The 94,591-nt window shown below is 53.4% G+C and carries 76 protein-coding genes; 44 read left to right on the top strand and 32 right to left on the bottom strand.

Annotated features, from left to right (window positions below):
- Nucleotides 1-465 precede the first annotated feature (465 nt).
- Nucleotides 466-957, top strand: a complete 492-nt coding sequence (locus RID21_RS30545; RefSeq protein WP_350195616.1) for a hypothetical protein — start codon at nucleotides 466-468, stop codon at nucleotides 955-957.
- A 107-nt stretch (nucleotides 958-1,064) separates the two neighbouring features.
- Here RID21_RS30545 and RID21_RS30540 read toward each other — a convergent pair whose 3' ends face one another.
- From RID21_RS30540 to RID21_RS30525, 4 genes are all read right to left on the bottom strand, one after another.
- On the bottom strand, nucleotides 1,065-1,307 hold the full coding sequence (locus RID21_RS30540) for a hypothetical protein (protein WP_350195614.1): 243 nt from the start codon (nucleotides 1,305-1,307) through the stop codon (nucleotides 1,065-1,067).
- A 1,531-nt stretch (nucleotides 1,308-2,838) separates the two neighbouring features.
- Nucleotides 2,839-3,843, bottom strand: a complete 1,005-nt coding sequence (locus RID21_RS30535) for a D-2-hydroxyacid dehydrogenase (RefSeq protein WP_350195612.1) — start codon at nucleotides 3,841-3,843, stop codon at nucleotides 2,839-2,841.
- 15 nt (nucleotides 3,844-3,858) lie between these two features.
- The gene (locus tag RID21_RS30530; RefSeq protein WP_350195610.1) at nucleotides 3,859-4,659 is read right to left on the bottom strand and encodes a biotin--[acetyl-CoA-carboxylase] ligase; all 801 of its coding nucleotides are present in this window, start codon (nucleotides 4,657-4,659) and stop codon (nucleotides 3,859-3,861) included.
- Between the two features lie 33 nt (nucleotides 4,660-4,692).
- The gene (locus tag RID21_RS30525; protein WP_350195608.1) at nucleotides 4,693-5,064 is read right to left on the bottom strand and encodes an STAS domain-containing protein; all 372 of its coding nucleotides are present in this window, start codon (nucleotides 5,062-5,064) and stop codon (nucleotides 4,693-4,695) included.
- A gap of 530 nt (nucleotides 5,065-5,594) precedes the next feature.
- On the opposite strand from RID21_RS30525, the gene RID21_RS30520 reads away from it, so the two are divergent.
- On the top strand, nucleotides 5,595-6,185 hold the full coding sequence (locus tag RID21_RS30520; protein ID WP_350195606.1) for a DUF2062 domain-containing protein: 591 nt from the start codon (nucleotides 5,595-5,597) through the stop codon (nucleotides 6,183-6,185).
- Between the two features lie 84 nt (nucleotides 6,186-6,269).
- Nucleotides 6,270-7,232 (top strand): carbohydrate kinase family protein, encoded by a 963-nt coding sequence (locus RID21_RS30515; RefSeq protein ID WP_350195604.1) that lies wholly within the window; start codon nucleotides 6,270-6,272, stop codon nucleotides 7,230-7,232.
- A gap of 32 nt (nucleotides 7,233-7,264) precedes the next feature.
- On the opposite strand, the gene RID21_RS30510 is transcribed toward RID21_RS30515, so the two are convergent.
- From RID21_RS30510 to RID21_RS30490, 5 genes are all read right to left on the bottom strand, one after another.
- On the bottom strand, nucleotides 7,265-7,954 hold the full coding sequence (locus RID21_RS30510) for an SGNH/GDSL hydrolase family protein (RefSeq protein WP_350195602.1): 690 nt from the start codon (nucleotides 7,952-7,954) through the stop codon (nucleotides 7,265-7,267).
- A 78-nt stretch (nucleotides 7,955-8,032) separates the two neighbouring features.
- Complete coding sequence (gene folP, locus RID21_RS30505; RefSeq protein ID WP_350195600.1) at nucleotides 8,033-8,818, bottom strand: dihydropteroate synthase; 786 nt, start codon at nucleotides 8,816-8,818, stop codon at nucleotides 8,033-8,035.
- A 595-nt stretch (nucleotides 8,819-9,413) separates the two neighbouring features.
- A complete protein-coding gene (locus RID21_RS30500; protein WP_350195598.1) occupies nucleotides 9,414-9,761 on the bottom strand; it encodes a hypothetical protein in 348 nt (115 codons plus the stop codon).
- 267 nt (nucleotides 9,762-10,028) lie between these two features.
- The gene (locus RID21_RS30495; protein WP_149337412.1) at nucleotides 10,029-10,409 is read right to left on the bottom strand and encodes a hypothetical protein; all 381 of its coding nucleotides are present in this window, start codon (nucleotides 10,407-10,409) and stop codon (nucleotides 10,029-10,031) included.
- Nucleotides 10,410-10,609: 200 nt separating this feature from the next.
- Nucleotides 10,610-12,016: an HD domain-containing protein gene (locus RID21_RS30490; RefSeq protein ID WP_350195596.1), complete on the bottom strand. Its 1,407-nt coding sequence runs from the start codon at nucleotides 12,014-12,016 to the stop codon at nucleotides 10,610-10,612.
- An 87-nt stretch (nucleotides 12,017-12,103) separates the two neighbouring features.
- On the opposite strand from RID21_RS30490, the gene RID21_RS30485 reads away from it, so the two are divergent.
- Together RID21_RS30485 and RID21_RS30480 are read left to right on the top strand one after the other, a co-directional pair.
- Nucleotides 12,104-13,927: a TrkH family potassium uptake protein gene (locus tag RID21_RS30485; protein WP_350195594.1), complete on the top strand. Its 1,824-nt coding sequence runs from the start codon at nucleotides 12,104-12,106 to the stop codon at nucleotides 13,925-13,927.
- A gap of 59 nt (nucleotides 13,928-13,986) precedes the next feature.
- Nucleotides 13,987-14,676, top strand: a complete 690-nt coding sequence (locus tag RID21_RS30480) for a potassium channel family protein (RefSeq protein ID WP_155365634.1) — start codon at nucleotides 13,987-13,989, stop codon at nucleotides 14,674-14,676.
- Between the two features lie 33 nt (nucleotides 14,677-14,709).
- On the opposite strand, the gene glpK is transcribed toward RID21_RS30480, so the two are convergent.
- Together glpK and RID21_RS30470 are read right to left on the bottom strand one after the other, a co-directional pair.
- Nucleotides 14,710-16,197: a glycerol kinase GlpK gene (glpK, locus tag RID21_RS30475; RefSeq protein WP_350195592.1), complete on the bottom strand. Its 1,488-nt coding sequence runs from the start codon at nucleotides 16,195-16,197 to the stop codon at nucleotides 14,710-14,712.
- A gap of 244 nt (nucleotides 16,198-16,441) precedes the next feature.
- Nucleotides 16,442-17,821 (bottom strand): ammonium transporter, encoded by a 1,380-nt coding sequence (locus RID21_RS30470; protein WP_350195590.1) that lies wholly within the window; start codon nucleotides 17,819-17,821, stop codon nucleotides 16,442-16,444.
- Nucleotides 17,822-18,543: 722 nt separating this feature from the next.
- Here RID21_RS30470 and groL (RID21_RS30465) point away from each other — a divergent pair.
- The 12 genes from groL (RID21_RS30465) to RID21_RS30410 all read left to right on the top strand — a co-directional run bounded on the left by groL (RID21_RS30465) (nucleotide 18,544) and on the right by RID21_RS30410 (nucleotide 30,649).
- Nucleotides 18,544-20,250, top strand: a complete 1,707-nt coding sequence (groL, locus tag RID21_RS30465; protein ID WP_350195588.1) for a chaperonin GroEL — start codon at nucleotides 18,544-18,546, stop codon at nucleotides 20,248-20,250.
- Nucleotides 20,251-20,390: 140 nt separating this feature from the next.
- Nucleotides 20,391-20,681, top strand: coding sequence for a co-chaperone GroES (locus RID21_RS30460; RefSeq protein ID WP_145043434.1), 291 nt, complete (start codon nucleotides 20,391-20,393; stop codon nucleotides 20,679-20,681).
- Nucleotides 20,682-20,842: 161 nt separating this feature from the next.
- Complete coding sequence (gene groL, locus RID21_RS30455) at nucleotides 20,843-22,462, top strand: chaperonin GroEL (protein WP_350195586.1); 1,620 nt, start codon at nucleotides 20,843-20,845, stop codon at nucleotides 22,460-22,462.
- A 175-nt stretch (nucleotides 22,463-22,637) separates the two neighbouring features.
- Entirely contained in the window at nucleotides 22,638-23,774 is a 1,137-nt protein-coding gene (gene dnaJ / locus RID21_RS30450; RefSeq protein ID WP_350195584.1) for a molecular chaperone DnaJ, read from the top strand.
- An 86-nt stretch (nucleotides 23,775-23,860) separates the two neighbouring features.
- Entirely contained in the window at nucleotides 23,861-24,418 is a 558-nt protein-coding gene (gene grpE / locus RID21_RS30445) for a nucleotide exchange factor GrpE (RefSeq protein ID WP_350195582.1), read from the top strand.
- A 40-nt stretch (nucleotides 24,419-24,458) separates the two neighbouring features.
- Nucleotides 24,459-24,758, top strand: a complete 300-nt coding sequence (locus RID21_RS30440; protein WP_350195580.1) for an FmdB family zinc ribbon protein — start codon at nucleotides 24,459-24,461, stop codon at nucleotides 24,756-24,758.
- 79 nt (nucleotides 24,759-24,837) lie between these two features.
- On the top strand, nucleotides 24,838-25,047 hold the full coding sequence (locus tag RID21_RS30435) for a DNA gyrase inhibitor YacG (RefSeq protein ID WP_145043445.1): 210 nt from the start codon (nucleotides 24,838-24,840) through the stop codon (nucleotides 25,045-25,047).
- Nucleotides 25,031-26,131: a DMT family transporter gene (locus RID21_RS30430; protein ID WP_350195578.1), complete on the top strand. Its 1,101-nt coding sequence runs from the start codon at nucleotides 25,031-25,033 to the stop codon at nucleotides 26,129-26,131. The genes RID21_RS30435 and RID21_RS30430 overlap by 17 nt, the downstream gene beginning before the upstream one ends.
- Entirely contained in the window at nucleotides 26,118-26,744 is a 627-nt protein-coding gene (locus tag RID21_RS30425) for a gamma carbonic anhydrase family protein (protein ID WP_350195576.1), read from the top strand. Before RID21_RS30430 ends, RID21_RS30425 begins: the two co-directional genes overlap by 14 nt.
- Nucleotides 26,745-26,885: 141 nt before the next feature.
- Nucleotides 26,886-28,214, top strand: a complete 1,329-nt coding sequence (locus tag RID21_RS30420) for a Gfo/Idh/MocA family protein (protein ID WP_350195574.1) — start codon at nucleotides 26,886-26,888, stop codon at nucleotides 28,212-28,214.
- Nucleotides 28,215-28,534: 320 nt separating this feature from the next.
- Complete coding sequence (locus tag RID21_RS30415; protein ID WP_350195572.1) at nucleotides 28,535-29,242, top strand: EF-hand domain-containing protein; 708 nt, start codon at nucleotides 28,535-28,537, stop codon at nucleotides 29,240-29,242.
- Nucleotides 29,243-29,299: 57 nt separating this feature from the next.
- Nucleotides 29,300-30,649 carry an outer membrane protein assembly factor BamB family protein gene (locus RID21_RS30410; protein ID WP_350195570.1) on the top strand — a complete coding sequence of 450 codons (1,350 nt, stop codon included), beginning with the start codon at nucleotides 29,300-29,302 and terminating at the stop codon, nucleotides 30,647-30,649.
- A 30-nt stretch (nucleotides 30,650-30,679) separates the two neighbouring features.
- Here RID21_RS30410 and RID21_RS30405 read toward each other — a convergent pair whose 3' ends face one another.
- Both RID21_RS30405 and aroC read right to left on the bottom strand, forming a co-directional pair.
- On the bottom strand, nucleotides 30,680-31,099 hold the full coding sequence (locus tag RID21_RS30405; RefSeq protein WP_145043458.1) for a secondary thiamine-phosphate synthase enzyme YjbQ: 420 nt from the start codon (nucleotides 31,097-31,099) through the stop codon (nucleotides 30,680-30,682).
- 19 nt (nucleotides 31,100-31,118) lie between these two features.
- Nucleotides 31,119-32,261 (bottom strand): chorismate synthase, encoded by a 1,143-nt coding sequence (gene aroC, locus RID21_RS30400; RefSeq protein ID WP_350195568.1) that lies wholly within the window; start codon nucleotides 32,259-32,261, stop codon nucleotides 31,119-31,121.
- A gap of 226 nt (nucleotides 32,262-32,487) precedes the next feature.
- Here aroC and RID21_RS30395 point away from each other — a divergent pair, with 226 nt between their 5' ends.
- On the top strand, nucleotides 32,488-33,240 hold the full coding sequence (locus RID21_RS30395; protein WP_350195566.1) for a DUF1614 domain-containing protein: 753 nt from the start codon (nucleotides 32,488-32,490) through the stop codon (nucleotides 33,238-33,240).
- On the opposite strand, the gene RID21_RS30390 is transcribed toward RID21_RS30395, so the two are convergent.
- Nucleotides 33,233-33,877 carry a TlpA disulfide reductase family protein gene (locus RID21_RS30390; RefSeq protein ID WP_350195564.1) on the bottom strand — a complete coding sequence of 215 codons (645 nt, stop codon included), beginning with the start codon at nucleotides 33,875-33,877 and terminating at the stop codon, nucleotides 33,233-33,235. The genes RID21_RS30395 and RID21_RS30390 overlap by 8 nt on opposite strands.
- Before the next feature lie 164 nt (nucleotides 33,878-34,041).
- On the opposite strand from RID21_RS30390, the gene RID21_RS30385 reads away from it, so the two are divergent.
- The 5 genes from RID21_RS30385 (at nucleotide 34,042) to RID21_RS30365 (ending at nucleotide 39,063) form a co-directional block, all read left to right on the top strand.
- Complete coding sequence (locus tag RID21_RS30385) at nucleotides 34,042-34,809, top strand: sulfite exporter TauE/SafE family protein (RefSeq protein ID WP_502892637.1); 768 nt, start codon at nucleotides 34,042-34,044, stop codon at nucleotides 34,807-34,809.
- Nucleotides 34,810-34,867: 58 nt separating this feature from the next.
- Entirely contained in the window at nucleotides 34,868-35,827 is a 960-nt protein-coding gene (locus RID21_RS30380; RefSeq protein ID WP_350195560.1) for a M28 family peptidase, read from the top strand.
- Nucleotides 35,828-35,888: 61 nt separating this feature from the next.
- Nucleotides 35,889-37,247, top strand: coding sequence for a cytochrome ubiquinol oxidase subunit I (locus RID21_RS30375; RefSeq protein ID WP_350195558.1), 1,359 nt, complete (start codon nucleotides 35,889-35,891; stop codon nucleotides 37,245-37,247).
- A gap of 5 nt (nucleotides 37,248-37,252) precedes the next feature.
- Nucleotides 37,253-38,293 (top strand): cytochrome d ubiquinol oxidase subunit II, encoded by a 1,041-nt coding sequence (gene cydB / locus RID21_RS30370; RefSeq protein WP_350195556.1) that lies wholly within the window; start codon nucleotides 37,253-37,255, stop codon nucleotides 38,291-38,293.
- Between the two features lie 242 nt (nucleotides 38,294-38,535).
- Complete coding sequence (locus tag RID21_RS30365; protein WP_350195554.1) at nucleotides 38,536-39,063, top strand: hypothetical protein; 528 nt, start codon at nucleotides 38,536-38,538, stop codon at nucleotides 39,061-39,063.
- Here the strand turns inward: RID21_RS30365 and RID21_RS30360 are convergent, their stop codons facing one another.
- The 5 genes from RID21_RS30360 to RID21_RS30340 form a co-directional block, all read right to left on the bottom strand.
- Nucleotides 39,064-40,227: a sulfotransferase family protein gene (locus RID21_RS30360; protein ID WP_350195552.1), complete on the bottom strand. Its 1,164-nt coding sequence runs from the start codon at nucleotides 40,225-40,227 to the stop codon at nucleotides 39,064-39,066.
- A gap of 471 nt (nucleotides 40,228-40,698) precedes the next feature.
- Nucleotides 40,699-42,231 (bottom strand): xylulokinase, encoded by a 1,533-nt coding sequence (xylB, locus tag RID21_RS30355; RefSeq protein WP_350195550.1) that lies wholly within the window; start codon nucleotides 42,229-42,231, stop codon nucleotides 40,699-40,701.
- A gap of 77 nt (nucleotides 42,232-42,308) precedes the next feature.
- A complete protein-coding gene (locus RID21_RS30350) occupies nucleotides 42,309-43,073 on the bottom strand; it encodes a 3-keto-disaccharide hydrolase (RefSeq protein ID WP_350195548.1) in 765 nt (254 codons plus the stop codon).
- Nucleotides 43,074-43,171: 98 nt separating this feature from the next.
- Nucleotides 43,172-43,939: an SDR family oxidoreductase gene (locus RID21_RS30345; protein ID WP_350195546.1), complete on the bottom strand. Its 768-nt coding sequence runs from the start codon at nucleotides 43,937-43,939 to the stop codon at nucleotides 43,172-43,174.
- Between the two features lie 191 nt (nucleotides 43,940-44,130).
- Nucleotides 44,131-45,108 (bottom strand): threonine ammonia-lyase, encoded by a 978-nt coding sequence (locus tag RID21_RS30340; RefSeq protein ID WP_350195544.1) that lies wholly within the window; start codon nucleotides 45,106-45,108, stop codon nucleotides 44,131-44,133.
- 367 nt (nucleotides 45,109-45,475) lie between these two features.
- Here RID21_RS30340 and RID21_RS30335 point away from each other — a divergent pair, with 367 nt between their 5' ends.
- Both RID21_RS30335 and RID21_RS30330 read left to right on the top strand, forming a co-directional pair.
- Nucleotides 45,476-47,908 carry a PSD1 and planctomycete cytochrome C domain-containing protein gene (locus tag RID21_RS30335; RefSeq protein ID WP_350195542.1) on the top strand — a complete coding sequence of 811 codons (2,433 nt, stop codon included), beginning with the start codon at nucleotides 45,476-45,478 and terminating at the stop codon, nucleotides 47,906-47,908.
- A 4-nt stretch (nucleotides 47,909-47,912) separates the two neighbouring features.
- Nucleotides 47,913-49,361, top strand: a complete 1,449-nt coding sequence (locus RID21_RS30330; RefSeq protein ID WP_145442596.1) for a DUF1501 domain-containing protein — start codon at nucleotides 47,913-47,915, stop codon at nucleotides 49,359-49,361.
- A gap of 91 nt (nucleotides 49,362-49,452) precedes the next feature.
- Here RID21_RS30330 and purB read toward each other — a convergent pair whose 3' ends face one another.
- Both purB and RID21_RS30320 read right to left on the bottom strand, forming a co-directional pair.
- Nucleotides 49,453-50,883: an adenylosuccinate lyase gene (gene purB, locus RID21_RS30325; RefSeq protein ID WP_350195540.1), complete on the bottom strand. Its 1,431-nt coding sequence runs from the start codon at nucleotides 50,881-50,883 to the stop codon at nucleotides 49,453-49,455.
- Between the two features lie 92 nt (nucleotides 50,884-50,975).
- Complete coding sequence (locus tag RID21_RS30320; RefSeq protein WP_350195538.1) at nucleotides 50,976-51,656, bottom strand: metal-dependent transcriptional regulator; 681 nt, start codon at nucleotides 51,654-51,656, stop codon at nucleotides 50,976-50,978.
- A 395-nt stretch (nucleotides 51,657-52,051) separates the two neighbouring features.
- Here RID21_RS30320 and RID21_RS30315 point away from each other — a divergent pair, with 395 nt between their 5' ends.
- Nucleotides 52,052-53,884: a hypothetical protein gene (locus RID21_RS30315; protein WP_350195536.1), complete on the top strand. Its 1,833-nt coding sequence runs from the start codon at nucleotides 52,052-52,054 to the stop codon at nucleotides 53,882-53,884.
- Nucleotides 53,881-54,903: a disk-shape morphogenesis protein volactin gene (locus tag RID21_RS30310; protein ID WP_350195534.1), complete on the top strand. Its 1,023-nt coding sequence runs from the start codon at nucleotides 53,881-53,883 to the stop codon at nucleotides 54,901-54,903. The genes RID21_RS30315 and RID21_RS30310 overlap by 4 nt, the downstream gene beginning before the upstream one ends.
- 12 nt (nucleotides 54,904-54,915) lie before the next feature.
- Here the strand turns inward: RID21_RS30310 and RID21_RS30305 are convergent, their stop codons facing one another.
- Nucleotides 54,916-56,106: a DUF1570 domain-containing protein gene (locus tag RID21_RS30305; RefSeq protein ID WP_350195532.1), complete on the bottom strand. Its 1,191-nt coding sequence runs from the start codon at nucleotides 56,104-56,106 to the stop codon at nucleotides 54,916-54,918.
- Nucleotides 56,107-56,399: 293 nt separating this feature from the next.
- On the opposite strand from RID21_RS30305, the gene RID21_RS30300 reads away from it, so the two are divergent.
- Nucleotides 56,400-57,758: a hypothetical protein gene (locus tag RID21_RS30300; RefSeq protein WP_350195530.1), complete on the top strand. Its 1,359-nt coding sequence runs from the start codon at nucleotides 56,400-56,402 to the stop codon at nucleotides 57,756-57,758.
- 41 nt (nucleotides 57,759-57,799) lie between these two features.
- On the opposite strand, the gene RID21_RS30295 is transcribed toward RID21_RS30300, so the two are convergent.
- From RID21_RS30295 to RID21_RS30285, 3 genes are all read right to left on the bottom strand, one after another.
- Nucleotides 57,800-58,237: a SufE family protein gene (locus RID21_RS30295; protein ID WP_350195528.1), complete on the bottom strand. Its 438-nt coding sequence runs from the start codon at nucleotides 58,235-58,237 to the stop codon at nucleotides 57,800-57,802.
- 139 nt (nucleotides 58,238-58,376) lie between these two features.
- Nucleotides 58,377-59,459 carry an Mrp/NBP35 family ATP-binding protein gene (locus tag RID21_RS30290; RefSeq protein ID WP_350195526.1) on the bottom strand — a complete coding sequence of 361 codons (1,083 nt, stop codon included), beginning with the start codon at nucleotides 59,457-59,459 and terminating at the stop codon, nucleotides 58,377-58,379.
- Between the two features lie 110 nt (nucleotides 59,460-59,569).
- Nucleotides 59,570-59,983, bottom strand: coding sequence for a hypothetical protein (locus RID21_RS30285; RefSeq protein WP_350195524.1), 414 nt, complete (start codon nucleotides 59,981-59,983; stop codon nucleotides 59,570-59,572).
- Nucleotides 59,984-61,323: 1,340 nt separating this feature from the next.
- On the opposite strand from RID21_RS30285, the gene RID21_RS30280 reads away from it, so the two are divergent.
- Together RID21_RS30280 and RID21_RS30275 are read left to right on the top strand one after the other, a co-directional pair.
- Nucleotides 61,324-61,659, top strand: coding sequence for a hypothetical protein (locus tag RID21_RS30280; RefSeq protein WP_145190643.1), 336 nt, complete (start codon nucleotides 61,324-61,326; stop codon nucleotides 61,657-61,659).
- A 200-nt stretch (nucleotides 61,660-61,859) separates the two neighbouring features.
- Entirely contained in the window at nucleotides 61,860-62,180 is a 321-nt protein-coding gene (locus RID21_RS30275) for a DUF427 domain-containing protein (RefSeq protein ID WP_350195522.1), read from the top strand.
- Here RID21_RS30275 and RID21_RS30270 read toward each other — a convergent pair.
- Nucleotides 62,161-63,435: a YkgJ family cysteine cluster protein gene (locus RID21_RS30270; protein ID WP_350195520.1), complete on the bottom strand. Its 1,275-nt coding sequence runs from the start codon at nucleotides 63,433-63,435 to the stop codon at nucleotides 62,161-62,163. The two genes, RID21_RS30275 and RID21_RS30270, sit on opposite strands and share 20 nt — an antisense overlap.
- A 366-nt stretch (nucleotides 63,436-63,801) precedes the next feature.
- Here RID21_RS30270 and RID21_RS30265 point away from each other — a divergent pair, with 366 nt between their 5' ends.
- Both RID21_RS30265 and RID21_RS30260 read left to right on the top strand, forming a co-directional pair.
- The gene (locus tag RID21_RS30265) at nucleotides 63,802-65,238 is read left to right on the top strand and encodes a hypothetical protein (protein WP_350195518.1); all 1,437 of its coding nucleotides are present in this window, start codon (nucleotides 63,802-63,804) and stop codon (nucleotides 65,236-65,238) included.
- 318 nt (nucleotides 65,239-65,556) lie between these two features.
- Nucleotides 65,557-66,792, top strand: a complete 1,236-nt coding sequence (locus tag RID21_RS30260; RefSeq protein ID WP_350195516.1) for an aminotransferase class V-fold PLP-dependent enzyme — start codon at nucleotides 65,557-65,559, stop codon at nucleotides 66,790-66,792.
- Between the two features lie 89 nt (nucleotides 66,793-66,881).
- Here the strand turns inward: RID21_RS30260 and RID21_RS30255 are convergent, their stop codons facing one another.
- Nucleotides 66,882-67,079 carry a cold-shock protein gene (locus RID21_RS30255; protein ID WP_145043521.1) on the bottom strand — a complete coding sequence of 66 codons (198 nt, stop codon included), beginning with the start codon at nucleotides 67,077-67,079 and terminating at the stop codon, nucleotides 66,882-66,884.
- A gap of 334 nt (nucleotides 67,080-67,413) precedes the next feature.
- On the opposite strand from RID21_RS30255, the gene RID21_RS30250 reads away from it, so the two are divergent.
- From RID21_RS30250 to mntR, 3 genes are all read left to right on the top strand, one after another.
- Nucleotides 67,414-68,706, top strand: coding sequence for a hypothetical protein (locus RID21_RS30250; protein ID WP_350195514.1), 1,293 nt, complete (start codon nucleotides 67,414-67,416; stop codon nucleotides 68,704-68,706).
- Nucleotides 68,707-68,879: 173 nt separating this feature from the next.
- Complete coding sequence (locus RID21_RS30245; RefSeq protein ID WP_350195513.1) at nucleotides 68,880-69,995, top strand: alpha/beta hydrolase family protein; 1,116 nt, start codon at nucleotides 68,880-68,882, stop codon at nucleotides 69,993-69,995.
- A 175-nt stretch (nucleotides 69,996-70,170) separates the two neighbouring features.
- Entirely contained in the window at nucleotides 70,171-70,590 is a 420-nt protein-coding gene (gene mntR, locus RID21_RS30240) for a manganese-binding transcriptional regulator MntR (RefSeq protein WP_350195511.1), read from the top strand.
- Nucleotides 70,591-70,604: 14 nt separating this feature from the next.
- Here the strand turns inward: mntR and RID21_RS30235 are convergent, their stop codons facing one another.
- The gene (locus RID21_RS30235) at nucleotides 70,605-73,139 is read right to left on the bottom strand and encodes a zinc ribbon domain-containing protein (RefSeq protein ID WP_350195509.1); all 2,535 of its coding nucleotides are present in this window, start codon (nucleotides 73,137-73,139) and stop codon (nucleotides 70,605-70,607) included.
- 291 nt (nucleotides 73,140-73,430) lie between these two features.
- On the opposite strand from RID21_RS30235, the gene RID21_RS30230 reads away from it, so the two are divergent.
- From RID21_RS30230 to RID21_RS30220, 3 genes are all read left to right on the top strand, one after another.
- Nucleotides 73,431-74,906: a sulfatase gene (locus RID21_RS30230; protein WP_350195507.1), complete on the top strand. Its 1,476-nt coding sequence runs from the start codon at nucleotides 73,431-73,433 to the stop codon at nucleotides 74,904-74,906.
- Nucleotides 74,907-75,003: 97 nt separating this feature from the next.
- Nucleotides 75,004-75,960, top strand: a complete 957-nt coding sequence (locus tag RID21_RS30225; RefSeq protein ID WP_155365596.1) for an amidohydrolase family protein — start codon at nucleotides 75,004-75,006, stop codon at nucleotides 75,958-75,960.
- A 285-nt stretch (nucleotides 75,961-76,245) separates the two neighbouring features.
- The gene (locus RID21_RS30220) at nucleotides 76,246-77,655 is read left to right on the top strand and encodes a DUF1501 domain-containing protein (protein WP_350195505.1); all 1,410 of its coding nucleotides are present in this window, start codon (nucleotides 76,246-76,248) and stop codon (nucleotides 77,653-77,655) included.
- An 8-nt stretch (nucleotides 77,656-77,663) separates the two neighbouring features.
- Here RID21_RS30220 and RID21_RS30215 read toward each other — a convergent pair whose 3' ends face one another.
- The 3 genes from RID21_RS30215 to RID21_RS30205 all read right to left on the bottom strand — a co-directional run bounded on the left by RID21_RS30215 (nucleotide 77,664) and on the right by RID21_RS30205 (nucleotide 81,661).
- Nucleotides 77,664-79,097: a sulfatase gene (locus tag RID21_RS30215; RefSeq protein ID WP_350195503.1), complete on the bottom strand. Its 1,434-nt coding sequence runs from the start codon at nucleotides 79,095-79,097 to the stop codon at nucleotides 77,664-77,666.
- A gap of 29 nt (nucleotides 79,098-79,126) precedes the next feature.
- Complete coding sequence (locus RID21_RS30210) at nucleotides 79,127-80,323, bottom strand: hypothetical protein (RefSeq protein ID WP_350195501.1); 1,197 nt, start codon at nucleotides 80,321-80,323, stop codon at nucleotides 79,127-79,129.
- 180 nt (nucleotides 80,324-80,503) lie between these two features.
- Nucleotides 80,504-81,661 carry a hypothetical protein gene (locus RID21_RS30205; protein WP_350195499.1) on the bottom strand — a complete coding sequence of 386 codons (1,158 nt, stop codon included), beginning with the start codon at nucleotides 81,659-81,661 and terminating at the stop codon, nucleotides 80,504-80,506.
- A 357-nt stretch (nucleotides 81,662-82,018) separates the two neighbouring features.
- Here RID21_RS30205 and RID21_RS30200 point away from each other — a divergent pair, with 357 nt between their 5' ends.
- The 6 genes from RID21_RS30200 to RID21_RS30175 all read left to right on the top strand — a co-directional run bounded on the left by RID21_RS30200 (nucleotide 82,019) and on the right by RID21_RS30175 (nucleotide 93,251).
- Complete coding sequence (locus RID21_RS30200; protein WP_350195497.1) at nucleotides 82,019-84,790, top strand: PSD1 and planctomycete cytochrome C domain-containing protein; 2,772 nt, start codon at nucleotides 82,019-82,021, stop codon at nucleotides 84,788-84,790.
- Nucleotides 84,791-84,796: 6 nt separating this feature from the next.
- Complete coding sequence (locus RID21_RS30195) at nucleotides 84,797-86,272, top strand: DUF1501 domain-containing protein (protein ID WP_350195495.1); 1,476 nt, start codon at nucleotides 84,797-84,799, stop codon at nucleotides 86,270-86,272.
- Nucleotides 86,273-86,361: 89 nt separating this feature from the next.
- Nucleotides 86,362-87,171, top strand: coding sequence for a glycerophosphodiester phosphodiesterase (locus RID21_RS30190; RefSeq protein ID WP_350195493.1), 810 nt, complete (start codon nucleotides 86,362-86,364; stop codon nucleotides 87,169-87,171).
- A 143-nt stretch (nucleotides 87,172-87,314) separates the two neighbouring features.
- Nucleotides 87,315-87,671, top strand: coding sequence for a BlaI/MecI/CopY family transcriptional regulator (locus tag RID21_RS30185; RefSeq protein WP_350195491.1), 357 nt, complete (start codon nucleotides 87,315-87,317; stop codon nucleotides 87,669-87,671).
- 56 nt (nucleotides 87,672-87,727) lie between these two features.
- On the top strand, nucleotides 87,728-92,002 hold the full coding sequence (locus RID21_RS30180) for a M56 family metallopeptidase (protein ID WP_350195489.1): 4,275 nt from the start codon (nucleotides 87,728-87,730) through the stop codon (nucleotides 92,000-92,002).
- 151 nt (nucleotides 92,003-92,153) lie between these two features.
- Nucleotides 92,154-93,251 (top strand): alkene reductase, encoded by a 1,098-nt coding sequence (locus tag RID21_RS30175; RefSeq protein WP_350195487.1) that lies wholly within the window; start codon nucleotides 92,154-92,156, stop codon nucleotides 93,249-93,251.
- Nucleotides 93,252-93,272: 21 nt separating this feature from the next.
- On the opposite strand, the gene RID21_RS30170 is transcribed toward RID21_RS30175, so the two are convergent.
- Nucleotides 93,273-94,538, bottom strand: a complete 1,266-nt coding sequence (locus RID21_RS30170) for a sialidase family protein (protein ID WP_350195485.1) — start codon at nucleotides 94,536-94,538, stop codon at nucleotides 93,273-93,275.
- Between the last annotated feature and the right edge of the window lie 53 nt (nucleotides 94,539-94,591).

Below are 94,591 nucleotides of genomic sequence, written 5' to 3'. Positions count from 1 at the left end.
TGGACCTCCGCTTCCCGGAGTTTTGAAATGATCTGTTCGGATGAATGACGTTTGGTGGGCATGTTGCCTCCTCCTCAATTGGGCCAGAATCCTGATTAGTATATCAAGTTCTGGACGCGGTTAAGGGGGCCAGGTCAGCATACCCTCGGCCACAGTGGATACTTACATAGCTAACGCTGTCGACCTTATGATCACGTAGAAAACTATTAAATAAACGCTACCAAGCGCCTTGCCGCTCACGGTGGGTGAGTGTGATAGGGCATTGGATGAGCACACTTGGACAAGCCAACTGTGGCACCGGGCGTTGCCTGACGCTGACGTGATTCACCGTGCGAAAGCATGCAGCACTGACTGGCAGCGGGTACTGTTGTTTCGGAAAAGTGAGTGAGTACTTTATGGAACCTGTTAAAGCCATCTGGCACCGTTTCTGTTTTGTTTCATTAAAAGCCGAGGTTGTCGCTGTCCATGTTTGATCATGAAAATTTGTCAAAAGTATGCAACGAGGAGTTTGAATCCACAAAACACAAGTATGGATTTGAGTGTTTTTATGCTTGCGGTTCAGAATGCACCCCCAAGGCTTTTGCAAAAAACGATACCACTGGAATCTTATTTGAATATGAATTGAGAGAAAACTGTATCAGTGGATTCTTATACCGTCTTCCAGAAGGAGATTTTGAACCCACCAGAAAGGACGGAACCAGAATCAATTCGAATGAGTTCTATGACATTCTTGATTTATTGTCCTTAAGGAACCGTTCTGGAAGTGAGACCATTCACTCGCTGGGTTTCATAAAGGAATCATTAAACTCAACACTCAACTCGTTCCAAAATGTAATACAATCAAATGCTGAAGATATTTTACGTGGTGATTTTACCGTTTTTACAGAATTGAAAATAATCGTCAGCGAGCGAGCCCAAAAGCATGGGGTCATCTTCAACCCTGAAAACAGCTGCTGAAACCTTTTCTGCTCACTGGAGAAACTTTGTTTTTGCTACCACGAAAGACGCGAAAGGCACGAAAAATTCAGGTGGCTGAGTACTCATGGGAAATCACAGTACTCTTTTCAGTCACAGAGATCGATCAGTCTGGTGCCTGGTAATATTTCGGATTCCGGGTGGCCTGTGACGCGGGTGATGATGGTAAGCAGGGTGGACTGAACCTCGGACCGGGAGGGGAGTTCGGCGGGGGGCTGGGATTGCTGTGCAGTGAGTCTGGTCAGGATGTTGTTGACCAGGTTCTGGACGGTGACGGCGTCCTGTTGCACCAACGTTTCTTCTTCGATGCCGAAGTGGTCGGCGAGCTCCATATAGATTTCCACAAGATCAATGCCCATATCAACAGGTTAACTGTTTTCATCTGCGGGGTTCAATGGTGGTCTGGTAAAATGCCTGGGTTACGAATGGCGCGATTTGTTTTCGGGGCTATCTATTATTTGCGTTCGGAACTTGAACCATTGGAAATGGTAATGCCCGGTTGATCTTTGCCAGGCGGGCGGACACACAGGTACCGCCCCTACTAATTCTGGTTGGTTTTTTTCTTGAAATCGGACTGTTGCACTGTCGCTTTCCTGCTCGCTGCGCTCGGCCCGAATTTTATTCGGGCCTACCCTGGTGCTGTGAGTGGAATAGCGCTCGCTGCTGATTTTGGGATCTGCGTCTTCCTTTTTGCCGGCGGCCAGGTAGCGTTTCTTAATTCGGATGATTTATACCAAAGACGTTTCAACCGGGGCTAATGCCCTGCGGCTCATTTTCTTTTCTGCTGTTGAAGTCCTGAAAACAAAAGTAACAGCATACCCTCGGCCACGGAGGATACTTACATAGCTAACGCTGTCGACCTTATGATCACGTAGAAAACTATTTAATAAACGCTACCTGGCGCCTTGCCGCTCACGGTGGGTGAGTGTGATAGGGCATTGGACGAGCACAGTTGGACAAGCCAACTGTGGCACCCGGTGCTGTGATCTCCTGTTGCCTGCAGCAATCTCGGATTGTATCCGAGACCACCCGGCGCGTTGTTCATTAAACACTGCGCGCGATCATTGCTTTTCACTGGTGTTGGATCAGCACTGGTTTTATTTTCTCTGTCCTCGCTGGTGCCGATGCGTAGGATTTCTCTTTGTGCTATTTGCGGATCGCGTTGTCTGTGGCCGTGTCGCGTTTCTGAATTCGAACGATTCATACCTAAGACGTTTCAACCCGGGCTAATGCGCTGCGGCTCATTTTCTTTTCTGCTGTTGAAGTCCTGAAAACAAGAGTAACAGCATACCTTCGGCCACGGTGGATACTTACATAGCTGACGCTGTCGACCTCATGATCACGTAGAAAACTATTTAATAAACGCTACCGGGCGTCTTGCCGCTCAGGGGGGAATTGTTAATGGATGTCCATTGGAAGTTGTTTCGAGTGGAAGGTCGCCAGGCGGGCAGGCACACAGGCTCTGCCCCTACATCCGGTTTTGATCATGGGTCTGATTCTGTCGAAAGGCACCGGGAGGTCAAGACAGAATTTTGTCCCGATGTGGCCGGATTTTGTCCTGGTGTGACCTGGATTTTGTCCCTGTCTGACCGGAGTCTGTCCTGGTCTGCCCTGAACAAGATGGGGGGAACATTTCGCATGTGTTCTGATTGCTCTCGTGAAAATCTGGTGAAAAGCGGTGCGGATTCAGGTGTCTTTGCATCAGTGGTGTCTCGTGTTCCGGTGCACGCTGAGCTGCCTCGCGCGCGAGCCAGAAGAGAAGAGCATACGCTTCGGCAGACGTCGATCAAGGGCAGTTTCTTCAGCAGTCAGCAGGAGCACTGCCTGAAACCACAGGGTGGTTCGCTGTGCAGTCGAATTCATTCAGAACCAGAGCCGTTTGTTGGCCAGAGTGATGAAGGGCTGGCCGTTGATGAAACAGCGGATGTTCTCCAGCAGCGTTTCCAGGTGTCTTTCGGGGACGCGCGTCGAAGCGGCGGCGATGTGCGGTGTAATGATGACGTTCTCCATCTGCCAGAGGGGATGGTCTGCGGGCAGGGGTTCGACTTCGAAAACATCCAGACCGGCTCCAGCGATGTCGCCTTTCTGCAGTGCGATGGTCAGGTCCTGCAGATCGACGATCGCGCCGCGGCCGATGTTGATCAGGTATCCGGAGTTCTTCATCTGCTGGAACTGGGGCGTGCGGAACAGTTTTTCGGTCTGCGGTGTATGCGGCGCTGCGATGACGACGAAGTCGCTGATGGTGAGCAGATCTTTGAGCCGATCGAGGTCCCAGACTTCATCGACGGCGCCGGGAACTTCACGGATGAGGGGATCGACGGCGCAGACTCGCATGCCGAAGGCGGCTGCGCGGTGGCAGACTTCGGAACCGATCGAGCCGGCACCGACTACGCCCAGGGTGCAGTCCGAGAGGTGCATGTGGCTGCGGTCGACTTCGCTGACCTGCCCCGGTCCGGTGACGAAGTCGGGTTTTCCCGCAGTGCCGCCGATGGGTTGCCAGACCGAATGGGACTGTTGACGAATGTAGCGATGCAGGTTGCGGGCGAAGCAGAGCACGAAGCCGAGCACATGGTCGGCGATGACATCGTAGAACAGGCCGCGCATGTTTGTGAGCTGGCAGGGGTGGTCGGCCAGTTCGGGAAAAATGTAGTGTTCCAGGCTGGCAGTGGGGGACTGCACCCATTCCAGTTTTTCAGCCGCGGCCAGCAGTTCGGGAGTGATCTTGCCGAAGAAAGCGTGGGCATCTTTGATTTCGGTCAGCGCTTCATCCAGATTCTGCGCGTTGACGACTTCGAGTTCGTTCGAAATGCTCTCGAGGCGGGTGAGTCGTCTGGCGTCGATGGCGGGATAGATGAGAAGTTTTTTCATGGCGGAGGCGATTCTTTAAAAGTGTTCGATGGTGCCGCTGATAATGCGTTCGCGGCCGGTCTCGGTCTGCAGGATCAGGTAACCTTCGTCGTCGACTTCGAGGCAGGTGCCTTCCCGGATTTCGCGTCCGGTGTTAATGCGAATGTCTCGTCCGGTGAGCAGGCAGTATTGTCGCCAGGCGGGCATGAGTTCGCCGCGGTCACCCGCGACATCGTAGAGCCGGTTTTCGATGGCGTTGATGAGATCGATCAGCGTGGAGGCGAGTGGGAACTTCTGTCCGGTCGTTTCGTAGAGCGAGGTACCTCGCGACTGCAGTTCGGCTTCGGCGGAGAGGAACGAGTTATTGAGATTGACGCCCACGCCGATGACAATGCGGCCGGGTTGACTGGCAGTGGTTTCAACCAGAATGCCACAGATCTTTTTGCCTGCGAGGAAGATATCATTAGGCCACTTGAGTTGGAGCCGATGTGCGGGGGCCTGTTTCTCGAGTGTTTCACAAACGGCCAGGCCGGTTGCCAACGCAATCAGGGGCTGCTGCTGGAGCGGGATGCCGAGCTGGCTGGCATCGACGACAAGGGAGAATGTGAGTCCTCCTTCAGTGGACCACCAGGCATTGTTGCCTCGACCACGGCCGGCGGTTTGATTGCCGGTGAGGACGAGGGCGGGCAGGCTGGTATCGCGGGCGGCCGGGGAGGGTGTGCAGTGCGTGTTCAGGGCCCAGGAATTGGTGGAAGCGAGGCTCTCGAAATAATCGAGGTGTTCGATGAACGTTTCCGTTCGAACAGCTTTCAGATCCTCGGCAGTGAACGGCAGCATTCCCAACTCATTTCCAGACAAGAAATCGAACAATTACGCAGCGGGAGTGACAGCGGCGATCGCTTCGTCCCGGGTATCGAACAGCGGCCAGAGGCTGCCGATTTTGATGCACTTGAGAATATTCTGCATGTTCTCGCAGGCGTTACAGAAGACGGCCTGACCGCCGGTCTGCCGAGCCCGTTGCAGGAGGCGGATCAGCGAGCCGATGATAATCGAATCGAGATAGTCGACGCGGGAGAGGTCAATGATGACATTTTTGATCTCAGGGGCGTCAAAGAGCCTGAGTACCTTGTTGGCTTCGACCTGAACGTTGCTGTACTGGAACTGCAGGGTCGATCCGAGGGGAGTGACTACCAGATTAGGGCCTGCCTGTTCTACATCGAAGATTTCCAGATTTTCTACCATCAGCGGGTTTCCGTTGTGCACTGTATTCAGGAGATCCTGAAGGAGACAATATGAATCAGAAATGAAAATGATCAATAAAGAAAGCGCTTATCTCACTTTCATACCCATTTCCGGAGCGGAATTCAAATCTACACTGATTTTCATCTGTTGTGATGGGAGAGTTGTGTCGTAGTCAATGCTGATGATTGTTCACCTGAATTCCGATGCTGTGGCCCGGTCACGACTTAGGGACGATCTTCCGCCGGGGTGCGAATTGGGGCGTTAATTTGAGTTGCCTAATTTGAAAAACCTTAACTAAAATACATAAACGTTAACCCGAAAGGGTCGTTGTCCCACCCCCAGAAGTGAGAGAACTTACAAGCGTCTTGATTCGGATAGCCGAATCGAACGGTATGACCGGCCTAAGTTGAAGGTTTAATAAACCTGCGGAATTTTGCCAGAACTGTGCCGATATACTAATCCAAATGACTGTAAAAGTTCTCTGAACAAGTTTTTAGATCACGCGACCTCAAGCAGCCTGTTGAAATTCTATGTCATCTGCCAAACCAGCCTGGACCCTGAACCCGCGAGTGCTCTTGCGCTCGATTCTCATGCTGGATGACAGTGCCCACTCGATTGCCCTGGGAACCGCGATCGGGATGTTTATCGCGTTGACGCCGACGGTGGGCATTCAGATGTTGCTGGTGGTCTGTGTCGCATTTCTGACGCGTCCGCTGTTCCGGTTCAACCAGGTCGCGTCGCTGATTACCGTCTACATTTCGAATCCGTTGACCATCGTGCCAATCTACTGGTTTGATTATAAGGTGGGTACGTTGTTCGTAGGTGGTTCGTTGACGCAGAAGGACTTCGCCCGGATTCTGGAGTTCGAGGGATTCAGCGGCTGGTGGGAAACGGTGAAGCAGCTGCTGCTGGAAGTCGGGTCGCCGTTGATTATCGGCTCGCTGGTGGTCGGCACGTTCTTCGGCCTGATTACCTACCCCATCATGCTGCGACTGCTGAAACACCTGCGTCGTTCCAAATCGACCGACGGCCCGGAAGACGCGGCCGAACAGAGTGTGCGTCCCACCCAGCCGATCGACTCGGAACAGAGCATGAAATCTGTGCATCTGCATTCCAGTTAGGTGTTGATCTCCTGATCCCCTTCCGCATAATAAGCAACACATCCTGATTTCACAGATTTCGAAGCGCTTTAGAAGGACATCCTCATGTCGTCTCCCAGGTATGACTGTTTGTGTGCGGGGATCATCGTCGCAGACCATGTGTGCAAGGCCATCGACCATATGCCCCGTCCGGGCGAGCTGGTACTGACAGACGAAATGAGTCTGACGATTGGCGGCTGTGCATCGAACGTCGCCGCGGACCTGGCACGACTGGATCGCCGGGCTGCGATCGCCGGGATTGTGGGGCAGGACGTTTTCGGACAGTACGTGGAAGAGAGTCTGGCTGCTTCGGGCGTGCACTGCGAGTACATCATGAAGTCGGATACGCTACCGACCAGCGGTTCGTTCGTGATTAATGTGCAGGGTGAGGATCGCCGGTTTATTCATTCGGTTGCTGCGAATTCCCTGTTTACCGGTGAGACGGTCACGGAGGAGCAGATTCGCTCCTGTCGCATTCTGTACCTGGGAGGTTACTGTCTGTCGGAAGAGCTTTCGCCCGAGAATGTCGCCCGCATGTTCGAGGTGGCCCGCTCTGCAGGAGTAATTACAGTGCTGGATGTGGTGACGCCGAAGGCAGCGGATTACTGGTCGATGCTGAAGCCGGTTCTGCCTTTAAGCGATTATTTCCTGCCTAATAATGATGAGGGGGAACTGATCACAGGAGAGACAGACCCGCTGAAACAGGCCGAGGCGTTCCGGGAAGCGGGAGCGAATTCGGTGATCATCACCTGTGGCGGCCAGGGGAGCCTGCTGCTGGATGCCGAGCGTTCGCTGCGGTCAGAGATTTATCCGGTCGACCTGGTGGATGGGACGGGGAGCGGAGACGCGTTTGTCGCCGGTTTCATTCACGGGCTTCTGGAAGAGGCGAGCCCGGAGGACTGCCTGCGTTATGGATCGGCGCTGGGGCACAGCTGTGTGCGTGCCACCGGCGCGACCGCGGGCATCTTCACACGCAGCGAGCTGAACCAGTTCGTGTCGGCGCATGAACTGCGTGTGGAAACCCTGTAATCAATTCAACTTAGCAATGATCGGGAATGCGATCAGTTCTGGGGGAAATAGGGTTCGACCGCTTTCTTCCAGATGAGGTAGCCTGCGTGTTCCATGTGCAGGCCATCCTTTTTGAAGAGCTCGGGACGGGGTTTGCCGTCTTCGCCCAGCATCGGATCCCAGACATCGGCGAACGCCAGATAGTCGTGTTTTTCACACTGTTTTTTGATCAGCTTGTTGGCTTCCTGCATGGTGCCGGCCAGTTTCCAGCGACTGAGACTGGGTTTGACGGCGATGAAGACAATCCGGGTCTCGGGCAGGGCCTGATGGACGACGGAGACGAACTGTTTGAAGTCGCCGGCGACCTCTTTCGCGGTGCGACCGCGGGCGATGTCGTTATCACCGGCGTAGAGGAAGATGACTTTGGGCTTGTGTTTGAGAATGATCCGATCGGCGAAGTGGGTGGAGTCAACGATTTCAGATCCGCCGAAGCCTCGATTGATGACGGGAAGTTCAGGGAAGTACTTCTTCAGATCCCACATGCGGATGCTGGAAGAACCGACAAACAGGATACCGTCTTCCTGAATACCTTGTGCCTTATCCTGTTTTTCAAACTGGGCGATGGACTTTTCCCAGCGGTCGAAATTGTGAGCAGGCTGATCCGCAGCCCGGGCGACGGTGTAAAACGCCAGTATTGAGCAGAGGGAAAGAAGGAGTGTCCGGGTTCGAAGTTTGATGTTCATGCTGTGTATTTCCTTGAAGCAGGGCTGCCTGAGGAGCCGTATTAGTTAGTTAGAGAGTCGAGTATCAGTATCTTGTAATCAGGTGACGCGGCTGGTGACTGCTTTCCAGGCCGAGATTGCATCGCGGTTGGCTTCGACGTCGTGCAGGCGAATAATTTCGACAGCCTGACTGGCCAGGGCGATGGAGACGCCGACCGTTCCCGCCAGACGTTCTTCAACATCGCGGCCCAGCAGCTTCGACAGGAAGCGTTTGCGGGAATGACCGATGAGTATCGGATAACCCAGATCCTGGAAATCGCGGATGTGGGAGAGAATCTGCAGGTTGTGTTCGGCTGTTTTCCCGAATCCGATGCCCGGGTCGAGGACGATTCTGCCGGGTTCGATTCCCGCCGAGAGCAGTTCCTGCAATCGTTCCTGGAACCAGTTTTTCAGATCGACGATGACATTTTCATAGGTCGGGTTGTCCTGCATGGTCTGGGGTGTTCCCTGGATGTGCATGCAGATCACTCCCGCACTGGTTTCGGCAGCCAGGGGGATCATCTCCGGATCAAAGGTGAGACCGGAGATATCGTTGATGATCGCAGCGCCGGCTGCGAGCGACTGACGGGCGACTTCCGCTTTGGTGGTGTCGACGGAAATCGGGACGTCGGTCTCGTTCGCGAGCTGTTCAACGACAGGCACGACGCGGCGGAGTTCTTCGTCCAGGGGAACGTGTTCAGAACCGGGACGGGTCGATTCGCCACCAATGTCTAAAATATCCGCGCCTTGTTCAATGAGACGTAAGCCCTTCTTGACGGCTGCGTCCCGATCCGTAACCTCTCCTCCATCCGAAAAACTGTCGGGAGTGACATTAAGAATACCCATCAACAATGGCCGCTCAGCAAATGAAATAGTACGGGACCCACAGTACCACAGTCGTGGTTGATCTGATGGTGAGGCTGAAGATTCTGAGGCAGATGACGGCACTGAACAATCCGTGAATTTTGAAGAAGTTTATTTGAAGCAGCTCAGGGAGCCAGATCTGGTTTTACTTTGACTGCGAGAGGGTTGCAAGCAAATAAACTTAAAGAGTCAACGAGCGCAACAGAGCGAATTTTTTGCGCAGTCTTCCCAAATATCTACAGGAATTCAGGTGGTCTCCTTATTTTTGACCTAGGATTGAGTGAGAGCCGACAGGTCTGGTCGGATTTACCGTGTTCAAACACGTGAAAACCAGTTCTAAAACTGTTAAAATGCGATACTTGAGGGAATAAAGGATTTTTAGAGAAACTTTATTTTTCGTGTTCGCTTTACTTTGACATCGTAATTCGTTCTGGTATTGTAATCAACGTATTTGCCGTAACCGGCAAATCTTACCAAACCAGAAAAACAGACCTGTTTTCCCTAGGTGCGTAGACTTAGGGACATCGCTGGGGGATGAAGGTAGTGACTTATCTTCCGGCGAAGTGGAACCACTTTCTTAAGAATCTGAGGAGTACACCATGATTCGAAAAGCTGTCACACTTTCTTTGATCGCCGCAATGACCCTGTTCGTTGCAACCTTCAGCGTATCAGATGCAGAAGCATTTGGTTTCCGTAACCGTTGCTGCAAACCAGAGCGCGTAAAATGCTGCAAGCCCGTTCGTGAACGTTGCTGCAAGCCCAAACGCGTTCGCTGCTGCAAGCCAGAACGCGTTCGTTGCTGCAAACCAGCACGTGTACGTTGCTGCAAGCCAGTTCGCACCACCTGCTGCAAGCCAGCACCAGTTTGCACACCTGCACCAACCTGCTGTGCACCAGCTCCTAAATGCTGTGCACCAGCTCCCAAGTGCGCTTCTCCCTGCAACAGCTGTGAAGGAGCTGCTCCAGCTCACTCAGCTCCCAAGAAAGTAGAAGAAGCACCAGCTCCTCCAAAGAAAGCTCCCGCTCCTGCTCCTAAAAAAGCATAATGAGCTAGAGTCTTCTCTGACTGCTGACATGATTTAAGATTGTCACAGCCAGGAGCAACGACGAAATCTACGGCCCCATTGTCTTGCACAATTGGGGCCGTTTTTCGTTCCAGCGAGGGGAGAGAATTACAGTCCGTGGCAGCCTCTCAGGCGGAGCGGGCCAGTTCCTGCTCTTCAGGAGGAGCGTCTTCCTCTGTCGCATCCTCAGTCGCCTGCAATTGTGCCTGCAGGTCTTGTAGCTGCTCTTCCAGACGGGGCAGCATATTCTCACCAGTACGGGTGACTTTATAAAAAACCCCGGAGTCACGCCCAGAAAGCTGAAATTTCAGCAGGTCGAACGCGATCAGTTTTCCATGAATGCGGGGGAGGCGTTCGGTAACGACGCCGTCAACTTCATTTTGACGTACGATCCAGCCATCAAATTCGGGATCCCGCTCTTTGGTCTCGCGTCGCAGGACGCTGTAATGCCTGAGCACGAGACTCCATTCGGGATTTTCCAGCATCTGTTCCAGTTCGAAATCTATCATGTTGAACTTATCGACTGAGCCGGAAAATCACTCTCAATGATTTTCCGGAGTCGACACGACCGACATAACAGGACCATTGTCTGCCCTGTTCAGCAGGAAAATCCGGAATTTTCCCTCAAGACATCGCCTCTCTGAGCACGAAAGAACGGAGCGAATCACCTGCATTGCCACACTTGTACAAGTCTGCTCCTGCAGGAGTGCTACATATTGGTCTTGGAATCCGAAACTTCCCCGAGTGCGGCATTCAAGGCGGTAGTCAGTTCCAAATCATGGAGGTGATCTCGCGTATAAATGCGAAAGATCAGAAAGCTGACAGGCAGTGCCCGGAAGAGCTCATCATCGTGCAGTTCCTGAGTCAACCCTGTGCCTGGGTCGAGCAGATAATTCTGTCCACCGGCGGGTAGGCGCCCACTGGGCCGATGATAATGCCGGGCGACGTCGATCCGCAGCGGGAGCTGCTTCAACTCCGCGGGAAGCTTGGAGCGGACCCGCTTTTCGACCAGTTCCGGTTCCGAAAAGATCGATGTGTGCACTGCAGTACCGGAATGGAAATTGAGCTGACGCTCGCAGGCCATCTTCCATTCCACATTACGCGAAAGAATGCCCTGCCAGCGCTCACCCAGATCGCGGACTGCTGGATCCGAACTCTTCTGAAAGCGGCCGACATCGACGAGGAATGAAGACTCCGTAAACCCGCGATAGTCATCCAGATGCTTGAGAGGATTACCGTGAAACAGGTGCTGCATGGTCTCGGCAAAGATCTCTTCGAGCGCGAGGTCCAGAGCACGCACCGTGCGGTGATAGTAAATAGTGCGGAACAGATTCGCGCGGGTTTCAATAAAATTGACCAGTGCCGTCATGCCCCGACCGTGAATCGTGAGCCCTTCGGAAGTGAAGAAGCTGTAGTGAATCAGGCGCGAGACATCGACCGCACGAATATTGTAGCCAGACATATAGGCGTCGCGGAGAACGAAATCCATATTGTCGACCGTGTAAATGCCGCTGAACATGGCACGCAGCTTACAGAGCCAGTCCGGGTTTCCCGCCTCGCTCTCTGCATTGCCGGAAGGACGCCTGATCAGCCAGCCAATCTGCTTGGGATCGAGTTCTTCCAGCGGATTGAGGTGACCGTTCGGATTCCGGCGGATCCCGCGAATGAGGTCTCCCAGTTCATGTTCGATGATATGGGCGCCAATATCTTCATGTGTGAGATTGTACTGATCCAGATAATGGTCGTCGAAGAAATGCCCGAAGGGGCCGTGCCCCACATCGTGCAGCAGCGCTGCCAGCCGAACCAGGCTCTCTACGTAAGGCAGGGAAGGCACATTGCGACAGGCGCTGCTCAAGGAATCATACCAGGCGTTAATTGCTACCGACGAGAGATGCATGGCTCCCAACACGTGCTGAAACCGCATGTGCTCAGCTGAGGGAAAAACCCACCAGGCGGTCTGAAGCTGGTGAATGTGCCTGAGTCGCTGGACCCAGGGATGGTCGATGATTTCCTGCTCGGAGACCTCGTCATCGGGAATCCCGGTTTTGGAAGTAAACGGGATATACCCATGAATCGGGTCATGAGTCAAACTTTCGGAAATAAAATCGCGCACCATAATCTCACTGTTTCAATTGACGTTGATTACGAATAAAATCTGAACAGGTCTTCATAAAATTATTTCATTGAAATACTTACGCGCTAAATGACTCTGTCGCATCTCCCCAGCCGCATCCACTATAAGACACACCATCCCCGCCGCTGCCGCAGGCTGAGACGGTTGGAAATTATTGCGCTGATCGTCGGCCTGATCTCCACAGTCATTCTACATGGACTGCTGAAGATTACCACCGTTGTTCACTGGGAATTGGGTGCCGCGATCATCGTGGCCATGAGCTATTTCACGATCAGCCTGATGCTGCGCTACGGCTGGCATCTGGACCGGAAAGAGTTCTTCAAAACCCACCTGGCTCATTTCTTTTTTTGCGGGCTCTGGTTGATCGCCAGCCTGCTGATAATCAGTCTGCATGACCTGCTGCCCGCTGACGCCCCGACCCGACTGAATCTGATCCTGGGTATCTCCGAATTTTGCATCATCCTGAGAAGCCTCTACGAGACGGTTCTCTTAATCCGGCGTGTCTCGTCACGCGGCTGGAACCCCGCCCTGATTGTGGTGACGTCCTTCCTGGTGCTGATTTCCGTGGGAACGATTTTACTCATGTTTCCCTCGGCTCGCATTCAGGATCCCGCTGCAAAAACGACGGAAGGTGCTCCGTTTCTGGTCGCCCTGTTCACGTCAACCAGTGCCAGTTGCGTTACAGGCCTGATCGTGGTTCCGACAGGAACCTACTGGAGCCGCACGGGGCACACTATTATCATGTTCCTGTTCCAGATCGGCGGACTCGGCATCCTGACCTTTGGTGCCTTCTTCGCAGCAGCATTCGGGCGATCGATGCAGATCCGGGAGAGCGTCACTTTCAGCGAGATGCTGGAGTCCAGCCAGCGCGGTGACATCCGCCGTCTGGTGCTGGCCATCCTGGGGATTACGATTTTTACCGAACTGCTCGGTGCGGCCTGCCTGATGGGACTCTGGCCCGAACTGCCTTTCACCGAACGCGTCTATTACAGCCTGTTTCATTCGATCAGTGGATACTGTAACGCTGGCTTCAGCCTGATGGATGACGGCTTCCTGGGCATGGGACATCACTGGGAGATCTGGGGCGTCATTCCCGCCCTGATCATCATCGGTGGGTTAGGGTTTGCTGTAAATTACAATTTCATGCTGTACGGCATTACGCATTTCTCAAACCTGAGGATCCGCAAGCCGCTCTTTCATCACCCGACACAGAAAGTCCGGCTCACGATTTCCTCACGCCTGATATTTTTCACCACCCTCTTTCTTCTGATCGGGGGCACTGTCGGCATCTACCTGCTGGAATCAATCCATGCCTCCGATGATCTCACCTTTGGAGAGCGGCTCAATTCCGCCTGGTTCCAGTCAGTAACTTTTCGAACAGCCGGCTTTAATACTGTTGACCTGGGTGCCTACCAACCGCAGACCAAGCTGTTTTCCGTACTGCTGATGTTTATTGGCGCGTCTCCCGGTTCAACGGGGGGCGGCGTGAAAACGGCTGTCTTTGCCCTGTCCATCCTTTCGGTCTGGTCGCTGCTGAAAGGGAGAGACCGGGTTGAAATCATGGGACGCACTATCCCCAGCACGTTGATCCACCGTTCGCTGACGATCATCTCACTGGGAATTCTGGTACTGATGTCGTCGACACTGCTGATTGTCATGTTCGAAAACAACCAGGCGATCTTTCTGGATCATCTGTTTGAAGCAACCAGTGCCTTTGCTACGGTCGGCGTCTCGACGGGCATCACCGCGGATTTGACGACACCGTCGCACTGGGTGATCATAATTACGATGTTTATCGGTCGCGTCGGCCCATTGACGGCTTTAATCGCACTCTCAAATCGTGGCCCCGCCTATCGATATCACTACCCGGAAGAGCCTGTGAACCTCGGGTAACAAGAACCCTGAACTCAAATCATCTAAAGTAACTCATCCTCCAGAGGAGAACTGATCCCGTGATTAAAGTAGCAGTCATCGGTTTGGGCCGCTTTGGTACCGAACTCGCCAAACGTCTGGGAGCCAGCGGAGTGGAAGTCATCGCCATCGATCATTCGGACAAGCTGGTGAATGAGGTCAAAGATGATGTCGCAGTTGCAGTCCGTCTGAATTCCACCGATGAACTCGCGCTCAAAAGTCAGGATGTAGACAAAGTCGACGCCTGCGTGATTTCGATCGGGGAAAATTTCGAATCGGCACTGCTGACCACAGTGATCATTAAAAAGATGGGCGTCCCCAAGATCATCTGTCGTGCCCAGTCAAAGTTTCACGCGGAGATCTTTACCCAGGTCGGTGCAACCGATGTGATCCAGCCCGAGATTCAGGCGGGTGCACACCTCGCACGACTGCTGGCCAATCCGCATCTGGAAGATTACATCCAGGTCGGCGACGGCTATACCATGATCGAGCTGATGACCCCCAAAGAGTTTGTTGGTAAAAACCTGACCGAGCTGGCGCTGCGTTCCAAATATTCCGTGAATGTGGTCGCCATTCGTAAACGGAATTCCGCGGAAATCGAAAAGAATACGGGGAAGGTTTATACGACAGATTGTGTACCTCACCCGGATTATCAGATTCAGGAATCAGACATCCTGCTCATCATCGGAACCGACCAAAACCTGGCGCGACTGCCTACCAGCAATGTATGAAAGCCCGGCTGACTTCCGCATGAATCAATCAGATTAGACCCAGTCTCGCGAACGTTCCACCGCCTGCTTCCAGCGCTGATATAATTCCTCACGTCGCGAGGCCTCCATCTGCGGCTGGTATTCTGCATCGAGAGCCCAGTTGCGGGTCACCTCTGCCTGATCGTGCCAGAAGCCAACAGCCAGGCCTGCCAGATAGGCGGCCCCCAAAGCCGTTGTTTCATGGACCACCGGTCGCTGCGCGGGAACATCGAGCATATCCGCCTGAAACTGCATCAACAGACCATTCGCAGCCGCACCGCCGTCCACCTTGAGAGTTTTCAACTTGATCTGGGAATCCTGCTCCATGGCGTGCAGCACATCGCAGGTCTGGTATGCCAGCGACTCCAGGACCGCCCGTGCAACATGGGCTCTGGTAGCGCCCCGCGTCAGACCAATCAGAGTTCCGCGGGCATCCTGATCCCAATAGGGTGCCCCCAGTCCCACAAAGGCAGGGACGAAGAAGACATCGCCGGTATCTTCCACCTGGGCTGCCAGGTCCTCAATTTCAGAAGCAGACTCAATGATCTGCAGTCCATCCCTGAGCCACTGGATTGCTGCCCCGGCCACGAAAATGGATCCTTCCAGACAGTAAGTCACTTTGCCATTGATGCTCCAGCCGATTGTGGTCAGCAGACCATTCTGCGAAAGCACCGGTTTATCGCCGGTATTCATCAGCATAAAGCAACCGGTTCCGTAAGTATTCTTCGCTGCCCCGGGTTCAAAACAGCCCTGACCAAAGGTCGCTGCCTGCTGGTCGCCTGCAATACCAGCAATCTTGATCGACTCACCGAACAGCGCAGGATCGGTCTCACCATAGACCTCGCTGGAACTTTTAACTTCGGGCAGCATGCAACGGGGAATATCGAAGATCTGCAGCAGTTCGTCATCCCACTCGTGTGTATGAATATTATAGAGCAGGGTGCGACAGGCATTGGTAGGATCGGTCACATGTACCTTCCCCCCCGTCAGCCGCCAGATCAGAAAAGAGTCGATCGTACCAAACAGAATTTTGCCCGCCTGGGCCTGCTCCCGTAAGCCTTCTACGGTATTGAGCAGGTATTCAATCTTGGTTCCCGAGAAATAGGCATCCAGTAACAGTCCGGTCTTCTCGCGGACCAGGTCTTCATATCCTTCTGCCTTGAGCTGATCGCAGCGGCTGGCCGTCAGCCGGCTCTGCCAGACAATCGCATTTGAAACCGGTTTGCCACTCTCCTTATCCCAGAGGACAATCGTTTCCCGCTGATTAGTGATGCCAATTGCTGCGATCTCGGAGAGCGCCGCCCCCGATTGATCGATCACTTCGCGGGCGGTTGCCAGCTGCGATTCCCAGATCGCCTCGGGATTGTGTTCCACCAGCCCCGGAGAGGGAAAGATCTGTTCGAACTCTTCCTGGGAAGTGGCCTCTATCTGCCCCTGATGATTAAACAGAATTGATCGACTGGATGTCGTACCCTGATCTAACGCCAGTACATACTTTGCCATTTCCACACTCCTTGAGGCGAACACAGGCTCGAAAGGATTAATCACATCTGAATACCTTTCAGTTACATTAAGCAAGCGATCGCCGGTTCACAAGGATTCAGGGAAATTTCTTCACCAGCAATTACTCCTGTATTACTGACCGCGCATAAAAAAACTGATGGCGAGAGAACTCATTTCTCAAGCCATCAGTCAGTCACACTTTACGGTACCTCCTGCAAAGTACCAGTGTTCACATCAGGTTGGACTAGTGGTAAGCTTGCATTCCGTGCTCAGACAGGTCCAGACCTTTCATTTCATCTTCCTCAGAAACTCGGAGCTGTCCGATGACTTTCAGGAACATGAAGAGAATAAACATGGTGATGAAGGCGTAAGCCGGGATCACAACAGATCCAATCACCTGGGTTACGATGTTGTAGTCACCGAAGATACCGGTGGCGACACCACCCCAGATACCACACAGACCGTGGACAGGGAAGGCACCGACGGGATCGTCGATTCTGAGTTTTTCCAGTGCCAGGATACCGAAGACAACCAGCAGACCGGCAACCACACCAATGACAATTGCTTCGATGTTAGAGACACTGTCACAGTTAGCGGTGATACCTACCAGACCGGCCAGAACACCGTTCAGGGCCATGGAGATATCAGGTTTTGAGTACATGATCCACCCCAGGATCATTGCGGCCACACCACCGGCGGCTGCAGCGAGGGTTGTGTTGGTAGCAATCAGCATCACAGCGTTGGTGTTGTCAGTTCCAGCGAAGGCCAGCTGACTACCAGGGTTAAACCCGTACCAGCCTACCCACAGGATGAAGACACCCAGTGTTGCCTGAGCAATATTGTGTCCAGGAATCGGAACCGATTTGCCGTCTTTGAAGCGACCAATCCGAGGCCCGAGGACAATTGCTCCAGCCAGACCGGCGAAACCACCGACAGCATGCACAACAATTGAACCAGCAAAGTCGTAGAAGCCCATGGCATCCAACCAGCCACCACCCCATTTCCAGTAACCACTGATTGGGTAGATGATACCGGTCAGGATGATACTGTAGATCAGGTAAGAGCTGAATTTCAGACGACCGGCAACTGCACCAGAGACGATGGTGGCAGCAGTCGCTGCGAAGGCAACCTGGAACAGGAAGTCAACCTGTGGATGCAGAACTCCTGGGCCTGGGTCTCCGGCTTCGCCGATTCCGAACTGTGCGAAACCAAAGTAACCGTTACCGGCATCCCCTGGATACATCAGACCGTAACCGACAGCGTAGTAAACCAGCACGCCGGCACAGACATCCATTAAGTTCTTAAAGAGAATGTTGATGGTATTTTTGGAAGAGTTGAATCCGGACTCGACCATAGCGAAGCCAGACTGCATGAACAGCACCAGAACAGCACAGAGGAATAACATACTGTTATCAAGTGCGTAGTAAAGCTCTGATAATGAAAGCTGAGGAGCTTCCTCTTCTGCGGGTGCTTCTTCTGTTGTCTCAGCAGGGGCTGCAGTTTCTGCTGCGGCTGGTTTCTCTTCAGGAGCTGCTTCGTCCTGATAAGCCCAAGCTGGCTGTGATACTGCCAATACAACGACAAGGCTTGCCGTCAAGCCCATGAGCGCATGTTTCCAATTCATTTTGTCGCAAACCTTTCCCGGAGTCTTCGTCAGATGTTGTTTAATCTACTGTTTGGACTATCAATTTCTTCTGATCGTGACCCCTAAATACCAATCAATAAAATGAGCACTTAATTTGGTGTAAGGACATATTGCAAACAGTGTGCCTCAATCTGATTTGCGACAGTTACAACAAACCTTATCTATATTTCATGCAATGCTTTATATCATCTCATATTAAATTAATATTTACGGAAAGTGAGTGGGACCATCAATTCGAATGCAGATTAATAAGGCAATATCACCGGACATTGCCTGCGGATTAAGCACCCGCTGCCTCGCATCAACACTCCGGCATCTGTCCAGAGCGGAAACTCGACACTCTGTTAGTTTTGACAGTGCCTGCAAGCTCCCTGCCTGTGACTCTCCGGCAGTTGACCTGACAGCAACAAATTCTCTGCCAAGTTGGCAGTCGATGTCAGTCTCTCCCAATAAGCGATTTCCGTTAACCGCTGCTATATATCATCTTACAACGCCACCTTCCGATTGGCATGATGATTGCATTTACTGGGCGACATGGACAGGGTCCAGCCTGGATCCTGCCATCTTTGTCGTACTTACACCTATTTGTGCTCACACACCGGCCCCCTGTGATCAACAGGAAGCGCGGCACGAGGCGTGTGAGAGATCATCGTGGTCATGGGCAAAATTATTGGCCATTTATTGCTGGTTGAGGAGAGACTGTGGCAAAACTTTTAAGCTTTGACGAAGAGGCCAGAAAGAGTTTATTGGCAGGAGTCGCTAAATTGTCGCGGGCTGTAAGCAGTACGCTTGGGCCGCGAGGGCGAAATGCTGTCTTGGACAAAGGCTGGGGAACCCCGAAGGTCACCAAAGACGGCGTGACTGTTGCCGAAGACATCGAACTGGAAGACCCGTTTGAAAACATGGGCGTCCAACTGGTGAAAGAAGCAGCATCAAAAACAAACGATGTTGCTGGAGACGGCACCACAACAGCAACCGTACTGGCAGAAGCCATTTTCCGGGAAGGTCTGAAGTACATCGCTTCCGGCGCAGACCCGATGGCTCTCAGCCGTGGGGTACAGAAAGCTGTTGAGGCAGTTGTCGAACAGATCGGTAAGATCTCCAAAGAAGTAAAAGGGAATGACAAGAAAGCCATCCAGACTGTTGCGACCATCGCCGGTAACAACGATCCGGAAATCGGCAAAATCCTGGCAGATGCTCTGCTGAAGGTCGGCGCTGATGGCGTGATCACTGTCGAAGAAGGACGTGGCGTCACCACTGATGTCGATCTGGTAGAAGGCATGCAGTTCGAACGCGGCTTCCTGTCTCCACACTTCGTCACCGACGAAGACAATCAGACCTGCGACCTGGAACGGGCCAAGATCCTGATCTATGAAGAAAAGATCAGCTCTGCTCAGACACTCGTTCCGCTGCTGGAACAGATTTCTAAAGATGGTTCTCCGCTGCTGATCATTGCTGAAGACATCGAAGGCGAAGCACTCGCCACTCTGGTCGTCAACAAGCTGCGGGGCATCCTCAAAGTCTGTGCCGTGAAAGCTCCCGGTTACGGCGATCGGCGTAAAGCCATGCTGGAAGACATTGCTGTCCTCACCGGCGGCCGTGCTATCTTCAAAGACCTGGGAATCAAACTGGAGTCTGTTGAACTGAAAGACCTCGGACAGGCCAAGAAGATTCACGTCAGCTCAGACAACACCACCATCGTCAGCGGTTCCGGAAGCAAGGCAGCCGTCAACGGTCGTGCCGAGCAGATCCGGGCAGAAATCGAAGTTACTGACAGCGAATACGATCGCGAAAAACTGCAGGAACGTCTGGCTAAACTGGCCGGTGGCGTTGCTCAGATCAATGTTGGTGCTGCAACTGAAACCGAAATGAAAGAACGCAAAGACCTCATCGACGATGCTCTGGCCGCTACGCGTGCCGCCATCGAAGAAGGGATCGTTCCCGGTGGTGGAATCGCCCTGCTGCGATCTGCCAAAGCCCTGGAAGGCCTGAAACTGTCCGGCGACCAGGCTCTGGGAGTATCTCTGGTTCAGAAAGTTCTGGAAATGCCTCTGCGTGCAATCGCTGAAAACGCCGGTCTGGACGGTTCGGTTGTCAGCAACCGCGTCAAGAAAGACAAGAGTGCTTCCTTCGGTTATGACGCCCTCAATGATCGCTACGGCGACATGTTTGAGTTCGGCGTTGTGGACCCTGCCAAAGTGGTTCGCTCCACTCTGCAGAACGGAGCCAGCGTCGCCTGCCTGCTGATGACAACCGATTCCATCGTGGTTGAAGAACCTCAGGAAGAAGAAGACGATCATCATCATGACGACCACCACGACATGGGTGGAATGGGCGGCATGGGTGGCATGCCTGGAATGGGCGGTGGAATGCCCGGAATGGGAATGCCCGGCATGGGAGGCTTCTAACCTCGTATCATCGATCTCTCCGCAGATTGATCGGGGGTCTTTATCAGGCCCCGCCTGTTGTTTGTAACAATTTATCCCGGGTCTGAATCCCGGCTTCACAAATACAACCAGACTTACTGGAATAATCGGGAGTTAACTTAATGGAACTGAATCCCCTTGATGACCGCATTGTTATTGAACCCAATGTTGCTGAAGAAACCACTGCCGGTGGTATCGTCCTGCCTGACACGGCACAGGAAAAGCCTCAGAGTGGCACCGTGATCGCCGTTGGTCCCGGACGTCTGCTGGAAAGTGGCGAACGCTGCCCGGTTGCCGTTGAAGTCGGCGACGAAGTTCTGTACGGCAAATACGGCGGAACTGACATCGAAGTTTCCGGCAAGGAAGTCAAGATTCTGCGCGAGAGCGACATTCTCGCCAAAATCATGAAATAAAGAACGTACTTTTATCGGAATACCGGACAGAGACTGAATGTGTCTGACACACTTCAGTCTCTGCTCTGAGTTGAGAATCTAATTCAAACCAAAATCACGCAGGGGAGAACGGAGCAATCCGATCAAATGTTCGTTCCTGTTAAACAGAGGAGTCAATAAGCGTGGCAAAGCAACTTTTGTTTGAAGATCGCGCACGTACCAAGCTGCTAAAAGGCGTGCAAACTATCAGCGACGCTGTAGCCATCACCATGGGCCCCACCGGGCGCAATGTGATCATCGATAAAAACTTTGGTAACCCCGTGGTCACCAAAGACGGTGTTACAGTCAGTAAAGAAGTGGAAGTCGAAGACCCCTTCGAAAACATGGGAGCCAAACTGGTCAATGAAGTCGCAACCAAGACCAGTGATATCGCTGGTGACGGTACGACCACTGCCACAGTATTAGCTCGTTCCATCTACACCGAAGGTCTGCGTGGTTTGTCACTGGGTGCCAACCCGATGGTCGTTCGTCGTGGAATCGACAAAGCCGTTGAAGCGGCTGTCGAAGCCATTGAAGCCCTGGCCAAGCCGGTAACTGACAAAGCAGAAATCGCCCAGGTCGGTGCCATCTCCGCCAACAACGACAACGAGATCGGCAATCTCATCGCTGATGCGGTTGAAAAAGTCGGCCGCGATGGTGTGATCACCGTTGAAGAAGGTAAGGGGAACGAAACCACTCTCTCCTTCGCTGACGGGATGCAGTTCGACAAAGGTTACATTTCTCCCTACTTCGTGACTGACACCGAAGGCATGAAATGCATCCTGGAAGACTGCTACATTCTGATTCACGAATCCAAGATCTCCGCCCTGCGGGATCTGGTTCCACTGCTGGAAAAAGTGTCTCAGACCGGTAAACCCCTGCTGATCATCGCTGAAGATGTCGAAGGTGAGCCGCTGACCGCCCTGGTTGTGAACAAACTGCGTGGTGTTCTGAATATCGCTGCCGTGAAAGCTCCTGGCTTCGGCGACCGTCGTAAAGCCATGCTGGCTGACATCGCTGTGCTCACCGGCGGTACCGTGATCTCAGAAGACCTCGGTATCAAACTCGAATCTGTCGAACTGGCCCAACTGGGACAGGCCAAGCAGATCGAAATCACCAAAGACTCCTGCACTCTGATCGAAGGTGCCGGCGATACCGAAGCCCTGCAGGCTCGCGTCGCCCAGATCCGCGGACAGTTGCAGAAGACCGAAAGCGAATACGATCGCGAAAAATTCCAGGAACGCCTGGCCAAACTGACCGGCGGCGTCGCCATCATTTCTGTCGGTGCAGCCACCGAAGCAGAAATGAAACAGACCAAAGCCCGTATGGAAGATGCCCTGCACGCAACTCGTGCTGCTGTCGAAGAAGGTATTCTTCCCGGTGGTGGCGTGGCTCTGCTGCGATCCATTGAAGCGGTCACTAAGGTCAAAGGCAAGAACGATGACGAGAAAATCGGCATCAACATTGTTGCCCGTGCCCTGGAAGGCCCGATTCGTCAGATCGCAGAAAACTGCGGTGTTGACGGTGCTGTGATCGCTGATGAAGTGAAAGCGCTGAGTGGCGCTCACGGGTACAATGCCTACAGCGGCGAATATGTTGACATGTTCAAAGCCGGCATCATCGATCCTGCCAAGGTTGTCAAGAACGCACTGAAAAATGCCGCCTCAATCGCAGGCCTGATGCTCACAACCCAGGTACTTGTCACTCGCAGTGAAAGCACCGAAGGTGGTAAGTTGGCCAACGTTGAAGGCAGTGTAAGATAATTTCGGCTGCAGTCTGAAATCGAATTTCGAACTCAGGCGAAACGATGTGATCTCAGACGGGCCGCCGAAATAAGGTGGCCCGTTTTTTTCAGTTCTGATTGAGCTGTTTGAACCCGAAATACCTCCGCAGCGGACCGGAGATATTTCGCTACTTTAAAATGATGAGTTTGTATTTATGGCAACGAAACGCGATTATTATGAAGTTCTCGGCGTATCGCGCGACGTGACCACTGTAGAGATTAAAAAAGCCTACAAGAAGATGGCGCTCGCCAATCACCCGGACCGTAACCCGGGTGACGAAGAAGCCATCAAACGGTTCAAGGAAGCGGCCGAAGCCTTCGAAGTTCTGGGGGACGATCAAAAACGGACCCACTACGACCGCTACGGACATGCCGCCGATTTCGGCGCGGGGGGCGGACATCAGTTCCATGATGTGTCTGATATCTTCAGCGCATTCGGAGACCTGTTTGAAGGGTTCGGCTTCCGCGGTGGTTCCACGCGTGGGGGAAATCGTCCGCGTCAGGGTGAGAGCCTGCGAACCAAAATCGAGATTGATCTGCTGGAAGCAGCTTCAGGATGTGAACGCGAAATCCAGATCATGCGTCAGGAGCCCTGCGAAACCTGCCACGGCTCAGGAGCCAAACCGGGAACTGATCCTCAGGAATGCGATTACTGTGGCGGAGCCGGCCAGGTTGTGCAGTCTCAGGGCTTTTTCCGCGTTCAGACAACTTGTCCACGCTGTCGCGGCGCCGGACAGGTGATTGTCGAAAAATGTTCGGACTGTCGCGGTGATGGACGCATCGCCCGGGAAATCACGCTGGATATCAAAGTCCCTCCCGGGATTGATAACGGTATGCAACTCTGCCTGAGAGGCGAGGGCAACCCGGGCCAGAATGGTGGCCCGCGCGGTGATCTGTATGTCGTCGTCAGCGTCGATGAACACCCCTTGTTCCGTCGCCAGGAACAGGAACTGAGTTGTCATGTCCCGATTACCTATACCCAGGCGGTTCTGGGGGCAGAGATTGAAATTCCGACCCTGGAAGGACGGCACGAACTGAAGATCAAAGCCGGAACACAGCCGGGTGAAGTCTACCGCCTGAAAGGGCTGGGCATGCCAAATCCGCATGGCGGACGACGCGGAGATCTGCATGTGATCGTGCAGATTGATGTGCCTCGTAAAATTTCAGAGCGGGAAGAAGAACTGCTCCGGGAACTGGCTGAAATCGAACACACGGAAGTTTCCAGGCATCGCAGCCCCAGTCGGGTTTCGTTTTTCGATAAACTCAAGGAATATTTCACGCACGCTGAATGATCAAAGTTGGTCAATCACAGTCGAGATCGTTTTCAACGATTCATCTTCTTAATTTTAATAGATAGAGTAAGTTACAGGTCAGAAGCATGACAGATCAGGAACAACCAGAAGATATTCAGAATCAGGCACAGGAATCCGCTGCTGCCGAAACGGAAGCAGTAGAGAACTCAGCCTCAGTCGAAGCACAGCTCGAAACCGCTCTGGCTGAACGCGATGAAAACCAGAACCGTTTTCTGCGTTCCCAGGCTGAGCTGGATAACACACGCAAACGTCATCAGCGGGAACTGGCTGAACTGCGTCAGTACGCGGCAGCTCCTTTTGTGCAGGACATGCTCCCCGCACTGGATAACCTGAAACGGGCCGTGGAAGCTGCTGAAAACGCAGACAACGTCAACGACCTGAAGCTCGGTGTCGAAATGGTAGCCAAGCAGATCCTGGATGTCTTCGCGAAGAATAATGTCAAAGCCATTGAAGCGGTCGGACAGCCCTTTGATCCGAACCTGCACGAAGCGCTGCAGCAAATGCCTTCTGACGAATATCCATCAATGACTGTCATCCAGGAACTGGAGCAGGGCTTTATCCTGAACGACCGGGTGGTGCGTCCGAGTAAAGTGATTGTCTCCTCGGGACCTGCTGAAAACTGATCAGTATTCTACATTCACTGTTTTTTGAGAGAATCGAAAGATGCCAACGTACGATTACGAATGCTCCCAGTGTCATCATCAGTGGGAAGTTTTTCAGTCCATCACTGCCAAACCACTCCGTAAATGCCCGGAGTGTGGCAAGCTGAAAGCCAAACGCATCATCGGTGCCGGCGGCGGTATCATTTTCAAGGGAAGCGGTTTTTACGAAACGGATTACCGCAGCAGTTCTTACAAAAAGGCTGCTGCAGCTGACTCAAAAGCACAGTCCGCCAGTTCCGAATCCAAAAGTTCCAGCAGTGACTCCGGATCCTCTTCCAAGAGCAGTTCCAAGGAATCCTGATTACCTTTGAAATTTGACCGGGAATGATCTATAAGAGAATCAGACGCCGATTCAGCTACTCTATTCGTCTGAGGCTCCCATGATCCAACCTCAAACCTGCCCCATTTGCCGCAAGGTCGTCACTACAAAAGCTGGTGACGACCAGTCTGCTTTTCCATTCTGCAGCAAGAAGTGCCGGGATGTCGATTTCTTCCGCTGGTCTGATGGTCGCTATGCCATCGTAGAAGACCTGGATCCGCGGCTGATCGAATTGCAGCGCCTGGAGCAAGAGGGTGAACAAGATTTCTAACGCGTCCTCAGCGAACCCTTCTGAATCCGCCGCGACAGATCAGAGAGAGAATCAGGCGAGCGAAGGCTTGTCTCCCGTAGTCAAAGGCACACTGTTCGGGTTGATTTCTGCGCTGGCCTACACCGCTGCCAACATCTCACTACGAGAAGCTGCGGTCGACAATAACGCCGACTGGGCCATCTGGATCTCTGCTTTGAAATCAGTTCCCGCAACCATTGTAGGCTGGACACTGGTTGCCTATCGTGGTTCCAAAGGATTACCGGCACTGCCTCCCCGCCGACTGGTCATTCCCCTGATTCTGACCGGGCTGCTCATGCAGTTCGGCGGAAACGTCATGTTCCAATGGTCGCTGAGCCTCGGCGGACTTGCCTTCACGGTTCCGCTCTGTTTTGCGACCCTGCTCGCCACCGGGGCCATCCTGGGACGCCTGTTCCTGGAAGAGGCGATTACCCCCCGCATGTTTGCTTCCATGGTCATCCTGACGGCTGCCATTGTTGTGCTCAGTCTGGGTGCGCACCAGGCTGAAGAATCTGTGTTAGAACACATGGAGCACCATACCCGGTCAATTGTGACGGTTGCTCTGACCATTTTTGTTGCCTGTGTCGCCGGCTGCGCTTATGGAGCCGGTGGGGTCATGATTCGTGGAACCGTGCGCGGAGAGATGTCGATCTCCGCATCACTGGTACTGATCAGCACGACCGGCATGGTCTGCCTGAGTGGCGTGGCCTTCTATCGGCTCGGCATCGAGATCCTGTGGATCACGACTCCCTGGCAATACCTGGTGATGCTGGTGGGCGGCATCATGAATGCCATCGCCTTCTTTGCCATTGGTGCGTCCATGAAGCACCTCACGGTCACCCGGGTCAACCTGCTCAATGCCTCGCAGACCGCGATGGCTGCGTTTGCCGGCGTCTTCTTCTTTGATGAAAAACTGACGGTCTGGCTCTTGAGCGGAACAGCGCTGACAATCGGCGGTCTGTTCCTGATGGAAAAGAAACGCCCCGCGATCCCCAACAGTTCACTTTCCAAGACGTCACCAGATGACTCGACGCAACAGGAGGTCAGCTCGCATGAACAACCATGAATCATCACCAGAATGGCCTCTCAAAGCAGATACCATCCCGACGCCTCCGGAACTGCCTTATCCGGATGTCGACTGTGACTGGGAAGCGCTGCACTCCTATCCGGTCATTGATCCAACCGCCTGGGTGACTCCGGATGCCATCGTCACGGGACGCGTGCGGCTCAAAGCCCGCAGCACAGTCTGGCATCAGTGCGTCTTACGAGGCGACCTGGAATATATCGAAGTCGGAGCAGAGACGAACGTGCAGGACGGCTCAGTGCTGCACACCGATTATGGACATCCCTGTATCCTGGGAGATCGGGTGACGCTCGGACACGCGGCCATCGTGCATGGCTCTGTGGTGGAAGACGATGCCATGATCGCGATTGGCGCCACGGTCCTCAGTCGCTGTGTCATTGGCAAAGGCGCATTGATCGCTGCAGGAGCACTGGTAAGGGAAGGCATCCATGTCCCCCCCGGGACACTCTGGGCCGGCTGTCCTGCCCGCCAGATCAAAGTTCTCACGCCGCAACAACAGGAACGCCTGCAGGCCACCTGGCAGCATTATGTGAATCTTGGTGCGGCCAGCCTGGAGCGGTTCGGTCGCGAGCATATTGACCGGCTCACTCAGTAAACAACGCGTAATCTGTTCACGAGTTCAAGGCTCTGCAAAAAACTACCAGCAGATCGCATTTTTGCCTCGTAAACAGAGTAGCCGCTATGGTATCCTAAAGCATCAATTTTGTAATGAAACTAATTAACTCAGGATCCTCTTATGAATACTGAAAAGACTTCAACTTCCGCGCCGACGACGCGTCGTGATTTCATCAAATCCAGTTCTGCAGCCGTCGCTGCATCGACTCTGACAGGCAGTGTCTTCGCTGGAACATCTCCCTCAGCCGCACTGCAATCCAGTGTGTTTGCCGCCGGCAGTGATGAAATTCGCGTTGGTCTGGTGGGCTGTGGTGGACGTGGAACCGGGGCGGCCGCCCAGGCACTCGCCGCTGATAAAAACGCCAGACTGGTCGCGATGGGTGACACGTTCTACGATCATCTGGATAAGAGTTACAAGAACCTGAAAAAGAACCCGGTTGGCGAGCAGGTGCAGGTCGACGCAGATCATAAATTCGTTGGCTTTGATTCCTATCAGAAAGTCATCGACTGTGTGGACGTGGTTCTGCTGACCACGCCGCCTCACTTCCGCCCCATGCAGTTGCGGGCCGCGATTGAAGCCGGAAAACACGTCTTCGCTGAAAAGCCGGTCGCCGTTGACGCACCGGGCGTTCGTTCCGTCATGGAAACCTGTAAGCTGGCCAAAGAGAAAAACCTGTCGATCGTATCGGGTCTCTGCTGGCGCTATCACCAGGGTATGCGGGAAACCTTCAACCAGATTCATGAAGGTGCCGTGGGCGATGTGATGGCAATCCAGTGCAGCTACAACACCCGCGGTCTGTGGATGTTCAAGCGGGAGCCGGAATGGAGCGACATGGAATGGCAGATGCGCAACTGGCTCTATTTCACCTGGTTGTCTGGTGACTTCAACACCGAGCAGCATGTCCACAGCCTGGATAAAATGGCCTGGACAATGAACGACCAGACGCCGATCTCCTGCAGTGGTACTGGAGGCCGCCAGACACGTATCGGTAAAGAGTATGGTCACATTTACGACCACTTCGCGATCGTCTACGAATACCCCAATGGTGTCAAAGGCTTCAGCCGCTGCCGTCAGCAGGATGGTTGTGCTGTCGATGTTTCGGATCATGTATTCGGCACCAAGGGACGCGTCGATGTCTTCAAGCATCGTATCTACGATCCCAAAGGGGAAAAGACCTGGCAGTTCCGCGACAAAAGCAAGAACATGTACCAGGTCGAGCACGATGAATTCTTCGAAAGCATCCGCTCCGGCAATCCGATCAACAATGGTGACTACATGACCAAGAGCTCCATGCTGGCGATCATGGGTCGTATGGCCGCCTACACCGGAAAGAGCATTACCTGGGACGAAGCTATGAATTCGCAGGAAGACCTGACTCCCGCAAGTTACGAGTGGGGACCGATGCCGGTACCGCCCGTCGCCATGCCGGGAATCACCGCTTTCAAATAATCCGATTCAGCTGAAAACCACTACTCACTTCAGCACGAATCTCAGAGACCAACGCCCGCAGGCCGACTGCGGGCGTTTTTTGTTTCAATCAGCTGACTTTCGAGTCCTCTTTCGAACTCAATGAAATTCTGGTGAATGGCGAGTTTTTCGAAACATTTTCTCATCTTCCGTGTTTGATCTTTGTAGCTTGAGTTCCAGCAGTTACGTTAAGACTGGCAAGATGGGGCAGAGATTCGTCCGCCCCCTTTCGACAGCCCTTTCTGTAACCTTTTTGATAGAATCAACTTAACATTTCTAATTTCCAGTTCGGAGACTCTCAGATGCGTTTGACTCGTCTACTTTCAGTTGGCACGACCCTGCTCGCTATCAGTGCCACAAGCATGCTTTCAGCTCAACCTCCTGAAAGAGGAGATCGTCCCGAGCGTGGTGATCGGCCCGAAGGTCGTGAACGGGGTCCCCGTGATGGAGAGCGTGGGCCACGTGATCGTGGTCCGGGCGGACGTGGCAATTTCATGATGATGCTCCCGATTTTCGTCGTTCTGGATGTGAACAAAGATGGCGAAATCTCCAAAGAAGAGATGGAAAACGCCACCGCTTCGCTGAAGAAACTGGACAAAGATAAAGACGGTAAACTGTCACAGGAAGAACTGCGTCCCGACTTCGGTAACTTTGGTCGTCGTGATGGCGATCGTCGTGGCCCCGGTGGCGGATTTGGTGGTGGCTTCGGACGTCGCGATGGTGATGGTGGCGGGGACTTCGTGGAACGCATGATGGCCAACGACAAAAACAAAGACGGGAAAATTACCAAGGACGAGCTTCCCGAACGTATGCAGAGGATGTTCGACAACATCGACACCAACAAGGACAAGGCGCTGGATAAAGCAGAACTGACTAAAACTGCAGAACAGTTCAACGCCCGTTTCCGTTCGCGTGGTGGAGATCGTGGTGACCGTGGTGGTGATCGAGGACGTCGCAACTCAGACGGCGATCGCCCGAAACGCCCCGAATCGGACAACTCTGATAACTAAAGACCCATTGCTTCCGTCTGGTTCACCAGCGCATCCTGTTTTTCAAAGGACGATTTTATGCAGTCCCGCGTTGCTGTCTTCGCTTTGTTGATGCTGATTTCCTCAAGCGTTCAGGCAGACTGGATGCGTTTTCGGGGACCAAACGGATCGGGAGTTTCTGACGAAACACAAGCTACGCCTGCCGAGTGGAGTAGTCAGCAAAACCTGAAATGGAAAGTGGCTCTACCAGGGCCCGGTTCATCCAGCCCGATCATTGTGGGTGACAAAGTGTTTGTCACCTGCTGGTCGGGCTACGGAATGAGCCGGAATGAGCCGCCCGGAGACCAGAAAGATCTCAGACGGCATCTGATCTGCCTGGATCGCAAGACCGGGAAAGTACTCTGGGATCGCAGCGTGAAACCGGTGCTGCCCGAAGACGTCTATACCGGTATGTTTGCCGAACACGGCTTTGCCTCACATACTCCCACTTCGGATGGGAAACACGTCTATGCCTATTTCGGCAAGTCGGGAGCCGTCGCGTACGACATGGAAGGCAAGCAACTCTGGCAGACCATCATCGGTGATGAACTCGACCCCCGTCGCTGGGGCTCGTCTTCCAGTCCGATTCTCTACAAAGACCTGCTGATCGTCACTGCTTCTGCAGAAAGCGAAGCCATGGTGGCCCTGAATAAGGAAACCGGTAAGGAAGTCTGGCGCCAGGAATCAACGGGTTTCAACGCCACCTGGGGAACTCCCATTGTTGTCCCCGTCAACCAGGAGCGGACCGACCTGGTGATCGGCGTCCCTTATGAAATCTGGGGACTGAATCCTGAAAATGGAAAACTCCGCTGGTACTGTGAGGCCATGGACACTGACACTTACTGTTCCAGTGTGATCGCCGGTAAGGACGGCGTGGTGTATGGCATTGAAGGACGCGGTGGCGGATCGATCGCAGTCAAGGTAGACGGCAGTGGCGATGTGACCAAGTCAAACGTGCTCTGGTCGGGCCGGGATGCGAATCGTATCGAAACACCGATCCTTTATGATGGACGCATCTATTTCTTCTCGCGTGGCATCGTGAACTGCATCGATGCCAAAACGGGCGAACGGATCTTTCGAGGCCGACTGGAATCCGATACCGGATCAACGGCCAGTGAAGAACCTGCCAGAGGCGGTGGTTTTGGCGGACGACGGGGAGGCGGCGGTTTTCGCGGCAGTGATTATTCCTCACCAGTGGCTGCAGATGGTAAGATCTATTTCGTCTCCCGCTCCGGTGAAACGTACGTGATTAAAGCCAGCGACAAACTGGAACAGCTGGCCGTCAATCGCCTGACAAACGACGAAGAGGATTTCAGTGCTTCGCCTGCCATCGATGGGGGCGACCTGTTTATCCGCTCGGACAAGCACTTGTATTGTGTCGGCAAATAAGCTGTGGTGACAGGCGCTGGTCAACGGCGCCTATTCACCTTGAATCGTGACGACCAGTCGTCGGCTGCCGCCGTGGTTGCGATGCTCGCAAAGATAAATCCCCTGCCAGGTTCCCAGGCAGAGACGCCCGCCGCTGATGGGAATCGTCAACGAATTTCCGATCATGGATGCTTTCACATGCGCCGGCATGTCATCGGGACCTTCGCAGGTATGAATATAGGGAAACGATTCCGGGGCGATCTTGTTGAACGACATTTCCAGATCGACGGGGACATCCGGATCCGCATTCTCATTAATCGAGAGTGAGGCGGAGGTATGCATGATAAAAACATGCATCAACCCGGTTTCAATCTGGGACAGTTCAGGAACTTCGCTGAGTACTTCCCGTGTGACGATATGAAAACCGCGCGGCAGCGCGGGAAGTCGGATCTGTTTCTGTATCCAGGCCATGAGATAAGGCTCCTTCCTGTTAGACGTGGTCGAGCCGCTCCGGTGCCGCTTCGCACTGCGCCCGCCAGCGTAACCAGTGATCAGCCAGCGTGATGGCCAGCATGGCTTCCGCGATGGGGACGAACCGGGGCAGCAGACAGGGATCGTGACGGCCCTTGGTACGGATCGTCGTTGCTTCTCCTGAGCGGGTCACGGTGGGCTGTTCAATCAGCAGGCTGCTGGTTGGCTTCACTGCAGCACGGAAGACCAGAGGCTGTCCGGTGGAGATGCCCCCCAGGCTGCCACCGTGTCGATTGGAATCGGTACTGATAACCGGCGTACCCTCGTTTTGTTCCGCGACGAAGTGATCGTTATTTTCACTTCCCCGCATGGTGGCACAGCCAAAACCGGAACCATATTCAACTCCCAGCACGGCCGGGATGCTGAATAATGCTTTCGCGATGTCTGCCTTGAGTTTGTCGAATACCGGCTCACCCAGTCCCGGAGGCACATTCAGAGCCACGACTTCCGCGACTCCGCCAATTGAATCCCCGTCTTTGCGGATCTGATCAATGAACGAGATCATCTCCTGTGCCAGACCGTGGTCCGGACAACGCACGGGATTCGGCGTTCCGTCGGCAAACTGCTCGACCTGATCCGCGGTGATCGTGGTGGGATCAGCGATCTCAGCTTTGAGGTGCCCTACCTGGGTGACATACCCGACGATCTGTCCGCCGAATGCGGTCTGCAGGATTTTCTTGGCGACCACACCCGCGGCAACACGCACATTGGTCTCGCGGGCACTGGAACGCCCGCCGCCACGATAATCACGGAAACCGTATTTCGCGTCATAGGTGTAGTCGGCGTGTCCCGGGCGATACTTGTCTTTGATATCGCTGTAGTCTTTGCTCCGTTGATCCTCGTTGCGGATCAGGATGGCAAGACTCGTGCCGGTGGTCACACCTTCGAAGACGCCGGCCAGAATTTCCGGATGATCGGCTTCTTTCCGCTGAGTGACGATCTTGCTCTGCCCGGGTTTCCGCCGGTTGAGGTCGACGAGCAGATCTTCCACGCTGATCGGGATTCCCGGGGGAACACCATCAATGATAACTACGTTGCCCGGACCGTGGCTTTCGCCAGCTGTTGTGATCCGAAAGGCTTGTCCAAATGAATTTCCTGCCATACTTTGAATTGTAGCGGGACGTCGGGGAAAATCATCCTCACCAGATGTATCTGGTAGTCGAATTCACCGAGAAGGTAGGAATTGTTCGGAATATTCCCGCTGAAAACCTGCAGAATTGCGACTTCAGCCGCTAAAATGTCGCGGGAGTCGGCCCAGCGCGCCGGTCTCCTGAGTAAATGTATCTAAAAGCCTCTCTGTCGCAGAGATAGACTGGAAAGAGTAACCCGTGTCGAGCCCGCAACCGAATCCCTACGCTAATGCCCAGGCCGCTGGCTGCATGCTGTTCAGCCTGATGATCTTTCTGGGATGCATCCTGCCCCTGATGTTCGTGAATCTGGCAGAAACCGCGCTGAGAAACCTGCATTTAAGCCCGCAGGCTGCGATTCTGGTCCTGTTCGGCATGATCTTCGGTTCGCTGATCAACTTCCCCATCGCCCGCTTCCCGCTGGATAAAGAAGTGAATGTTCCCTACTTTGGCCCCCTGGGTGGTGTGCAGATCATGCCTCAGATGCAGAAACTGCGTCAGGAAGCGATCGTCGCCGTCAACCTGGGAGGCTGTGTGATTCCGGTCCTGCTGGCGATCTGGCTCTCGCGATACATCTTTGCGGGAGGTCAGACGCCCACCCTGGCCATGATATTCGGTATGGCGTTGAATATTCTGATCTGTAACCGCACCTCGCGGCTGGTACCGGGCATGGGAATTGTGATTCCCTTTTTCATCCCTCCGCTGGTGGCTGTCTGCTCCACGATTCTGGGCTTTGGAATCCTCGCCCCGATGGCGGGTGAAGTCGGTCGCGACTTCGAAGCGCTGCGTGCCCCGGTTGCATTCGTGATTGGAATTTCCGGCCCCCTGATCGGTGCTGACCTGATGCACTGGAACGACTTCAAAAAACTGGAAGCCCCTACCATCAGCATCGGTGGCGCGGGAACCTGGTACGGAATTGTCCTCTCTGGTCTGATCGCGGCCCTGGTTATTTAGTCTGCTGCTGTTCGACCAGAGATTTCAGAAAGGGGATCACGTCCTTCTGGTATGTAAATCCCCCTTTGCCATAGTAACCATGATCATTGTCAAAGCGTTTCGCGACTTTCCCCTGGCGATCAAAAATATAGGTCGCGGGCATCGAAGCCAGCTCGATGGAAGGGAAGAATTCCTCAGCGGCAACATTACTCAGGATATTGGGAAAGTGCGCCCGCTGTTTTGTCAGGAACTGCTTTACCTGAGGGCGGAATGATTCCGGCGGGTGCCGTTTCCCGCCGAAGTAATCACAATTGAACGAGATGCAGACCACCGATTCGGGAAACCGCTGCTGCAGAGCGACGAAATCCGGAAACTCCTGTATGCAGGGGGGACAGGAGGTCGACCAGAGATCGACGACAACAATCTGACCGGAGTGTTCTCGAATCAGTTCTTCAACACGCCGCCAGTCCCCGATTTCCAGCGGAACGGGAGTAACCGACTCATCGGACGCCTGGGCAGGGGAAGCAGCCTCAGTGAGATCCGTCGATTCCGACGACTCGCAGGCAGAGCTCAATATCAGAAGTGTCGAACAGAACACAGTGGTCCAGAACGACTTTTCCTCAAAAAAGATTACGGGGGTTTGCCGTAAATTCGCCATGATTGACTTGGTACTCTGCTGCGGAAACTTTTACACTGAGACGCCGATAGCATGCATTATACCCCCCGATGCAGATGACGACCATCGGTAACTCTTTCCCCGAGACAGAATAGAAAGTCAATCCCTTGGACTGGTGGCAGAATTTATTACTGGCTGGAGTCGGTGTGATTGCAGGTATGCTGAATGTCCTGGCCGGCGGTGGCTCTCTGATCGTCATGCCAACGATGATCTTTCTGGGAATTCCGGGAGCTGTCACAAACGGAACGGCCCGCGTGGCGATCTTGGGACAGAACCTCACTGCAATCGCCGGTTTCAGGCAGAAGGGATTTTCCGACTTCAAGCTCAGTTTTTCTCTGGCGCTGTGTGCGTTGCCCGGTACTTTTCTGGGGGCGTTCCTGGGAACCAAAATCACTGGTGTCTGGTTTAACCGCATCCTGGCAACCGTGATGCTGGGCGTGCTGGTCTCGATGATTCTGGGGCAACGCAAAAAGAAAAAGCCCCCACAGAATGTCACTGAGGAACTGACAACCGGATCAGAAGAAGCGAATACGGCAACAACAGAGCCTGCAGAATCGGCAGGACATTCGGTGGCGGGACACCTGTTGATGGTACTGGCTGGATTTTATGGCGGCTTCATCCAGGCAGGGATCGGGTTTATCCTGATTGCGATCATGAACAACCTGATGAAGATCGATCTGGTCCGCACGAACATGCATAAGGTCTTCATCGTCGCGATTTACACCATTGCCGCCATCGGCATTTTTGCCTGGCAGGGTAAAATATACTGGGCAACCGGATTGTACCTGACAGTAGGGATGTCCATTGGAGGCTGGATCGGCTCACACCTGGCGGTGAGTAAAGGAGAGTCATTCATACGAACGGTGCTGTATGTGGCTATAGTTTGTATGTCGATCCGGTTATTATTGATGTAGAATCTACTTTCGCGGGATGATCATTTTTTGAACGGATTTTTCAGATAGCAGGCAGGAAATGCAATTCACCCAGGCAGGCAGACGCGTTCTCTTATTCTTTTTCCCGTTGATGATCGGGGCAGTCATATGCGTCTGTCTGGTAAACAACGCTTGTGCCGCCGAGCCTGAATTCAATGCTTCCCGTTCCTTCGGCTACCTCACGAAAATCTGTCGTTTGAAGTCGCGCGTCAGCGGTTCGTCCGGCATGGCGGAGCAACAGAAGCTGATTGCGGAGCATTTTCGCGAGTTGAAGGCCCAGGTTAAGTTTCAGTCTTTCGATGCGCCGCATCCCATCCGGGGCACTCCCGTGCGGATGAACAACATGATCGTCAGTTGGAATCCGGATGCCAAACAGCGCATCCTGCTGGCCTGTCATTACGACACACGTCCCTTTCCCGATCGCGACCGCTACAACCCGCAGGGTCTGTTCATCGGTGCCAACGATGGGGCAAGTGGCGTCGCGTTTCTGATGGAACTCGGCAACCTGATGTCCGAGCTCAAAATCAGCCACGGCTACGGAGTCGATTTCGTTTTCTTTGATGGCGAAGAGCTGGTCTACCGACAGAACGACCCCTATTTTCTGGGTTCCAAGTATTTCGCAAACCAATATAAATCGGAACCGCGTGACTACGAATATGTATACGGCGTGCTGTTCGACATGATTGCTGATAAGAATCTCGCGATCTACATGGAAAAGAACAGTATCAAGTATGCTCCACAGCTGACGCGCAGCATCTGGCTGGCAGCACAAAAAGTGGGTGTCAGGCAGTTCATCCCCCAGGCAAAATTTGAGATCCGCGACGATCATTTACCCTTGAATGAAATCGCAGGGATTCCGACCTGCGACATCATCGACTTCGATTACCCGGCCTGGCATACCACACGGGATGTTCCCCGTGCCTGCTCGGGTGCGAGCCTGGAAAAAGTGGGCAAAGTCATGATTTACTGGTTACAGAATATTCCCGAAATTAAAAACTAAACTTGAACCAGGGCGCGTGGCGAAAGCCAACCCCTGATCACAGCGTCTGGATATCAGAGGAATGCTGGATTCACTCCTGTTACATCGCGTGCAGTTTGCTTTTACCGCCTCGTTTCATTACCTGTTCCCCCAACTGACAATGGGCCTGGCACTGCTGATTTTCATTCTCAAGACACTGGGACTCCGCGGCCACGCCTGGGCCGATGTCGCCGCTCGCTTCTGGCTGAAAATATTCGGACTGACCTTCGTCATGGGGGTGGTCACCGGGATTCCGCTCGAATTCCAGTTCGGGACGAACTGGTCACAACTCGTGAAGTCCACCGGATCGATACTGGGGCAGACCCTGGCGATGGAGGGAATCTTCGCTTTCTTCCTGGAATCGGCGTTTCTGTACCTGTTGATCTTTGGAGAAAAGAAACTCAGTAAGAAACTACACTGGGGTGTCTCGTTTCTCTTACTGCTAGGCACCTGGCTGAGCGGCTACTTCATAATCTGCACCAACGCGTTTCTGCAGCATCCAGTAGGCTATCGCATCGATGAGAACGGCGTCTACCACCTTACCAGCATCTGGGCACTGCTGAGCAATCCCTGGGCACTCAAACAGTATCTGCACACGATGACCGGCGCCGTAATCACGGGCAGCTTCACCATGTCCTCGATCGCCGCCTACCATCTGCTGAAACGTGAGCATGTGGAAATCTCGAGGAAGTATTTGAAGGTCTCCGTAATCGTCGGATTTACAGCCAGTCTGATCGCCGTCATGCCCACAGGGGACTGGGAGGCGAAACAAGTACTAAAGCATCAGCCCGTCAAGTTCGCAGCCATGGAAGGCCACTTTCATACCGAAGATGGTGCCGGCATGGTTTTGATCGGCCAACCCAACCTGGATGAACTTAAGATCGATAACCCGATCATTATCCCCAACGTACTCTCCTTCCTCACCTATGCCAGTTGGAATGCGGAAGTCAAGGGATTGACGGCCTACGATCGCGATCTCTGGCCGGACAATATTGAACTGCTTTACTTCTCGTATCACATCATGGCCGGTTTAGGCACGATCTTCATCGCGCTGATGGGGCTGAGCAGCCTGATGCTGTTCAAAGGGAAATTGCACACCACGCGCTGGTTGCTCTGGCTGCTGATGCTTTCGCTGCCCTTTCCCTTCATCGCGAATACGGCAGGCTGGTTTACTGCTGAGATCGGTCGTCAGCCCTGGTTGATTTATGGATTGATGAAAACCGCAGACGGCTCCTCCCGGAATATTTCGGAAGGGAACGTGATGTTTACCCTGCTGGGCTTTCTGGGACTCTACCTGCTGTTGTCCGTATTGTATTTCTTTCTGGCCACCCGCCTGATAGCCCACGGACCGGACAGACTGCCACAGATTGACGCTGAAATCGCTACTGGAGAGGGTACTTAAGCGAGATGGAAACACTCTGGTTAATATTGCTGGTCTTTATGATTGCCACCTATGTTGCGCTGGATGGTTTCGACCTGGGAATCGGGGTCCTGCATCTGATCCTGGCCAAAAACCGGTCAGAACAGAAACAGATTATGCAGTCCATCGCCCCGCTGTGGGATGGTAACGAAGTCTGGCTGATCGCCGCGGGTGGCACCATGATGATGGCCTTTCCGGGATTTATGAGTGCGATGTTCAGCGGCTTCTATCTTCCCCTGACGATGGTCGTCTGGCTGTTGATTTTTCGGGCCATCAGTATTGAGCTGCCGCACTTTCTCGAAGATTCCCTGTGGATCCATTTCTGGAATATGATGCTGTTTGTCTCCAGCGGACTGCTGGTCATCATTCTGGGAGCGGCAATGGCGAATGTCTTTCGCGGCGTCCCCCTCAATGCAGAAGGTGACTTCTTCGAACCACTGTGGACCAATTTCCGAATCGGAAAGCAGACAGGCATTCTAGACTGGTTCACGATTCTGGGAGGCATCACCTCTGCAGTGATTCTGCTGCATCATGGTGCACTCTGGCTGATTGCCAAAACAGACGGCGCTATTCATCAAAGAGCGCAAACCAGTGCCAACTGGCTATGGGGAGGCTCCGTGCTGCTCACGCTGATCATGTTCACCGCCTGTTACCTGGTCCAGCCACACGCCCAGGCGAGTTTCTCTGATCATCCATGGATCTGGATTCTGCCTATTCTGGCATTCCTGGCACTGGGAGGCACGCTGGTTCTCCGCAGACTGAATCGTCCGATGTTCGCGTTCCTGTGTTCGGTCGGATTTATCTACCTGTTCATTTTTGGTGGCACCGCTGCACTCTACCCGAACCTGTTACCCGGTTTGAATCCGGAGCATCATCTGACGATTTATAACACGTCGCCGTCTCCCGAAAAGCTGGCCGTCACCCTCTGGTGGTGGATTCCCGGAATCATCCTGGTCGGCGTTTATTTCACGATCCTCTTTCGTTCACTACCGAAAGTCATTTCCGCTGCAGCGACCGACGACCATTGAAATCTCTTGGAAGGATTGCTGTCCGCACCAGCTACCATCCTCAGAGGCGCACGTATATGTTGCTGAAAAACAACAAACCCCTGCATCCCAGTCAGCCTGTTTTCAATCCGGACAAAATGTCTGCTTCGCCGTTTTCTCCATGTTTCCTCCCTCAGCCGGTCTACACAATAAATTTTCGCTGGACGCGTTTCATCTGAAACCGAATTTGTTAGACTTGAAACTGAGCAGACGGGAAGATTGGAATGGCGACATTTCAACAGATCAAGGGGGTTCCCCCATCAACACTCAAGGATGTACCCATTGTGGCAGATACAATTCCCGGCATTATTGTCGGCACACTCCTGGTTTTATTCGGAGCAGGATTGATTCAGTTACATCGCACTTCCTGGTTTCATCGTCAGCATGACGATGAACTGAGCGATGATGACTACCAGTTCTTCTCCAAACAATATCGCAGGCGGATGCAAACCTCAGGTCTGCTGATCCTGATTGGTTTCCTGATCGTCATCGGCGACGCTCCGTATATGCCCTGGAAGACCTACCCGGGGCTGTTCGCCGTCTACTGGGGCGGTATCCTGCTGATCGCATTCTGGGTGATCCTGAGCGCGATTGCTGACATGAGTGCGTCGCGCGTACGCTCGACGACGTTGATCTCGCGGATTCAGGACCAGCAGCGGATCCTGGAAAAGCAGCTGACAGAACTCAGACAGAAACAGCACCGGAAATCAGAGTCGTCTGAGAAAGACAAGAACGATCAGTCAGACACGTGATCAGGAAGCCACACGGGCTTTCTTGATGAGGGCATCGGAAGGCAGCCGTTCATAGCCGAACATCTCGAACGCTTTCTGCCAGCGTTCGTAGATCTTCTTTTCCTGGGCGGCGTCCATTTCGTATTTGTTTTTCTTGTAGGATTTCTGATCCTTCAAATACGGCTGCATGTTCTTTTCCAGGTCTTCAAACCCGGTCAGGTTCAGATGCTCGTAGACTTTTTTCAGTTCACTCACGGGATCGGCAGTGAGATCTTCAAAGCTGACTTCGTGCAATTGTCCTTCCGGAACAATCTGGCGATCCCGCTCGTAAACGTGCAGGTGATTGACGTAAATGTTCGACATATCTTCTTCGACTTTTTCCATGTCAAGCGGAGCAAAGCCGTTATCGCCAAACATGGTCTTTCGCAGATGCAACGTCGAATTGTAAACCTTGTAGGGGTTGCGATGGATATAGACGAACCGGGCATCGGGGAACATATCCAGCAGGAAGCGGATACGAAACGTGTGTGTCGGTGATTTCAACAACACACGCTTGTTACCACCGGAGCGGTAGGTCAGTTTCTGCATGAAGTAGCGGAAGGTATCCCGCCAGACTTTGTCTTCTTTGGGAGTCAGCTGATCGAGTTCATAAAACCGGTCATAGACTTCAGGCTGATCACTGAACGCGATCGCCAGGTAGGGGGACATCAGGTGCAGTAACAGGATCGATGTTTCATCTTCCTGTGGCAGGTCCCAGGTGACAGGCATATTGTCCATAGGCCGCTGTTTGGGAATCAGATGCTTAACGACATGTTTCAGCACGCGTTCGGTCAGCAGAAAGTGTGAGGGAAATAGCATGGCTCCCATATTGGGATAGATAAACTGCTGATCCATCGACATCAGGTTATGCAGCAGCGTGGTGCCACTCCGCCAGTGACCGATAATGAAGACAGGTGATTCGAGTTTTGTCTGCTTGACTTTGCGACTGTAGATCAGACTTTCGAGTCCGCTCAAACAGGAATTGGAAAGACTCAGAGCGCCTGACGAAATCAATCGGTAAATACCCGACCAGCGAATAGTAGGACGCAACCGCATCAGTTTGACGAAGTTGACAAAATCGATGCCGGACCAGACGCAAAACGGGCCCTGGGTCGATCCATTTTTATTTACCGATTGTTTGGTCATCTGCAGAGAGTGTCCTACACTTTATCAACGCAATTCAACGCCTGCCTGTCGTGGTGTTGCCCGCCTTCAGTAAGCTGATGCATTCAACCTGGCTGAAGCGTTTAGAATATAATCGATTTTTCTGTATTTGTCTTGGGGAAGGCATGTGGATTAGTGGAGGTCGCCTGACTTTTTCTACCACTCTATCCAATATTGATCCAGTCGGGTATGGGGACCTGTCATGGATTATTTCGGCATCCGTTAAGCCAGACTTGGAAGAACTCTATTCTGTAAGTGGGGATTGGCCAAATACAGACATCAAGACTCGTCACAAAGTACGCGTCCATTCCCATCTTAAACTAACTGTTTCGCCTCAGTTACACAATTGAACTTACGTAAAATAGTTGCGAAACAGGTGTTTCCCAAGTCGGATGACCTGATTGGGCAAACTGTTCTCAGTTGCGGGAATCCGTAGACTTAGTGGACACCAGCCTACTTTAAGAGCTGATTAATGCGGGGAAAATCCTCCTTAAGCGAGGAGTAGAGCCCCTGAAAAACGGGATAGGCTTTGTTGTAGATGCCTTTCGCCTTTGAGTTTACGCTCGTACTCTGCACCACCCGAATGGTGGATGAACAGGCTTCGACCACATCTTTATAGGCCCCGGTTCCCGCGGCTGCCAGCAGCGCCACCCCGTAAGCTGGTCCTTCTTCCGCGTTGATGGTCACCACCTTCTGACCGTAGATATCCGCCTGCAGCTGTCTCCAGAAGGGGCTGCGGGCACCACCCCCCGAGAGTCGAATTTCCCTGACCGGAATATTCAGTTCCTTGATAATTTCCAGTGAGTCCCGCATCGCGTAGGTGGCGCCTTCCATGACTGCCCGCCCCAGATGGGAGCGACCATGTCTTAAGCTCAGCCCAATCCAGGCAGCCCGCGCATCGGGATCGGCATGGGGTGTCCGCTCGCCGGTCAGGTAAGGCAGAAAGAACAGGCCTTCACTTCCGGGAGGTGCCTGCTCTGCCTGGGCGGAAATCAGTTCGTATGGATCGACCTTCTTCCGTTTTGCCTCCGCCACCTGCTGTTCGCACAACTGATTGCGATACCACTGCAGACTTCCCCCGGCTGAGAGAACTACGCCCATGACGTGCCACTTATCGCGAACCGCATGGCAGAACGTATGCACGCGTCCTTCAGGATCGATCTGCACTTCATCGCTGTGTGCAAAGACCACGCCGCTGGTTCCCATCGTCGCCGAGATCACACCTTTTTTGACGATGCCGTTCCCCACGGCTCCCGCAGCCTGGTCTCCTCCACCGCCGACGACTGCGACTCCCTTGGAGAGTCCCAGCAGACCGGCTGCGTCAGCGGTCAGATGCCCGCTGACATCTTCGGATTCATAAACGTCGGGCAGCAGACTGTCATCCAGTTCGAGCTTACTCAACAAAGGACGACTCCAGTTCCGCTGTTTGACATCCAGCAGCAGAGTACCGGATGCGTCGCTGACTTCGGTCGCGAATTCGCCGGTCAGACGGAAACGGATATAGTCTTTGGGCAGCAGAACCTGCACGGTCTTGTCGAAATGTTTCGGTTCATGATTACGCAACCAGAGAATCTTGGGCGCGGTGAACCCGGTCAGGGCCGGATTGGCGACCAGCTTGATCAGCTTTTTACGACCGCCGGCCCGCTGTTCGATCTCCGCACACTCAGCTGCGGTACGCTGATCATTCCACAGTAAAGCAGGGCGGATGACTTCGTGCTTCTTATTCAGAAACACACTGCCGTGCATCTGCCCGCTCAACCCGATCCCTTTGACGTCTGCGGCTTTGATTTTGCCCGTCTTGAGGACCTTCCGTATGCTCTTGATTGTTGCCTGCCACCAGTCTTCCGGGTTTTGTTCCGACCAGCCGGGGTGCGGACTAAAGAGCGGGTACTCTTCCGTCGCAGACGCCAGAATGGTTCCATCTTCCTGCATCGCCAGTGTCTTGGTACCACTGGTTCCCACATCCACACCCAGAAAAACAGCCATGCTTTGGTTCCTTCTCTCTCGGTCAGTTCATCTTATGCAGTGAAACGGAAAACTGCAGACAAGCTCAGCATACAGTTTTACTCAGGACAGACACAGCCGACGGGATGAATTTCTGCCAGTTCGCGAATCCAGATATTCCGGAATTTGACCGGATTCTTGTGAAACTGCAACTCAATGGGCAGCTTGTCTTCATGGGCCGTATAGAAGGGCGGCTGGTGGTAGTAAGTTGCTCCCTGCAGTTCCGTGTGGTTTTGTACGACAACGCCGTTCTGAATGACGGTCAGGTACGCGGGCTTGACCAGCTGGCCGTACTCATTAAAGCGGGGTGCGTTGAAAATGATGTCATAGGACTGCCATTCACCCGGCTTGCGACAGGCATTCACCAGTGGCGGATACTGCTTGTAGATGGCAGCGGCCTGACCGTCGAAGTAGGTTTTGTTGTCATACGAATCGAGAATCTGGACTTCATAACTCCCCATCAGAAACACACCACTGTTGCCACGCCCCTGGCCATTACCTTCGACTTTGGCTGGAGTCGCGAATTCAATGTGCAGTTGACAGTCGCCGAATGACTGTTTGGTTTCAATGCTCTGTTTGTCAGCGACGACATACCCGTCTTTGATCTTCCACTTGTCGCCCCCCTTCCATTGATCCATATTTTTTCCATCGAAGAGAACGATCGCATCGGATGGAGGCTGATGCGGGGCAGTTTCCACAACCTTGGGTTCTTCCCAGATCAAACCATTCTTGTATTCTTCGACCAGGTTGGCGTATGTGTGATATGCGGTTCCCAGAAACATGAAAACAACGAGAACACGAAAAACGCGTTTCAGACCAGTCATACTTTACTCCTGTGATCTATCTTGAATTGAGTTAAAATTCGGTATTCGGAATCTGAGCCCCATGAGGCCCGGAAAGCGGTTTTCACAGATAACTGCGATTAGTAATCGAGGCTGGCGCCCCCTTCGGCTTCAATGGCTTGTCCGGTAATAAAACTGGAATCCTCGGTGGCCAGGAACAAAGCCAGTTTGCCCATCTCTTCGATGGTTCCCATCCGCTTGAAGACCTGCAGTTCTTCGACGCGTTTCAATGCGGTCTGAGGATCGGGCAGAGTTGCTGCCCAGTCATGCATCAGCGGGGTGTCAATATTACTGGGGAGAATTGCATTCACGCGGATGCCTGCTTCACCCAGTTCAATCGCCAGTGATTTGGTAAAGCTGACCTGCGCGCCTTTGGTGGAGCAGTAAGCCGTTGAGTGATGCTGCCCCAGGACTGCGGTAATCGACGACATATTGATGATCGTCCCTTTGGTTTTCCGCAAGTGAGGTAACGCGTATTTGGCCCCCGCGAAGGTACTGAGAAAGTTGACACGCATCAGCTGTTCCATCTCTTCGATGCTGGTTTCTTCCAGAGACATCGCGGGCGGATGCACGCCGGCATTATTGATGATGCAGTCAAGTCGTCCATATTGCTCGACGACCAGTTCGATTGCGGAGCGGAGCTGTTCGTGCTCACCGACATCACATTGCACGAACATCGCTTTTCCGGGGCCGGCTGCGTTCAGTTCGCGTGCCAGTGCCTGACCTGCCTGAATGCCCCGGGCCAGTATCGCCACGTGGCCACCCTCTGCACAAAAGACACGGGAACAGCCTTCGCCGATCCCCTTGCTGCCACCGGTGACAATCACGACGCGATCTCGAAATCTCATTTTTTCCCTCGCAGGATCTGTTTTGCAGGATCTGTTTTGCAGGATCAAATCCGGGTAGTCCAGCGACACACCGGGTTTGACATTTACGGTAACAATTACCGCGAGGGAATTCCAATCCAACGCTGAAGCGAATTCGCGGGCCTGGATTAAATAAATGAGCTTTAGTTTTGTTGCGCGTTAAAGAATTCAATTCATGCGGATTGTTCGGAGCCGAGCCGCAAAATCTCCGGGAGTTCAGCAAGATTCAGATTGCCACCACTGAGGACCGCCACCACTTTTTTACCCGCAAACCGATCTGGATATTTCAGGACAGCTGCCAGTGCCGCTGCACCGGCTCCTTCGGCAAGATTGTGGGTCTCTTTGAGAATGTGATAAGCGGCCAGCCGCATCTCATCTTCGCCGACCAATAGAAAATCATCGACCACCGACTGCATGATCTGCTGTGTCAGATCGGCTCCGGCACGGGTCGCGACTCCTTCCGCCCAGGTTTGTGCGGTCTCGGTTGTCTGCGGGCTGCCTGCTTTCCAGGAGAGCTGATTTGCCGGTGCGTTCTCTGCCTGCACCGCGATGACTTCTGTTTGGGGGCGCAGGTGTTTCGCAACGATGCCCGTACCACAGACACCGCTGCCCATTCCCACCGGCACGATGACCACATCCGGATCGGGCAGGGTTTCAAAAATTTCGATGCCCTGGGTCCCCACGCCTGCAATCAGCTTGGGTTCATTGGCCGAGTGCACGTATCGTCGCTTCCCATCGACCAGCTCGGTTTCCAGATAGTGTTTGGCTTCATTGAAGTCTTCACCCGCCTCAATGATTTCAGCACCCAGCATCTGGATAGCGCGGACTTTGTCGGGATTATTATGACGCGGTACCACGATCGCGCATTTGATACCAAATCTGCGAGCCGCGAATGCCAGGGACTGACCATGATTGCCGGTCGAACAGCCCATGATACCCGCTTCACGCTCTGCGTCAGACAGGGTACTCACCAGGTTAATACCGCCACGCACCTTGAACGCACCGACCGGCTGGTGGTTTTCGTGTTTCAGGAATAGTCGAGTGCCCGTTAACTGACTCAAACCAGGCCATTCGAAAAGGGGAGTAGGTGTCAGCACCTCTCTCACACGGGGGAGGGCCTCCTGAATATCCTGAAACGTTGGAGCTTGCATCTTCGGAACCTGAATTGAATGAAAATGTCGGGAGTGAGCGATACCGCTATGACACCGCTACTCTTTTGAAGTTCGTGAGATCGCCGACGTTTGTCAAGTTTTGCCCCACTGGTTTTCGGCAGCAAAGCCGAGAACCCTTGTTGAAGGTGCCCGGAGCGACTGATATGATTAGGTCAGGACAAGAGAAATTCCTCTTTCTGTCCACCATGTTCCTACCTGCCGGATGTTGTTTGTCCGGCTACCGTTAACTCGATTCGTTACGGACCGGTAACACCAAACCAGTTTTCCTCGCGTTTGATGTGCCAGGTAATCCGGGCCCACTGCCTCCCGGCACTTCTCTCGTGTTTTCAACTGAGGGCGAATTACCATGTTGCGAGTCTTGCGCTGTTTTCCAGGCATCACTCTGCTGGCGTTATTCACGCTCCCCGTACAGGCAAACGCCGGACCTCCCCAGGTCAATTTCAATCGCGATATCCGACCGATCCTTTCCCGGAACTGTTTCCACTGTCACGGCCCCGATGCAGAGCATCGCGAAGCCGACTTGCGGCTCGATCAGGAAACCGGTCTGAAATCTACCTCTGAAGCGGCCATCATCCATCCCGGGCAGCCGGACCAGAGTGAGCTCTTCGCACGGATTTCCAGTCACGATGCAGACACCGTGATGCCTCCTGCCGACTCAGGCAAGAAACTGACGAGTGAAGAGATCGAACTGTTCAAACAATGGATCGCTGAAGGCGCACAATGGTCGCAACACTGGGCGTATGTCAAACCCCATGCCAGCCCGGTCCCTCAAGTCAAAGACCAGCAGTGGCCCGTGAACTGGATTGACAATTTCGTCCTCTCACGCCTGGAAGAGCAGGGACTGAAACCGTCGCCGGAGGCAGACAAAATTACTCTACTCCGTCGCCTGAGTTTTGACCTGACCGGACTGCCGCCCACGCGGGCAGAAGTCGACGCATTTGTGAAGGATGACAGTCCCACTGCATATGAAAAGCAGGTTGATCGCCTGCTGGCTTCGCCGCATTACGGAGAGCGGATGGCGATGTACTGGCTGGACCTGGTCCGCTTTGCAGATACGGTGGGATACCACGGCGACCAGGATCACCACATTTCCCCTTACCGGGATTACGTGATTGATGCCTTCAATCGCAATCTACCCTTTGATCAGTTTACCCGTGAGCAACTGGCAGGCGACCTGCTGCCTGATCCCAGCTTACAACAGAAAATCGCGACCGGATACAACCGCGTTCTGCAGACATCCCACGAAGGGGGGGTTCAGCGGAAAGAGTATCTGGCGATCTACGCTGCCGACCGGATTCGCAACTTCTCGGGAGTCTGGATGGGAGCCACGATGGGCTGTTGCCAGTGCCACGATCACAAATATGATCCGTATACCGCGAAAGACTTTTATTCGATGGTCGCTTTCTTCGCGGATATCGATGAAGACCAGCATCTGAGACGGGGAGCTGACCGTATTCCGACGATCCGTGAACCGGAAATCTTTCTGTACTCTGCAGAGGAAAAACAGAAGATTGCCAGACTCGATGCCAAAATCAAATCCATCCAGGATAAGTTGAAAGCCATTTCCAGTTCGGAGATCCAGAAACAGTCGCCGGAAGAAAAAGAGCAGAAGCTCAAACAGATGGTTGAGTTAAACAAGCAATTGGGGCCTCTCAAAAAAGAACGGGAGGCCATCGATCGCGGAGCGGTCAAAACCATGATCACCGTTTCAATCAAACCCCGCGAAATACGAATTTTACCCCGTGGTAACTGGCTGGATGAAAGTGGCCCTGTCGTCCAACCCGCGATCCCGGAATTCATGGGACAGATTAAAACAGACCATGAGCGTCCCACGCGACTGGACCTGGCCAACTGGCTCTCAGCCAAAGACGGATATGGGCCGCTGATGGCCCGCGTGATGACAAACCGATTCTGGTATCTGTTCTTTGGCCGAGGGATTGCACCAGTGCTGGACGACTTTGGAGGACAGGGAGGCCCCCCGCATTACCCTGAACTGCTCGATCAACTGGCGATCAAGTTTTTCGAGGATGAGTGGGACATCAAACAGATGGTGAAGTTCATCGTGATGAGTCGCGCCTACCGCCAGTCGTCACTGGAAACTCCCGAACAGCGAAAAACAGATCCCTTCAACAGACGACTTGACCGCCAGGCCCGCTTCCGCCTGCCCGCTGAGATGATCCGCGATAACGCCCTGGCAATCAGCGGACTTTTGGTGACCGAGATTGGTGGCCCGAGCGTGAAGCCGTATCAACCTGCAGGCTACTATCGACATTTGAATTTTCCGAAGCGAAAATATGTGTCGCATCAGGACGAACGGCAATGGCGACGCGGCGTCTACATGCACTGGCAGCGTCAGTTCCTGCATCCGATGCTCAAAGCCTTCGATGCGCCCAGTCGCGAAGAATGCACGGCGCAGCGGCCCCGTTCTAATACCCCAATCGCAGCGATGACCCTGCTTAACGATCCCACATTTATCGAAGCAGCCCGCGTTTTCGCGGCACACGTGATCCAGCAGGGAGGCGACTCCGAGCAAGAACGCATCAATTTCGCCTTCACCCAGGCGACGTCACGCGATCCGGAAGCGTATGAGGTTGAAGTACTGCAGGACCTGCTGAATTCCAACCGGCGTGCGTTTGCTGATCGGACAAAAGAGGCCCAGGCTCTGACCAGTACCGGCCTTACTAAAACCGAAGCTAACCTGGAAGCGGTTGAACTCGCGGCCTGGACGGAGGTCACACGGGCGCTGCTCAACCTGAATGAAGTGGTGACGAGGAATTAAGAATATGTTCGACTTCAATCAATTACAGACACATTTGAATCGGCGTACCTTTCTGTCCCGTTCCGGCGTTGGTCTGGGATCGGCGGCACTGGGATCGCTACTCACCCGCGATGGTCTGGCTGCAGCGCAATCAAAAACGGTGACAACGGCCAGTGATGGCCTACCCGGTCTGCCGCACTTCGCTCCCAAAGCGAAACGGGTGATTTTTCTCTGCATGGCGGGGGGACCGACTCATCTGGAGACCTTCGATTATAAACCCAAGCTGGCGGAAATGGATGGTAAGCCTTTTCCGGAAAGTTATACCAAAGGTCAACCCATAGCCCAGTTGCAGGGTCGCGATCTCAAGTGCCAGGGACCACTGACCAAGTTTCGCAAGTACGGCGAGAACGGCCAGGAGATCAGCGACTTTCTCCCTTGGACCGCCAAAATCGCTGATGATATCTGCATCGTGCGTTCGATGGTCACCGAGCAGATCAATCACGATCCCGCGCACACTTTCATGAACACTGGCACCGCCATCAGCGGTCGACCATCAATGGGATCGTGGGTCACTTACGGACTGGGAAGTGAGACAGAAGAACTTCCCGGCTTCGTGGTGTTGACCAGTGTCGGCGGACGTAATCCGCAGCCGATCGCTTCGCGTCAGTGGGGAACCGGCTTTCTTCCCAGTCGCTATCAGGGAGTTCAGTTCAATTCGACCGGCGATCCGGTGAACTATCTCAAAAATCCCGCAGGGATTACCGATCCCCAGCAGAAAGAACTGATCGACGCCGTCCGAAAACTGGATCGTTTCCGCAATCAAAGTGTTTCCAACCCGGAAATCGATACCCGGATTGCTGCTTACGAGATGGCGTTTCGGATGCAGACCTCCGTTCCGGAACTGATGGATCTGTCTGATGAATCAAAAGAGACGCTGGAAATGTACGGAGCCGAAGCGGGTTCGGGCACCTATGCCACAAACTGTCTGCTGGCTCGACGACTGGCGGAGCGGGGCTCCCGTTTCATTCATCTCTATCATCGCGGCTGGGACCACCATGGAGGTCTGGTCCGCTATATGAATACCTGCTGTGGTCTGACCGATAAACCAACGTGGGCTCTGATCAACGATCTCAAATCGCGCGGGATGCTGGATGAAACCCTCGTGATCTGGGGAGGGGAATTTGGCAGAACACCCATGTTCCAGGGCAAGGGAGGCGCCGGCCGGGACCATCACATTAAAGGTTTTTCCATGTGGATGGCCGGTGGAGGGATAAAAGGTGGAATTTCTTATGGTAATACAGACGAACTAGGCTATAATTCCGTTGAAAACATAGTACACGTGCGTGATCTGCATGCAACCATGCTGCATCTCTTAGGAATTGATCACAAACGCTTCAGCGTTGAATTCCAGGGCCTGGACACCAAACTCACTGGTGTCGAAGAAGCACGCGTCATTAAAGAAGTACTGACGTAGCAAGGCACTACTATAGTCCCTGAGGCGCCCCGATGGTCTTCCATCGGGGCGTCTTTATTTTCACAGGGAACAAAGTGGATTCAGGAGAGTTTCAGACCTTGAGATCCTCAACTGACTGATCGAGGTCGGCCTGATATCGCTGCCGAACTGGATCCACGATTTCCGCGATAAAGGCATCAACCTGTTCCGGAGCCCGGCCGATGTATTTTCGGGCATCCAGGGCGCTGGCCAGATCACAGCCGGCGAAAGCCGCATCTTTCTGCAGGCGTTCGATCAGATCATTTTGACCGCCCCGTACTTTCACTTCCGCTCCGGCAGCCTGACTATGCACGCGGATCCGTTCGTGAAGCTCCTGACGATCACCGCCCGCTTCGACGCCTGCCATCAGGAACTCTTCAGTCGCCATGAAGGGAAGTTCCTCATTGAGGTGCTTCTCAATCACCTTGGGATAGACGACCATGCCATCGACAATGTTGCGATACAGAATCAGCACTGCATCAATGGCCAGAAATGATTGCGGCAGCGACAATCGACGGTTGGCACTGTCGTCCAGCGTCCGCTCCATCCACTGGGTGGCTGCGGTATCTTCGGCATTCGCAGTCAGGCTGATCGCGAAGCGAGCCAGCGAACACATCCGTTCGGAACGCATGGGGTTGCGTTTGTAAGCCATGGCAGATGAACCAATCTGATTCTTCTCGAACGGTTCTTCCAGTTCTTTGCGGTTCTGCAGAATACGCACATCATTTCCTGCCTTGTGCGCCGATTGTCCGATACCACTGAGGGCACTGAGTACCTGGGCATCGACTTTTCGTGAATAGGTCTGCCCGGTGACTGCATAGCGATCTTTGAAGCCCAACTTTTCCGTGACGCGGCGATCGAGTTCGTCGACTTTCGCATGATCACCTTTGAAGAGTTGCAGGAATGTTGCCTGGGTACCCGTTGTCCCCTTCACACCCCGGAAGCGGAGCTTTTCGATTCGGTATTCAATCTCTTCCAGATCCAGAATCAGATCGTAGCACCACAGCGTAGCCCGTTTACCAACAGTGGTTGGCTGGGCAGGCTGGAGGTGGGTAAATCCAAGGCAGGGCAGGTCCCGGTATTCGGCGGCAAACTTTGCCAGTTGATCAATGACAGCGACGAGCCGCTTGCGAACCTGCTCCAGACTTTCGCGAATCATAACCAGTTCGCTGTTATCGGTAACGAAACAACTGGTAGCTCCCAGGTGAATGATCGCTTTGGCATCCGGACAGCGTTCGCCGTAGGTATGCACGTGCGCCATCACGTCGTGTCGCAGATCTTTTTCTGCTTTCGCTGCCAGTTCGAAATCGATGTCATCGATGGCGGACCTCAGAGATTCGACCTGCTCCCGGGTGACGGGCAATCCCATTTCGTGTTGTGATTCCGCCAGGGCCACCCACAGACGCCGCCAGGTGGAGTGCTTTTTCTGAGCCGACCAGATTTGACTCATTTCCTTCGAAGCATAACGACTGATTAAAGGGTTTTCGTAGGTAAGGTGACTCAATTTCTTCTCTTTCTTCAGCAGTGTGAACCGGCCTGCACTGTGTCAGCCAGTCGTTCACTCAGTTTCTGTTAGCACCAGCAGCCTGATTCCAATTAAGCTGCTTCCACAGGAACAACTTTGACGTTCTCAGCAACATGGACTCCCATGGAGAGCATCTGTCCGTTCCATTCCGAGACAACAATACCTGCCTCGCTGTTTTTCTCTTTGACGACTCCCTGCGATCCGAGCTGTAACCCGGAGCGGGAGAGAAAACGTAAAAACTCAGTTTCCTGATCGGTGACCTGAACGATCTTGACGTGTGTACCAGGTTGACACGCCGCCAGGGTAGTCAGGTTCGGATAGGCCCGCCGCATCCGACCGTCGATTGACGGAATAGGATCGCCGTGAGGATCGGCTTCCGGGAAGCCCAGATATTCGTCGATATGGTCCACGAGAAAGTCGCTGACCGCGTGCTCCATGTTTTCGGCTTCCGCATGGATCTGATCCCATGTCAGCTTCAATGTCTGAAACAGGAACAGTTCGATCAGACGGTGTCGTCTGAGGACGCGAATCGCGGAATGCTTACCAGCCTCAGTCAGGCTGGCTCCTTCGTAGGGTCGATACTCCACCAGCTTGGACTGCTTGAGAGTTTTGAGCATGCTGGTGACGGTTCCGGGGGCGACGTCCATATAACGGGCCAGTTCCCCTGTGCTGATCCATTCCGAACCGGACTGGAGACTGATCTGCAGGATCGCTTTTAGATAATTCTCGACTGTTAAACTAGTTGCGTTCACCAACAGACTGGTCCCATTATATCAGCAAGACCCTGGAAAAGAGCGTGGATGAGCACAAAGTCCGAAACCAGTAACCAGGGATCTGAATTTCGTTTTCCTCACCGGTTCATCCTAGCAATATCAGATTTGACTTGGAATCAATAGCGATCACGAAATTGGTGTCATTTTCAGATCACAGGCCGTGATTCCCAATTCTCATAATTGACTCAAGTGACTGATAAATCATCACTTACTTGAACTACTTCGGGACCTCAGATCTGGCAGTTTTCCCCGAAAAACGGGATTTTGACTGATGGCGCATGTTAGTTTATGCCGATTTTAATGATTGTACGGCTCTCTCTACGCATTTCATTGTCGTATCGTCTGACTCTCCCACTGACAGTAAGGATCGCCGGATGTACCGCTGGCATAAGGTTTGGTTCGCAGCTTTGACGCTCGCTCTGCTATCAGGAGCCTGCAACGTCACTCGTGCGCAGACCGTCTTTCGTAATCTGGAATTGACCGAGTCCCCCACACAGCAGAAGGCAGTGATCGGACTGTTGGGCGAATTCAACCAGTGTGCTGCCTATGAAGTCAACAGTGCTGAACTGAACATGAATGCGGTCATCTCCGGTGCAGGGGGAATGACCCCCCAGGCTTCAGGATTGATTCGCATCGTTCGTGGCGGCCGCATCAGCCAGGAAATCTTCTATTCACCAGAGATGGATCTACCCCTGATGCATGGTGATGTGTTGATCGCCGTGAAATCATCTGCAAATCTGCTCGAAGACAACACGGTCTCAGGATCGGCACAATCATCGGCTTCGCGAGGTCTGGTGCAGATTGCCATTCTGAATTTACGCGACTACCCGATTGTCTTTGGGGTTCCTGCTGAAATCGCTGATCTGGCCAGCGTCTTGCGTTGTCTGCGACAGCCGGTCGAACAGTATGCAGCGATGTCAGAAGCCATCAAAATTATTCCCCCCGAACGTCGTCGGGCCCAGGCTCAATTTAAAACCAGAAAGCTGACCACCCGCTTCGAATCGGGCACGGTGCTCGTCCTGGGTGCACCACAAGCGATGAATCTTTCGCTGGTACCCCATTCATTACCGACGCCGCGACCATTACAAAATTCTGCCGCCACCGGGGCTCGTCTCCATCGGCAGACATCTGCACCGAGTTCGATCTCTGCCAACGATTCACGTTTCCGGAACGCGACTCCCCTGGATCAGGAAGCTTCCATAACTCCGCGTCAGGTCACTCATCCGGAAGAGGAAACTCCTGCTCAAGAGCAAAAGACCACAGAACCCGAACAGAAACCGCTGCAGCTGAATGGTCCACTGCTGCAACAGACTTCAGCGACTTTAGCTGCGATCCCGAATCCGCTGGGGGCCACCTCAGAGAAAGCAGAGTCCCATTCCGAACATCATCATGCTGATGAGGAGGAGCAGAAGTCGTCTGGTTCTTCCGTTCCCGATCTGGACCTGGGCCGGGCTCCTGAAGCCCCGAAAGATGACGTACAGACTCTGCTCGACGATGAGCGTCCCAAATCAGAAATCGAATACGATGAAGACGAAGCTGGCTTCTGGCCGCCGGGAACCGGGTTTCTGCTGCTGGCCGGAGTGGCATTCGCTCTCTGGAAATACCTGCGAAAGAAACCGGTTTTCCCCCAGGAACAGGCAGAGCAGTCTGAGTTCGCATTAGCAGTTTCCGAAGAAGAACAGGTCACTGCGAAACAGGAAGCATTAGAACAGACATCATCGGAACCGGCTGCGATCATCACCAGCTGGGAAGAACTGCCTCCCCTGCCCGAGAAGTCATTGCTGGAACAGATCCTGGAGAAGCAGATTCCCGTGATTGATGAAACGCCTCAGATTCCGACACAGACATTTATCTACGGGCGTCATCAAAGTAAAAAAGGACGCATCGATCAGGCCGAGGCCCTCAAAGGTCCGCATTTCCTGAAGCAGAAGACTCCGGATACGAAAGTGGCAGCAGGCCACGACGCTTCTCCACCACCGGTGCCGGATCCAGTGCGTAAACCAGATGAGAAAAAACTGAAAGCACCGACGTTCCGCTTTGATCGTTCTCATCCCGGTAATAACAAAGAACACGAAGTTCCTGCGGCACCACCCCGTCCTCATACAGGTCCCCCTGGGAAGGTTCAGGCAGGTTCAGAGAAGAAAATGGAACAGAGCAGTATACTTGATCGGGTTCTCCAAGCCGTACAGGGAGTCATGCCCAAATGAGTAGTGCCTTACTGACAGGCTCGATCTGCCTGCGAACCTTACAAAACAATGAACAGTTTAAGCTGACACGACGTTCTATCGATACGGCTTATGCCGTCATGGATGATTCCAACGAGAACCGCCAGCTCCTGCAACGTCTTTCCGTACCATTCCTGTTTTCGGAAGGGACCTTGATCATCCCCGGGGAGCAGGCAGGAAAGATCTCTCGTTTCTCAAATCTTGAGCTGCTGCCTCTGATCGAACAGGGAGAACTGGTGCTGAACGATCCCGTTCATCGTCAACTGCTCTCGACACTGATTCAGTCAGTACTACCGCGTTCTCGCACAACCGGGGAGCACTGTGCCTTCATCACGCCGGGATCGACTTCTACATCAGCGTTATCGAAACTGGTGTCTCAGTTAATCGCTCTGCAGGGATACAAACCATTTGCGACGACAATCACCCTGGCTGCAGGGTTGTCTTCGCTGCCAGCCGCCTCGCGATTCTCGGGATATGTAGTTTACCTGGGGCACTCGCACTCCGAGATTGGGCTGATTCATCAAAGCCGTGTTGTGGCGCGCCAGTCGACTCCGTATGGCAGTGAATGGATGGACGAACAACTGGCACATGCTTACAAATTGCTGATCAAGAATCCGGAGGGAGAATTGATTCCCGACCTGGCGGCCGCTCGAGAAAAACGCCTCGGCCCGGAAGTCAGTCTGAGCCCCTATCTCTCCAGCCCCTCTGCCATCTCCAACTGGTACGACAGCCTGCTCGACAGTCTGCTGGATCAGTTCGTTTCCCAGATGGCATCCATTCAGGCCTACACGTCCACACTGGCCACACTGCCCGTGATCTATCTGGGCGAACTGGCTACAGTTAACGGACTGGGAGAATTACTGGCTCAGCATCTAAACAGCCGTGACATCCAGTTCGACGCACAACAGGTCGTCTGTATTCCGGATGCCGCTGATGCAATCATCCGCGGTGCGCTGGTCATTGCCGCGATGGAAGAAGAATCTTCCGCCCAGGCTGCCTGATTGAGACGAGCATCAGGGGCGACTCTGTTTGACCAAACTCTCTGCGAGTTGGTCCATGAATTTCAGGTAGTCGACTTCGAGCGAACGCAGATTCGTTTTAAACGCCTTCTGAAAATCGCGTTCCCGGGCATCTGCCGTATAGGGCTTAAGCGGATCGCGCTGGGCAACCTGTTTCAGGTAGCGTGCATAGCGGGCCGGTTGTGTTTCCACCAGGAAAAATGTGAGCGCCCAGGATTCGGCGTACGCATCCAGTGTCGATGTTTTAAATAAATTATCTTCCCGGATGAAGGAACGCAGGGAATCCTGTTTGCGTCGGGTGTGGGAATAATTCATGAACCAGATCAACCGATCCCGGTTGATGCGGGAAGTGGAGTCCGCTTTACCTCCCGTGTGTGAACGGAGTTCGTCGGACTCGAAAGTAGTCGCCAGGCCTTCTACAACCCAGCGGGGATTATCGCCAATCCGCGAATGGAGACCGGTATTGAAGGCGAGCTGATGCGTCGCTTCATGGATCATGGTATCCCGTAGTGCCTCGGTCAGATTCTTGCCACTGTTGGAGATCCGGGAATATGTGAGTTGTGTGCCGCTCTGCGTCTGTTCCAATTCTCCGACTGTGGGAGCTGCGTTCTGATCGAACAGTGCCGTCCGGTTTGTATAAGGGTGATAGTAACCCAGTAAACCCTGCCCCGCGCGGACACCATCTTTGCGACAGTATTCGAAGAACTGCTGCTGATCCGGAAAGATCACCGCCACCATCATGAATTCGGGAGTTTTCACCTGGTAGCCACGCAAGGCGAAGTAATGACTGAACGACTGATAAAGTTCCTCAAACACGTTGGCATAGGCGCGTGCTTTTCCGCGTGGGGCACAGACCAGGTAATGCCGGGTCGTCGTGACTTCAAACAATGGTCCGAATTCGTCCTGCAGCTGTTTTTTCATCTCGGAAAGAGAAAGCGTTTGGAACTCGGATGCCACCCTGCGGAACGAGGTTACTTTTTTCAAAGGAACTTTTGATAACATGCCCGTCTGATCGACCATCCAGCTCACGTCGTGGTCATGAATCAGAGATTTTCCTGTAAAGACCTGGTCTTCGGTCTTAAGTTCGATCAAGGAAGGAGGTTTGGCACAGACAGGCACTGCCAGCAGGCAGAAGAGACTGACGCCTCTGAGACAGAACAGGAATGATTGCAGGCAGGTTGACATTAATCGGGCCTTAAGTCAGACGACAGGCTGGCGGGGGGAGTGATGAGTAACGTCCTGTTGAAAGTATAATACTTGTCTGGGGGACAGGCTGCGAAAAATCAACATCAGTGACTCTGAGTACAAAGTTGCTGTCAAACTGCAAGGAAGGTACCGGTTTTAACTGATACTCGTTCTGGTGAATCTCAATTTCCGGGATTTTCACCATCCGACCAACAGTTACAATGAAGAGTAGCCCATGCGTCTATGACTATTATGATCTCTTCTACTCTTGCCCTTATATAGAAAGCAGCCCCGTGTACCATTCCTGCATGACCAACGGCCTGATGAGTGGTTTATGCCTGCTTGCTGCTGTATTGAGTCTGACGTCTGTCACACTGTCTGCCCCCCCTGCGTCTCCTGCCAGCGAACAACAAGCCACAAACAGAAAACAGGTAGAAGAACTGGTTCGCCAGCTGGATGATAATCAGCGAATGGTGCGCCAGCGGGCCGAACTGGCGCTGGTTGAATTGGGGAAGCCGGTATTGAACCTGCTCCCGGCTCCCGAACTGGTCGCCAGCCCATCCGTTCGCGAGGCGCTGCAGCGGATTCGACTGCAGATCGAGAAACAGGCGGCCCGGGAATCAATCAAAGCTTCCTTGGTTAATCTAGAGGGGCGTTTTTCTTTACAACGGATCCTGCAGACGATCATGAAACAGACAGATAATCAGCTGGACTGGACCCGGTTATCCGAATCACAGCTGAAGCAGCAAATTGATGTTCGTTTTATCGCGACACCGTTCTGGCAAGCCGTTGATGAATTAACACATAAGGTGCCGGTAACCTATCAGATTATTGGTCCTCGAGATCAAATCCACTTCGAACCGCGTGCCTCATCAGAATCCAAGACCGCCTCTGATCCCGCAGTCTGTTATGACGGGCCTTTCCGAATTACAGCGGAACGCCTGCAGACGCGTCCTCTGGCAGGAAGCGAGGACCAGGATCTGCTCCGCATCACATTTCGAATCCAAGTCGAACCCCGTTTACGACCGCTGTTTTTGAGTTATGCTGCCCGCAGACTACAAGCAGATGCAACGACGGGAACCAGGCTGCCTCCTTTTAATCCCGGCGCGAAATATGAACTCCCGCTGGGAGAGGGGGGCAAAAATCTGAACTTCACGATGCAGTGGATTCTGGAGCGGGGACAACATCCACAGGCGGTTCGCGTGTATGGTCATCTGGAAATGGAACTGGCTGCAGAAACCCTGCCGATTACGTTTCGTGATCTCTCCACTTCTCAGGGAGCAGTCCGTCGACGGGGCAACGTGTCGGTCGAACTCGTCGACGTCGAGCGAAAGCAGTTGCCCGACAGTCAGGATCTCAATGTACGAATCGCCCTGAGCTACGATTATGGCGGGCCTGCATTTGAGTCGCATCGCACCTGGATTTACCACAACCGGGCCTATCTGGAGGATGCACAGGGGAAAAAATTCTGGCTCGAAGGTTCTTCACAGACGACTCTTGAGAGCACAGGAAAAATTGGCGTGCTCTATCGTTTCATAGGACTGCCGGCGACTGCGCGCCCCGATCAGTTTACTTACCTGGCCCCCACCCTGATCACTGCAGCACCGATTGAGCTCCGCTTTGAAAAACTGGAACTCCCACCGCAAAAGTAGACAGTCCGCTGACATCAGCGGCAGACCGGGTGGGCAGCGTCTTAGTTCTGCTCGGCGAGCACGCGGGCTTCCTGTTGAACCCGTTCGACCATGCCCATCAACCCGTTTTTGCGCTGCGTGCTGAGATATTTATCCAGTTGCAGACGGGAGAAATAATCCTTCACATCGATCTTAAGCACTTCATCAGGCGTCCGGTTCTGATAGATCGCCAGCAGAACCGCAATCAGACCTTTGACGATCAGGGCATCGCTGTCTGCATTGATGCGTAACACCTTGCGGCCCTCGGATTCCTGCAGGCCCGTCGTCAACCAGACCATACTCTGACAGCCGTGCACGCGGTTGGCTTCGGTTTTCTCAGTCTCGGGCATCGGCGGCAGTTCAAAACCGAGATCGATCAGAAAGTCGCAACGCTCTTCCCAGTCACCAAGAAAATCAAACTCCTCAAGCAACTCATCAATGGTGATTATTTTCTCATTCATTTCGGTATTCTGTACGGCTGAATTCTGTCTGTCAGACATCGGATTCAATATTTTCTCTCATTCTATACTATATGATCACAGGGTGAATATGTAGTTCAGAACGCTGCGGCTGAAGAACACGGATTGCGATCACGCGGGATCAGAGAATCTCCATGGCAGGCTTGATTGGATTTTCCAGCAGTTCGCGGGCAATTTCGATGGCAGTCGCTTCGGCCACTTTGAGCAATGGTTCTGTTGAAGCCAATTCTTCGGTCAAGAGATGTGAAATCTGGCCGGCATCCGATTTTTCCCGAATCTCGGCGTTCATCGGAATCTCGCCCAGGAAGGGAATCTGCAATTCTTCACCACGGGCTTTGGCACCGCCCCGTCCGAAGATTTCGCCCGACATATTCTCGACAATTCCCAAAACGGGGATTTTAACCTGCCGGAACATCTGCACTGCTTTAACAGCATCCAGCAGAGCAACCTGCTGCGGCGTACAGACAACGACAGCACCTGCCAGTTCCAGCAACTGAGACAACGTTAAGGAAACATCACCGGTTCCCGGCGGCATATCAATAATCAGATAATCGAGTTCTCCCCATTCCGTATCCTGAAGAAACTGGGTGATCGCCTTGTGCAGCATCGGGCCCCGCCAGATCACAGCCTGATCCGGTTCGACGAAAAAGGCCATCGACATGACTTTCAGTCCGTCCGCTTCCACCGGAATGATTCGCGTGAGTGTCTGACCTTCTCTCCCCTGAAACTCCTGCGCCATCGGTTTTTCACTGGTTCCTACCAGATGGGGAATACTGGGTCCGTAGACGTCCGCATCCACCAGACCGACTTTAGCACCAAACTGCTTCAACCCATAAGCAAGGCTGGCAGCAACCGTGCTTTTGCCGACGCCCCCTTTGCCAGCTCCGACGGCGATGACATTCTTCACCTTCAGCCCCAGGCGACCGCCCGACTGTTTTCCCCTGATGTTCGTAGAATATTCCACATCCACAGACTGACATTCGGGGAATGCTTTCTGAATGGTGCCGCTGATCGACTCAGTCAGTTCTGATTGTAGTGGATAGGAAGGCACGGGCAGTTCAATCCGAACCGCTACCTGGCCGCCGTCACCTGTCTGGACTGACTTTAACAGACCACTTTCCGTCAGGGACTTACCAAACACGGGATCTTTCAGATCGGTCAGACTTTTCAGCAGGTTTGCTTCAGTGAATTCTGTATTCGACATCAGTTGAGATTACTTTCCTATTACTTAATACTTCTTCCAGAAACGGGACCAAAGCATTCTTTCCCCATCACGGGAGCCCATCACCGTCAGTTCGTTTCTTCTGGACGAGACTATGTCACGCCGGTCTCTGGCAGGACCGTTTGTCGTTTTTGAGGATCCGGTTCCAGATACCAGCAACAGATTTTGGCGAGGCGATCCGGCTCCAGTTCTCCACTCTGTATATGAAATACACCCAGTTCACGTAAGGCCCACTCCAGATTTTCCAGAGGATCCGGTGAAAAGATCATCACCGGAAACCGGGAACGTGCCGTCTGGTGCCTCTGCAGGAACTGTAAACAGACCGTTTTCCCTGTGCTGAAATCGAGAATGACCAGCACGGAGCCAGGATCTTCCTGCAGCGTCTGTTGAAACATGGCCTGCTCCGAAGAGAACCCGGTAATGTTCCAGTCAGACCGGCCTTCAAACTGCCAGCGCAGTTCCGAAACCAGGTGTGCCCGCTCTTCAAGAACAAACACGTTTTTCATGAGATCAATATCCCAGTCAACAATCTGCACAAAACACCACACATCAGATCCGATTGTCTCTCTTCTTCAATCGTATACAGGCACGGGATGAATACAACTCACAGCAGGGGCACAGAATCAGGTCGCGGATAGTTTTTTCTGGTTCTTACCGCTGTGGAGTGTGAGTTGGAGCAGAAGAACCAGATGTATACTTGTCATAAATATCAGCCAAACACCGTATGTGACACCCTTTGCGGAATCGAATGCCGTCATAATCGTTACAAGTATCCCTTCAGGACCCACTTTGGGGGGTGGCCCCACAATTTTGTGTTTATTCAATAACTCTCCGCGGAATCTGGCCGAAAAAATAGGCAGGTTTACCTTTTTAATTACGTGAGGCTATGGACTCCACGGTTAGTTAGCAAACCTCATCTAACCAAACCGAGAAGAGTACCTCACGACCGTCCACGAAGCGAATCCTTGGAGATTGCCTAAATGAAATTGTTAAGTTACGTTGCCGCTGTAGCGGTTGTTTGTTGTGCTGGTGTATCCGCTGAAGCTGCTGGCTTCCTGGGTAAAGGATGCTGTGCTCCTGCCCCTACTTGCTGTGCACCTGCTCCTAAGAAATGCTGTGCCCCCAAGCCAACTTGCTGTGCTCCTGCTCCTAAGACCTGCTGTGCTCCCGCACCGAAGGCCTGCTGTGCTCCTGCACCAAAGACTTGCTGTGCACCTGCTCCTAAGACCTGCTGTGCCCCAGCTCCAAAATCTTGCTGCAACACCTGCGAAAGCAGCTGCTGCGGACACAAGAAATTGTTCAATGGTGGCTTCCTGCGGGGTTGCAAAGATCGTTGCGGCAAAATGTTCAACCGTTGCAAAGATCGTTGCTGCAAAGTCAAAGTTCGTTGCTGCAAAGTTAAGAAGTCTTGCTGTGCTCCAGCTCCAACCTGCTGTGCACCAGCTCCTAAGCCGACTTGCTGTGCTCCGTCACCCAAGTCTTGCTGCAACTAATCAGATTTGAGAATAACTGAAATCCCCGCACTAAGGGATTGGTTAATCAGGTCCGAAGGGCAGCTTCAATAATCGTGAACGTCAAGTCCGAGGGAATCACTTCCCTCGGACGGACTTCACCAGAAAGAACGTCCTTCACCAAACGAATCTGAATTGAACTGCGATAAAAAATTGAAAAAAATGGTGTCTCTCTTTCATAGGGAAACATCATTTTTTTATGCGCGCTGCGTGAGAATCAAACGCAGGCCAGCATCCTTTCAATTTTCGACAACAGCCAGTAGACTCAGGTTTTTGACTCATCTATTTGTAAGTTTTCGTTTATTATTCCCGATTCAGATTTATAGTGTGCACGTATGAAAGTCTCTGATTTACTTGAACGATATCAATGGGAAAAAATTCCAGACAGCCAGGGGCGGTTCACGCTGAATCAAAGTAAATCCCTGCTCTCAGTGGAAGAACTGATCGGGTCAGAGGATGTGGAAATCAAACAGCACCCCTCTGCTCATCCTCAGGAAATCATTCATATCGTAGAACTTGAGGATGGCGGGTTGATTTCCTATCAGCGGCAGGATGCGACGTTCATCCACACTCTCAACTCGGAAAACATGTTTAAACGCAAACAGTGGGAACTGGGAATCATTTCCTTCAGCCCCCGACAGATGCCCCCCGAAGCCTCAGACAGTCTCTGATCATCCTGTCCCATTTTCTGAATCACTGCCTGTTCAGGATCGCGTTTTTTACTTCTACCTGACCGGTGAATAATTTTTTCATTTTTTTGTTAGTATTCCGGGCCAACTTGACTACGATAGATGTGGGCAACCTCACTGAATAGACCATTCTCATTTCGTTAGTCAATCCATTGTTATCACTTAACGATGAGGAGTTCGGTGTGCCTAAAGCAATCTGGAATGAGGCTGTCCTGGTCGAGTCCGATGACACCGTGATGGTGGATGGGGATGTCTACTTTCCCATTGAGTCGGTCAACTCCCGTTTTCTGAAGAAGAGCACTTCTACATCTACCAGCCCCCAGAAAGGCAAAGCTTTCTTTTACGATGTCGTCGTGGAGGATAAGGTAAACCGGGATGCCGCCTGGTATTATCTCAACCCCGAAAAAGAATACGGGCAGCTCAAAAACCGGATTGCGTTCTGGAAAGGGGTCGAGCTGACAAACGAATCTGACGTTTCATCTTCTACTGACCATACCAACTGATGAGTTTCTTGATGTCGCCGGTGCGTGATAATGTTTTCACCCGACTGCGAAAGTGAGGCATTCCGAAAACCGGTGAATATCCATGGTGGTGATCGGCAATCGTCATCGCCTCATTAATATCCTCCGCTACAAGTTCTGTTCTCCCTTCTCCTGCTGCAATCCAGCGTGCGATCCAGAGAATCGAGGGGAACATCAGCGCCAGATGGTAGAAACCTTCCACAAACGGGATGTCGTAATAGGCTGCTCCCAGAAAATGCAACCCCTGGATTTTGACGCGAAAGTAGCGTGAGAATAACTTCTGACTCTCCGCAGGCAGCGAACCAAATGGTTCTTCCAGGGCTGCGAAAGGGACACGTTGAAAACGTTCCTGCAGTTGAGGTACGGTGCCACTGCCCCGAGTAAACTTCAATGCAGACATCAGCAGCGATAACCGTCTGCCTAATCCCTTGGCTGTTTCCGCATGTGTATCTTTGCGGGCGTACTGTGCCGCCAGCAGACGAAACTGAATCCCCCCCAACCTGCTGGGAGGCGTGCGGGGGATCTCCAGATCAGCCGGCAGTTCCTGATCCACGGCCTGGGAAATCAATTCGAGAAATTCCGTGAAGCGTTCTCCCTGCACAACTTCAAACCGCGCGTGTTCAATCAACTCGCCCCACCCCAGTGCACGCAAGAGACTGGTTTGCACAGGGACTTCCGGATCAGCGAAGAAACGACTGAGCGCGGTAACTGCTTTCAGTGTATCCGGCCAGCCCACCGCTTCCCGTGCCGTCAATTGCGGTGCGGGAGGAGCTTTATGCCGCTTGGGCAACACCTGGTTGACAATCTTTCGAATCGCGGGTTCCTGCCGATCAATGCGTTCACCCAGGTTCGCAACGACCGAAGGACAACTGAAACGCAGACTGACGGCGATGTCATTGCCTGCTGGATGGAAGGCATACGGATAAACCTGGCAGGCCAGCGGCTTAGCGGGCTCACCGAATTTGGCGTGAATCCGGCACAGGCCCCGTTCATCCAGAAAGATACAGGAGCCATCTTCCTGATGCGCCAGGCGGTAGCGTTGGCTGGTCGGTGAGATCCCCAGTCTTACGATCACCGGCTTGTCCCCTGGGATCGAATCATCCTCATCCCAGCGTTGTTTGTCGATCCGTTCTTTTTCTTCCAGCGTGATTTCAATCTGATGCTGCTTACAACATCCCCCACAATTATGGCAGTTCCAGTTCTGGATCGTGGGCAGCTTTAATGAGGGAGCAGGCATGAAGAATCTTTAAGACGGACATTGTGAGACAGTTTAACAGGACCGTTAATTGTAAAGATTACAAAAGGGAAACGCAAAGTCAGTCTCTGGTCCATTTTTCTTGCCAACTTTTACAGACGGACCTTGAGAATCGCTGATTCGGTATAGACACATAATCAAGATTCCCTAAAATCCCGCTCGCTTGCTGAACAATCAGATCATTTCTGTTCGGTCTTTCCGCAGAGACCGGCCACATCAATCCCCGCTGTATGTGAAACAGAATACCCGAAATCTGAATTTCGGCAGGTACCCCGTCCATAAGTTTTTCCCTTCCTGCAGATCACCAGTCTCATCCGGGAAATCATTTGGAACATTAAGGACCCAATCATGTCGAGACGATTTTTAATCAATGCCAGCTGGTGCGCACTGTTATGCTGCGCTGCGACCGGCTGTTATCCTCACCATCAGTATCCGTATGGTGGAACTTATCCCGGTCCCTACGGTGCGCCCGGTCCTTATCAGATGCCTCCCGGTACCGTTATGCCGGAATCCACGATTCCACCCGGGAATTATCCCATGCAACCGGATCTGGGACAGCCTGTACCGCCACCACAGGGCGCTCTGCCTTCCAATGGTTCCCAGGCCTGGAATGATTCATTCCCCAACAATACAAATACCAACTACGATGGCGTCGATACTCAGTGGAAACAGCCACTCAACAGTCCATCCGGTTCGGATATGAACGCCCCCTTCGATGCCAATTCAACCGCATCGGGACGCAACACGAATCCCAGCGGCGGTTTCAACAGTGGTTCGTCCAGCAGCCAGCCTGTGCCCAGTTACCAGGATCCCAACCAGATTCGTCCGAACAATCCGCCGATCGACAATACGTTTCCTCAAAACAGCAGTCAGCCCCCGCAGAATGATCCGTTCCCTGCGGACGCCAACGATCAGTTCCAGAGCAACAAAAACCCTCAACCACAGGGTGGCAATATCCAGATGGACGATCAGTTTGGCCCGAGCAACAATGATCAGTTTCCCGGAAATGCGCCACAAAAATTTCCTGAAGCCAATGATCAGTTCCAGGAGAACAGCGACAGCGGATTCAGCGTACCTTCCCCGGTACAGCAGCAGAGCTTTGAAAGCAGCGGCGATACCTTTGAAGCAAATCCCAAAAAATTCAGTGCGAACCAGAATGCTCCCGCTGACACATTTGAAGAAAACGCATTCGACAGCAGCCAGGAATTTCAGCCTCCTGTCCAGACCTTCCCCGAGAATGACAACACATTCCCTGAAAACCAGAACAACCCATTTCCCGGGAATCAGGACAACCCTTTCCCCGGCAATGATGACACCTTCGGTCCGAACAGTAGTTCCATCATGAAGTCTGCGCCTGGTCAGGTCAGCCATGCAAACCATCAGATGCCTGCTTCCGGTCCGCAGCTGGTCCGCTCAGAGCAGTTCATGACTCCCTCCAAATTCCAGCCGGCATCCTTCGAGTTTCCGGCTCCCGGTGGTGCAGCGACTTCCGCAGGTAAGGCTCCTTCGCCATTCAGCTATGATCGTCAGGGTTATCGCTGGTTGCGAGGTGTTGTGGAATTCGATGAACAGGAAAAGAGCTGGAACATCACCTACAATGCGACTCCCGATCAATCGGATAAATTTGGCGGAAACATCGTCCTGCTGGACCAGGGAAAACTCAACCGGTTCAAAAATGGTGATGTCGTCCTGATTGACGGTCGCATTGACGGCTCTCAGCAGGATCGGATGGGCAAACCCTGCTATCATGTCACCAAGGCACAACGGCTCGTCCCCAAAAAATAAACTTACATATGTCCATGAAAGAGATGCCGGCACGATCAGACCGGTATCTGTCGGGTGCCGATAACAATCTCTGAAGCAGGACTTCCGACTGATCTGGCTTCATCACAACGCCAGATCCACGCTCAGCCCTGAACACAGCCTGCCCCCCATGTGTCTGACTGATACTCCCCTCTTAATCAGGGGAACAGAACTGTCGACCTGAAGAGAATCCGGTCTGCGCCCTGCTGTGGCGCGACAGCCTTTTCATTACAGGGTTTCCTGTTAGAATTCCTGTAGAGACGTCGATTTTCTATAAACTCCTACCAGACTTAGACAACCATGGTCGCCAATCTATCAGCCATCCGAAACGACTTTCCGATCCTGCAGCGTTCCCTTCCCAATGGAAAACCGCTGGTTTACCTGGACAGCGGTGCCTCAGCCCAGCGTCCTCAGGTCGTCATTGATAAAATTAAGGAAGTCTACGAACAATATTACTCGAATGTCCACCGCGGTGTGCATCAGCTGGGCGACCGTGTGACGACCGAAATGGAATCGGCCCGTACCTGCATTCAAAAGTTCATTGGCGCTGAACACCCCGAAGAAATTATCTTTACTTCCGGCACTACGATGTCCATCAATCTCATTGCTTATTCCTGGGGCAGACATTTTCTCAAGGAAGGCGATGAGATCATCCTGAATGAAATGGAACATCACGCAAACTTCGTCCCCTGGCAGGCGATCGCTAAAGAGCAGGGGGCCGTGCTGAAGTTCATCAAACTGACTCCTGAGGGACGACTGGATCTCGAACACTATCAAGGTCTGTTGACGAACAGAACCCGGCTGGTCGCGGTCACCGGGATGTCGAATGTGCTGGGGACGATTAATCCCATCACTGAGATGGCCCGGCTTGCACACGCAGCTGGCGCACTCATCTTTGTTGATGGCGCCCAGAGTGTGCCTCACCTGCCTGTCGATGTTGTGGAAAGTGAGATCGACTTCCTTGCATTCTCAGGTCACAAGATTTTCGGTCCTTCGGGCATCGGTGTGCTCTATGGTCGCAAGGCACTGCTGGAAAACCTGCCACCGTTCCTGTATGGCGGTAATATGATTTCTGAAGTTCATCTGGACGAATCAAAGTGGGCTCGTCTACCGGCCCGCTTCGAGGCTGGGACACCGGCGATCGCCCAGGCAATCGCGCTGGGGACCGCCATCGAGTATGTCAATCAGCTCGGTTTTAATGTGATTGAAGAACAGGAGCATCAGCTCAGCCAGTACGCGATGGAACGACTGCAGTCCGTGCCCGGCCTGGAAATCTATGGCCCACAGGAACTGGAACAACGCGGCGCGATTTTCAGTTTCAACATCGCAGGTGCGCATCCTGAAGATTTAGCAACGCTGCTGGACCGTAAGGGAATTGCGGTGCGCCACGGGCACCACTGCACCATGCCGTTACATCAGTTACTGCAGATCCCCGCCAGTGTGCGTGCGAGCCTGACGTTCTATAACACAACCGAAGACATCGACGCCTTGATTGAGGCCATCGATTTTGCCCGTCAGCGTCTGCGGCTGGTTTGATTCAACTCGACGAGTCGCTTCTCTGAGCGCATAAAAAAACAGCCGACGTGGTTACGTCGGCTGCAGTGTTTCCTGATGTCATTCCCGAACTAGATCGGTTTGACATTCTCCGCCCGCGGTCCTTTGTCACCCATTCCCTCGGTGTAGGAGACGCGCTGTCCTTCGTAGAGCTCTTCGAACGACACACCTTCCAGATTGGACAGGTGGAAGAACAGGTCTTTACCTGATCCAGTGTCGATAAATCCAAAACCCTTTGACGTCACCTTCTTGATTGTACCTTCAGCCATCGTATATCAGCTTCCTTCAAAAATAAAACTGCGGCACCTGCCGAAACAACTGGTCAGATTCCTCTGCCGCAAGACTCGATTCTACCTCGACTGAATCAGAAAACAAGCAGACTGAACAGGATTATCCCATAATCCTGCATAAATTAAAAACCGGTTAAAACCGCCCCCGTCCCCCGTCTGAGAAACCGGTTTTCCAGCCAGCTGCCTGTATTTTGGTTAAATTCAGGCTGTTTTCTGACATCACTACTTGACAGCTGTACCTGGCTGGCACACCATAAATAGAATAACCATAACAGGATACCACTTCTCATCTCAATTCAGAAAGCGAGTACTCATGATGGTTCCTCGCCCTGTTTCCGTTGTTTTCCGCGTCATGTTTCTGTCGCTGTCTCTGCTGCTGATGGGACAACCGGCGACTGCCCAAAAACGCGCGACCCGATACAACGCCAAACCTTCCAATACTGTGGAAGCTGCTGCTCTGGAATTTGCTCTCTCGGCAGATGAAGTGAATTCCCTGGTCGGGAAAAAGGCCAACGTGCTGACATCCAACGGCAAGGAAGAAGTGGACGTTGAAATTACCCGTTTCTTTACCGGACGGGATGAGAGCCACATCAAGTCGATGGAGGTCAAAGCTGAAAACGCCACACGCGGCAAGCGTCTGTTCGCCACGCGTCTGGTGGAAATGCAAGTCGACGACAAGACCTATCAGTTCCAGTATTTACCTTCACTCAAAGCGGCTGCCATTGAAGACATGAGTCGCAAAAATGCAGCCATCTCAGAAAAACTGCGTGCCTCAAACGAAGAGTTCTGGGACGAGATTCCCGAAGAGGAACAACTGAAATACGTCGACGAATACAAAGAGTTCCTGAAGAAAGTCGGTACGCATTTCTCCGGCTTCAACATGCAGTTGTATGAAACAAAGTATTTTCTGTTTTATACCGACATGCCGGCAAAGCAGGTTGCCCCCTATCTGGTACAACTCGACAAGATGAACGAACTGCTGGGGCAGTCATTCGGTTTCAAACCGGGGCATAACATCTGGCGCGGCAAAGCGGTGGTCGTCGCTTTTCTGGCTAAACAGGCCTTTCTCGAATTCGAAGAGGAATTCTACAACCGCACCGAAACCGGCAACGCCATCGGTCTCTGTCATTCCCATGGTGACGGTAAGGTCATCGTCTCCTGTTATCGGGGTAACGACCCCAACTTCTTTGGAGCGGTCCTCGTACATGAAACCGCACACGGCTATATCCACCGTTACAAATCAACGGTTCCGATTCCCACCTGGATCAACGAAGGGATCGCCGACTGGATAGCGATGATGATCGTTCCCAGTTCCAAAGAGGTTCGCTTTCGTCAGACCGAAGCCGCTGCCCGCCTGAGGCAGTCACATACTTTCGGGGGACAGTTCTTCAATAACGATCGACTCGACGGCTGGCAGTATGGTTCCGCCAGTGCCATCATCCAGTTGATGCTCAAAGCCAATCCGGAGCAGTTCAAACTCTTCTTCAACGGCATCAAGGAAGGCCTCACCTGGCAGGACAGTCTGCAGCGCGGCTACGGCTTAACCGTTGAACAACTCTGTCAGGCTTACGGTCAGACAATCGGTATTCCCCGGCTGACACCGTGAAGGATAGCAGAGCATCAGATATATTCGCACCAAAACAGCTGATGTCTGATCAATGATTGTATGCTCGTGTTATCAGCGCCTGATAGACTCGCTATCTTCCTTCAATTAGAATCATACTCAGCATCCACCAACGCACCACGCCTGTATTACCTGCCCTGAAAGGACCGTGTGACATGAAAGCTGTTTCCGCCCTGGCTCTGGTCTTTAGTCTGCTGCCCACCCTGGCCTGTGGACAAACCGATTCAAAAAAGTCTGAATACTTCAATCAGAATGTGGCCGACTCGAATCCGCTTCGCAACGCACAGGCACGGGAACTGGATGCCTATATTCAGAAGATGGCAGCCGACCAGAGTCGATTCAAGAAACTGTTTCAGCCTGACTATTCATCGGCGGACGCGTTTGCAAAGTCGGCAGAGGCTTACCGTGGTGCGTTCTGTCAGAGTATCGGGTATCCTCCACCGGGTAAGCGCCCCGATCTAAAAGCTTCCTACAAACAGATCGGCGAGGACAGTATCGGCGTCTACTACCGGGCCATGTTCCCGATTTTGCCAGGCGTGCACTCCGAGGGGATCTTTATTCTCCCCAAATCCCTGAAAGAGAAAGCCCCACTGATTATCTCCATGCACGGCGGTGGTGGATCGCCTGAAGTTGCGTTATTTAACGGTGGTGCAAACTACAATGACATGGTCCGTGGTGCGGTGAAACGAGGCTATATTGTCTATGCCCCACAGCATCTGTTCCGTGCCGACGAATTTCCGAAGGATATCCGCCGCCAGATTGACGATCGCATGCGGCTCATCGGCACCAGTATCACCGCAGTCGAGATTGCCAAGATCACCTATGCCATCGATGAACTCATTAAACGTCCCGAAGTGGACGCCAGTCGGATTGGGATGGTTGGTTTGTCCTACGGCGGCTATTACGCCCTGGTGACTCCTGCCGTCGATCCACGAATTAAGGTTGCGGTCTCCAGCTGTTACTTTGGAGTTCAGGAGGGCCGCTACGAGGAAGAAGAACTTTCGGTCCCTCCCGACTTTCGCTTTATGGATCGCATGACGCTCTTCAATGATGCCGACCTGGTCGCGCTGATCTGTCCCCGTGCATTACAGATTCAGGCAGGTGCAACCGATCGGCCCTCGCATCGCGAGAAAGGTAAGCAACTGGCGCCCCGGGCCAAAGCATATTATGAGCAGCTCAATCTGCAGGATCGTTTCGAGCATGTCATTTTCGAAGGGGGACATGAATTTAACGATGCCTCTGCCTGGACGTTTGTGGAAAAACATCTGTAACGCCACCCGACAGAATACGAATTCGCAGAGAGACCAGTTCAGAAATCGGCAATGCATAATGTCGGTTTCAGAACAGGATAAGAGTGCAGTTTCTCACGTATTCCAGACTGTTAAAAACGGTTTCCGGCCGCTAAGATAGGGCTCCATATCATCAGAACCCTAAAGGCAAAACAGGATGGCCGCAAAAAAGAAACCGAAGAATCAACACGAGCGCACCCGTGTGGATCATGCCACGGAAAAAGCAGAAGACTATGTGGAGGCCATCGCAGAAGTCATTGAAGAGCAGGGAGTCTGCCGGGTCAAAGATCTGGCGGAACACTTTGCCGTCAGTCACGTCACTGTGAACCGTACCGTGAGCCGCCTGCAGCGGGATGGCTACGTCACGACGGAACCTTACAGCCCCGTCGAACTGACAAGTAAGGGGACGAAGCTCGCGAAAGACTCCCGACATCGCCACGAAATCGTCTTCAGCTTCCTGGTCGCACTCGGCGTCAGTGAAGAGACAGCAGCCACCGACACCGAAGGGATCGAGCACCATGTCAGCCCTGAGACCCTGGCACTGATGGAAAAATATATCGCCCGTACTCAGGATTGAGCTTCCCGGTTAAGCTATTTCTCTGAGTCCTCGGGTTCGGGTAATGCCTCGCTGTTGATAACACACTGGTAAAACTTCTGGCGTTTCAGCAAGCGATCGAGCGCGGGAACATTCATCTCCCCGGTGGTCTCGAATGTAATCTCTTTTTTCGCTTCATCAACCTGAAATGTTTTGAGATCAATCCAGGTAAATCCATCCAGGGCAGACCGGGCACTGCGGACGATATTCGTTTTACCTGCATACAGGCCGTACTGAATCGTCACTTTCAGATACTTGCCTGTAGCCAGCTTACCGGATGAACCGACAGCCATTCCCGCCCCGGATCCAGTAACCATGCCGATCCCCAGAGGGTGCGCTTTTCCTTTCCCCTGAGGGGGGACTGTTTTAACATAGGTCATATCGATTTTGTTTTTTCCCTGCCACTCGAGGATCGTCTGAATTTCGCTCTGCTCGTTGCCCCCAATTCGCATTTTTATATCGAAGGTTCCCTGATCAAAGTCCATCTGGAGTGAATTGGGGACGTAGCGATGTAACATATATCTCAAAACCTCCTCTGTTTTCCCCCGGATATAATCCCGATCAATGTGCGGTCCGATTGCATTATGATTTACAAACTGGAAAGCCATACTCTTCTCAGAAGATTCCGGATCGTACTGCACATCATGTACTGCGACGATTTCGTCAGCGACCCTGAAATGGAAAAAGAAGAGTGAATTCACCATTTTAGACAGATCTGCAGGCGGAGTGCGGTCCAACTGAAAGGCAATCAGTAACTGCTGCGGATCCACTTCGAGTGAATCCGCGATGAAGCCACTGAGATCACCATTAAAATAGGAGTTCATCCGACTCGCTTCTTTGGCCAGTAGCCTTTTCACTTCATCCGGATTGAGATCGCTGAAAATAGATTTGCTAAATTCCCTTGCTTCGTTGATCCGCATTACTACAAGTTTGTTCGGTCGCCCGGGGGTCCGAAAAGGGGTTTCCGGCGGACCGGTTTTGAGGGGCTGGTCTGAAAGGAGCGTATCATTAAAAACAGACTCATTGATTCGCTTAGACAGATTCCTGCCCGGTTCATGATCCAGCTGAAACGTCACAGTCTTTTCGACAAAATTAACATCCAGGGAATCAGAGATATATCCGGTGATCACGTTCGTCAGGGGAAACATCAGGCCACTGTAGACTCTCCCTCGATCGAAGTTGTAGGAATGCCCTTCTTCAAATCGGTAGGTATGATCATTTTTAAAGCCTTCGATTTTAAAAGTGACCTGGGTCGGCTTGAGTTGATCAGGCGTTCGCAGCTCTCGAATGGTATAGGGGATCGGGACCACGTTGACAGGAATCGAAGGGATCTTATTTATTCGAGAGTACAGAAACATCTCGGGATAGCGGGTCAGATGGACCGTCATTTTACGCGATTCCAGATCCAGTTTCAGCGTTTCGGGAATGTACTCCGGAATCGCCTGGGACAGGTGATGGTTCAGGAGTTGAGCCAGCACACTGGCCCCGGCAGTCGGATTGGCGGTAATCTGTTTCGAGAAGGATTCTTCGAGCTGCTTGATCTCGAAATCGATCTTGTAGTCCAGTTCGTCCCCCTCATCTACCGGGAGTTCGAGCGCAACCACTTCGGGAGTCTCCGCAACCTGAACTTTGATCGCGACACTTTTGTTGATACTGTCAGCAACCTGCTTCGCAGACTGGGGATCAGCCTGCAGGCTGAGAAGTTTCTTCTCAAGATCAATCTGAGTTGTTCCCGACAGGTAGGAAGGAATTTTCGCCTGCTGCAATTCCTGATCGACAGTATTGGCGATGCCTCTGGAAAACATGTCACTGGCTAATTTCTGGTTCCTGGTTGCTTTGCTGAGTGAGCTCGTAACACCAGCATCAACTTTGACAATCTGATAGACCAGGAGATGCGCTTCCGCTGCCTGAGCAGGAGTCAGAGACCGCTGGTCCGGGGTCTCCTTCTCCGACATGGGTGCGACGGGCTTCTCTGGAATAGTACTGGCAATGACAGCCGGATCCTTCTGCTCAGCAGCAGCTTTCGGCTCTGCAGTATTGACTTGGACAACATCCATTGCAGCGTTATCTGGCTCTGCCTTTTCAGGGGTATTCTCCTCGGATTGCCCCTTGGTCATCAGTTTTGAGGCGAGATTATCCGTAGATTTCTGAGAGCTGGAAGACCCTGAACTCAAAGCGATCAAACCAATGCCTCCCCCGACAACCACCACGATGGCTGCCAGGCCGATCCACTTCAAAGAATCTCCTGAAGACGGATTCCGTTTCGCCGATCGGCCTCGAGGACGGTTTGCTGTTTCACGGGGTGGCGGGCTGGCTTCCAAATCATCCTCTTCATCCCAGAGGTCGTCCCAGGCATCCTGTTGCGCAGCCGCCTGCTGCGGCTTCTTTGACTTTGGGGAAGATGACTGGGTGGAGATCACGAAAGGAACCTGGCACTTCGGGCAGGCAACTTTTTTACCCAGGGCTGCTTTTGATTTGGCTTTAAACGTAGCCCCACAATTAGGGCATTCAATCACAGTAGTCTCAGACATCAATAAAACGACCTTTAAGAGTAACAGAATGAGCTCCCGTAAGGCTAAACTCCAGTTCAGAGACAATCAATACTGTTTAGCAGTAAACAAATAAGAATTAACAGGGATTCACAGAAATAAATCTCTGTAACAAAAAATCGGGTTTGAACTGTAATTCACGAGTCAGTCTGAGCCTCAAAAACTTCAAATGGAACCTGGTATTCCCTACTGAAACAGGGCCTCCACTCTGTTAGGATAAGAGTGTGTACACATTCGCTGGTTCTTAATTCTAATTCCCCTGGGAGTACATTCATGATCCACAGCCTCGGTCGATCTCTGCTGTTTGCCCTCGCTTGCGGCGCGCTGTTTTTCAATTCTCTATCAGCCGTCTCAGCTGAAGAGAGCAGACCCAACGTTCTGTTCCTGATCTGCGACGACCTCAACTGCGACCTGGGCTGCTACGGTCATCCGCAGGTCCAGTCCCCGAATATCGATCAGCTGGCAAAACGGGGTGTGCGCTTTCAGAATGCCTACTGCCAGTTTCCGCTGTGTGGTCCCAGTCGGGCTTCCTTCATGACTGGCATGTATCCCGATCAGACGCTCGTCCATCGCAACGCGATCTACATCCGCGAACACGTTCCCAATGTGAAAACCATTCCGCAGATGTTTCGCGACAACGGTTACTTCGCTACCCGGGTGGGCAAGATCTATCACTACAACGTTCCCAAACATATCGGGACCGGCGGACACGACGACCCTTATTCCTGGAATCAGACCTTCAATCCCCGCGGACGCGATGTGGATGACGAGGATCTGATTTTCACTCTGACCCCCGGTAGTTTTGGAGGCACACTCAGCTGGCTCGCCGCGGAGGGAACTGACGCAGAACAGACAGACGGCATTGCCGCGGATATCGCCATCGAACAGCTGCAGAAGTTTGCCAAAAGCAAGCAGCCGTTCTTCATGGCGGTCGGCCTCTACCGTCCACACACACCGTACGTCGCTCCCAAGGACTACTTCGAAAAGTATCCCACTAAGCAGATCAAAGTCCCACAGGTTCCCGAAGGCTATCTCGACACGATTCCCAAGCCGGCCCGGCAGTCAGTGAGACGAAAGAAAGTTCAGATCGACCTGGCTGATGATCTGGCCCGCCAGGCAATCCAGGCCTATTACGCCTCCATCACCTTTGCTGACGCACAACTCGGCAAGATCCTGGAAGCACTGAAAGCGAGCGGGCTGGAAGAGAACACGATTGTCGTTTTCACTTCCGATCATGGTTATCACATGGGTGAGCACGGACACTGGCAGAAAACGACGCTGTACGAAAATGCGACGCATGTGCCGCTGATCATCGCCGGTCCGGGTGTACTTGCCCAGGGTCAGACAGCAGAAGCACCTGCAGAAATGGTCGACTTTTATCCCACACTGGCAGAACTGACGGGCCTGAAAGCCCCCGCCTCTGCAGCTGGAGTGAGTCAGGTTCCCACACTGAAAGACGCCTCCGTGGCATCGCGCGATTCGGCATTCACTCAATACGCCAACGGCTACAGCCTGCGGACTCCTCGTTATCGTTATACCGAATGGGGAGACAACGGAAAGCAGGGCGTCGAACTCTACGATCACAAGTCTGACGCTGCAGAAATGAAGAATCTGGCCAGCGATCCAGCGACGGCAGAAGTACGTGCGAAGCTGGCAATACAGCTGCACGCACGCATTGAACAAGCCAACGTGCATCCCCAAGGGGTCACACAGATCAAGTTCCAAAACCGACGTCGCGTCCCGAAATAATTTCAGAACCGCTCTTGTAATTCCTGCGGGGGTTGTTTTGAATGGAAGAAAGCAATTTGTGAACCTTCCTTCAAAAATCCCCCCAAAGGAATGAGCGATGAATATTTCCCGACGTGCCTTTTCGAAATCACTGTTCCTCGCTGGCCTTGGTTGTGCAGCCGGTCAATGGCCGACCAGCCGTGCTCAGGCAGCAGCTCCCAGTATCGAAGCGGGCACCGGGTTCATTGACGTCCATACGCACATCGGCACCTACACAGATCCGAAGAAGAATCTGTCACCTGAAGCCTTAATCAGCTGGATGGATGAATTCGAAGTCGAGAAAGCGGTAGTGCTGCCTTTGACTTCGCCTGAATCCACGAAGTATCTGCAGACAACCGAATCGGTGCTGGCGGCTGCCAAAGATCATCCCGATCGTCTGATTCCCTTCTGCTCGGTCGACCCTCGTACGACGCACGCCGGCTCGGTCAAGGCACTCACTGGCATGATCCAGGGCTGGGTCGATCAGGGAGCCAAAGGCTTCGGGGAACACAAAGTCGGTCTGAATTTTGACGATCCGCTGATGATGCGTGTTTACGAAGCCTGTCAGGAAGTCGGCATTCCGCTGCTGTTCCATATCGATAATATTCGCGGCAAAGATGTTCCCGGTCTGAAGCGACTTGAGAACGCACTGAAGACATTTCCCGAACTGAACTTCATCGGTCATGGCCCCGGCTGGTGGGCATCGATTTCCGGCGGGCTCGATCAGAAATCACTGGGCGGCTACCCGAAATCGAAAGTTGAACCAGGTGGTGCGATTGATGATCTGATGAGCCGTTACCCTAACATCTACGGAGATCTCTCCGCCGGTTCGGGTGCCAACTCAATTTCCCGTGACATGGAATTCGGGACAGAATTCCTGATCCGACGTCAGGACCGAATCATGTTCGGCACCGATTACCTCGCTCCCGGACAGCATGTTCCTCAGTTCGAACTGTTCGAAAAACTGGTTCTGCCCGACGAGGTCCGCAGCAAGATCTGCCGTGAAAACGCAATCAAGCTGTTAAAACTTTCCTGAAATCGGGCCTTCAGGCACCACGTTTTATGCAGAATCTAGTGATTACAGCAAGAAACATATATACATAACAACACACGACAGGCGAATCTGGAGATTTATGCGGAATTTCGCGCTGTTCTTTCCGATCATATTTGTGTATGCTGATGATTAAAGAACCTTCATATTCCTGCCAGCGCGACTCACCACACAGGGTATGAGATAAAAGCTATTTTTTATTTACCACACCAGTTTTTATCTAATCCTAATTAATAATCGATTCCTCGATTTTGAAATGGGAGAATTCGGATGTCCCAGTCAGACTTCAACCCAGAAAATACACACGGAAGACACCATCAGAGCGGCAGCAGTTTTGCCAGTTTCGCTCCCGGTTCAGACCTGATTCGCAGTGGCAGCCGTCGCTGGTTCCTGCAGACAGGCATGGCTGGTCTCGCTGGTTTGTCACTTCCGGAGCTGTTACGTCAGAAGGCACAGGCTGCTCCCCAGGCACACACCAGTCAGAAGTACCAGGCCAAGTCAGTAATTATGATCTGGCTGTCTGGTGGTCCCAGTCAGCTTGATACCTGGGATTTGAAACCACAAGCCCCGAAAGAAATTCGTGGTCCCTTCAATCCGATTCAGACTTCAGTCAGCGGTATTGAAATTTGCGAGCACCTGCCCAAGCAGGCAGCAATGATGGACAAGTTCGCCATCATTCGCTCGATGGATGCCACAGCCAGCAATCACACACCCACCACCTTCCAGGCAGCGAATCCCAAATCGCGTCGAACCAACGACAACCGTGACGGGGGCGGCTATCCTTCCATGGGTTCGGTCGCAGCAAAATTCCGTGGTCCCAACGTTCCGGGGATGCCTGGTTTCGTCGCGCTGGCCGACAGCATGGCAGCCGATATCTACGGTGCAGGGCACCTGGGACATCGCTATGAACCATTAGACGGCGTCAAAGCAGCCGGTAAGTTCGGCATGCCGGATGGCGTCACATCTTCCCGCCTCACCGACCGTGATGCACTCCGCCGTCAGTTTGACCAGATGCGAAAACATGCTGACATGTCATCCGACCTGGCCCTGCAGGACCGCTACGTTCAGGAAGCATACGACATGGTCCTGTCAGGTAATGTCGCCCGTGCCTTTGACCTCAACAAGGAACCTCAGAAGATCCGCGACAAGTACGGCGACAGCTCTTTCGGTCGCAAATCACTGCTGGCCCGCCGCCTGGTTGAAGCGGGTGTCACTTTCATCACCATGAGTGATGCCTGGGGACACTGGGACCACCACGGTGATGAAGTCAAGTGGGGCGGAATCACCAAAGGTCTGAAACCGATGCTTCCCTCGTTCGATCATGGTGTGACGACGCTTATTAGCGATCTGGAAGAACGTGGTCTGCTCGATTCAACCCTGGTCCTTGTCCTGGGTGAATTCGGTCGTGGGCCGGTCATCACCAAAACCGATGGACGTGGTCACTGGACTCCCGTCATGTCGATGCTGGCTGCTGGTGCAGGTGTGCCCGGCGGTCAGGTGATTGGTGCTACCGATCGTCGTGGTGGTGAAATCGCCGAACGACGTCTGGGCCCAGGCGACCTGGGGGCCACCGTGTTCAGCAAGCTGGGCATCGATCCTTACGGACACTGGATCAAACCGGGAGGACGTCCCACGCCTCTGGTCGAAGGTCCTTCTGCTCCGATCGCCGAACTCGCTTAAACCGCGATTCACTTTTGAGAAGCAGCCGCAGTCGGATAACGGGCCTGCATGTCCTGCAGCATCTGTTGCAGCTGCATTCCCAGTTGCGCAGCCTGCTCCGGCTGGCTGGCGCTTAAATCATGCTGCTCACCCGGATCGCTGCTTAGATCATACAGCTCGCGTTTTCCCGTTTCATAAAACTGCAGCAGCTTCCAGTCTCCACTGCGAATCGCAGAGACAGGTCGGGTTTTGCTCACCGCGAAATCATTGACGCCGATCGTCTCTTTAGCGGTTTCATACCCTTTTTCCGGATGATAATACGGAAAATGCCAGGTCAGCGGTCGCGTCTGCCATGCGGCTGCTTTCCCCTCCAGCAGCGGGACCAGGCTTTGACCATCGAGTGTCAGCGAGTCACAGTTTCCCCCCGCGACTTCACAAAAAGCAGGAAACAGATCGGTCCCGCTGACCGGTACCTCGCACACGCTGTCCGCTTTCACATGCCTGGGCCAGCGGACCAATAGGGGTACACGAATACCCGCTTCGTACAGGTTCCACTTACTTCCCCGCAGGGGGCCATTGGCGGCATACTCGGGATGTCCGCCGTTATCAGACGTAAAGACGACGAGGGTAGAATCGCGCAGGCCCTGTTGATCCAAAGCGTCCAGCACCTGTCCCACATAGGTATCGAGGGTTTCAATAAACGCACCATAGTGCGTGCGAAGTTTTTGATCTCCCGGACCAGCGGCAGCGCGGCCCCGATACTTTTCTATCAGCCAGTCGGTCGGTGCTTTGACCGGAGTATGCACATGGAAATAAGAGAGATACAAAAAGAACGGCTGCCTGCGTTTCTGTCGCAGGAAGCGGATGGCATTCTCTGTGACTGCATCAGGGGGAAACTCGTCCTTTTTAAAGTCTCCCGGTTTCCAGGCGAACTTTTTAGCATAGGGATGACTGCCGAAGGTTTCGACGGCCTTTTGAAATCCCTGCTGGCGGGGACCGTGTGTCGGACTCCAGCCCAGATAACGTTGATAATGCTCATTCACGTGCCACTTCCCGAAGAAGCCGGTCTCGTAATCGGCTCGCTGCAGCATCTCGCCGAGTGTGACTTCTTTCAAGGGCAGGTCCTGCGTGTAAGCGGGGGGCTGCATCAGGCGGGTGGGCGGTTGCACTCCGGCCGGCTTCGTGACGAATTCAAAATGCAGCCTCGCAGGTGTCTTTCCGGTCAGAATTGAGGCCCGCGAAGCAGAGCAGATTGGCGCCGGAGAATACGCATTCGTGAACTTCATTCCCTGTTTCGCCAACTGGTCAAGGTGGGGCGTATCAGCGAGCTGTCCCCCATAACAGTGCAGATCACGCCAGCCCAGATCGTCGGCCAGAATAAAGACGATGTTCGGCGGCGTCTCTGCTGCCGAAAGGGGAAGCGAACAACAACAGAGCATCAGCAAGATGAGCGCGCGACACATCGGTGAACCTCAGATTTGAAGAGCTTAGCTTATTTGATTTCAAACCCGAGTGTAACGAATTCCCCTACCGTGTTCGAGCCTGTCTGCTTTTGAGAGAGATCGACGGCGAAAGGCTGCTGCAGGCTGTTGCCCGCGAGATCTTCCAGCACAGAACCGATCACCAGCTGATAGTGCCCCGGCTGCCAGGGTTTTTCCGGGGTCCACTTCCAGACCGATTCGTGATCCGCCAGTTCGATCTTGCCGGGCACCGGTTTTCCACTGATCGTCTGAATGCGAAGTTGACTGTGCAGCAGGGCGTAATCCAGTGATTCCCCCAGTTCACAAATCAATGGCGCCCGTGTTCCGGAGGCCGGAACTTTCAGTTGCCATGACTCAGGTTTCGGCTGACGTTCATCCATGGCGACCGCTGAGAATGTTTTTTTTACTTCCTGTCCCAGTGCATGCCCCGTGAGTGCTGACCACTTCGGGTTGATCCTTAATTCATACTCCTGTCCGGCATTCAGGATCGCCCCCAGTTCGACATTCAGATTCACGCCCGTCTTCTGGCGACCGGGATGAAACCAGAGTGTCAGTTGCTTCCCATCGGGAGACCAGAGCTCAGTGTGTCTAAACGGTCGAGGGACCAGTTGCTGCTGAGTTTTGTTATAGAGTGAGAAGTAATCGAAGATGTCCCCCTGCTGCATCGGCTCCGAAAACTGAATATAAAACTTTAAATGATTGGCGGGGAGCTCTTTGCCCGAAGGATAGATCGACAGCACCTGCGGTGGTTTTGCATCGGGCAGGGGAATCGCATACGTTTTCTGCAGACGCTGCTCTCCCTCTTTTCCAGCCAGTTGTAAGGCACGCGCGTCAAAGGTTGCCTGATAGCGACCGCCTCTCACGAGCGGAAATGCAGGCTGAAAGGTGAGCCGCTGATCTTGTAGTTCATAGCGGCCCAGCATGGGTGGCAGCTCTTGAGAAGATTTGCTTTCCCGCTTCAGTGACAGAACCTGCTGGTACTGTTCCTCGGAGGCATCCCGGAGCGTTGTCCAGAGTCGGGAATCTGCTGCCGTCACGACCACACGACACTGCCGCGGGTCCTGTTTGTCTGCTTCAAAGCTGAGTTGAAACAGACGGTCATCGGGTGTGCCGGTTGCCTGCGAATACTCAGGTGATATCAGGTTGAAAGTGGTCACCAAAAGCAGCGTGATTGAGACTAGTTTTCCAGCTGGGACTGATAACGACATCACTACACCATTCCAGCAGAGGTGAGCGGAACGACGTTAGTCGCCGGTAATCTGGAAAACACGCGGTTCTCCAAAACCGGTGGCCAGCGCCATGCCGCTCATTTGTTTCGTGAATTAAAACAGGCTCTTTCCCGTTGATTTAAAAACCGGAAAGAGCCCGAAGATCAAAAACCAAACTGGTTATGGCAGCTCGGCAATTTCCAGGTCGAGGTGTCCGTCGTTGTCACGCAGTACTACGATTTCCTTTTTCTGCAGCTTATCGATGTGCACGGCACCAGAGAGCTGATCGACGATTTCAATGCCGTTGGGCCCCTGTTTCTGTTTCACATCGCGGCGAGCCGCTTCCTCATTGATGTCCTCTGCTTCGAGGTAATCCATGTTGACGCGAACGCCCCACCATTTACTGGGGCCGTACATGCTCTTCTTCCAGTGGAAGCGGAAGGTGTTCGTCAATAGCCATTCCTTGCCGTTACTTTCGTAAGTCAGCATGTCCAGCGGACGGTTTCCCGATCCGAGTTCGACAACACTGGTTCCCTTGACCTTGCTGCCGGACTGCAGTTCATCCAGGGGGAACTTGGCAATCGGCGTGCAGGCGAACGCACCGACAATATAGTTCTTACCTTTATTTGAATAAGGTACGAACGACTGAATCGGGGCCTTGGTTTCCCAGCGGCGATGAGCCACATGATAGGTTTCGGCGCTGAAAATTTTGGCCGAGGTGCCATGTGTCAGCGGCAGTGGGATCGAGTAAATCTTGTTGGCGAATTCTTCGTTCGACTGTGCTGCTGCCAGGAGGCGATCGCTGGCCAGTGCGACGCCGGTAATGTTGCGAATTTTGGATTTTTCACCGCCGGGGAGTGAGACCTGGACATAGTCGACATTCGACAGGTCGAAGTTCTTGACCTTACCCTGCGCGTCAATCACCAGAATCGCCGGTTGATTGTCGGTCGTGCGTTTGACGGAGAGATAGACTTTGCCACTCTGTGAATTGACGGCCATGTCGGCGATGTCGATCTGATCGGGTTCGACGCCCAGGCTGGCCGCTACGGCAACATCAATCTGGGGTACTTTCTGCTCCAGCTTCTGCAGAGGTCCCGCATCGTGAGTATCAATAACTGTAATTGTCGCTTTCGCAGGGTCCGCCACCACCAGCAATCCGCCGGGTCCGAATGTAATTTTTCCCACCGATTTCAAACCGGGATTTCCGGTCTGCACATCCTTGAGATACTTACTCGCCGCATCTTTGCTCACGCCGGCCTGAAGCGCCGGTCCACTGGAGAGCAGCAACATCAGTGCAACCACACTGAGGCCCGCTTTCATGATTTGCGATCTGATCATCAAACTGATTCCTGAAAAAAGTCACTCGAAATAGTGGGGTTCCTCATCCCTTCCAACGAAATTCAATCGTAATTTCTGAGAATTGAGAGTCAACAACTTTGTAACAGGAAACAGAGTTTATAGCGATTCTTCACATCGGACCGCTCAGGCAGCCCAGTCAAGCAGAACCAGCCGAAACAGGAATCATCGGGGTTCGTGCTTGACAGTACCGACATATAAACTGTTATAATTATGTTCCTTCCTGAGTTCTGGACGCGCGCAGAACGGGAGTGACTACCAGCTTGAGTCATATGGACAATCAGACTCGATTGTCATCCCCCATCAACGCCTGCCTCTAATCGCGAGAAACCTTCAGCAATGGTCGTTTCCCGTCGTACAATCACCGGCCTGCTGTGCAACTGTCTGATTGTCTGCCTGTACTTCTCCAGCGTCATCCATGCTGCAGACCCTCCCGCTGTACAGAAATCCGTTGTTTACGAAGACACCGTCCTGCCGATCTTTCAGAAACACTGCGTCAAATGCCACAGTGAGAAAAACCGCAAAGCGGAATTCGATCTGAGCTCAACCGCCGGCCTGCTCAAGGGAGGCGAATCAGGAGCAGGGCTCGTTGCAGGTCAACCGGAAGAGAGTCTGCTCTATGATTATCTGCACGAAGAGCTGATGCCCCCGGAAGGCGAAACGCCGCTTTCGAAAGCCGAAATCGAAACCGTACGCCTGTGGATCAGCGGCGGACTCAAGTTCAAAGCAGCGCCCCAGTCTGTCGCGGAAAGCCGGATCTCGCAGCACGATGTAATTCCGATCCTCTATCGCCGATGTGTGATGTGCCACGGCCCGGAATACCAGGAAGGGGGACTCGACCTGCGAACCAAGGCAGCCATGCTGACCGGCGGTAACGCAGGTCCTGCGGTCATCACAGGTCAGCCCGACGAGAGCCCGTTGGTCAAATATATTGTAGAGAAGAGCTGCCCTCCTAAAGCGGAGATCAGCCGTGCCGGAATAGAACCGATGCCCGCCGCGGAACTGAAAACGGTGAAGACCTGGATCGCCGAAGGCCTGCATGAAGATGACAACAGCGAACCGTTTCGCCTCGACCAGGATCCACTGGTCACACCGGAAGATCGTCAGTTCTGGTCATTCCAGCCTCCCCAGCAGGTCACTCCGCCCGCAGTCAAACATCAGACACTGGTGAAAAATCCGATCGATGCCTTCCTGCTCCGTAAGCTGGAAGCAGCTGACCTCTCCTATGCCCCCGAGGCAGACAAGCGAACGTTGATCCGCCGCGCAACGTATGCCTTAACAGGACTGCCTCCCACACAAGCTGAAGTACAGGCATTTCTCGCGGATGAAAGTCCGGACGCCTATGAACAACTGGTCGATCGTCTGCTCGCTTCTCCCCGTTACGGCGAGAAATGGGGACAGTTCTGGCTCGACCTGGCGGGTTACGCGGATTCCGAAGGAAAACGGAGTGCCGACCTGATCCGCAAATACGCGTATCGCTACCGGGATTATGTGATTCAGTCTTTTGGTGAAGACAAACCTTACGATGTCTTCCTCACCGAACAGTTGGCCGGCGATGAACTGGTCGATCATCAACACGCCTCGGAAGTCACTCCCGAACTGATTGAAAAGCTGGTGGCGACCGGCTTTCTTAGAATGGCGCCCGATGGGACTTCAGCCAACCCGGTGAATCGTGTGACTGACCGTCTGGAAGTCATCTCGGATGAACTCGACGTGCTGTACCGCAGTGTGCTGGGCCTGACGATGAACTGTGCCCGCTGTCACAGTCATAAATACGATCCGATTCCGCAGCGCGACTATTACCGTTCCATGGCAATCTTTAAGGGAGCCTACGACGAGTACGACTGGATGACGCCGCAGCCTTTCAGCAACCAGTGGAAGCGGGCCCGCAGTCGTCTGTTGACCCTGGTTCCCAAGGAAGAACAGGCCGCCATCGATCAGCACAATGCATCAATCGAAGCCAAAATTGCAGATGTCGAATCGAAACTCAAAGACAAGAAACTGGACAAGGCGGAAAAGAAGAAGCTCGATAAACAGCTCAAGGATTTAAAGGCCTCTCTCAAAACCCCGGAAATGATTCGGGCCCTCTGGGACCGGGGGCGTCCTTCGCCGACCTATATCTATCGCCGTGGCGACGAGATGCAACCCACCCGTCCTGTGGAACCGGGGCCGCCGTCCGCGATCGCTGAGGGCATCTCGCCTTATCGCATTGATCCTTCCCTGCAGACCGATGAGAAAACCGGACGCAGACTGGCATTTGCCCGCTGGTTGACGCAGCCCGACCATCCGCTGACTTCCCGGGTGATTGTGAATCGCATCTGGCACAAACATTTTGGTACCGGCCTGGTGAAGAGTATCGACAACTTTGGCGCCCTGGGAACGCCTCCCAGCCATCCCGAACTACTAGACTGGCTGGCGGTCGAATTCGTTCAGCAGGGCTGGCAGTTCAAAAAACTGCATCGCCTGATCATGACCTCGAGAGCCTATCGCCAGTCATCTACAGTCACACCGGAACTGGAGAAACTGGATCCGGAAAACGAACTGCTTTCCCGGATGCCACTCAGACGACTCGAAGCAGAAGAACTGCGCGACGCTCTAATCTTCACTGCCGGCGAACTCGACGAGACGAAATATGGTCAGCCGGTTGCTGTGGAAGTCCGAAAAGATGGCCTGGTTACGGCGAAGCGGAGTGAAGACGGCTGGCGACGCAGCGTTTATGTCCGTCACCGCCGTAAAGAAATGCCGACCTTCCTGGAAGTGTTCGACCTGCCTCAGATGAACCCGAACTGCACCGAACGGAAGATTTCCAACGTCGTTTCCCAGCCCCTGCTGCTGGTCAACAATAAAATGGTACACGAACTGGCGGTCTACTTTGCGGATCGAGTACGGAAGCAGGCAGGAGACGATCCTGCTCAACAGATTAAGCTGGCTTACCAGCTGGCCTACCAGCGTCCCCCTGCTGAGACAGAACTTGCGCTGGCCCTCGACTCGCTAAAGTTGCTGAATCCCCCTGCAAAAAATGATTCCCAACAGGACTCCCGTCCTGCTGACGGATTTACTGAATACTGCCACGTGTTGCTCAACTCCGCCGAATTTCTTTACATCGACTGAGAAGACATGACCGTTCCCCCGCTACAAAATGAACTGCTGACCGAACTTTCCCGTCGTCGCTTTTTTGATCGCATGACAGACGGTCTGTGTGGCGTTGCGCTGTCTTCCCTGTTGGGTGAGCAGACCTTCGGAGCAGAAACACATCGCGCTCAGAATCTTCCAGAGAACCTGCAGCCACGTCGTCCGCATTTCACTCCCCGCGCCACGTCGGTCATTCATCTCTGCATGCAGGGAGGCCCCAGCCAGGTTGACTTGTTTGATCCCAAGCCCGCCTTGAAGAAATATCACGGACAGACCGCTCCCCGCGAACTGACCGGCAACGCAGTATTCGAAACCGACCGCACCGGGAAACTGATGCAGAGCCCATTTGAATTCAAGCGGCACGGCAAGTCGGGGGCCTGGGTTTCCAATGCGCTGCCGCACATTGCACAGGAAGTGGACGAGATGACGATTGTCCGCTCGATGTACAACGTGCATCCCAACCACGAACCGGCCATTTACAAAATGCAATCCGGCCAGACGTTTCCCGGGCATCCGGTGCTCGGTTCCTGGGTCACCTACGGGCTGGGGAATGAAAATCAGAATCTGCCTGCTTACGTGGTGCTCGCTGATCCCACCAATCGACTGCCTGTCAACAACGTGGACAACTGGATGTCGGGTTACCTTTCGCCCCTCTACCAGGGAACGCGAATGAAATCGACGGGCTCTCCGCTGTTGAACCTGGCTCCCGATTACGCTCACGCCGAGCAGGTCAGTCGCAACAAACAACAGCTGCTCAAACAACTCGACCGCATGCATCAGAAACAACGCCCCGGTCAGCAGGAACTGGAAGCCCGCATACAGAATTACGAGATGGCTGCCAACATGCAGCTCGAAGCGACCGAGACACTCGACCTGGCACAGGAAACGCAGGAAACCCTGGCCATGTATGGCATCGATCAGCAAGAGACCGAAAGTTTCGGCAGACGCTGCCTGCTGGCCCGACGTCTGGTCGAGAAAGGAGTTCGCTTCGTTCAGCTTTATACCCGCACACAACTCTGGGATAACCACTCCAAGATTGCAAATTCCTTGCAGAGTGCCTGTGGCCAGACCGACCTGCCGGTCGCGGGACTGCTCAAAGACCTGCGTCAGCGGGGACTGCTCGATTCGACCCTGGTCCTCTGGGGTGGGGAGTTTGGACGTCTGCCGACGGCCCAGATCACAAATAACGCCCAGATGAAACTCGCCGGCCGCGATCATGGTCCCTACGGTTTCTCAGCCTGGATGGCGGGGGGCGGAGTCAAACGGGGTCTGGTTTACGGCAGCACTGATGAAGTCGGCTACGCTTCCGTAGAGAACCGCGTCAGCATCCAGGACTGGCACGCGACCATTCTGCATCTGCTGGGCATGGATCATGAAAGACTCGTCTACCAGCGCAACGGCCTGGGCGAACGGCTGACGCATCAGTTCGAAACGAATGTCGTCCACGATATCATCGCCTGACCGCGTCGCTGAATTTCATCTGCTCTTCTTGAGATCTTCACTGGGGCCCGCTAGCATGAGTCCTGGTCTTTTTTCTGGAGTCTCAAGAGATGAAATTTGTATGCGCGTTGCTGTTCACTCTCAATCTGCTGACGGTACTTCCTGCTGAGGAACATTCCTTTTTAAACAACGGGGTCACCGCCCACCGCGGCAATTCTGTTGCCTGGCCGGAAAACACGATCCCCGCCTTTGAAAGTGGAATCTTAGCGGGTGCAGACTGGCTGGAACTCGACATCTTTCTCACGAAGGACGGCAAGCTGGTCGTCACCCATGACAAGACCACGAAGCGGGTGGGTGATCAGAACCGGAATGTGTCCGATTCCACGTATGCAGAACTGAAAACGATTGACGTCGCTACCGACTTCCGTCGCAGAAAGCAGCTGACCAGAACAGAATGCCCACCCCAGCGGATGCCGTTGCTCGAGGAAGTACTGCTGCTCGTCAAGCAACAGCACAAAACACGTGTTTCGCTGCAGCCCAAGGCCGACTGTGTTAAAGAGGCGGTCGCACTGGTCAAGCGTCTGAAGATGGAGCCCTGGGTCGGCTTCAATGACGGAAACCTGAATTTTATGACCCAGGTCAAACAGCTGGCTCCCGAGATGCCTGTCTTCTGGGATCGTGGTGCGGATACGGATATTGCAGCCGACATCAAGATTGCCAGGCAGCGCGGCTTTGAAGCCCTGGTTCTACATTACAGCGGTATTACTCCAGAAAAAGTCCAGCAGATTAAAGCCGCCGGCCTAGAACCGGGCGCCTGGACTGTCAACGATCCCGATTTGATGCAGCAACTGCTCAAGCAGGGCGTCGAACGCATTTATACCGACGATCCCAGCCTGCTGCTGGCATTGAAAAATCAGTAACTCCTGCCTCTGAAACAAGTTCACCTCGCACTCCCATTTCATTCTGTGAACTTTCCACACTTTCTTCTTGCACCCTCCCATCAACTGTGAAACAATCACAGTTCAGTTTGGATTTTTGATGTTCCGTCATGGGAGAGTGTTAAATGGAACAGCCCAATCAGAATGAGCTGGAGGTTCTGCGTCTGTTGTGGAACAAATCGCCGCAAAAGCCGGGTGAAATCCAGGAGTCCTTTGGCTGGGAGATCGATAACGGCACCTTGCGTAGCGTGCTGGTGAGTATGGTCGAGCGGGGCATGCTCTCGCGTCAGCGCGAAGGCAGGGCGTATCTGTATTCACCCAAGCTCAAGCGGGAAACACACCTGCGACAGATGGTGCGCCGGTTGGCGGAAGTCTTTACCGGCGGCTCAACCGGACAGCTGCTGATGGAGCTGGCTGAGAAGGAGCGTCTGAGTCCCGAAGAACTCAAACAGCTCAAGAAAATTGCCCGCGGCGAAAAGTAAGCGAAAATCTGCTATACTGAAACAGACCACAGATTCCCACTTCGAAAGGATCTGCGATGGATATATCTGAGCTACTGCAAAACACACTGCTCCGCCTGACTCTGTTACTGGCAGTCGGGTGGCTGCTTCTGTACTCGCTTTCCGCAGTCAATCCGCGCTGGTCCGTTTTGTGGACTCGCTTTCTGTCTGTTGTCTGCCTGCTGTTTCCGCTGGTCTGTTATGTATTACCACCTCTGGGGCTGGCGATTTTACCCCCCGTAGAAGCAGAGAGGACAAAAGCCGTTGTCGAGAGTGCTCCCGACATGAAGCATCCCGCTTTTGCTTCCCAGAGCGAATCCGTTCCGAAATCCCTGACAGAGGAAACACAAACGACTCCCTTCGTACCGCAAGAAACACCTCCGCCGGAGCACAGCAATCCGCTGCCCCTGGAACAGGAACCCGAGATCGCGATATCCTCGAGCACGACGCCCTCCGGTAATCTGGAATCAAACGAGGTGACTTCTGAATCTCCCCCGATCCCATCCACTAACACAGTTCACCAGCAACCAGCATCAGACAAGTCTTCCCTGTCAAGAAGCACTTTAATCACCCTGATCTGGTTAGCTGGCATGATGGTTCTCTTAAGCAGACTCAGCTGGCAGGTACGCCGGGCTGTCGTTCTGCGTAAACAATCTGAGCTGGTCCCCGATCACATCCTGCAACAGTGTCAGTCCCTGGCGGACCGACTCCGCTTGGAAAGTCCACCCCGTGTGCGGTATTCAACAGAGATTGAAAGCCCCTGTACTGCGGGAGTCTTTCGGCCGGTAATCTATCTCCCCCGCATATGGTTTGAAACACTGTCGGCAGAGGAACAGTCGGCCATCCTGATGCATGAACTCACGCATGTGGCCGGCCGCGATGTGTTCTGGAATCTGGTCATCCATCTGACACAAGCGGTCTACTGGTTTCATCCGCTGGTCTGGAGGCTGCCGCATCGGCATCGCCTGGCCTGTGAGCATTTATCAGATGCGCAAGCCGCTGATGCCATCAGCAGTCTCAGTGAATATCGGCGTCTGCTGGCACACTGGGCTCTGCGGAGACAGGGAGCGGAATCCCGTCTGGCTGCGCTGGCGATGGCGGACCGTTCACAAATGCTGCGGCGGCTCAAGTGGCTCGAACGTCCGGCTGACGTCGATCGACTTCCACTTGCCTGGCGGTATGGTTTTGGAATGCTCGCATTCCTTTCTGCGGTCGTCGTGGCGACGGTTCACTTCAGTCCGCAGGTGCTTGCGCAAAAACCGGATGCCCCTCAGAAAGCAAAGCAGGCAGAAACGAAAGAGAAAACAGATAAACCCCAGGCAGAGAAAAAGAAACCGGCTGACCGGAAGGTTCGAAAACCGGGGAAACCCGACATTAACCTGAAGCAGACATCGCCGAAAATCGTGACGGTTGTCGACGAACAGGATCGGCCCATTGCCGGCGCCAAGGTCCGTGTCGGCTGGTGGGAAGATAATGAAGGGGACATGCTGGGAAAAATTACAATCAATCCTCCCGTTACGAATCAGAAAGGCGAAGTCACAATTCAGGTTCCCGAGGGAGCCGCCCGGGCACAGATCTCCGCCGAGGCTGAAGGCTATGCTAAAGCGGGCACGCAATATTCACTCAACGGCAACCCGAAACTGGTTCTTCAGCCGGGACGCATCATTCGCGTCAAAGCGGTCGATACTCAAGGCCAACTGCTGCCCGATGCCTATCCCGTACTGGAAAACAATCGTGTGATCGGACGCGAGTTCAAACAGGACGCTCGGCGGCTCGGTTACTTTACTTCTCCGGTTGTCAAACTGGACCGCCGCTGGATGCGGGTTGTGGCCAGCAACGAAGACGGGCCGGTGCTGTTCAGTCACCTGATCGATGTCACTAATCCGGAACGCGTGGAAGACGATGGTACAATTGTGGCGATTCTCGAACCGGGTATCCGGCTGGAAGGACGTCTGGATGACTCGGTTCCCCGGCCGATTAAGTATGGGTGTGTGGAACTCTATATTAGTGAAGGGCAAGATCATAAGATCGACGGCAGCTGGACCTGGCAGCAGTCCACCTCTGTGAAACCAGATGGGACCTTCGTCTTTGATTCCCTGCCAACCGGCGGTACTGCTCAGCTGTTTGCGCTGGTCGACGGATATCAGTCGACTCGACCGACGGTTGAGTCTTATAAAAACTACCTGGAGCTGCACAACGCGGGAGAGGCATCGATCCTGGATAATGCCATCAGTCGGCACGATGCCTTCTGGCCGCACCTGTTTCCGCTCACGCCGGGACTGTATAAGACCGAGGTGGAACTTCCCTGCACGCCAACTACGTCCCTGAATGTCAAAGTGGTCGACCCCATCGGCCAGCCAATCGAAGGTGCCGAAGTCAAATTCAATCCCAACGGGCTGTTTTTTGGAGGGAAGCTGTTTATTCCTGCCACGGAAGTCTGGTCGATGGCAAACCAAATCATCGCTCCTGATAAGGAGGCACGCAAGCAGCGCTTAGAGTGGGCACAAGAGACCTTTCTGCGCGTCAAAACCGATGCCCAGGGAATTGCCCGGGTCCGGAATCTACCCGCCGACGATCGGGAATCGTACAAGGTTACTGCGGACGGATACCAGATGCCCGTCTATCCAACCTCTTCTCTCGACGATCCTTCGCGCTATGCGCTGATTGATCTGGCAGGTGGTCAGACAATGCGACGAACGATTACCATGGAGAAGTATGTTCCCAGTTCGCCTCGAAAAATAATGGTTGTCAATCGTCAGGCGGAGCCAGTATCCGACATCAAAATTACCGTCAGTGAGATTGCATTTGAAAATGCCCCCGACGACTGGCAACTCTGGGCTTCACAGCGGTTTGGACCGCTGGCGACAGGGGAATCGGACAAAGACGGGAACGTCCAGTTACGTGTTCCCCTGGAAGTGAACGGAGAAGCGGTTTCCCGACTGCGAATTACGATACTGGGACGCATCGAACAGAAAGGGCAGGACGCGTATGTGCAACGCAAGCGTCTGATTATTCCTCGCGAAGCCGACGGGCGGGTGGTGGTGCTGACTGTCTCAGATGAAAAACCAAAAGAGAAATACGCATTTTACGATGTTGCAGTCGACTACCTGCAGTCTTCAGAACTGTTGAGCAACTCCCCGCAAGTATTGATTCAAAAGTTGCAGAAACAAGCGTCTCTGATCGTGTTGAAGCAGTTACTCTCTTTGAACGACTTCGAAGCTGCCACACCGCTAAAATTTACGAGCAAGTGGAACCTGGTAGGAACTGACAGTACCAGAAGATCGGAACGGGTCGCCATTACGACGCTTCCCACTGACCAGGGTGAGCGTGTGGTTGTGCTCTGTGAAGTCCGTCCCCGTGGTGCCAGTTGGGACGTGAAACCGAAACAGCGATTTCCTCCCAAGGCAGCGTTTATTTTTAATCCGGAAGGTACGCTGATCCGAATGCTGGGTGGCTGGGCATCTTCCAGCGGCAGTTACAATAACCTGATGCTCTCTAACCTGGGTGGGGCCGACGATTATTTTATCTCGACCTCTGCGTTTGAACCGCACGGTCCCTTTGAATATATCCAGCGCTGGTACCAGCTCGGTCAGGAAGACAAACCGGCACTCACCTTTTATGGCTATGCGAATGCGACCGCCTGGAATGCCAAACCGGGCCCCTCAAAACCACTGGCCGAATTTGGTTATCTCGATTTGAAATTTAATGGCAGAGATATGGAACATCTTGTCTGCGGCGTGTTGCCCAATGGGACTCTGGCTCCCCGGATGCTGATCTGGGATGGTGTTCGCGATCAGTTCATCGCGCCAGTTCAGGAAAGTGTGGACGATAAACCTCTCTACAAGGTTGATCTCCAGAACTCGCATCAGTTCAAACCGCTTGAGGTGAAACCCGGCGAACTGGTTGTGGCCGGTGGTCGTCGCGACTTAAAAAACTGGCATGCCTGGAACTGCGTTATTCCGAAAGGTCAGACTGCCAGAGTGAGGTTGTTCTCTGTGGATGAATCCGGGGAGAAGCCGGTCGAGACAGAGTATTTCACCCGGGAACTTCCTGCCGGTCAGCATCATCTGCAACTGCAGTTAGCTGACGATGAGAAAGAGCAGAGCGAGTCAGCAGCAAATCTGTGGATTGATGATTCGGCGAAAGAGTCATTGACGGTTCCCCGTGTCCCTGTCGCCGACGTACCATCGGTCGCAGGTGTCCCCATCTCCCGCACAGGGAAAACAGAACTGGATCTGTTCAACCGCGCAACCACTCAGAAACAGCAACGCCTGATCTGGCGGATGGAACTGCAGGGAAAGTCCGCGGATTGATACACAGGACCAATATTAATTCCCGAACAATATAGTTGACACGTAAAGTATAACGGCATAGCATTCCCTTCGACGGGTCGAAGCGACTGATCCTGCAGATGGCTCTCAGAGACAGACAGCCGCAGAATGGACTTTTTGCGAGGGGAATATCATGAGCGATTACGAGGTTTTGTTTCAGCCACTTACTGTAGGCGCGTTGACTCTACCCAACCGGATTCTCATGGCACCGCTCACACGGGCCCGGGCCACAGACCGTGTTCCCAATCCGTTAATGGTTGAGTACTACACGCAACGGGCCTCTGCCGGTCTGATTATTTCTGAAGCGACCGCCATCAGTGCCCAGGGTTACGGCTGGCACGGTGCCCCTGCGATGTACACCGACGAACAGGAAGCAGGCTGGCGTGAAGTCACCAGTGCCGTGCATGCCGCCGATGGTCGGATCTTCCTGCAACTCTGGCACATGGGACGGCAGTCGCATCCCGATTATCACAACGGTCAGTTGCCAGTCGCCCCCAGCCCGATCGCAGTTCAGGGGGATGCCCACACACCAACGGGGAAGCAGCCCTATGTTGTGCCGCGCGAGCTGAGCTTATCGGAAATCGACGCCATCTATGAAGACTATGCTACCGCCACCAAACGGGCACGTTCTGCAGGCTTTGATGGTGTGGAGATTCATGGCGCAAACGGCTACCTGATCGATCAGTTCCTGCGTGATTCTTCGAACCAGCGGACCGACGACTTTGGGGGCTCCATCGAGAATCGCATGCGTTTTCTGCAAGGGGTGATTGAAGCGGTGGTCGAGGCCTGGTCGGCAGACCGGACCGGGTTACGGCTCAGTCCAACGATGAACGATAAAGGGATGGGGGACAGCGATCCGATCGCGTTGTACTCACAGGTGGCTGAGGCACTGAATCAATATGAGCTGGCCTACGTCCATACTGCCGAAGCGATTCAGCCGGGGCGGCTCTATAATCCGAATGTACCGCGTGTGACTCCCGTTATCCGCGAAGCTTACCAGGGAGTGTTGATCACCAACGGCGGATATGACAGAGTTTCTGCGACTGAGGCCATCGCAAAAGGGGAGGCGGATGCCATCGCTTTTGGCCAGAAGTTTATCGCCAATCCCGATCTGCCGGAGCGATTGCGGACCGACGCCAGCCTGAATGATCCCGATCCAAGCACCTACTACTCGACGGGTCCAGAGGGCTATGTCGACTATCCTTCACTGGCGGAAAGCAGCGCTTCCTGAAACGGGAATCTCAACAGACACTCAGGTTTTTACAAAATCCGGGACGCTGCGGTTGGGCAGATTCCATTCGATGCGTCCCAGCAACAGATCGCCTTTGGCCTTGTTCCGCGGCATCCATTCACCGACGGTCACACACGATTCGTCCGGGCTGATGTTGGTGACATCGAAGTTCCCCATCAGCGCAACATTGTTGGGATCGTCCACGCCATCCCCGACGAGCGGTAGGGCGACCCGTTCGGTGTCGCGGATCAGGCAGAGCTTTTCCGGATCGACCTGAGCCACCCAGAGGGGAGATCGCCAGCGGATGATGTTTTTGTTTGTCTCATCTTTACGAGTGTAGACCAGGAACAGTCCGTCGGAATGAGTGAGCCAGTGCTGCTGCGTGGTGGACATTCCAATTGGCGTGCCGTCGTCAAACGCCCAGGCGGTCTTTCGCTGATAATTCAAACCATCCGGGCTGACCGCGACGTAGCCGTGTCCATCTTCGGCACGAATTGTCATGAAGTATTGGTTATCAAAGCGGGCGATAGACGGTTCGAGCAGGCCCCGGCCAACTTTGTTCTCCAGGGGCGGACCGACTTCGCGAATCTTGAGTGTCGTGCCGTCAAAGGCACAACGTACACCGGCCACCATGCGGGGCTGTTTACCTGCGCCGAAGGTGAAGGACATCAGGATATCGCCGTCTGGCATCACGAGTCGCTGTCCACAATTATTGGTATAGATCTCGGCACCGCGGGGATCGTCCCACTGCAGAATCTTACGTTCTGACCACTGGCCGTCTTTGTCTCGCGTGACGTAGACGGGGTAGCGGGCCAGCTGATCGCCGCGGGCAAAGCGGGGACCGCGATAGAAGACGACGTGCCCCAACGCAAGAACGGTTCCGGTCTGTGGATGATACTGCGGCGTCACATCACAGACGCCCGCCTTGAGACCGGGATGTTCCTTGACCGGATCCCGACCGAGTGCGGCAATGGGTGCCGGCTCTTTCCAGGTCTTGCCCCGATCCGTCGATTCGGTCCAGTGCACCTGCCCGAAGTAATCCGAGCCGCCAATCTCCTGCAGGTTCAACAGAAACGTCGCTTTTCCCTCGGCCCCGGGAACCATACATCCCCGCGGATGAAACCAGGTGACGCCGGCCCCATCACGATTGCGGAAGAGCGTTTCTTTCGAAATGGAGCCGATCAACGGCTTCGATTCCGCAGCCTGCAACGAAGCCGTCCCCGCAGCAGAGGCCGCAGCCAGGGAACAGAGGGAGGTGTGGAGGAAATCACGACGATTGAGAGGCATGGGTGGGACTTTCTTTTATTTTTGTAAGACTAACTCCATTCTCTCATCTTATC

It is taken from the genome of Gimesia sp., assembly GCF_040219335.1.
Classification (GTDB): Bacteria; Planctomycetota; Planctomycetia; order Planctomycetales; family Planctomycetaceae; genus Gimesia.
Note: the sequence above shows the minus strand (reverse complement) of the source record. Positions and strands in the feature narration are given on the sequence as shown.

Bases quoted from the DNA above. Each gene is read 5' to 3' on its own strand.
- RID21_RS30545 (WP_350195616.1), top strand. From the start codon at position 466: ATGTTTGATCATGAAAATTTGTCAAAAGTATGCAACGAGGAGTTTGAA.
- RID21_RS30540 (WP_350195614.1), bottom strand. From the start codon at position 1,307: ATGGAGCTCGCCGACCACTTCGGCATCGAAGAAGAAACGTTGGTGCAA.
- RID21_RS30535 (WP_350195612.1), bottom strand. From the start codon at position 3,843: ATGAAAAAACTTCTCATCTATCCCGCCATCGACGCCAGACGACTCACC.
- RID21_RS30530 (WP_350195610.1), bottom strand. From the start codon at position 4,659: ATGCTGCCGTTCACTGCCGAGGATCTGAAAGCTGTTCGAACGGAAACG.
- RID21_RS30525 (WP_350195608.1), bottom strand. From the start codon at position 5,064: ATGGTAGAAAATCTGGAAATCTTCGATGTAGAACAGGCAGGCCCTAAT.
- RID21_RS30520 (WP_350195606.1), top strand. From the start codon at position 5,595: ATGTCATCTGCCAAACCAGCCTGGACCCTGAACCCGCGAGTGCTCTTG.
- RID21_RS30515 (WP_350195604.1), top strand. From the start codon at position 6,270: ATGTCGTCTCCCAGGTATGACTGTTTGTGTGCGGGGATCATCGTCGCA.
- RID21_RS30510 (WP_350195602.1), bottom strand. From the start codon at position 7,954: ATGAACATCAAACTTCGAACCCGGACACTCCTTCTTTCCCTCTGCTCA.
- folP (WP_350195600.1), bottom strand. From the start codon at position 8,818: ATGGGTATTCTTAATGTCACTCCCGACAGTTTTTCGGATGGAGGAGAG.
- RID21_RS30495 (WP_149337412.1), bottom strand. From the start codon at position 10,409: ATGATAGATTTCGAACTGGAACAGATGCTGGAAAATCCCGAATGGAGT.
- RID21_RS30490 (WP_350195596.1), bottom strand. From the start codon at position 12,016: ATGGTGCGCGATTTTATTTCCGAAAGTTTGACTCATGACCCGATTCAT.
- RID21_RS30485 (WP_350195594.1), top strand. From the start codon at position 12,104: ATGACTCTGTCGCATCTCCCCAGCCGCATCCACTATAAGACACACCAT.
- glpK (WP_350195592.1), bottom strand. From the start codon at position 16,197: ATGGCAAAGTATGTACTGGCGTTAGATCAGGGTACGACATCCAGTCGA.
- RID21_RS30470 (WP_350195590.1), bottom strand. From the start codon at position 17,821: ATGAATTGGAAACATGCGCTCATGGGCTTGACGGCAAGCCTTGTCGTT.
- RID21_RS30460 (WP_145043434.1), top strand. From the start codon at position 20,391: ATGGAACTGAATCCCCTTGATGACCGCATTGTTATTGAACCCAATGTT.
- dnaJ (WP_350195584.1), top strand. From the start codon at position 22,638: ATGGCAACGAAACGCGATTATTATGAAGTTCTCGGCGTATCGCGCGAC.
- grpE (WP_350195582.1), top strand. From the start codon at position 23,861: ATGACAGATCAGGAACAACCAGAAGATATTCAGAATCAGGCACAGGAA.
- RID21_RS30440 (WP_350195580.1), top strand. From the start codon at position 24,459: ATGCCAACGTACGATTACGAATGCTCCCAGTGTCATCATCAGTGGGAA.
- RID21_RS30435 (WP_145043445.1), top strand. From the start codon at position 24,838: ATGATCCAACCTCAAACCTGCCCCATTTGCCGCAAGGTCGTCACTACA.
- RID21_RS30425 (WP_350195576.1), top strand. From the start codon at position 26,118: ATGAACAACCATGAATCATCACCAGAATGGCCTCTCAAAGCAGATACC.
- RID21_RS30420 (WP_350195574.1), top strand. From the start codon at position 26,886: ATGAATACTGAAAAGACTTCAACTTCCGCGCCGACGACGCGTCGTGAT.
- RID21_RS30415 (WP_350195572.1), top strand. From the start codon at position 28,535: ATGCGTTTGACTCGTCTACTTTCAGTTGGCACGACCCTGCTCGCTATC.
- RID21_RS30410 (WP_350195570.1), top strand. From the start codon at position 29,300: ATGCAGTCCCGCGTTGCTGTCTTCGCTTTGTTGATGCTGATTTCCTCA.
- RID21_RS30405 (WP_145043458.1), bottom strand. From the start codon at position 31,099: ATGGCCTGGATACAGAAACAGATCCGACTTCCCGCGCTGCCGCGCGGT.
- aroC (WP_350195568.1), bottom strand. From the start codon at position 32,261: ATGGCAGGAAATTCATTTGGACAAGCCTTTCGGATCACAACAGCTGGC.
- RID21_RS30390 (WP_350195564.1), bottom strand. From the start codon at position 33,877: ATGGCGAATTTACGGCAAACCCCCGTAATCTTTTTTGAGGAAAAGTCG.
- RID21_RS30380 (WP_350195560.1), top strand. From the start codon at position 34,868: ATGCAATTCACCCAGGCAGGCAGACGCGTTCTCTTATTCTTTTTCCCG.
- RID21_RS30375 (WP_350195558.1), top strand. From the start codon at position 35,889: ATGCTGGATTCACTCCTGTTACATCGCGTGCAGTTTGCTTTTACCGCC.
- cydB (WP_350195556.1), top strand. From the start codon at position 37,253: ATGGAAACACTCTGGTTAATATTGCTGGTCTTTATGATTGCCACCTAT.
- RID21_RS30365 (WP_350195554.1), top strand. From the start codon at position 38,536: ATGGCGACATTTCAACAGATCAAGGGGGTTCCCCCATCAACACTCAAG.
- RID21_RS30360 (WP_350195552.1), bottom strand. From the start codon at position 40,227: ATGACCAAACAATCGGTAAATAAAAATGGATCGACCCAGGGCCCGTTT.
- xylB (WP_350195550.1), bottom strand. From the start codon at position 42,231: ATGGCTGTTTTTCTGGGTGTGGATGTGGGAACCAGTGGTACCAAGACA.
- RID21_RS30350 (WP_350195548.1), bottom strand. From the start codon at position 43,073: ATGACTGGTCTGAAACGCGTTTTTCGTGTTCTCGTTGTTTTCATGTTT.
- RID21_RS30345 (WP_350195546.1), bottom strand. From the start codon at position 43,939: ATGAGATTTCGAGATCGCGTCGTGATTGTCACCGGTGGCAGCAAGGGG.
- RID21_RS30340 (WP_350195544.1), bottom strand. From the start codon at position 45,108: ATGCAAGCTCCAACGTTTCAGGATATTCAGGAGGCCCTCCCCCGTGTG.
- RID21_RS30335 (WP_350195542.1), top strand. From the start codon at position 45,476: ATGTTGCGAGTCTTGCGCTGTTTTCCAGGCATCACTCTGCTGGCGTTA.
- RID21_RS30330 (WP_145442596.1), top strand. From the start codon at position 47,913: ATGTTCGACTTCAATCAATTACAGACACATTTGAATCGGCGTACCTTT.
- RID21_RS30315 (WP_350195536.1), top strand. From the start codon at position 52,052: ATGTACCGCTGGCATAAGGTTTGGTTCGCAGCTTTGACGCTCGCTCTG.
- RID21_RS30310 (WP_350195534.1), top strand. From the start codon at position 53,881: ATGAGTAGTGCCTTACTGACAGGCTCGATCTGCCTGCGAACCTTACAA.
- RID21_RS30305 (WP_350195532.1), bottom strand. From the start codon at position 56,106: ATGTCAACCTGCCTGCAATCATTCCTGTTCTGTCTCAGAGGCGTCAGT.
- RID21_RS30295 (WP_350195528.1), bottom strand. From the start codon at position 58,237: ATGAATGAGAAAATAATCACCATTGATGAGTTGCTTGAGGAGTTTGAT.
- RID21_RS30290 (WP_350195526.1), bottom strand. From the start codon at position 59,459: ATGTCGAATACAGAATTCACTGAAGCAAACCTGCTGAAAAGTCTGACC.
- RID21_RS30285 (WP_350195524.1), bottom strand. From the start codon at position 59,983: ATGAAAAACGTGTTTGTTCTTGAAGAGCGGGCACACCTGGTTTCGGAA.
- RID21_RS30280 (WP_145190643.1), top strand. From the start codon at position 61,324: ATGAAAGTCTCTGATTTACTTGAACGATATCAATGGGAAAAAATTCCA.
- RID21_RS30270 (WP_350195520.1), bottom strand. From the start codon at position 63,435: ATGCCTGCTCCCTCATTAAAGCTGCCCACGATCCAGAACTGGAACTGC.
- RID21_RS30265 (WP_350195518.1), top strand. From the start codon at position 63,802: ATGTCGAGACGATTTTTAATCAATGCCAGCTGGTGCGCACTGTTATGC.
- RID21_RS30260 (WP_350195516.1), top strand. From the start codon at position 65,557: ATGGTCGCCAATCTATCAGCCATCCGAAACGACTTTCCGATCCTGCAG.
- RID21_RS30255 (WP_145043521.1), bottom strand. From the start codon at position 67,079: ATGGCTGAAGGTACAATCAAGAAGGTGACGTCAAAGGGTTTTGGATTT.
- RID21_RS30250 (WP_350195514.1), top strand. From the start codon at position 67,414: ATGATGGTTCCTCGCCCTGTTTCCGTTGTTTTCCGCGTCATGTTTCTG.
- RID21_RS30245 (WP_350195513.1), top strand. From the start codon at position 68,880: ATGAAAGCTGTTTCCGCCCTGGCTCTGGTCTTTAGTCTGCTGCCCACC.
- mntR (WP_350195511.1), top strand. From the start codon at position 70,171: ATGGCCGCAAAAAAGAAACCGAAGAATCAACACGAGCGCACCCGTGTG.
- RID21_RS30235 (WP_350195509.1), bottom strand. From the start codon at position 73,139: ATGTCTGAGACTACTGTGATTGAATGCCCTAATTGTGGGGCTACGTTT.
- RID21_RS30230 (WP_350195507.1), top strand. From the start codon at position 73,431: ATGATCCACAGCCTCGGTCGATCTCTGCTGTTTGCCCTCGCTTGCGGC.
- RID21_RS30225 (WP_155365596.1), top strand. From the start codon at position 75,004: ATGAATATTTCCCGACGTGCCTTTTCGAAATCACTGTTCCTCGCTGGC.
- RID21_RS30220 (WP_350195505.1), top strand. From the start codon at position 76,246: ATGTCCCAGTCAGACTTCAACCCAGAAAATACACACGGAAGACACCAT.
- RID21_RS30215 (WP_350195503.1), bottom strand. From the start codon at position 79,097: ATGTGTCGCGCGCTCATCTTGCTGATGCTCTGTTGTTGTTCGCTTCCC.
- RID21_RS30210 (WP_350195501.1), bottom strand. From the start codon at position 80,323: ATGTCGTTATCAGTCCCAGCTGGAAAACTAGTCTCAATCACGCTGCTT.
- RID21_RS30205 (WP_350195499.1), bottom strand. From the start codon at position 81,661: ATGATCAGATCGCAAATCATGAAAGCGGGCCTCAGTGTGGTTGCACTG.
- RID21_RS30200 (WP_350195497.1), top strand. From the start codon at position 82,019: ATGGTCGTTTCCCGTCGTACAATCACCGGCCTGCTGTGCAACTGTCTG.
- RID21_RS30195 (WP_350195495.1), top strand. From the start codon at position 84,797: ATGACCGTTCCCCCGCTACAAAATGAACTGCTGACCGAACTTTCCCGT.
- RID21_RS30190 (WP_350195493.1), top strand. From the start codon at position 86,362: ATGAAATTTGTATGCGCGTTGCTGTTCACTCTCAATCTGCTGACGGTA.
- RID21_RS30185 (WP_350195491.1), top strand. From the start codon at position 87,315: ATGGAACAGCCCAATCAGAATGAGCTGGAGGTTCTGCGTCTGTTGTGG.
- RID21_RS30180 (WP_350195489.1), top strand. From the start codon at position 87,728: ATGGATATATCTGAGCTACTGCAAAACACACTGCTCCGCCTGACTCTG.
- RID21_RS30175 (WP_350195487.1), top strand. From the start codon at position 92,154: ATGAGCGATTACGAGGTTTTGTTTCAGCCACTTACTGTAGGCGCGTTG.
- RID21_RS30170 (WP_350195485.1), bottom strand. From the start codon at position 94,538: ATGCCTCTCAATCGTCGTGATTTCCTCCACACCTCCCTCTGTTCCCTG.